The following is a 115,343-nucleotide window of genomic DNA, read 5'->3' on the forward strand; positions in this document are numbered from 1 at the left end:
CGGTAATGACACCGTCAATCTGTTTAATTTTTTCTTTATCTGGCAATTGGTTATCCTTCAATTTGAATCTCAAACGAGTAACACAGTGAATGACACTGTTCACATTTTCGTTTCCCCCCACCGATCTAAGCACTTCTCTAGCTGTCTTTTGGTAATCCATCATGATCACTCCTGGATGCGTTTTCTATTTCTCCACTCCACCTGCTAGCTTACTCCTGTTTTTCTCTGGTTTTATTTCGTTCCGATGATCACAACATCGCTTTCAAAACCATGCATATCAATGACGGATTGATCAGCCTGGACATCCACCTCCGTTTGGGCAAATCGTCTCTCCGCTAAATCAATGGTTGTAAACTTGTAGTCCTGCACGTTGATATTTAGCCGCACTTTCGTGTTAACCGGGATATACAAGACGAGGGTATTCTCGTTCCCCGCACCTCTGATCTCCTCTGTCTTGTTTAAAACAATATCCAACGGCTTTATGCCAATCAGGTTGTACATTTCAAACAAATATTTGATAAAGGAATAATCCCATGCGCCCTCAAAACGCAGTGCTGTTCTCCAATCATAGGGACTATCAAAGCCCTCTCCTTCTACAATTCCGAACTTCTTGCCTTTTTTATGCCAACTCCAAATGCCATGCGCTCCATAGGTAATTCCCGCTCCCCCGCCTGCCAGAAGACTGTGCCATGCTGCTTTTCTGGCATCTAGTGCAGTGTATCTTCCATACACATTGCGGCTGTAACTGATCTGTTCATAGCAAGGTTCTCCATTGATGACGGGACGTATCTCCGGCTTGTGATAAAAATGCTGGGCAATCTCATGGGCGACATGCTGAAACTCCGAATTATGTCCTGATTGATACATATAAAATCCAAGACCCTTGTGTTGCTCAAAAGCTTCAGGAATTTCCCTCAATCTCCCTTGGATATGCAGCGTAGTCAAGCTTGCCGGGCTTAATTGTTGTACCGTTTCCAGCGCCTTCAAATAGTACGCATTAGCACGTTCTGTAGGAAAATCAGTGTCTCCGCTGATCAAATAAACAGGCTCGAATCGAGAATAGCGGTTTACAACATAAGTTACATAGCTTTCAACGCAATCCAGCGGCATTTTATTGCCTTTCTGGAACATTTCAGCCCATGTATCCGGTACATAGTTACACCACAACAGAACCAGTGCTGGAATAAAGCCGCGCTCGACAGCCATCTGGATCATGACTTCCGCCCGCTCAAAATAAGCTTCGTTTAAGGTATGGTAGTCAAAATCTCCATTTTCCAGTAATGCAAATGGCTGTAGATTCAGGTCTGATTCGCTGGCATCCCATTGTCGGAGCATATTGATCTGTAAAACGTTGAAACCCTGCATTTTTCGATAGTCCAGGTAATCGCTCCACTCTTCAATAGTGGCGTTGGTAAATACGCTCCAGACGGTATCTGCCAAGTAAAAGAAAGGCTTGCCCTTTTTCACAAAACTTCTTTGATTTTCAGCCATGCTTAAGCTCAAACAAATCACCCTTTCACTCATAAACAAAACTAAACTAATGTATAATTTTATACGATATTGAATAAAATAAACTAAATAAAGCGTTCACAATTGAATATTAACACTATGTATCCGAAAAGGTCAACTCATTTTATCTGTTGTTTGTTTAGTTTAATTTATAAACTAAACTTTATTATATAATCATGATATAATTTATATAGTTTAGTCCAATGGGAGGTTCCACGTTGAAAATAGATGATATTGCGAAGCTTGCCGGTGTTTCAAAATCAGCCGTCTCTTTAGCATTTAATAACAAACCCGGTGTTAGCGAAGAAACCAAAGAGCATATATTAAGAATTGCCCACGAGCATGGATATAGACCACGTACCATGAAGTCAAATAAGGAATTTACGAAGAATCACCATGTCATTCGTTTTGTTGCATGCAAAAATACAGGCATCGTGACCGAGCAATATGAATCACTTCCATTTTTCAATGAATTGATCCATCATATTACCCATCAGGTGAGAGAACATGGTAATACTTTGATTTTCTCGTCATTTGATAGCCATAGCCTTGAAGAAGAATTGTCTGCTCTGGAGAAGGACCAGCCTTCTTCAGGTATACTTCTGCTGGGCACCAATTTAACATCCGAGACTATTCATTCCTTACAATCCATTCATTCCAATATCGTTATTTTGGATACCTGCTTTGAACACGTTGATGCCAGTTTTGTATCGATTAATAACTATCTTGGGGGGTACCAGGCAGGCCAATATTTAATCCAGTCCGGACACAGAAATATAGGATACGTACAATCCAGTACCAGAATTCTTAACTTTACAAAACGAAAAGAGGGGTTCATGGCTGCTTTAGAGGAGCACAATCTTGCCATAGGTCATGGGCTTACATTTGATATGCACCCGATGCTTGTCATGTCACAGGACGCATTTAAAACAGCTATTCATAAACTGAATGAGCTGCCTTCGGCCCTATTTTGTGAGAATGATTATATGGCGATCAGTGCTATTAAAACGTTTCAGGAAATGAACATTCGAGTGCCTGAACAAATTTCCGTCATGGGGTTTGATAATATTCATGAAGCTAAGGTCATTAGCCCGGAACTCACAACCATTCATGTGAAAAAGGATATTTTGGCCCGAACGGCTGTAAACTTGCTGATGGAAAGGCTTAATCACAATCAGGAGCACCATACTCAGGTTCTTGTGAATACAGAGGTTATTGAAAGAAGGTCTTGTATAGACGCAGAATTATAATCAAGTGAATAGAAAAAGGCCGCCATATAGGCGGCCTTTCAGCTTTTATACTTCTGAATTGTGATTTTATAGCGAATGAATCTAAGCGTCTTGTTTTTTGCTCAATGTAAACGAAAAAGATGCAACAACAAGTGCTATGAATATGACTAACCCACTAATCCAGCCCAAATTCTGTATGGATGTATACTCAATTATGACTCCCCCTAATCCTGCACCTAAGGTCATACCGATATTCATTAGCGCAGTATTGAAGCTTAGAACCATTTCTGAAGATTGTGGCTTTAAAGAAATTAAGTAATATTGATTTGCAGGAGTTGTTGTCCAAGCAGCCATCCCCCACAACATAATCGTCAGAAGAACACCGATCGTAGAAGTTGCTGTTACTGTTAATACGAATAAAGCCGCTGCGTGAACTATTAAACTAATGGAAATCGTCCGGACAGGTCCCCACTTATCCACTGCATATCCGCCTATACGTGACCCTATGAAAGCAAACACTCCTAGTACTAAAAGAGCTGCACTAATCTCTTTTATAGAAAAGTCTGCTATGGTGCTTAAAAGCGGAGCAATATAGGCAAAGACCATGGTGTATCCAAGATACCGGTTCATTCCCCTGTAATTTTGGAATAAACCGATTGAGTAGTGCCAGAATGATCAGAGCAATGACAGCAATAATAATATAGATATAACGCCAATCTATATTTGCAGCAATTAAGGTTCCAAGGGGAACTCCCAGCACTAAAGATATTGTAAATCCTGTAATGACTGTTGCGATGGCGCTACCACGTTTTTCAGGTTCAGCCAGTTGAGCAGCGTAATGGGTAGCAACCACAAAATACAGTCCACCACTCATAGCCTGTACAATACGGGAAAGCATGAGCAGCGTAAAGTTAAAGCTGAAGAAAGCAATGACCGTCCCTAAAATAAAGAAAAGCATGGAATACAATAACACTCTTTTCCTTTCAAGCTTTGCAGTTAGCATGACCAGCACAAGTGCACCAAAAGCATACGATAAGGCATATATGGTAACTAATTGTCCAGCCAATGAAATAGATACATCCAAATCATGAGAGCTTCAATTTCCCGTCATTCGTTAAAGTCTTCCTCTGTCAAATCCAGGTTTACACTCGCAGCGGTTCGGCTACCGTCGGCCGCAGCAAAAATCAACTGAGAAGGCATGAAGTATGAAGAATCCCCCGCAGCATATACACCAGGAATGGAGGTTCTCCCCGCTCCATCCGTTTGAATCCCGCCCGACTCGGTCCTTTCACAGCCCAAACGTTCTCCAAACGGTGCACTTTGCACAAATTGGGGGGTCACAAAGCCGCCGGCCCTTGGGACTTGAGTACCGTCCGTAAAGGACACATACTCCAGCTGTCCATGGTGACCGATGAACGCTGCAACAGGCTGCTCCATTACCGCGACTCCTTTAGATTGAAGTCGTTCTTTTTGCTCGTCCGACAAGAATGCCTGACCGTTCGTGCAGACAAGCAAATCCTTACTCCAGTTCAGGAGCAGTTTGGCTGTGTGATATATAGCTGGCGACTCAGAGACGAGGACAAGCGGTTGATCCCGTAACTCCCAGCCATCGCAATAAGGGCAATTAAACAAACTTCTTCCGTAGAACGTGTAAAAACCTTCGATCTCAGGGAATATCTCCTTTACACCCATCGCCAGTATCAATTTTCGCGCTTGAACACGAAGGCCTGAAGAATCAAATACCTCGAATCCGGATTCATTTTTCGTAACTGAAATAACCTCGGTTTGCAGATGATGCACAGATGGATACCGCAGTACTTCCTCATAAGCTACGCGGCGGAACTCGGCCGGCGTTACGCCATCTCTCGTAATGAAACCGTGCGACGCATGCGTAACCGCATTTCTGGGCCGGTTATTATCGATCAAAGCCACACTTCTTCTTGCCCTGCCCAGTACAAGGGCTGCATTCAATCCAGCAGGTCCTCCCCCAATAATAGCGCAATCGTACAGCATAACATCCAGCTCCTTTTACAAAGATATTAAAGACTCTTTATATCTATAATTAAAACAAAAAAAACACTTCACATAACTGGCGATCACCTTCTCTCTATTTATAGCCGCTCCCCTTTATACTTGCGCTTGCTTTTGGGCTAAATCGACCAATTTCGTATTTTTAAGATGGCCCTCCATTTTTTCCTCCGCTTCCCTCATTACAGCTTGAATCAGACATTCTGATCCATGGACAAAATCACATTCAAACAAAGAATTCGTCCCTTCAATCGCATGGATAATATCCAAAAAGGTAATATCGTCTTTATTGCGGGATAAGCGATAGCCCCCATTGGCTCCAGAGACCGATTCGATCATCCCCGCCTTCACAAGCCTCGTCAAAATTTTTGAAAGATACGTGGGTGAGACATTTTGGGATTCGGCCAATTGCTGGACACCTACGGGCTTCACCGACGAATCCTCAACGAGCATGAGCATGGTGTGCAGTGCATAATTGGTTGCTTTGGTAAATTTCATAACTACACCTCATTCACAGACTTATTGTATCTATAATATCTCTGAATCTGCAGGAATGTCAAGATTATAGGTTAAGTATAGAAAATCGAAGGGAAAAATTGCATTTTGCCTTCACCTCAATAACATCCAACCTTATAACAGAATGTTTGACTTGGGCTGGCCTGCTAGAGCGGGCGAAAGTATCACTCGCTCCTTAATATTTTCCAATTGTTATGTAATTTTTTTCAATAAACAAGAAACAAATTCACGATTTCCACGTCTATGTATATAGATTTAATTTTAGGAAAACCTTGGATCAAGTCCTGAAGCCCAATATTTTTTTACAAAGGAGCAATTAAAATGAAAAATCCAAGACTAAAATACGCTACTGCTTTCCTGTCTAGTATAGTGCTTGTGGGAAGTGTAAGTGGCTTTTCTATTGCCAATGCTAATAGCACTTTACGCCCTAATACGCATGTTCAAAGTTCAGTTAATACTATAAATCCATCTGTTTACCAGTCTGTAACCAAATTTAAAAAGAGCGAGACCCCAAATCAGGTGATTTGGAAGGAGAAAAACGTTTCGTTAGTGGCCAAAAAAATGGAGCTAGAAAATGCACCAAGCTCTGAGAAGAGTGTTATTACATCTATAACGATCAAAACAGGAGAACAGAATTACACCATTAAAACAGATGGATATAATGATAAACTGCGTAATATATCGAGCGCAGTATTATCTCCTTCTAATACATGGTTGGCTATCCAGGCACGGCGCAGTGCAGGAGATACGTTATTACTGATCAATCTTAAAACTGGAAAATCTACCATTGTAAATGATCTTTTAAAAGCTAAAGGCAAAAAAAATGTAGAATCCATTGCTGCTTATAACTGGTCACCTAAAGAAGATCAAATTGCCTTTTCGTACGGTGATACATCAAGCAGCTCCATAGCCATTTATAACACCAAGAAGGATGCCTTTATATATCTTCCTAGGGAAACGGATTACATTAGCACAAGTCTGATTTTATGGCATAAAAATGGAAAAAGCTTAGACTATATAAGTGAGTATCCATCTGACCAAAAGAAGTTGTACAGATACTCAATGGACAGCAAAAAGGTGAAACCTGTTAAAAAAATTAGCCAGAACGAATTTCAAAAATGGTTCAAACTTGATAAATACAGTACAAATTAATACCAAATAGGGCGGAGTAAATCCCGCCCTTTGAATTTTTTGTTCTAGTTTATTGTGATTTTGCCGGAACTTCCGTTTTGCTCAAGCACTTGAATTAGTGCTCTTTGGTCACTGTTAGAAAGTCGGATGCAACCGTATGTTGGACGCAGAGGATACCAAGTCAGAGATGTGCTTGTAGCAGGGTCTCCGCCATGAATCATAATTTCGTCGCGGCCATTATTTGTAGCAGTCAGGAAGTTCCCACTTACTGCTTGATTCAGCCACACACGCTTATAAGGACCATAAGAATAGTCGGAGTCACCTTTCGCATAAACAATTGTTTTCGCAACCCCCGTAGGAATGTCTGCATATTTAAGTCTCCAGTTCGTATGGTCGTTACCATTCTTCGGATCATTTGATCCACGGCCTAAAGCTTCTACAGGTCCAAATACCAAACTACCACTATCGTTATAAACTTTCAGTGTTCCTTTGTAATCTCGATTAGATGGAAAATTAGCAATAATGTGATAACCCATTGTTAAACGCCTCCATTTAGTTTAGTTGAGAGTAGATTTGATAGAGTCGCTAACATCTAAATGGCTCCACATTCTTTAATGTTAGTCTTCAATTCCCTCTCACTTATGTAGGTGATTTAAGGCTGTGAATTACAACCAAATCGTGGCGTCACCAGAAGCAGCTTATCGTCAAGGGCTCTTTATTTTTTGTATGATGAACTCTGGATCGAAATATTGAAAAATTGCGTTCATAGCCTCTACGTTGGATTTGTTTGAGCAAGCTCTACTAATTTCATAAACTTATCATCTCATCTATTTTTCGTTCCTCGAAATTGCCAACAAGCGAACGACTGAATAATGCGCTAATGTAGAGATACACCCGCAGAGGATCGCTATGGGAAATCTATAGAATGAAAAGGAGAAACATATCATGGCTAAACACACAATACAAATTCCACCGAATTTTATTATGGGGGCAGCGGCTTCCGCCTGGCAGACAGAGGGCTGGAGCGGTAAACAGGAAGGTCAGGACTCGTATCTGGACGTATGGTACAAAAATGACCGCTATGTCTGGCACAATGGATATGGACCCGCGGGTGCAACTGATTTTTATAATCGTTACACCGAGGATATTGCGCTGATGAAGCAGATTGGACTTACTCATTATCGCACCTCTATTAATTGGTCCCGCTTCTTAACGGATTATGAGAATGTGGTGGTGGATGAAACCTATGCGGATTATATGGACCGGGTCATCAATGAGTTAATTGCAAGCGGAATCGAGCCGATGATTTGTCTGGAACACTATGAATTACCTGCTTATTTGCTCGACAAATATGAGGGCTGGTCTTCCAAGCATGTGGTAGAGCTGTTTGTGAAATATGCGGAAAAGGTGTTTGAACGGTACGGGGATCGGGTCAAGCACTGGTTTACGTTTAATGAGCCCATTGTTGTACAGACTCGCGTCTATCTGGATGCCCTTCGCTATCCCTATGAACAAAACACACGGAAGTGGATGCAATGGAACTACAACAAAACGCTGGCTACCGCAAAGTGCGTACAGCTTTTCAAAGCCAAAAATTATAGTCAGAACGGGGCTAAAATAGGTGCTATTTTGAATCCCGAAGTGACTTATGCCCGATCCAGCGCCCCTCATGACCAGTACGCAGCACATGTGTATGATTTATTTTACAATCGGATATTTCTGGACCCGCTTATAAAAGGCGAATACCCGCAAGAATTGTTCGAGCTCATGAGCAAGCATGATATTGCATTTGAGGCTACAACGGAAGAGCTGGCCTTGATTAAGGAAAATACCGTGGACTACGTTGGGATCAATCTCTATTATCCCCACCGGGTCAAAGCGCAGAGTAAAGCGTGGAACGAAAACAATCCTTTTCACCCCTCTTACTACTATGAGCATTTCGATCTTCCGGGTAAAAGAATGAACAAGTCACGGGGCTGGGAAATTTATCCCAAGATCATTTACGATATGGGCATACGTATCAAGAACGAATATAACAATATCGAGTGGTTTGTCGCGGAAAATGGCATGGGCATTGAGAATGAAGCTGCTTTCAAAAATGAGGAACACATCATTCAGGACGACTATCGGATTGACTTTATAAGTGAGCATTTATACTACACGTTACAAGCTGTAGACGCAGGCTCCAACTGTACAGGTTATATGCTGTGGGCCTTCACAGACAACGTTTCTCCTATGAATGCTTTTAAAAATCGTTATGGACTGGTGGAAATTAATCTGGAAAATGATCGAAGTCGGCATTTGAAGAAATCGGGCTACTGGTATCAAGCTGTTATCAAGGAGCGCTCATTTGTTGCTGATCTGGATGAAGAGTATAAGTAGTTAAATGGACAAGCTGGCTGGCGAAAACATATAAATTCGTCCAAACCAAAAAGAGGCTGAGAGGTTCTCTCAGTCTCTTGGTTGATTCGCGCGCTCGTTAGCCCTATACGCCTTCTTTGCCTGTGCCCATACTGCTCACGTACGTTTCCTTTAGACCGGCAGAGATACCGTATAGCGGTTCCCAACGAAGCCAATGTCTGGCGACTGCGTTACTCAGACAGCTGTGGTGAATATCTCCCGCCCGCGCCGGTGAATACACAGGGCGCACAGACGAACCGTGCAGCTTTAGTAAATCATAGGCCAGCCGATTGATGGACGTCGTTCGTCCCGTACTTACATGCACCGTGCGTTGGTCCGCTGCATGCATAGCCGCCATATTGGCTCGAACTATATCCTTGACGTACACAAAGTCACGGGTTTGCGTTCCGTCGCCGTGAATGAGCAAGGGGCTTCCTTTTTTCAGCCGCTCTATAAAAATAGCGACGACACCGCCCTCTCCCTTCGCTGCCTGACCGGGACCATACACATTTCCGTAACGCAAAATCGTGTAGTTCAAACCGTACAACCGATAAAAAAGCCGAATATACGATTCTGCGGTCAGCTTGGACAGTCCGTAGCCTGAAATAGGCTCCACGGGATCGTCTTCCTGAATACATTGCTTTTGCAGCTCTCCATATACGCCGGATGTGGAGGCAAATATGATTTTCGACACACCCGCATCACGACAGGCCTGCAACAAATGAATCGTCCCCAGCACATTCACATCCGCATCCTCATCGGGGTGATGGATGGATTGCTGCACATCAGCCTGTGCAGCCAAGTGAAACACAATATCCGGGCTTTCCCGAATCAGCAGCGTCCTGGCTTCAGGGCTGCGAATATCTGCAATATGCATGACCGCGCGCGGGTCTACATTTGCAGCATTCCCGGTCGTCAGATTATCCAGCACAAGCACTCTGACGCCCGAGTCAGCAAGCGCACGTACCAGCTGGGAACCAATAAATCCGGCTCCTCCGGTGACCAAAGCCTTCACTAGCGCACCCTCCTTTTAAACCGAAGCATCTATCTTCCCTTCGCATCATGTTATGCGATGCTCTACAGCTTGGCGCAGGCGCAAGCACAGGTGGAAGACAATCTATACGTGTTCCTATAGTCTCCGCACCTCAGACATGAAGTCTGACGTTGTCCAGCATATAACGCCACATTTCATCCTGACCGTTCCATATATCCTCGGGTGGCAGCGCTACTGAAACCAATCGTTCCAGTCCCCAATTCAGCTCCGTCACACCTTCAGTCCCTGTATAATCCACGTATAACAAGCGAAAATCATGGGTAATTCTCTGTGACAACACATCATGCAGTTCTACCGCCTGCTCCCGGCTGCCACCGACACGAACCAGCAGCAGACGGGAAGCCAATGCGAATTTCTCCAGTAAACGTGCGATGCGGCGATCAAGTGTCGTTTTGAATGTAGGATAAGACGCCAGCTGCTCTGATGTATTCTGGCTAACCGGAAAATGGTGTGCTGCTGTAACCTCATAGGACGCATCCTCAACCAGGAAGTTATGACCTCCGTAATCATGCCCTGTGACACGCAGGCTTTCAACATCCATAAAACGGGCAAATCGCTCATTCAGTAAACGACTGATCTGTGACAAATTGCCAGAAATCATCCAATCCAGCGGACCTGCATACGGACGCAGTCCGTTTTTATCCAGCTGAATCGAAGGTAAGCAATGCCCTCCCAGGCTAAACACTGCGTCATATTCCCCTTGCAACCGTTCAAGCACGACGACCTCCCCTTTTCGACAAGGACATTCCCTCAAAAAGGGTGCGCCAGTGTGGATCACTCTTGTAATTCCATACATCGGCAAAAGGCATTTCCACTGCGCATACATGAGGAAGTTGCCAATCCACCTCCGTCAACTCCGTTACACCGGAACAATTCACCACTAACAACCGAAATTCATTCGCTACGATCCCCGACAAGATCCGCTCCAGTTCCTCTACTTCTTCATAGGTGCCCAGCATACGGACGAACAAGTTGCGCTTGGCCATCTGTGTTTTTGCAAAAAAACGTTCGATACGACGGTCTATCTTTTCCCTGAACTCGGGATAGGTCACCAGATCTGCGGACGTGTTGCGTTCCTGCGGAAAATCGTGTACCGAGATCACATTATAAGCAATATCTCTGACCATATAATTCAGTTGGCTCGTACCAACGACACTTAAATTAGGCAAATCCATAAAACCTGCAAACCGATTCTCAAGCAAGCGGTTCACATCAGAGAGCGTGTCAGACATCATCCAGTCCAGCACCCCGGCAAACGGCCGCAAACGGTTCTTTTCCAATTGAATGGCAGGTGTACAGTTTTGCCCTAGACTGAAGACCGCGTCATATTCCCCTGCCAGCTGTGCGAGTCTCATAGCCGTGCCTCCTTTGTTAAAGCGACCCTTCCCCCCGATCTACTCTTTGCTTTTTCTGTAGTCGAAAAGGGGCTTCAGGCCGCAGATTGTTCCACTCTACATTACATGCACAGCATGGCAAAAAGGGTTGGACACTGGCGCGCTTTTTGTCAAAGAGGCGTACAACTATCCAGTCCACTCGCGGTTATTTTTCATATCATATAAGGCTGGTAACCTAACGGAATTCAAGGAGGCATCATGATATGTCTGTGTTTCTTTTAACTGTCGATCATCATCTCGCTCACCACAGCGCCCATATACAAAGCTGCCATGTAACCTTTTTCAATCGTGAAAAGAGATCCGTTGATGTGCTGTTGGAAATGGGGAATGACAGTGGTGTTTTTAGGCGGCAACTTCTTCGACTGGGCCCTTCTCCCGAAGCTGGCTCTGTACTGGAAATCAAAGATATGGAGGCAGCCCAAAATCCATTTTATCTGCGGGTGGTCACGAATATTTACAATCCCGAAACGCTGTTTATCCTGGCGGAATTTGTGGAGAACGGGAACGTAGTCGCTAAGCGGACAGCCAGTCATTTTACCGTGACACCTTAATGAACAGGCAGAGGAGGAAATTTGTATGTTGTTGAAATATACAGTTCAAAACAAAGCTGAAGCAGGCACATATGCACTGCCTTTTCAGGTTACCGAACAGGAGATCGTGCTCTCTACATTGATCATTCCTGCAGGTGAAGCTGAGGGCCACATTCTCATCGAAGTCTCTTTGGCATGGGAGAATCCGCTGCTCAACTGGGATATTGGGGAGCTGGATATTCGATTGCGCCGCAACGATGAGCAGGGACCCGTGCTGGATTGGCTGCAGGACTCCTGTTATCAGGAGGGATTTGCCGAGTTAAGCTATGAGGAAACAGCACAACAGGCAGAGACTCATGTATACTGCTTGACTGTACAATCAGCTGACCACCGTGCTGTTGTTACGGGACCACTTATGATGCGAGGCTCGGTTTATGTAGACCAAATGGATGACAACCCGGATGAACAATGAGCTGAAATAAACTAAAGGCAGGTGGGAATGTAAGCCCGACCTGCCTTTTTATATGGTCTGTATGCTCATGGCGCAGATTGTTTCAGCCGTTCCAAAATGTCAGCATCCGGCAGCTTATAATCCTCTGGCAGCGAGGTGTTAATTCGGTTCCAGATTGCATAATCGACCATCTGATCTGGATGTGACTGCTGGATTTCAAAAATACGGTTGTACAAGTCTCCAACGATAGGAAAAGTCATGCTCTCCCTCCTAACTATCGAATCAACGCACTTGATTAAGCGCTTGCCCATAAATATTGACGAGCCGTTCAATCATAACATCCAGCGACCAGTGCGCGGTTCCCCATGCCTTGGCACGATTCCCCATAGCTATCCGTACTTCATCCTGAGCGAGTAAATGCTGCAAATGAGCTGCAAGTGCCTCCACATCGCCAACCGGGGAAACCAGTCCAGTGTGTTCATGCTTCACCATTTCCGGCAGTCCACCCGCATCCGATACCACTGCCGGAAGCCCCATAATCTGTGCCTCCATGACCGAAAACGGCTGATTATCCTGTATGCTCGGATGTACAAAAAGGTCCGCCAGTTGTAAAAGGGCAGGTACATCTTCACGATGTCCGAGAAATACCACGTCTTCTTCCAGCCCCAGCTCCTTCGCCTGTGCCTGAAGCTCTTCCCTCTTATCTCCCTCCCCAACAATCCAGCAAACCCAATCCGTACGGCTTGCTTTCAATAGGCCAAGAGCGCTCATTAAATAATGTAGCCCTTTGATATAGACCAGCCGAGAAGGACAAATGATAACTTTTTTCCCCTCAGGTCGTGTCATGTCTGTTCCCCTGGCATGGACTTCCCAGAAGTGTTCGGTGTCTAAGCCATATTGGAAAGTGGCAATCTGCTGCTCAGGCACTTCGAACTCACGCACAAGCGTCTGCTTCATCCATTCTGTAGACGTAATCGTAATATCAGCGGAAATAGCGCCATAATGCTCCAGCGCCCAATAATACTTCCACATCAGCGTCTCGCGGTAACCCTCTTCATGATCCCGCTCCAAAGCCATCATGACTTCACGAGCCAGCGAGCCATGAATATTTGCTACCAACGCACTGTCTTTGCGTTTGACCCGACTTAGAGCACGAGTGGCTATGACATCTTGCGTATGAATCACATCATACTGCTCAACCCCGAAATAGGCTGCCGCCAGTTCCATACAGTATCGATCCTTTTCCACCGTCTGCACCCATGAATCCAAATGTAATACAGGGGCAGCCGATTCATTCAGCTTCGTATGCAGCAAGGGCAGCAATTGATCCTTCAGCAATTCCTTATCTTCATAGACAATATGGTATTTAGGGGTATCCGGTCCGTTCCCCATCAAGTCTACCGTGTGACCCAGTAGCTCAAGTCTTCGTTTAATTTGCAGCATAAAGGGCCACACACCACCCAAATGAGGAATCGGCCAGTACGTAGCCAACAAAATTTTCAAAACAGCCCCACCTCCTCTGTCTCGTACGTTAAGCTACATTCCGTTGCTTCCGTAAATTTGCTGGAAACCCGATAATGCGTCTGTCCAGACCGCAAAAAAACCGTTATTCGGCACGATCGTTACATCAATAAAATTGCCGATCGTGACCACTGGAACAGGACTAATCCCGTTAGGATTAAAGGAACTGTCTGTTATTCTGAGGTTCGTAAATGTATTCCCTCCGTCCGATGATTCTGCAACAAATACATCTAATAAAGAGGCTGTGATTTGATTGGTGTAGTACACAATCTTAATCACACCGGTCACGGGCGAAACATCAATGGCCGGGAAAAAATGCTGTGCTCCTGCACTGGCTCCTGTCACCGATTGCGGCGCAGTCCAGCTTAATCCACCATCCACGGACCGGGCAAGCAGCACATCCGCATACCCTGCCCGATTATCCTGCCAAACCGCATAAAGCGTCCCCTGATTCGGGCTGGTGGAACGATCTATGGCAATGTTGGCCGTCGGCAATACATTAAAGCCAAAACCGACCACAGGCAGCGGACTTGGAACTGGGACGACAGAGGACACTGGCAGCGAGGAACTGAACGAAGTCCCCCCATTGAAGGACACAATGACCTGATATTGGTTAACCGGATTCGTCACAATGTACCCGACATAAATCACCCCTGTAATGCTCACGGTGATTTCTCCGCGCGTGATCTGATTGGAACCAGGAGTGAGCACCACAGGTGTATTCCATGTGATTCCTCCATCCTGCGAGCGTTGAAAAAACATGACTGAGCCGCCGAAAAAGTCGGGGTTATACTGATGCGTATAACATAAATAGATGTTACCGGTATAGGAGCTGACCTGTGAAGTATCGAATTTCACGCTGACTTCCACATTATTGACAAACGTCCCATACCCTCGTTGGGCAATCACGGGTGGATCAAATGTATTGCCATTGTCTCTGGACACATAGGTAGCGATGGTACCGCTCAAGCCGTCTGCGGTAAATACGTGACAAGCTATGACGAACAAATTGGGAAAACCGTAGCTGACGCTATGGGATTCCGCCCCTACATAGCCGGCTGGCAGCGGTAGAATTTGCTGTGTGAAGGAGGCACCACCGTTATCTGAACGGTATACTGCTGTCAACGGCGGTCCGGTCGTAAAATCAATGGCAGCAGCCACTATGGTACCGTCGAGCAGATTGAAAGCCACACTCGGCTCCTGTGCCAGCCTTCCGTTAGGTGTAAGCTGTACGTTCGGCATCAGGCTTCACCTCCCGGTACGCCCGCAAAAATCGTTAAACTGCCTGTGCGCGTATCCGTCCAGACGGATATATAGCTGTTCGGTGGTACAATGGCGATATCAATGTAGTCGCCGATCAGTTCTGATTCGCCCCCACCTACATTCGGGTTAAAGGAAGTCGTTGTGAGACGACTGTTTGTAAAGGTATTGCCCCCATCCGATGATTGAGCGGCGAACACATCCAGATTAAAGCCGTCCAGGCGATTGGTATAGTACACAACAACGACCAGTCCCGTCTTAGGCGACACTGAAATCGCAGGAAAAAAATTTTGTGAGCCGGGCGGGCTGTCCGTCACAATGACTGGGGCGCTCCAGGTACCGCCAAAATCACTGGATTTGGACAACAAAACATTGCTGTAGCCCTGACCAAAATCCTGCCACACGGCATATAGCGTATTTGTTGTAGAAGGTACCCCCGAGCAGTCTGCTGCCAAGCAGGGAGAATTCAATACACGAAAATCATATCCGGGGACGGGCAACGGACTAGGTACCAGCGTTATGTTGGACACAAGAATATCACCGCTAAAGGTGGCACCTCCATCAAAAGACCGCCGGATAAAGAAAGCCGGGGTTTGCGGCCCCGTACGAATCCAGCTGACATATACACTGCCATATTTGTCGACCGCGGGCTCGGGTCGCTCCGTGGAGGACTGGATATTGGAAAGCAACAACGGTCGATCCCAGGTCAATCCTCCATCCGTAGAACGCTGGTAGAAGGCCGCAGACCGAGCATTAAACTCTACGTTGTATTGGCGGTTATACGTAACGTATACATGCCCTAGATACGGACTTGCCCCTGCGTTATCTGTCGTAATATTGGTCCAGTCATTATTAATGTAATCTCCATAGCCTGGGTTAATGACCACGGGAGAGCCAAAAGTGGCTCCATCATCCGTAGAACGATAGATCACGACAGCCCCGTTCTCATTTCCCGGAAACACGTGTGCGGATACGATAAAAATATTGGGGAACAGATAGGCCACCATTCCTGCCTCTGCTCCTGTATATCCTGGTGGAAGTGGCAGTAAAGTATCGGTCCAGTTCGCCCCGGCATCCAGTGAGCGATACAGCCCAATTAAAGGGGGCCCGCTGCTAAAGTCAACAGCTACAGCCACAACAATATTCGGATTCAGTAAATTAACAGCAACACTAGGTTCAAATTTGGGCAGGCCGCTGGGTGTCACTTGAAAATTCAAAGGCATCGCGAGCATTCCCTTCATTATATATAGATATGCCTGAAGTGTTTCTATCAAAATGTACTTTTTTCGGTGTAGCCTACAGACAACCATACAAGCTTTCCTCTCCATAGATTCATAGTATAGAAGCATCACTATTGAGGGATTCCATCATACTGTTTTGAGAGGATGATTCTATTGGCTTTTACAACTGGATATATGACCAACACAAGGGATTTCGGTACTGCCTGCTCCAATGTTGTTGTAAATTTGGTCAATGAGGACACAGTGAACGCGGCAACCGTGACCATCCAAATTTTTTTCTCACTCGTACCGGATACCAAGACACCACTGTACGTGACATCGGTTAATTTGCCTGCAAACTCGATTGCGCGTCGTACTTTCTTTATACAAGGGGTTCTTGCCTATGAGGTACAATACAACGTAGTCTCCGTCGCACCAGCCAATGTTGTGCTTTCCAACTTTGGATTGGATCAGTTTGGTAATGTTGTACAGGAGCATCGTGTCCTTCAATCTGAGTTGACCACGATCCCAGCTTTGTCTCCTGTTAGCTAAAAGCACCACCCTGCTCCAGTGTCTGATGCAATCTGTGGGTATAATACACGTAATTCCATTCCGGCGGTACGGACTGAACCCCTCGGCCGCTGCCAATGGTCGAATGGTCATCTGTATAGTAGGAAAAGGCATGTGTATCCTGCAAAGGTCGCAGCAAATCCGTAAGATACAACAAATCCGTCACAGCAATATAAGGTTTGATACCGAAGCATACAACAAAGCGAGTTGTCGTTTCACCAATCGCCTGAACCAATGCCTCCTTAACAGAATAATGCGGTCTCGGCGTTACGATTAGCCGAGGGTCAAGCATCATCGTCAGAAAGGAAGCAGCGCTCTGTTCCGGCGTAAGATCAAGCAACCGCACCACGCAATTACTGTAATGCTGCTCCAGCAGATTATCGAGCAACGGCTCAGCTTGAGCCATATCCGTAATAGGCATTAAAATGGTCATTTCAAGTGGGACTCCCCGGCGGGCCCGAGCCTCATACTTGGCAATTTGAAATGCGTGCCGCCAGCGTCGATGTTCTTTTTGGCTGCGCAAGCTGGCCGATACACTAAAAGCAGAATCCACCCGATAATCCATCAGGATCTCCGGAATGAATTTCATGCTGCATGTCTCGGTCAGCCGCAGCCAGTAATCATAATCCTCTACAGGTTGCAGCCGATAGCCGTCGATCAGACGAGCATATTGGCTTTTGTACATAAATGACACCCCGACAATGCTGGCGTTCAACAATTCATGATGTGGCTGACTTTGGTACCGAATCAGCGCTTGTTGATGCTGCTGGTCGTATAACGGATTACCCGCAGCGTCAATCTGACGAAAGGTGGAGAACACAAGTCCAAGCGAATCGGGCCCCTGCTCTAGCTCGCACCGCAATCGTTCGATAAAGGATGAATGATACACATTGTCGCTGGATACCCAGGTCACATACTTGATCGCTGGATCTTTAAACAACTCATCGAATCCCCGGTTAAGGGCATGGGATACTCCTTGGTTCTGAGGGAGTGTAACCAACTGAACGCGCGGGTCTCCCATTGCTGCGTGAAGCGCCGGCTCTATCATTTCCGGCGCCCCGTCAATCACAATGATGAAGCGAAATGCCCTGTAGCTCTGGGCTAGTACGGATGAGATCGCAGCTTGCAGATAACCAATATCCTGTTTGTACAGCGGCATAACAATCCCCGTATCTACCATATCAATCCCCCCTGACAAACTTTCGCTTCATGAGGATAAACCGCCCAACATCTGACTGAAGCGATCTCGATAACGTGCTTGGGTGATGTTGTACTCCTGTTCCACAGCAGGCCAATATTTTTTGGTTCCCATTTCATCATGCCAGCGGTAGTTAACCAAGGACTCGTTCAGAAAAGGAAATGGATATCCTGCCAGCATTACTCGGTACCACATATCCAGATCATGGGTGTACGGCAGCAGTTCATCGAACAAACCGATATGTGCAAACAGCTCCTTTTTGAACATCACCGTACATCCATTGACCGGATTCCCCTGCTGGAAAAAACGGTAAAACTCCGTCAGGGACGGAAATACAGCAGCTGCCTGATAGGCTGTGACTTGGCTGTGTTGATTGATAAAATTGAAATTAGTATGAGAGATGTATGCACTCTGTTCGATCATAAAAGAAACTTGGTTATTAATTTTGTCCCTATGGTAGGTATCGTCGGAGCTGAGCCACGCAATATATTCACCGCTGGCATGCCGGATACCATGATTCAAAGCGCTGGCTGTTCCACCGTTAGATTTGCCCAAATAATGTATATAGGGAAGATAGGGCTGAAGCATATTAACATGTGTGGTGGACCCGTCATCGACGACAATAATCTCAAGCGGCCCATAGGTTTGCTCCAATGCGCTTTGCAAAGCCTGATCCACATATGCACAGTTATAAAAGGGAATGACGATCGTTACTTTTGGTCTCATATCGTTCCTTCCTTTCCAGCTCGGCGGTATTGAATCATATCCTCCAGCGATTGCCCCAGCTGTATGGTCGGCTTCCAGCCCATCTCCTCCAGCTCCTGCGCCCGATATGCCTCCGTTGCCGCTGGCTCGGCTATATCTCCCCATTGTATGGGAATAGATATTTTCGCCAGCGCAACCATACGTTCCACGATATCTCCCAGTTCCACAATGCGGCCTGTGCAGACCGAGTAAATTCGGCCTGGCACTCCCTTTTCCAATAGCACGCCATAGGCGCGAACTGCATCACGAACGTCGAGAAAATCACGCTGCGCATGTCGGGAAGACACGCGAAACGGAGCTGCCTCCGTTACGAATTGCTCTTTCATGCGTTCTGTCCGAACGATATACCCCGCGAGTAATGCACAAAAGCCGGTGGACGGACCCGGGCCAATCAGGTTGCAAGGCTCTGCCAACATGACAGATTGCTCGAACAGCGCGCCCCACGAGAGCGCGACTGCCTCTTGAATGCTTTTGCTAAGGCTGTATGGATGCGTTGGATGGTATGGTGCCTGTAAAGCCGTCTTTAGCCGAGAACCCGCAACAACAATTCTGGCTTGGGGGAAAGGTCGCAGTACATCGAGCAGATACAGGGTGGACAGTACATTGGATTCCATATATAGCAATGGACTCTGCCAAGATTCAGGTACGGAATTTTTGCCACCCAGGTGAAGCACATAATCCGGAGCAATGTGTCGAATCACTTCGCCCAGACGTTTCTTATCGAGCAAGTCGCACACATAAGGTGTAATACAGCCACGTGTGCCCGCTTCCAGGCTGAAATCCCCATCATTTTCAGTCTGTGAGGTCAATTTTGTAGCAGAAGCGGCAGTGCGAGTCAGCGCTGCCACCTCCCAGCCAAGTTTTGCAAAATAGCGGCAGGCATGCATCCCGGTATAGCCCGCCGCTCCGGTAATGGCTATGACTGGCCGACGTTGTTCCGCTGTGCTTCTGTCCATTCCAGCAGCTCCTTCAGCATGATGCTGTAGTGAGGAACATCGTAGAGCAGATCGGCCCGGGTAGAACGAAGCGTCCGGTCCTGCACCGGCTCATCCTTCGGCACGATCCGAATATCCTCTCTCTTCCAGATATCTTTGAACAGAAGCAGCAAATCATGCTTGCTGATCGGTTCAGGGTGAACCAGATGAATGAGTCCGTCCAGCGGCTCATTCATCAACACTTGTATCGCTTTTGCTAATTCCAGCGTTGTGACTCCATTCCAAAAGACCCGGCGGTATCCGTCAACGTCTCCGCTCTGTTGCAAGAACCAGTGCAGCAAGCCAATCCCGCCTGACCGAATCTCCGGTCCGATAATAGAGGTACGGATGGTCAGATGCCGTGGCGCCTTTACTTCTCCGAGTATTTTCGTCAAAGCATAGGCACTTGTCCCATCAGGTTGATCTGTCTCCTCATATAAGCCAGGAACCCGCTTTCCTTCGAATACGCAATCCGTGCTGATATGAATCAATCGGGCACCGATTCTGTCCGCCGTCTGCCGGAGAAGATGCGGCAGCAATCCATTGATTTGGTATGCCGCAATCTGATCTTTCCCGGCATACTGATTGAGTACGCCAACCGCGTTAATAATTACGTCTGGCTGTACACTCCGTACCAGCTGCTCCACCATAAAGCTGTCCTTTACATCCAGCAGGAGACCGCCCTTATTTGCGGAATCACGGGTGGTATAGAACACGTTATACCCGCTCTGGTTTTGAAAATACTTAACCAGAACATGGCCTGCCATGCCGTTCCCGCCCAAAATAAGCAGCTTCATTTGATGAACCCCCCGCTTTGGAGAATGCTTCGAATCTCCTCTTTTGACATCAAATTGAATTCCGAACTAAAGCTGCTGAACGATACCGGAGGGCACTGATTATAACGGTCCTTTAATTGAGGAATATTCAGTGTCGGGAGAATGACCAAATATTGCTCGTCATATACTACCGTTGTCAGGCTTTCAAAGTCGCTCATCAAAATCTCGTGTATTTTCTCACCGGGACGGACGCCCTTTTCTATGATTTCTACATTTTCCACGCCTGAATCCTCAATGAGCACCTCAGCCAAATCCACAATACGGCAGGTTGGCATGGTCATGATAAAAATTTCGCCGCCAACGCTTTCTACGGAAGCTTTGAACAGTAGACTGATGGCATCACGCAAGGTCAGGAAGAAGCGGGTCATGTTCATATCTGTGATGAAAACCTTGCCCTTTTGGCGAATCTGGCTTTGGAACAAATGCACCACGCTTCCGTTTGTACCCAAAACATTACCGCCGCGTACCGTCACAAAACGTGTATCACTATTCAGCAAATTGGCGTAAACAATCAGTTTTTCTCCAATCGCCTTCGTCATACCATAAAAATTGGAAGGGTTGGCCGCCTTGTCAGTCGATATATATATGACCTTCTTTACCTGATTGGCGACAGCGGCCTCGATTACATTTTGGGTGCCTACGACATTCGTTTTGAGCGCCTCATAGGGCTGATCCTCACAGACAGGTACGTGCTTGAGAGCCGCCAAGTGGAATACATAGTCTACTCCTTGGCAAGCGGTAGTCAGCGCATCCTTATCCCGAATATCCCCAATACAGAAGCTGAGTCGTTCATCCTCAAACTGCCTGTTCATTGCAACCTGACTCGATTCTCCGCGTGAAAAGATAATGACTTCTTTGGGGTTACGCGGCAATAACTGGGCAACCAGCTCATGCCCCCAGGAGCCGGTACCGCCGGTAACCAAGATACGTTTGTTTTCAAACATGCCGTTTCCCTCCAAGCAGAAATTTTACTACCTTATCCGACACATCTTCCGCCAGATAGCCTGCGGGACATTGCCACTTATGAGCTATCCCGGTCATTAAGGCTACCGCATTTGCTATAACCTCGCCATCAAGACCGGACACGATATTGCTGCCGCAATCTACCGTTTCCGGCCTTTCGGTCGTGCGACGCATCGTGACCGTCGGCACCCCCATGACACAGCATTCTTCCTGTACGGTACCGCTGTCCGTCAAAGCGCAGCGGGCATGTCGCTCCAGCAGAACGAAGTCAAAAAAACCGAACGGCTCGTGGAATTCTACCAGCGGATCAAGCTGGATCGGCGGGTGGCTTGCGATCCGGGCGGCCGTGCGGGGATGAATACTGCAAATGACACGCTGCCCGAACTGCCGGGCTACTCGGTTAAGACCATCCAAAATAGCCAGCAAATGCGGCGGATGGTCGACATTTTCAGCTCTGTGGGCAGTGACCAGGAAATATTCTCCGGGCGACAGTCCTAACTTTTTCAGAATTTCGCTGCCGGATACCTCTTTCTCATAGTGTTGCATTACTTCATAGATTGGATTTCCAGTCAGTATAATTCGTTGGCTTGGAAAGCCTTCGCGTAGTAGATGCTGCTTGCTTTGCTCTGTATAAGGCATATTAATGGTAGAAATCGCATCAATGACGCGCCGATTCTTCTCCTCTGGCACATCCAGATCATAGCAGCGGTTCCCTGCCTCCATATGCACAACGGGGTAACCCATACGTTCCGCAAGCAGGGCACATAAGGCGCTGTTCGTATCACCTAGCAAAAGTACATGATCCGGGCGTTCCTTGTTTAAAATGTCCTCCATCTGCGAGTACATGGCAGACAGTTGTTTGCCCAGCGTTCCCGCTTTCTCCTGAAGCACATAATCCGGGGCGCGCAAACCCAGCTCGCGGAAGAATTGTCCGCTCAGGCTTTCCGTATAATTTTGGCCCGTATGCACAAGCACATGTTCATCTGCATAATGGTCCAGCTTCGGAATAATCAGGCTGAGCCGTATAATCTCCGGTCTTGTGCCGAGCACGGTCAATATTTTCATGGTTTTGGAACCCACCTTTGCTGTCGTTGTTTCATAGAACTGGGGAGTTCAATGAATAATAGCCATCCAGCAGACTGGCTGTGCTCCGGCTTAACGTTCATCTCAACGGTCCGGTGTATGTTCACCCGGACCGTTGTTTGGAATGCTGTCTGGCCTTGAGTATGACTCGCTTCTGCTTGTGCGCTTTGGATCGCCGTGACAGGAGTTTGAGTTTCCGCTTGAGCTTCTGTTTGGACTTGGATCTTCGATATAACGGGGACCCGTGAATTTTCTTGAGACGGCTTCTGCCAGCGCTTCTCTTGTACCTTCGATTCCGCAGTCTGGTATGCTTGCGTCCCTTTGGCCATCTTGCCCGAATACTACGCTTGCGGCGAGGCAACTCAGATGGTGCCTCAGGCAAAGGGGGAGCTGGTTGTGGCAAGCCCTGAATAGCTGCATATTCAATTGGCGGCAGGCCCAGCACCGGCAGTTGATTAACCACCGATTCGGGAAATTCTCGAACAGTGTGGGCATAAGCCTCAGGTATAGCAGTGACCTGACGCAGTCCTTCGCTTTCCCTCGTCCATACCGGTCCACCCGGCTGCTGAATCAATGGGAACCAATGCGGATGATGACATACCCATTGACTGACCATGACATGCAGACTGCTTCGGTAGGAATCGGGTCCGTACACACGCGTAGCCGCACTGTTGTTACGCACACCAATTCGTTCCATTTCCTCGGGATGATCGAGCAGGTAGCCTACTTTTTGCGCCAGGATGTCGCTGTTTCCCGGCTCTACCAAAAAATCTGTATTTCCAGTCGCCTCCATCAATTCCACAAGCCCGCCCTGAGCAAAGGCTACTACAGGCTTGCCGTAAACCAGACCCTCCAGGGCCGTCATACCAAAGCCTTCCTCCACCATGCTAGGGATCACAACAATATCCATTGCGCTATAGGCTGTTGAGACGGACTCCTCAAATGAACTGAACTGGAAGCGGCGGCTATAACGGGACTGGCGAATCAAAGAGACACATTTTACGTAATACTCGGAGTCCACTGAGCTGCCGATGATCCAGAAACGACACTGCGAATTGGTTTCACACAGCTTTAGAGCCATTTGGACAAAAGGCAACAGCCCTTTGGCTTCGTAGATAAAGGATGAAATATAACCAATGCAGATATGAAAATCCCGCAGTCCCAGCTTTTCACGTTTCCTCTTCCGTTCCAGCACATGCTCTTTGGGAGACGGCATTTCCATATCCCGACATGGAGACAACACCGTATGCTGACGTGTCAATCCCCCGCCATACAAAGGACGCATAACCGCTTGCGAAATGCCGATGACCCATTGGCTATAACGCTCAATAATGGAGACAGAAACTGGCGTATGCGCATTTTGATTAATGACCTCAGTTATTTTCCAGATCACCGGAATATTAAGCTCTTGGGCAGCCATAGCTGGCATGACGTTCACACAGGTATTGACCAGCACCACATCAGGCCGAGCTTGCCCAAGCATCTGGAGCAACGGCGCGTACGCCACATGATTCCGCAAATTCTCCGCATCCTGCGCCAATCCCTCGTACGGAGTATACATGCCATGCAGCATGAATAGATTCTGAATCTGGACAGTGATCCCACGCTTGCGGGCCATTGAGGTTAGCCGTCCTTCACCAGGCGTTACCAGAATGCAATCGAAATACGTACGAACGTCTAGGCAAAATTGCAGCAGCAGCTTTTCCGCCCCTGTAATACTGCGAACGTTGCTGACATGGCTGAATAGCATCATTTTCGGCTTGATCGGAGTTCACCTCCTTTAAAAATAGCAACCATCGGACGTGTGAATGGCCTTATGGGAATATGACCGATAGCAGTTGGTCAATCCGGTGACCATACGTGTGCTCCCGCAGGGTTCGTTCCAGCGCACGCAGAGCAATCTCACGGCGCTCCTTTTCATGCGTTAAATAAAACTCAACCTTCTCCAGCAGTTCCTGCTGAGAACTGTAAGTTTCAATCTCTTCGCCTGGCTTGTAAAAACGAGCCAGATCGTCTCTTGTATCCGTCAGTTGCAACGTGCCACTGGCGGAAATTTCAAACGTGCGAGGATTTGGCGAAACCCCCGGAATTTTCAGTGAGTTGTTGTTCACTGAATCATCCTGGTGGGAACGATGAAGATTAATTACGATTTTGCTGCCGTTATACGTATCATTTGTCTCAGCCGGAGACATCCAGCGTCCCAGCTCAATTTTGTCACCATACGACTGATAATCCGGGAGACGATCCCACCAGATTCCGTTGATTTTAATGTTACGAGCCATGAGCTGCGGCATAATCGGATTGAAAAAATAGATGCGATTCCAGTAGGCTGAACCTGTAAATCCAATCTCACGCCGGACTGAAGCAGGCGAGCTGAGTGGGAAATAGTGAGTCAAAAATGCTCCAAAGGGCAAATAGTGCACAGACGTGCAACCCAACTGACGATACAGTTCTATACAGTTCATTTCTAAGGTGAACACATAATCATAATTCGTCACAATTTTGGTCGTCGTATCGGTGTAATAGGGATCGTCCGTCAGCCAGATGGCAGTGGGAATGCCCAACTGGCGTACTGCAGCCACCTGTTCTAACGGTAGATCCATCCCATCCAGTGCCAGCATCAGATTCGGACGAAGCTGAGCGGCAATATCTCCTACCGGCTGGCGCGGGTCTGTTACGGTAACCTGAGCCGTCATGCTCTGCAACGTGGTAATGACCGCCTCATCCAGCGGAGAATACGGAAGGCCTTTGCCCGAGACGACATACAGTACATGGATCTGTCGAGAAGGGAACGTTGCTTTGGTTCGCGACACAATCGCGTTAGCACGTCCGCGCAGGTATCCCTCGTCGTATCCGTCATGGATTCCCGCAGCTCTCCCCTTCTCCCAGGAGGCCGCCGCCGTCTGGTGAACAGCTGGGTCATACGGTCCTGTCGTAGATATCGTCATCACTTTCACTCCTCACTGTTTATGGTGTTTACTTTAGGCCATCGCCTTGTCCAGCAATTCTTCCATACGATTCGAGTACCTATGCTTTTGCATGGTTGTGTGCAGTGCGCGCCAGGCTATGCGTTCGCGTTCCCAGTCATGCTTGAGATAGTAGTCCAGCTTCACTTTCAATTCCTCTGCTCCCGAGAAGGTCTCAATGTCATAGCCTGGTTGGTAATAACGGCTCAGATCCTTCCGCACATCCGTCATTTGAAGCGTTCCGCAAGCAGAAATTTCGTATGTCCGAGGATTGATGGACTCCGCTGACAACTGGTGTGTATTCCGATTATCCAGTCCGGGGTCTGTCGGGCGGTGCATATTGATAACAATTTTGGAGCCGTTATAGTATTGAGCGGTCTCTTCCGGTTCCATAAAACCCGGACGGATAAAGCGTTCCAGCACATCCCGCCGGGTTAGCCGATCCCAGTGCCCACCTACGATCAGCACTCTTTTATCCGCCAAGAAGGGAGCAAGGTAGTCAAACAGCTTCACACGGTTCCAGAAGGCATTCCCAATGAAGCAAATATCATGCTGATGCTCACGCTCTACCCGACGTGGATAAAAGATACGGGCTGACACAGCAAGCGGCATATAGTGAACCCTCGTTACTCCTTGATCCCGATAAAACGGCAGACAAGAAATTTCATGCGTAAAAACGACATCGTAGGATTGGCAGATCAACGCCGTATCCTCCGTAAAGTAGGGATCATCTACAAACCATATGGCCGTCCGAATGCCCATGGCTCGTATTTGTTGTACCTGTTCCAGATGATCCGCTGGAAAAACATGCAGCCCGTTCATGACCAATAAGAGGTCTGGACGGTGAGCCTCAGCGTCAGCCAGCATCGTGGCAGGAGTACCGATGGCGCACGAGCTGCATATTTGGCTCAATGCTTCTTGCACACCTGTGTCTATAGCTGCGAAACCTTGCGGAATATACAACACTTTCAACTGGCGAACAGCAGGTTGTATTGCCACGACCTGTGACAGAGCAGCCGTGCAACCGCCCATTCTGCGCCCTTCCCGATAGCCGCATCGGTGTGCTTCGCGTTCATTTCCGCTTCGTTGATCATTCACATCCTTCACCCTGTCCTGTTGTAGGATAAACTTCTGTCACTCCTAAACTATATGCACAGGGGTCAAACGCATCATGGACGACTGCCACTGCCCGGACAAAATTGGCGTTTGCCCGTCCAACTACCGAAACGCAAATAACCCCGAAGCTGCTAGGCTTCGGGGGGTTAACCGTAATAGATGATTTTCATAGTTTACTGTGCCTTGTAAGCGACCTGGTGGCCATCTTCATAACCTTTGGCAAAGCCTGAATTGAAACCCTCATTGTAAGCAGCATCATATCCCTGCTGGAATGCCTGCGGGTCATGCTCCAATACAACAGGAACGGGCTGTGGGTTCTCCGCAGAAGGAGCTGCGGCTGGATTAGTTTGAGGTTTTTTCCGCCGCCGCAGAAGAGAACGTCTTCTACGTACTGAATGAAGCCCCCTTTTACGGCGTCTAAGAGCAAGCAGACGTCTTCTTCTCCGTTTTAATCTGCGAATGCTAGAACGCCGGGCATCTTTACGTCTTTTGCGCGCTTTGTCTCGAGTAGTGCGTTCCCACCTTGTACTCATTTTCATTCCTCCTTTGCTTTCTCGTCTGGGTTTCATTTTTTTGAACAGGCACATGGAGCCACGGCTTCGTCGGTTTCCCATATACCTGTCTTCTTAAAGGAATACCTGCCAACATTTTCGTGATTTCTCCCTGATAGTTGCTGAGTATACGGATGGTCTCTTCCAGACGGGGAGCCGACATATCCGCATGGGGCGTCAAGTCCGCAAGACTGGTCAGCATCCGGGCAACGGCGTGCTGGCTGGCAGCAATAGACTCCATCATATCCAGCTTAATCTCACGTTCACGCCTCATGCTCATTAGTTCATATCCCCCGAGCCCATGCCTCCCATCATCCCTTCCATTCCGCCACCCTGCTGCTCATCCTGGTCCAGCAATGCTTTGAGATTGCTGCATAGTCCAGTCTGAAGCCGGGTTAATCCCTCCAGCATTTCCACCATCTGCTCGTGAATTTCCAAAGGCCGCCCCAGCTGCTCTTCATCGGTGTCAAATGCGTGAGGCGCCAGATGGTTCAGCGTCCAATTACGCATTTTTTCTGCTTCGACCGCCTTGGCCTCCAGGATCATAGACACATTCCGCTGCATCTTGGAGGCTGCGTCCAACATGTGAATCATTGCTTTTTCCCTACTCATGTGTTCACTCCCTACCCTCGATTGTTACACTACTCCTCTTCCGAGTATGCCGTCTCCTTCACGACACGAACGAGCATTTCAGCCATTGCTTCCTGAAGGTCGGCAATACCGTTCAAATAGGCAACAATGCTTTTGTTTACTTGTCCCGAGCTATCAATAATGCCCGGAATTCCATCAAAACGCGGCTCCTCATCCGGCAGTTCATGTATGATCTGTGCCATGCGCACGACCACCTGCCGTTCCGCATCCAACAGCCTAGACATCTGCTGCTGCGAGTGCGAAATATGGATCAGCAAATCATCTAACTCGTTATGCATAAGCCCCTCCTTTATGTGTTCCGCCGTGCGGAACGCACGAAATACCTACGGGCTTTCCGCTACTACAGCGTATGCCGCAGCGAGTAGTCGGTTCCGCCTAAAAAAGCCTATTCGATCATCACAAATGCCCTCGCAACACCGGTGGAGCAATAATAGGCTGCTTCTCCGGCAATGCCGACAATTCTTCGGAGGACAAAAACTGAATTGGATAGTCCTCAGCCCGCCAGCTCATCACAGCGTAGAGGGTAAGGAACGGTCTTTTCCAGCCGTTGCCGATTTGGTACAGTTGCCCACCTTCAGCATACAGTAACTCAATCCACCGTTTGCGTTGAGCCGGGATATGAAGTGTGGGCAACATGGACATGTTCCCCAGCTCAGGAGCCGCCAGCACGGGCAAGGGTTCCTCAGGCGCCACAGCTACAGGGGGGGCGTCAGCGCTGCCGGAGACTGTCGCCTCCGGCTCACCTACCAAGGGAAGCGCCAACAAATCAAGCTGAGACACTCTAACGAGACGCACATGTTTATCTCCCGCATCACTGGCTCCATGCAGCCGCCGTCTACTTCCCGGCTCTATCCGAAATACTGCACCGGACGGTCCCTGAACAAGCGCTCCGACGGGATAAAAACTTGCTGCTGATAAGTGGGCTTCCTTACTTGATAATCCTTGGCCGTGCGGCTCTGCTGTTCCAAATTCCGGGTCGTGGAACAGCTTATCCGCGTCCCCCCACTTTTGGACAAAAAAGGATCGGTTCCGGCTCCTTTCCTCCGTTGAACCGATGCTTTCGGCCGTTTGAGGAAAACCATAAACCGTATCCCGATCACTTTCTGCAAAATGGATAAACGCATCTCCGGCAATTGCCATACGTATCCCCAACAAGCGTACACGCAGCAACCAATCTGCATGGGCTTCCTCAATACTGTGGCATCCTTCGTCCCAATATCCCGTCTTTACCAAAGTGTCTCTGCGCAGTAGTAGACAAAATGCGGCCAGGCTTTCAGTCTCTCGCCATGCATCCGGGTTGGGAATATTATGGGCCGTGGCAAATGGACGTACTTCATTTTCATTCATATCAGGAACCTCAATCTGCTGTTCTCCGAATGGACCATTCGTTACAGGGCCGACAACTCCCATACGCGAATCGCTGTATAAACAGCCCATCAACCGGTCCAGCCAGCCAGGAGTCACCATCGAGTTTGGGTCCAGTACAACAATAGTTGTACCTTTGGCCATCATCAGTCCCTGATTCAGACTGCCGATCATCTGAACATCCTTTGTTAGCAGCGCATAGCGTACAGCGATGCTTTTACGGAGCAAATAGGTAGGTGTCCCGTCCGTCGAGCCGCAGTCCACTACAATAATTTCGTGAGGATGGCTCGTATTCTCCTCAATATGATGAATGCAAGCACGGAGCTGTTGAAGCTGATTGCAGGACACAATGATAATACTTACGCCTTCAAAAATCTTGCCGAACGAAGCCTGCCCCAACTTCCTGCCTTGCTCCTGGCCCCTGTTATATCCTGACCAATAGCCCTTCTTTCCGAGCCGTTTGCTGTGTTTCCTTTGCGTACTCAGGCGTTTCATGCCGTTCACTCCTCCGGGTGGCATTATGCCTATACTATATGCCTGGCCCGGCTGGATGGTGTTTCATTGAAATCAAGGTAGAAGTCCCTTCATTTTCACTCCAGCTTCCTGAAGGGAATCGAAGGTTCCTGCGTCGCTCCAGTAGCGCCGTAAAATATCATATTCCAGCTTGCCTTCAGCAGCATAACAGTTATTAACATCGGTGATCTCAAGCTCACCACGTGCTGAAGGCGTTATTTCCCGGATCTTATCGAATACGGCAGTATCGTACATATAGATACCCGTAACGCAATATTTGGACTGGGGATGCTGCGGCTTCTCTTCAATCCGCGTAATGCTCTCCGGGCGCTCGGGATCAAACACGGGTACCCCGTAACGACGGGCATCTGCCACCTTTTTCAGCAAGACTCTGGCACTCCCCGGTGGCTGTTGTTTGAAGCGTTCGATGACAGGTCCCAAGTCTTCCTTGAACAAATTATCACCTAATAAAACAGTGAACTTCTCCTCTGACTGCATGTAGCTTCTTGCCAAATCGAGTGCTTCCGCAATGCCGCCCGCTTTTTCTTGAATCCGGTATGTCAATTGGACACCATAATTACTGCCGCTGCCTAAAAAATCAGTGTACAGTCCGGCCGATTGTTTACCAATAATAATGAGCATATCGGTAATCCCCGCTTGTCGCAGCCTTTCAATACCATATACGATCATCGGATACTTGCCGACCGGAAGCAGATGCTTGTTGAGTAATGTAGTCAACGGATGAAGGCGCGACCCGGTTCCTCCTGCGAGAATAACCCCTTTCATATCTTCCTTCCTCCTTCGACAGCATGTTCAGTGCATGGGATTCCCGTTTCGATAAACACTCTGGGATCTACGCTCCATTTTTCTATAAATAATCGATAATTCCGCTCGATCAGCTCTTTGAGCCAGGAAGATTCCGAGCGCGAAAAGCTCGCATTTCCCTGGTGATAGACAAAACAGTCATTGCACATTAGCAGCTTGTAGCCATGCACGCGTGCACGCAGACAATAGTCGTCATCCTCATAATGTCCGGGGCTGAACCGTTCATCCAGCAATCCGATCCGTTCCATCAGCTCACGCCGGAATAACAGGCAAAACCCGACCAACCGCTTGACCTCTTGCCATCTGGAGGGATTACTTACATTATTCTGCTCCGCATACCTCAGACAGCTGGCCATATCTCCTTCTATTCCGTGAATCTGCTGAATACCGCTGACGTAATTCGTCACCGGTCCCACCAATCCCACTGTGCTTTCACTATGCAAAGCAGCCAACATATTCGATAGCCATCCCTGTGTAACCGTCACATCATTGTTTAAAATGACGAATTGGTCACCCGAAGCCAGACGAATTCCTCTGTTACAAGCTGCCGGAAAGCCCCTGTTTTCAGGAAGACGTATGCTAATTAGCCGCTCAGATGCGCAAAAATCATCCGTCCCGTCATTCGAAGCGTTGTCCACAACAATAATTTCATACGGTGCATCTATGGTATGTGTTCGAATCGCCTCGATACACGGCTTTAATAAATGCAGGCCATTATAAGTCGGAATAATGATGCTCGTCAGACTCATCGTGCATTCCTCCCTTTGGCAACGTCTACCCGTGTTGGAACAGGCCCTAACGGAGAATACCCGGCTACCTGAAACACGGCCGTCAGCGCCTCTGCATGATCGCCGATGATTAATTGCTCCATAGCGTTCCCTTTCCCGACATTGAAGGTCCGCTTGCGGTTTGTTTTAATCACATCGACAGCATGTACGGCTGCCACGATCATGCCATGCAGAATCGCCATCGCATGGGCCTTCGGCGGTACCGCAAGCACGGCTGGCCCAAGTTGATCCAGCACACGCCGAGATAATGCATGCGGTACAGCGGTCAATGAGCTTGCTCCAAGATCCGACCTGCGCAGTACGCGGTTCAGAAACCCTTTGCACCGTGTTACGCTGTCTTGCTGGGTATAAGGCGGCAAATGTCTGCCCAGATCATTAAGCGCCACATCCGTTCCCTGATCCACCGCTTGAAGAAAAGGCAGCAAATCAGACGCTGGGATCGGCAAATCTCCGTCCACGAACAGCACAATATCAGCCTGCGTCAGACGTGCGCCTACCGCACGGCCAACATCATGCCCCAGACGACCCGGTACGTCGACGAGAGTCGCGCCAGGATGACGTTTGGCTACGGCGGAGCGCGTACCATCCGTACAGCCGTTTAATACGACCACGATATCCGCAAGCGGAAGTTTTTCCAGCTCACCCAGTACCCGGTCAATCGTAGTCTCCTCATTACAGACGCTGACCACGGCTGCTGCGGTCCCCTGCAATACAATATCACTGGAGGCTTCACGTTCCTCAGTCAGATGGACTTCGGGCATTTCTTTTGCCCGAGGTGAGAGCTTTCTCACCCTGCGGCTATGCATCGAAGCCGTCGTTTCTCGTTTTCGCTGTATACGTCTTAGCCCCCAGCCCGGGTCTTCACGCTTTCTTCTGCGATACACTCTAGTCACGTTTTCACCTCGTCTCTGATCCGTTTGCGCTCCAAATCTGTATATCCCGCACGTGCTCCCAGACGTGATGTAAGCCAGGCAATAGCATCCAGGTGATCCTGGACAATTACATCTGCCAGCGGGTCCTTGCCGTTCTGTTTTTTACGTGTTGCGTTCATTTTACCGACAGCTATTCCATGTACAGTCACCACTCGCAACCCGGAGACGATAGACATCACTTGAAATAGCGGAGGTTTCTCCAAGGACTTTAGACCTATTTCCTTTAAAGCCTTTTGACTTATGGCGTGTGGAATACCAGTCATAGAGGCTCCCCCTAAATCAGCACGATTCGACAAGATATTCAATACATGCTTTGCCTCAACTACAGGATGTATGGGCGTGCGATTCACAGGTCCATGGTAATCATTCAGCACCACATCCGCTCCTGCACTTACGGCCTGTATAAATGGCCGAAGTCTGACGCAGGGAATGACGATATCACCATCCAGAAAAAGCAGGATCTGTCCGGATGCCGCTTCTGCTCCAATACGACGGCCAACATCATGTCCGAGCGGTTCCGGGAAGGAAAGTACACGAGCCCCCGCCGCCGCAGCCACCTTCGCCGTTCTATCGTGTGATCCGTTCTCAACGACGATAACCTCTGTATGTGGATGGACATGGCGTGCTTCGCGAATCACAGCTCCGATTGTTCTTTGCTCATTCATGGCCGGAATAATGACAGATACGATAATCTTTCCCGCTGATGATGGTTCAGATGGCCGCGCTTCGCCGATTTGTGCCCCTCTCTCCGTTTCGAGTACATCGCTCTTGTCAGAGACTATCGGCTTCTTATCCATGTTCGGCATTCGGTACGGCAGCCACATCTTAGAATGATAATAAGCCCTTGAATGCCGCCTCCGATTAATCTTGAATCCAGCTCTTCCACGCTTTTTCATGCTCCCGTCTCACCTCCCTTGCTGCTGTATAGATGAACAGCATGATTAGGACAGTTCAACATAACCTATGCGGTCCAAAAGCCGTGTGTAACGGCAAGCGTGGAGTCTTTTCGACACAGCAATTTTCGACTTTATTTTACAAAACTTATTATTCCTATTAAATAAATGAGTTTTTAGGGTCTAAAGAATCATTTTGGATAAATTTGTTACATAGATCTTCTCGTCCGTCATTCTCTGTGCTAATATCAGAGCCAGATGATGGGAGTTCGAAAAATCAACTTTTGTTTTTTTTGCATAAGGCAACTTTTTTCCATTATCCGCTTTTATTCCACTATCTTTTTATACGACAGGAAGGGAGGAGTTTGTTACCTTTTTAGGCTACTTGCTTCAAATGCAGTACCCTCTTTTCACGCACGCTTCATGAAAAACACTTCGGTATTTCTCTTCATGTTCCATTCTTCTATTCCAGACGACAACACGACCTACATAAATGGCGTAATGCCTTATTCAAAGCAGGATAATTCGTCCTGACATTAATCGAGGAGAGTGAATTTTTATGAAAAAAGTATGGTTTTCGCTTCTTGGAGGAGCTATGTTATTAGGGTCTGTGGCGTCTGGTGCATCTGCGGAGAGTTCCGTTTCGGGACCAGCACAGCTTACACCGACCTTCCACGCCGAGCAATGGAAAGCTCCTTCCTCGGTATCAGGGGACGACATTGTATGGAGCTATTTGAATCGACAAAAGAAATCGTTACTGGGTGTGGATAGCTCTAGTGTACGTGAACAATTCCGAATCGTTGATCGCACAAGCGACAAGTCCGGTGTGAGCCATTATCGACTGAAGCAGTATGTAAACGGGATTCCCGTATATGGAGCTGAGCAAACTATTCATGTGGGCAAATCTGGTGAGGTCACCTCTTACTTAGGAGCGGTGATTAATGAGGATCAGCAGGAAGAAGCTACGCAAGGTACAACTCCAAAAATCAGCGCTTCTGAAGCGGTTTACACCGCATATAAAGAAGCAGCTGCACGTATTGAAGCCCTCCCTACCTCCGACGATACTATTTCTAAAGACGCTGAGGAGCCAAGCAGTGTAAGTAAAGATACTTACGCCGAAGCAGCTAACAACGACAAAACGCTTTCTGTTGATAAGGACGAGCTGAGTCTTGATAAGGCATCTGTCCTGAAAGATAGCAAAATTGAAGCAGTGGAGGCCGAAAAAAGTTCCATTGCCAAAATCGCTAATCTACAGCCTGAAGTAGATCCTAAAGCAGAACTCTACTACTACCCTAAAGGGGATGACCTGCTGCTAGTTTATGTGACAGAAGTTAATGTTTTAGAACCTGCCCCACTGCGTACCCGCTACATTATTGATGCCAATGACGGCAGCATCGTATTCCAGTATGACATCATTAATGAAGCGACAGGCACAGGTAAAGGTGTGCTTGGTGATTCCAAATCGTTCACTACTACCGCTTCCGGCAGTAGCTACCAGTTAAAAGATACCACACGCGGTAACGGTATCGTGACTTACACGGCCTCCAACCGCCAAAGCATCCCAGGCACCCTTTTGACAGATGCTGATAATGTATGGAATGATCCAGCCGGTGTGGATGCCCATGCGTATGCTGCCAAAACCTATGATTACTATAAATCCAAATTTGGACGCAACAGCATTGACGGACGTGGTCTGCAACTCCGTTCGACAGTCCATTACGGCAGCCGCTACAACAACGCTTTCTGGAACGGCTCCCAAATGACTTATGGAGATGGAGACGGTAGCACATTTATCGCCTTCAGCGGGGACCCCGATGTAGTAGGGCATGAACTTACACATGGTGTCACAGAGTATACTTCGAATTTGGAATATTACGGAGAGTCCGGCGCATTGAATGAGGCTTTCTCGGACGTTATCGGTAATGACATTCAACGCAAAAACTGGCTTGTAGGCGATGATATTTATACGCCAAACATTGCGGGCGATGCCCTTCGCTCAATGTCCAATCCTACTCTGTACGATCAACCAGATCACTATTCCAACCTGTATAAAGGCAGCTCCGATAACGGCGGCGTTCATACAAACAGCGGTATTATCAATAAAGCCTACTACTTGTTGGCACAAGGCGGTACTTTCCATGGCGTTACTGTAAATGGAATTGGCCGCGATGCTGCGGTGCAAATTTATTATAGTGCCTTTACGAACTACCTGACTTCTTCTTCCGACTTCTCCAACGCACGTGCTGCTGTGATCCAAGCCGCAAAAGATCTGTACGGGGCGAACTCAGCAGAAGCAACTGCAGCTGCCAAGTCTTTTGACGCTGTAGGCGTAAACTAAATCATATACACGATCCTCCTCATTTTCTCGTCCATAGACCTTTGCCATTGTGCAACTGTCACTTGGCTCTGCCCATACCATGGACGAAAAATAGGGGTGCAGTGTACAAGTCTGCACCCCTTCCCCCCTTATTTATGGCGCCCCCTCAAAGGGGCGTCCTTTTCTCTTATAAAAGTAATCCTGTATCTCTTGCTTTTTGCACAGCTTCTTCTCGATTGTTGACTCCCAGCTTGTCATAGAGAGTGGAGGCGTAATTTCTTACTGTCCCGTTGGATAGGTAAAGTTTCTCAGAAATTGTTTTATAACGGTTTCCTTGAGATAAAAGATTCAAAACCTCTAGTTCACGTTTCGTTAAGCCATACTCTTCTCCATCTGACCTTGGTCCGACTGACTCTTCTTCATCATTTCCGTCCCACATTCTATGGAACAAATCTTGGTTAATTACCGTGCCTCCCCGATAGACGAGGCGAATCGTTTCAGCCAGTTCACGCGATTCTATGGATTTCAGCAAATAGCCGTCAGCGCCGCTTCGCATGATTTCCTTCGCCCTCTCTGTATCCTGAAACGTTGACAGGATGAGGACGCGAATGTCAGGCCATGTCTCCTTGATTATTTGGGTTGCACGAATCCCATCCTGATTGGGCATCTCCAAATCCATTAATATTAAATCCGGATTCAGGCTTCTGCACAATTCCACAGCCTGTTCCCCATCTTCGGCCACCCCCACCACCTCTAGGTCCTCCTGTCCGTCCAAGATGGTATGGAGACTGTCTCGGATAAACGAATGATCATCGACGATACACAAGCGGATTCGTTCATCGGACAATTGTACCAGTCTGGGTAACACGCATGAAATGAACGTCCCTTCGCCTTTTTCGGAGTATACAGTGACTCTTCCTTGTAACTGTGTCGCACGTTCTTTCATTGCAGTTAATCCGAAGCCATCCTTCCACTCCTCCACTCCGCCGCCATTATCCTGCACATCCAATCTCGTCTGTTGCGGTTCAAAATGCAGTGACACAATGATTTCAGTGGATTGTCCATGGCGCACGGCATTAGTCAGCGATTCCTGCAAGCTCCGATAGAACGTCATTTTCGCTTGTTTGGAGACTATGTACTCTTCCCCTATTATTCGAGTACGTACATTTACTTGTGCATGTTTCTGGAACTCCTCTGCTAATTGTTGCAAAGTAACAGTCAAGGGAAGTGATTCTTGTGGTGAATCTATTTGATGCAAATAGGCTCTCACTTCCTCCATACTGTTACGGGCCAATTGCAATAATGAGTCGATTTTTTGCTCTCCATCTTTTGTCGCTAATTCCGTACGTAATATTTCCAACCCCATAATGATCGAGGTATAGGAATGCCCCATCGTATCATGCAAATCTTTGGAAAGTCTATCGCGCTCCTCCAACAAAGTAATCTGCTCAATCTGAGATAGGTACTGTTCCAGCACAAGCTTCTGATTGCGAATAACTTCATTTTGGCGGTAATTAGAAACTAGTAAGTGAAAGGAAAATCCCATCGCAAAAGTCAGACCGATTTGTGGGATAATCGCCCATAGATCTGTTCCTGGGGAAAACATTGCAATGAGCAACGGAAACAAAACAACTGTGATAGAACCCGACCAACGGAATGATTTATGAGCACTATTTGCCGCGATCATGAAAGTTGGCATTAAAAATGCAAGATACGCCCCCGGAAATAATAAGGTTAAGTAGAAGCACACTCCGCCAAACAAAACCATCTCAGTAAGCAGATAGTAGCGATAACTGAACATTAAACAAATCCAAGGTACTGAAAATGAGACAACTTCCCAAAGAATGATGATCCAAAGGGGCACAGTTAAATGGTCTTGGTGTTGGATCGTAGTTATCATCAATGAGAACCAGATGACAAAACGTATACAAAGCAATAACCAGTCATACCAGAGCCATTGTTTCCAAGCTGTAAACAAATTATCACTCCTTAATAGCTTTGAACATAGAGCGCGTGTACATTCCAACGATTTGAACTAGGCTCTTTCCAATGCGGGTATTGATCCAGACGAGAATACACCCAGCGATCATGACACTTATAGCCTTTTCCCATGAATCTACAGCGAATCCCAATAAGTATAGCTCAAGATGTTGAAAAAGTATCGGTGTAACGATAAATACGAGTGGAGCTATGTACAATATAACGGCACATATGAGGCTAATCACCCCAATAAAAAATTTCTGCATAAGCCAAAAAACGGCCCTCCAATTGCTACTACTAAGAATTGCCTCTCTCGCTTTCATCCATTTATCCCTTCCACTGTTTGTCCTTGTCAGGATTGGCTCTATTGATATATCCGTATAAACCTTCGTCTGAATGCGTTCATATTGGACAAACGTGTGAGTTGTTCGCAACACACGCGCCAACAAGGGAATACCCACGAAGATAACCGTCATCGCTAACGCAAATGTAATGCTGGCCAAATAGAAGCAAAAATAAAACAGTCCAGATCCGAAGGTAAACAACAAAAAGTAGAAATCTTGCAACCTTTTTCGAGCTGATTCTTTCGTCATTTGATTCTCTCCTACTCTTTATTTTATTTGCTAATACGTTATGATTGCCCTTCAAATCCTAACTTGTTGTCTGTCACATACGGTAGTGTCAAAGTGTCATGATTTGTAGGTCATGACTATAAAACAAGCCGTACTACGCTCTATTTTTGATGTCATGCATTAGAAGACGAAAGATCACTAGCTACTATGACTTGCCGCTTGCTACACTCGGTTCATACACGGGTGAGTCGACAACTCGGTGTGCTGACAAGAACATTGCAATAAAAAAGGAGAGTTCGAAAATGAAAAAAGCAATAAATAAAGCAAGCCTTGCACTGCTACTCATTTCTACCAGCATGATCTCTGCTTGTTCCCAACAATCACTAGAAGTTGGAGAATTAAAACCATCGACATCTACGGCCAATATTCAAATGACGAAAGCTCCCAATAATGCAAAAGAAGTAGAATCTTTTGCTGATCCGTTATTCGCGGAAAAAATGAAGAAGTACAATGTGAACGGTTCAAGTTTTGTCGTCGTCCATGATGGAAAAGTCGTCGTCAATAAAGGGTACGGTTATGCAGATAAAGAGAAGAAGATTCCAGTCAATAAGGACACGGTCTTCCAAATCGCTTCAGTCTCGAAAACTTTTACCGCCTTGGCCGTGATGCAACAAGTCGATAAAGGAAAGCTTAAACTAGATCAAGATGTACAACGGTATCTCGGTGGATTGAAAATACCCAATAAAACAGGAAAAGCCCTCACCTTGTTTGATATGTTGACCTATACCAGCGGCGTAGATTATCCCGATATCACCACGATAACCGGACCCGAATACGTTAATCGAAATATATCTATGAAGGCGTTTATTCCTAAACATATGCCGACAGTGGTACGATCGCCCGGTGAAGCTTATACGTATGACAACTTCTCATTTTTACTCGCAGGATATGCAGTAGAGAATGTTACGGGCATACCTTTCTCACGATATATGGAAAAGAATATTTTTAAACCCTTAGGCATGAAGTCTACCAGTGTGCGCTTTACGCCTGACCTTCTCAAGAGAATGGCTACACATTACAGTCCCACTGGTGATCCTCATCCAACATATGGGCACGCTCCAACTGATGGACCACAAGGAAGCATTTTGTCTACTGGAGAAGACATGTCAAAGTACATGATTATGCAGCTACAGAATGGAAAGTTTGGAGGTAAACAAATCGTAAGTAAAAAAAGCATAGATATGATGCATGCCTACCAAGTTTTCGCAGATAAGACGATTCCTATTGCGACAGTTGGATTTGAGACATATTTCAACGACTTTGCCAACGGTCAACATGTAGTTTTAAAAGGCGGAAACATGCCGGGACATTCTTCATTGATGGTTTTGGTGCCTGCACAAAAAACCGCATTTTTCATGTCCTACAATAATGATTCCATGATGAGTCTAGATGTGTACGATGCGTTCATGGATCATTACTTCCCTCGAGCTATCACTGTGAAGAAACCAACGTACCACCAGTTAGCGGAAAAAGAAGCGCAAAAATACGTGGGTCTGTATCAAAATACACGTGTATTCGCGATTCGTACCCACTTTTCCTATGAGAATGGGGCGTTGGTCATGGAAGATGAAACTGCGGGAAAGCAAGTACTCAAAATGATTCACCCATTGTTGTTTGAAGATGCAGAAGGAAACAAGCTCGCTTTCCAGAAAAACAAAGCTGGAGAAATCGCGTATTTTTATTACACCAGTCCTAAAGGTCTAGGCGTTGTAGCTCAATCTCAGAAAATCAATCTCAAACCGCCTTTTGCAGATGTCCCGCAAAAGAGTAACTATAGAAGCCATATAGACAATCTTCATGCTTTAAACATCATGAATGCTAAAACAGGTAATCTATTTAACCCGAAGGGCACGATGACACAAGGGGAATTTGCTGACGCCTTGTTGCTCGCACATGGAGGTTATATTTTCCCAGACGAAATCGAAAAAATCAAGAAGCAACTCAAAGTAGGCATACCAAAATATGATCGCGCAACTCCGATTACCAGACAAGTCGCAGCAACCATGATTCAAAACTTGAAGCAGATTCAACCTGACCAAGCCACTCAGGTGAAATTGCTCGACGCTGCAGATGCCTGGGCGGTCCAGTCCATTCAAGCCCTTGCCTCACAGGGAATCGTAGATCCGGATACCATCATCAATACTGATGGCTCCTTTACCTTCCGTCCAAAGAATTTATTGCTGCGTCAAGAAGCGAGCGCCTTGCTTGATTTGGCTTTTGGCTATCATGCTTTGCCTATTAAACAGAAGTAAAAAATGCCTTCACCAATTATCTGACGTCCCTTCTAACTTCTCCACGCGTTGCCGCCTCCACCCTTATGTATAAGGCGTCCCATTATGGGACGCCTTTTTTCATTATGAAGTTGATTTGCAACTTACATTCTGGCCTTTTACTAGTGTCCCATTGCAATCCAATGAACCCATCCCTCACATGTCGAACCCGATTGTCTGCGTTCCACTGTAAGCACTGCCGAATACCTCTGTCGCTGGGTAACAGATACAGTTATTCCTGGTAAGCTCGCATTGGCGGTGATTGCATATTGCGTATCTATAAAAGGCTTCTCAAACACAACGTTCACTTTGCTTGTAACTTCTTGTGCAGGAAGATAAAAAGAAGTGCTACCAAATTGAGGTGAAGTCACTTCACTGTCAGTAGTCCCGTCATCGGTCACTGAGCCATCATGAATGGCATTCCGACCTAATTCTTTTTCAGTCTGAGAAGCTAGATGGTTTTCTTGCTCTAGCAAGCGCATTCGCTGCTTTGGACGCTGTCTCCCTTCCGCAATGTGAATACTGGTTATGGAACAATCCAATAACGAATCTTGCTCGGTCTGACCTCCCGTCTTCATAGATGCCATGTCGTGTTCCGTTCCGCATTCGGTATCTGAATCAGGCACAGACAACAGCAGCACAGATGCTCGATTCATCTGCATCGCTTCCTCTAGCGTTTTGGGAAGCTTATGCTTTTTCCATGCCGCTTCCTCTACAGCTTGAAGCGAGGTACTCTTCTCTACGGGGACAGGTATACTTGCCGTTCCACGCTGAGTGGGTCTGTGACTGCCAGCGCCAGCAGGCGAAACCGTTTTCTCCTTGTTTACACGGGGAGAGGGGACAGTATTGGAATGGTTACGCCGTGCTATTTTTTTATCCTTAGGGTTATGGTTCGTGCGATGGTTCATGATGACCGCTCCTTTGACACAGGAGTGAAACAGCGGTCGCTCCGCTTCATTCACCCAGGTGGGAATCATGGCCTAATGCCTATGCGATAGCCTATGCACGTAACCACGACCACGTCACTCAATTGCACAGTCTGTTACAATTTGAGCCCAGCGTTCTGCAGAGTGCTGCCATAAAAATTGGCTCCGCACCTCCCCCAGCCCGGCTTCTCCCATCCGTTGCCGTAAGTCAGGCTGCTGGAGCAACCTGATGATGGCGTCGGCCATTTCCTGCTCGCCGTGTGACGGATAAACCAACCAGCCTGTCTTGCCGTGTTGTATAACCTCCGGAATACCACCGATTCGTGAGGCTACCACAGGCACGCCTGCCGCCATGGCTTCCAGATTGACCAGCCCGAAGGCTTCAGCTTCTACTGAAGGAACAACCGCCACATCGGCTAACTGATATAACGAGGCCAATGCCGGATGCGGCACATAACCCAGGAAGTGCACATGCCTCGCCAACCTTAGTTTACGTATCTGCCGATGCAATGCTGCGGTGTATGGCGTGAGGCGGTCGTGACCGTAATAGGCACTCCCTGCTATAAGCAGCAGCACGTCCGGACAGGTATGGACGATACGCCGCAAGGCCTTTAGCAACCGATGAACTCCCTTCCCCGGCACCAGTCTGCCTGCATATAACACGATTCGGCGGCCTGACCAGCCGAAATCTTCCAATCGAGCCGACCTGATCGCTTCTGCTGCAGGAGTCCACCGTGGTAGGAAATCGCCAGGATGAATACCCAGCTTGTTGATGACGATGCGCTCTCTGACCGCATCGGGACTGTCAGAAGCCACAACAGCCCCTAAATACGCACTGTTCACAATAATACGATCCAGCGGCAACAGCAGCCTACCCATGTCCTTCCGTTTGAGGTGAGGCTCCCGGATGAACGTGGTGGAATGCAAAGTCAGCACAATTTTGCTATTGGGCAAAGCCTCGCGAATGGCATAAGCAACTGCGGGGCGGTTGTGTACATCTATAACCGCAGGTAACCATCTTTTCAAATCAGCGATTACCTCGGGAATATATCCTGCTCCCCGCGTATAGCGCATACAAGGAATTCCGTCAACATCGCCGTGATCCGGTGTTTCTGCCCCTCTTATGCCATAGATCTGTGCCTGAAGCTTATGGCTAGCCAGTGGTACCATACGAGCAATTACCCTCTCCACTGAACTGCTGCGGGACGAAGGTATAACAAAAGAGCCCGGTGTAATGACTGCTACCTTCAGCCTCTGCATCACCTCACCTACTTTCCTTACCTTATTCCTTCACCCTTCAACACTCATCTTGTATCATATCGTCTCTTGCTCTGAAAGGTGCTTGGTTTATGACTTTGGGCATATCGCAAGGCTAGCGTCCATGCCTGGCCGATCTTTGATACATATGATGGACTAGAATCACAATATGGTCAGTTGGATTGACGATAAGGAGGGCGGACATACTCATGTTGCATGTCGGCGTCATGCTCAACCCGGCAACTTACCGGGGCATTCCCGTCATGAGGACGCGATATGAATCTATCGCCAATTACGAGGAGGCCGGGTTAAGCTACGAGCTAATCCCCTGCTTTCTTCGTCTGGAAGATATTCATATATCGACCGGAACATGCCGGGCTTTTGTTAAAAACGGCAACGAGTATCGGCAGATGACTCTTCCGTTGCCGCCAGTCATCCACAATCGCACTCTCTATCGGCAAAATGAAAATGCCCGCGATATCAACAGGCTGGTACACAAGGGATTCTATATTTTTAATGAACAAAACCGTTTCGGCAAAGACCATATACATGCAATTCTACAGGAAGACCCTCTGCTACATTCCCACCTGCCCAAAACATTGCAAGGCGATCCTTCTTCCATCCGCACCTTGATGGAGCAAACCGGGGATGTTGTAATTAAGCCCAGTAGCGGCAGCGTGGGTAGAGGAATTATGCGGCTGAGGCATTCCAGCGGAAGCTGGACATTGCAATGTGCTCATCCAACGATACCTGGGCGTTGGTCCACACTACGGTTGAATGTCGGAGAACTCCCTTTATTTCTGCATAAGCGACTGATGCGTGTACCTCATATCATTCAGGAAACCATTCCGCTTGCTTTATGCGATAATCGTCCATTTGATATCCGTGTGACGGTTCAGCGCGGATATGGCGGAATATGGGGCGTGACAGGCATGTTTGCCAAAATTGCTCCATCCCACACTTTCGTCTCGAATGTAGCCCAGGGCGGCACGGCCCGTTCCCTACCAGAGGTGTTATCACGAACAGAGACGGTGCAGACCTCAAACATAGCCCGGCTGATGAATGAGCTAGAGAGACTCTCATTGCAAATCGTCCACCGATTGGCACAACACCTACCCCGTCTCGCTGATGTCGGACTGGATCTGGGAATTACCCATGAAGGCAAGATTATTTTTATCGAATGCAACGGTCGTGATCAGCGCTATGGCTTTAGCCAGGCAGGCATGAGTAATGTCTGGAAAGAAACATACGCTCAGCCGATGGCTTACGCTCGTTGGCTTCTCGAACGAATGTCTTCGTCAGGCACCGAACGTTCACCAGGCCGTCCCCTGTATTGATTTACGTCACATTCTGTGTCAATATAGTTCAGAGCGGCCGGACAGGTTCCGGCCAAGACGGCTCGGAAATGAACAAGGGGGATCTGTAATGGCAAAACAGTGGCTGCGGCTTATGACGGAGCTATCATCGCGCAAGTGGGTGTGCCGGATTGTGGGCTCCTTCGCGCAAAGCGGTGCAAGCCGACTTTTTATCCCCACCTTTATACGTACGTACCAGATCCAGACGCATGAGGCGGAACAGGATTGGAAAGAATACCGCTCCCTGAACGCCTATTTTACACGCAAATTAAAAGCGGGCATGCGCCCGATTGATACGAACGCCGAGGTGATGACCAGTCCGGTGGATGCACGGATTACTTTTACCGGCCCAATTACGTCTGGCACTCTTTTGAATGTCAAGGGGCAAGACTATACGCTGGAAGAGCTTCTTAACCGCTCTCCACGTCTTGAGAAGTACACACACGGCTATGCTTTTGTGCTCTATCTCAGCCCGACGGATTATCATCGTATTCATGCACCGGTATCCGGTACACTGGTAGAAAAGGAGCATCTGCGCGGTAAAGTATACCCAGTGAATGACTTCGGCTTGCAGCATATGAGAGGAGTTCTTAGCCGCAATGAGCGACAGATTACGTACATGGCCCACGAATATGGTGAGGTGGCGGTCGTCAAGGTTGGCGCAATGAATGTGAGCAGCATCAAATATACGGATGAACAAGCGACTTCCTGGACAAAAGGTGACGATCTCGCCTATTTCGAATTTGGCTCAACCGTCGTTTTGCTGACTGAAAACGGCACATTTGAGCCAGACCCCGCATTGAAGCTGGGGGACGTGGTGAAAATGGGACAACGTCTTGGTAGCTTTCGACACGATCCTAAAGCATAAATAAAGGATTGTAACAAAAAAATAGCTGCACATTTGAGCATGGGGATCGAATGATTCAAATGGCTCATACGAAAAAGGACCCAGCGTAACTGCTTCGGTCCTTTTTGATTTATCCTTTATATTCGTCATGCGTTAATAGCCTTATCGAATCTCAGACGGACTTTTTCCTGTATACTGCTTGAATTGGCGGCTAAAGAAAAAGATGTCGCGGTACCCCAAAGCCTCCGCCACCTCAGTTACATTCATTCCGGCATGTAGCAACAGATGCTGCGCGCGCTCAATCCGCATGCTGATTATATGGGATTGCACGGAAACACCTAGCAGCTCCTTGAATTTTATCGAAAAATAACGCGGTGACAGCCCTGCACGTGCTGCCAAATCCTCGACTCGATGAGGAAGTCCCGGATGCTGGCGCACGTAGTTGGCCGTTTCCCGAATGACCTCGGTGAGCTGGTTACTGGCCTGTTGCTCCTGCGGTTCCTTTCGGTCTGCACGCAGCAGATGAATCATCAGTTGCTTTAGGATCAGCTTGCCCTCCTCGTCAGCCCCGTAGGCACGCTCCAGACGCAGACGGACATATCTGGCAAGCATATGCTCTACCTCGAACGTTTCCTCCAGCATGCGGTAGCTGGCTGGAATTTGCTTGGGTTGTTCGGTGAGATCAAAATGAATATAAGTAAGTATGAGCGGCTTTTGCGGATTATGTGTGGCACGGGTATCATCTCCCGGCTTGAACAAAAAACAACTGCCCTTGCTCACCGGATAGGCTTCCCCATTTAATACAACCGTTCCTTCTCCACTCCATACATAAAATAAATCATAGTTTGGCATCGGCTTCTCGCGTACCTGCCATTTCCAGCCCGGCTCGCACACAATTTTGGCAAAGGCCGGCAGCAGGATAAACGATGACGCAGATGTATCCAGCAAAATCTGTACCTCCTTTGGTTCATCTCTGGTTGTCCTGTTATCCCGTTATTTTATAATATAAGCGCAGCGCCACGATTAAGCAAAAAATACGCTCTTATGGCCCCTAATGCTTGTGCGTGACGCTTACCGTGTGTAATGCTATAATATGTAATCAAAATGACTTGGAAGGATGAAACGGGAATGAATCCACTGGCAGCGCAGTTAAATCAAAACATTCAGACAGGCAACGAGCATGTATATCAAATGCTTTCTCTTTTAGGTAAAGAGATTTATTTTCCAAAAGAAGGGATTTTGAGTCAATCCGCCGAGGCAGGGAAACTTGCCAAAAAGTATAATGCTACGATCGGGATTGCTACTGAAGGCAATGGTCCTATGCATTTGGAGGTTATTCAGGAGAAGCTGTCCGCTTACAGTCCCAAGGATTTGTATCCTTACGCTCCCCCTGCGGGCAAGCCTGAACTTCGTAGCGTATGGCGTGACAAAATGCTGAAAGAAAATCCTTCACTGGCTGGAAAAGGCTACGGCCTTCCTGTAGTTACCAACGCGCTGACCCACGGTTTGAGCATCGTTGCCGACCTGTTTACGGATGAAGGAGATGCTGTCATTTATCCAGATAAAAACTGGGAGAACTATGAACTAACTTTCGGTATTCGCCGTCATGGACGTTTGGTGAATTTCCCGTTGTTCACAGAGGATCACCGTTTTAATAGTGAGGGACTACGCGAGGCGCTACTGGCGCAGAAAGAATACGGCAAAGCGATCGTTGTACTGAACTTCCCGAACAACCCGACAGGCTATACACCGGGCCTTGAAGAAGGTAAAGCAATTGTCGCTGCCATTCAGGAAGCGGCGGAAGCAGACATCAATGTCGTAGTTGTGACAGATGACGCTTATTTTGGCCTGTTCTTCGAAGACTCTCTGCATGAATCACTATTCGGTCAGCTAGCCGGGCTTCATCCGAGAATTTTACCAGTCAAAATTGACGGAGCTACCAAAGAAGAATTCGTTTGGGGCTTCCGTGTCGGATTTATTACCTTTGCTTCGGAGCATCAGGATGTACTGAGCGCACTGGAACAAAAAACACTAGGGATTATCCGGGCAACGATTTCGAGCGGTCCTCACCCATCTCAAACCTTCGTACTGGATGCTCTCAAATCACCAGAATTTGAACAACAGAAGAATGAAAAGTTCCAAATTATGAAGGGGCGGGCTAATAAAGTCAAAGCGTTGCTCGATAGCGGAAAATACGGGGATGTATGGAGCTACTATCCTTTCAATTCAGGCTATTTTATGTGTCTCAAGCTGAACGGCTTGTCTGCTGAACGACTGCGCACACATTTGCTGGAACAATATGGGGTAGGCACGATTGCACTGGGTGAATACGATCTTCGTATCGCGTTCTCATGTATCGAAGAGGAGTATCTGGAAGACCTATATGACATTGTGTATCGTGGTGCACAAGATTTGTTGAACGCCTAATCTGTCTGTATCAGGTTAGAATATATAGTATAACTAGCGGTATGCCAGATATTAGGGCATACCGCTTTTTGGGTCGGCTGACTATTGTCCATCATACGTCCGCACAATTATCCTTCCGCAGCGAGCAGAGATTCCTGTGCCAGTGGCAGCAGGATGACGACCTCCGTTCCCACTCCGGGCTCACTTTCATAGCGTATACTCCCGTTCATGGCTTCAATAATTCGAAAGGAAACGACCGTTCCCAGTCCTGTTCCTACCTCTTTGGTTGAAAAAAACAAAGTACCCACTCGTTCGAGATGCTCCTGGCTCATGCCTTTTCCAGTATCCCTGATACTCAGACATGCCTGCTCTTCCTGTATCGCCAGCTTTATGTATACCCTGCCTCCATCTTCCGCAGCTTCAATCGCATTTTTCGTCACATGTATTAACGCCTGTAGCAGCTGGTTACGATCTGTATGTACATAAATTTCATTCCTTAGCTCTGTATACAGCCTTACGCCTTGCTTGGTCGCCATTGGTTTCAGAAGCAAAACGATCTGTTGAACCATGCCAGACAGATCCATCCGTTCTGTGTTCCCAATCTGCGGTCTGGATAAATTCAGATAATCGCTAATAATTCTTTCAGCCCGATCCACCTCTGCCAGTGCCAAAGCAACATATCTGCGATTTTTCCCTTCTAATCCTGACTGAACCATTTGCAGGAACCCTTTTACGACGGTTAAAGGATTCCGTACTTCATGAGCCATAGAGGCTGCCAGTTCACCCAACGTATTCAGACGCTCGGCATATTTAATTTTTCTTCTCATTTCTTCCCGCTCCAAACTAAATTCCATCCAGAAAGAAGAGGCTCCAATACTTAGGAATTGAATCACACCGAACCAGAGTATTGAGCGAATCAGCTCAATCTCATCCTCATCCAGTCTGCCATTGATCCAAGAATGTATTAAAAGAAAAACCAGCATAACTCCAGTGATCCATATACTCATTACCATATTCATGCCCACTCGAAGCAACATGCTTTTGAGCTGCATAAATTTTTTTCTTACCAAGAGAGGTCCCAAATAACACAACATCATGCTCGGAAGCCCCACCACCATAGACTCGGGGCCTACATACATACGAGCCATTACCATTAGCGTCACATTCATTAGACCTGCCTTGGGACCAAAATATAAAACAGAGAGAATCAAAGGAACATACCGAAGGTCCCAATATAATCCGTACCAAATGTACGAAAACATAAGGCAAAGCACCGAAGAAACACCCAGCACCCCTCCCATAAGCAGCGGGGTATGCTTCCTATGCCGATGATCCGACAAAGCGCTATATACGAGTAACGGTACAAACACAAGAAATATGTTCACGAGCAGCTTATCTACCAGCATCTCGTCTTTCCCACTTTCCAAGTGATAATGATTACATACTTCTTCTATTCTCGATAATACGTACCTTTTCCTCTCTCATCTCCTGCATCTGATGAAAAATATAGGGCGATTCGGCAACACACCAGAACATTGGCCCACGCAATCCGGAAACCCACTTCATAAGATACGATGTATCCTTTATCACAATGACCGAGAGGAGAATGAGCATGGGAGCAGAAGAAACAAGAGGCGGTTACGGTGGTTACGGCGCATTCACAAGTACAGGAACAATTTTGGTACTGTTCATTTTGTTAGTTATCATCAGCAAAACGATCTTCGTTTAAGCAGACCGATATCTGCACCCACGACTACCATAAGCAGTGAATGTACAAAAAAGGCTAATCCGCAGGCAGCTCAGCTTTTGCTGCTTGCGAATTAGCCTTTACTTTATTGACACAGATATGGATCACACTTCTTCCTCATCCTGTCCGTCCAAACGCCATTTTTTGGCTTGAGTACCACGGAGCAGGAACACAACAAGGACTCCCCCAACCAACGTGAGCAATGTAGACAGTAAATCCTCCGTTCCTTTTGCCAGAAAAGGAAGCCACAGCACCACCGCAGCCGGCAACGTCAACCGAACAACAAAGTCAAGAAAAGACGCACGGCGACTATGCGCAGGAATCGGATATAACTGAAGCCACAACGAATCCCTGTGATACTGTCTCAAAGAAGTAATCTGAACACCTATGAGGAATATAAAAAATAAATATACGGCAATACCAATCCAGCTAGCATGGGTGATATATATAATTAACAGACCCAGAATACCTAACCGAATGACAATGCCTGCTGGTTCTGTACGCAAGAACGTCTTAAACAGCAGGTAACGATACGCTCCCTTTCTGTTCCAAGGTATGTTGCCACCTAGCCAGGACAGCCAGCGGCGCGGCGTCACTCTCTGTGTAAGGGCAGGCACATCGACAAACCAGCCCAACGTACGCATCACGCGGGCAGCCTGCATAGCCTCTGTGCGGATCAGTTTTTCCCAAGCCACTAGCAGTTTGACCGGCAAACGCAGAACAAGCACGTACACCACGCCAACCAATACGATAAACGGCAAGCTGTGTAGCGGGGGCTGCCATAGCCATGCGGCTACCATCAGCACAGCCAGCACCCACCGCAGTAGACGATAGCCTATGCTCCCGCCAACCGATACCATGCGAAGCTCCTGCCAGCCGCCGTAGCTAAATAGCACCTTCAGTAGCACGAACAGCAGCAGAGTCAGTAGCAGCGGCTTAGGTGCAGCATCACTGCGGATATACAACGGCCACAAAATCATGGACAGCAGCAGCAGACCGAATATTTTGTACACCACACCTCGAGTCCGGCTGGCCTTAAAATATTGTGGCATCGCGTACTCCTGGGGACGAAGGAAGACTATATCTGCCGCATTCAAATACGTTCGAAAGCTCGCATGCGCAATTGGAATAGCTACAATAAGCATGATCCAGCGGATGGGCAAATCCGGCGGAATATGCATGAGTAGCGACGTGTACCATGCGGCAAAGGCAATCAGCGCAAAGCCGAAGACCACTGCAAGGCCGCTCTGAATGACATAGCCCAGATAAGGCAGCACCTGTCCCCAGAACGCTAGACGTCTTTCTTTATGCAAACGTTGCAAATCCATGCTCATTCCCTGCCCTGTACCAGCTCATAAAATGCATCTTCCAGCGGCATGCCCGGCTTACCCGCCTGTGCTGTCACTTCATCCAGCGTACCCTGAGCAATGATGGCACCCTGATGAAGCACAATGAAACGATCGCAATAATTTTCAATCGTGGACAAAATATGAGAACTGAGCAAAATAGACGAGCCCGAACGCTTCATCTCCAACATAAAGTCAAGCAGAGAACGAATGCCGAGCGGGTCCAAACCCAAAAAAGGCTCATCTATGACATACAACGGCGGCCCCGCTAAAAATGCACACATAATCATCACTTTTTGGCGCATCCCTTTGGAGAGATGCATCGACATACTTCCGCTTTTATCCCGCATACGGAACAAATCCAGCATTTGATCACTGCGCGTGCGAAAATCGGCTTCGCTGACTCCGTACGCTCTAGCCGTGAACTCCATATGCTCCATCACTGTCATTTCAGGATACAGCTCTGGGGCTTCAGGTACAAAAGCAATAGCTCCCTGATATACCTCGGGATTCTCATCCTGCTTATGCCCCTGTACGCGAATCTCTCCGGCCTGCGGTGTCATCAGACCCAAAATATGCTTCATGGTCGTACTTTTCCCGGCCCCGTTCAAACCGATCAGTCCCACCATCTCACCCGGCTTCACATCGAGCGAAATCTGATGCAGCACCGGGCGTTTGGCGCTGTATCCACCAGTCAGTCCGTTAATTTGCAACACAGGCTGTTGTTCCATGGCTCCCCCTCTTCTCCCTTACTCGTTCGGTTTTGATCCTTTTTCCTTCAGCCATCTTGGCGCACCCTTGTTTTTACGATCACGCTCGCGCTGTGCCTTTCCTGCTTTGGATAAGGCTGCTCCTTTGCTCTTGCCTGGAGCTGAACCGTTCACGGAATTCCTGCCTGGACGTCCTGCTTCAGTCCGAACAGGTGTCTTGCGATTTTCCGTCACTGTTCCATTGGAATTGGATCTAGTCTCAGACGGCCTTACAGGGACACGCTTGGCATCCGCCGGGCGCGGCACCACAACTCGACCTCCGTACAACGCACGCTCTGCAATATCGATTCCCAGTTCACGAGAAAACTTACGCATGATGAACGTTTCGCGGTCAGTCACAACCGACACTACTAATCCTTTGCGTCCCATACGTCCTGTCCGCCCTGCGCGGTGAACATAAGCTTGACTATCCGTAGCCGGGTCAAAATGAATGACCATTTCAAGGCCCTCAATATCCAGACCACGGGCTGCTACATCGGAAGCGACCAGCACTTTGAGCTTGTCCTCGCGGAATCGGGCCAACACGTTGCTGCGTGTGACTTTATCTGCATCTCCATACAAGGATGCCGTAGTTAGACCCATATGCTTGAGCTTGGCTTCAATTTCCCCAATAGCATTGGTTGTATTCACGAACACCAGCGCTTTTCTCGGATTAAAATGCCGTACCAGACGGCGCAGCATATCCACCTTATCCCGTTCTTCGGATACAAAGTAGTAATGTTCCAGTCCACTGGCCGTCTTCTGGTCAGGATCAATCCCAATTTCTACGTAATCAGGCATCTCCCGTTGTGCCAGCGACTGAATTTCATTATTCAGCGTTGCGGACAGGAATACCAATTGACGGTCGCGTTGGGCGGAGCCCAGTATATTGGTCACATCGCCTGCTCCGCCGAGCTGGAACATCTGATCCACCTCATCGATGACAATAGTTGTAATATTGTGCATCTTGAGCTTTTTCGAAGCGATGAGTTCCCGTACACGGCCTGGTGTGCCTACCACAAGCTGTGGGTGATCCTTTAGCTTTTCGATTTGGCGCTTGATGGCTGCCCCACCAATCAGACCCAGTACACGGATTCCACGATGCTCTCCGTAGCGCTGACCCTCACGTACAATTTGCATGGCCAATTCCTGGCTTGGAGCCAGTATCAGCTTTTGCGTAGCCTTTTTCTGTGGGTCAATCGCTTGTAGCAGCGGTAGCAAATAAGCCAGTGTTTTGCCTGTGCCGGTTTGCGAGCGTGCCAATACATGCTGTCCCTTCATTATTTCCGGTATAGCCTCTGCCTGAACTGGCGAAGGCTGTGTAATTTCATGCTCGGTCAGTTTGTCCAGCAGATCTTGTTCAACGCCGAGCGCTTCAAAATTCAATGTCATGAAAAGGTCCAACCCCTATACGTAAATTCGTTACTCTCCATTATATGCGAAAATAGCCTTGTTACCAAATCACAAAAATAAAAGATGTCCCTCACCACACCTAATGGCTACGGGACATCTATTATTTCTTATTCATCACACCATGCCCCAGCCTGTCGATCAATCTGGGAGCTAATTGATACAGCTTGAGAAAAGGAGATACCCACTGTGGCAGATTAACCTCCTCCTTACCAAGCTCCATCGCCCTTACGATATGCTGTGCCACCTTATCAGGTTTTAGCATAAACCAGCCAACATTCCGCACATAACCCCCGGAGGGATCTGCCAGCTCAAAAAACGGTGTATCAATCGGCCCGGGGTTAATCGTCGTTACGGTCACTCCACTTCCGCGCAGTTCTTGCCGGAGCGCATTACTGAAACCGAGCAACGCATGCTTCGTGGCCGTATAAGAAGCCGATTTAGCTGTCCCGATTTTCCCAGCCATCGATGCTACATTAACAATCTGCCCACAGCTCCGCTCTGTCATTTGTGGCAGAAATGCCTTGATGCAGCGAACAACCCCCATATAGTTCACGTCCATCATTTGTTCGAACTCTGTCAGGTCGGTCTCATTAAAATACTCAAACTTACCGTACCCCGCATTGTTGAGCAATATATCAACCCGTCCGTATTCTTCCAATACTCGTGCAGCCACAGCCTCTACCTGCTCCTGGCAAGTTACGTCCAGTGGGATCAGCTCGTGCCTGCCGCTGATTCCCGCAGATACTTGCTTCAGTCGTTCCTGCGAGCGCGCTGTTAAAATAGGAATCGCGCCCTTTGCGCTCAACAACTGAGCGCAAAGGGCGCCAATCCCACTGGATGCACCTGTAATCACAATTACCTTATCCTGCAATGTACTCATGGACATCCCTCCACATTAAAGAAACTTACTCCTTTAATATTAAGAGATCATCACCTGAATATCCAGCTCACCGATTCCTTCCACCGAAAGCGGAATACAAAGGGCACGCTGAGGCACAAAAGTGGTCAAGTTTTCTGATTTCATGACCTGCGGAGGGGTGATATCCACGACAATTCCTTGACTGGACAAAATTGTACTGGCATTGCCACTAATCATATTGCCCAATTCCGAAATTGCGCTTTTTCCCATCTCATCAATTTCAGTCAACACAAATCCGCCCATCATCGCCGATACCATACGTAGCGCCACCTGTTCATTCAGGCCGAACACAATATTTCCGCTAAGCTGTCCAGTCATCCCGATCATAATCCAGATATGGTCGTCCACCAGCTCGACATTTTTCACACCGAGATTTCCGGGTAAAGGAGATACTTGGATCAATTGTTCAATGACCCGTCTCGCCGACTCCAAAAAAGGATTTATCACTTCTGCCTTCACGATCATTGCGCCCCTTTACGATGGGCTTTTAGACACACAACAAAAGTCCCATTTTAATTTGAGTTTTTTATTCAAATAATGCTGTATAACGACTCAACCTGCAATAAAATGCTCTCTCTATCACTTATCGACAGCAGTCCGGCAATTTTTTATAGCTAAAGCACAAAAAATGTGAATAATGTCCTATATCCTTACTCCATGCCGAATTTAGACAGGTTAATTTTAAAGTATATCAGGACTTTAGTCTTTATTTCCCAATATACCACACTTTACGATGTACTGCTTCGATTCATTGCCCTTCCTGCTCGAATAACCTATAATCTAATGAAATAAAGCATAACGATGGTTTTACATATAAACAAGTAGATTGGCTAAACTCAGTCTATACAGCTGCGACAAGCTAAAGAAAAGAGAGGAGGAACTTCATGAACATCAGTCAACTTGAAACGCTTATCATGATTTCCAAAACGATGAGCTTCCGTAAAGCCGGAGAACTTCTCAATTTGACGCAGCCGGCAGTGTCCGCCCAAATCAAAAGTCTGGAGGATGAGTTCAAAACCATTCTGATTGACCGCAACCAGCCCGTCACCCTGACCGACCGGGGAGTTGTTTTTTTGGAACACGCCGAGCGCATATTAGAGGTAGTTGAGGAATTAAGACAGAGATTGTACGACTTAAACGAAACACCGCAGGGTCACATTGCACTGGGTACCACAACATCCATCGCCATTCAAATTTTACCGCGTGTGCTCTCCTACTTTCAGGATCAGTTCCCTCTCATCAAAACCTCCATTCAATCGATGGCTTCCTCGATGATCTATCAGCAGGTGGAGAACGGACTTATTGATGTTGGTATCGGTTATCTGATCGAACGTAATCCCAATTTAAGCACTTCAGTTCTGTACTATGATTCCTTTGAACTTGTCGTGTCTCCTACTCATCCGCTGGCCTCGCAACCACATGCTACCATTGAAGCCCTTCGGGAAATTCCGCTCATTCTGCTCTCTCCCGATACGGTAGGACGGAAATTCGTGGACGATGTTTTTAAAAAGCACCAAATCGTTCCCCATGTTGTGATCGAGTTGTCCAGCAGTGAGGAAGTCAAACGGATGGTTGAAATCAATCTCGGGGCTGCCATCATTTCCAGATTGTCAGTCACTTCTGAACTGCGTACAGGCACATTAAAAATGATCCATATTCCCGAGCTGGAAGTTAGTCATCCGGTAGGGGTGATTTATAAATCCGGCCGCTATCTAAACTCAGCAATGCAGCAATTTTTAAGCGATCTGAAGGGGATGCCGGAGACGAATTTCACCAGTTCTGAATAACGTAATTCGCTATGAACAACATACACAATATAAACCTTGGTTACGAAAGGAAGACAGTCCATGAAATTTGATCTGCACACCCATCATTTCCGCTGCGGTCATGCAGACGGCAACATTCGGGATTACATCGAAGCAGGTATTCAATCAGGCTTACAAGCTATTGGTATTTCCGACCATTCCCCCTTCCTATGTAGCGAAAAGGATCAGGCTTTTCCTAAAATTTATATGGCCAAGTCAGAGCTTGCTGAATATGTAAAAGAGGTGCAGGAGCTTAAGAAGGAATATGAGGGTCGTATTGACGTGCTTCTTGGATTGGAAACGGATTATTTCCCTGATTTTGCTGAATTGTATCGTTCTACTTTGGCTCCTTATCCATTTGATTACCTTATCGGGTCGATTCACAATGTTGAAGGGGACAGCATTTTTAACCGCAACCGTTGGAAAAAACTAAGTGATGCTCGCAAAGTCGAGGTCAAACAAGCCTACTATGCGCTCATCCAGCAATCTGCCCGAAGCGGCATGTTTCAGATTTTAGGTCATATTGACGCCATGAAGGGGAATTTCCCTGCCTTTTCAGACATTCCTGCCGATGAAGCCATTGACGAAACCTTGCAAGTGATTGCAGCATCCAATGTGGCGATTGAAATTAACACTTCAGGTAAAACCAAGCTGAGTGGCGGATGGTACCCGTCTGCTTCTATTTTAGAAAGAGCGCACCATTTTGGTGTGGAGGTTACTTTTGGTTCGGATGCCCATAAGCCTTCGCGGGTAGGCGACGATTGGGAAGACGTAAAAGCGATGCTGAAGGATATCGGCTTCCGGGAATGGGTTTATTTTAAAGAAAAACGTAAAATTCCTGTGGCGCTTTAAAAGGCATGAAAGGTGGGATCGCTGATGCAATGGGATGCTTAGGTATTTCTTTATAGAGTAATAATCCCATTGCAAAGGCGAACACTACGCTTCTCCAGATTCAAATCCTCGCTCTGCTACCAATCGCCTTAAACCGTACAGCTCCATTATTTTTAATAAACAACATCTTGTGTGAGGAGAATTACATATGCAATTGGAAGATCCTATGGACAAGCTCAAAAAGCTAAAGCATGACATCACGCGCTTTATGCTCATCTATAAGTTTGCGCTCGACGAAATGGAAACCAAGATTGAAATATTAAAACAGGAATTTCAAGCGTTGCACGATTACAGCCCTATTGAGCATACCAAATCACGCCTTAAATCTCCTGAGAGCATCATGAACAAAATGCTTCGTAAAAATAGCGAGTTATCGCTGGATGCTATCAAAGATTCTATCAAGGATATCGCGGGCTTGCGTATTACTTGCTCTTTTATTTCTGACATTTATGATGTCAGTAACATGCTTCAGAGACAGAGTGACCTCAAGGTGCTGGAAATCAAGGATTACATCAAGAATCCCAAGCCGAACGGTTATCAAAGCCTGCATTTGCTGATTCAAGTTCCTGTATTCATGTCGGACTGTGAGGAACTAGTCTGCGTAGAGGTGCAGATTCGAACCATTGCGATGGATTTTTGGGCAAGCCTGGAGCATAAGATCTTTTATAAATACAACCAGTCTGTTCCCGAGAGTCTGACACGTGAATTAAAGAACGCAGCGGATTCCGCTAATGCGCTGGATCTGCAAATGGAACGTCTGCATCGTGAAATCAAGGAGATTAAAGATGCCAGAGGTGAAGAAGACTCTATGGAAGAGCTTCGAAAGATTATGATTAATAATCAGCAGATTACGGTACCAGCCAATTTTTTGAAGCTTCTAGGGGAATAATTTGAATCAACTAATAGCATGATTATTCAAAAATTGAAGAATAGAATCATTGATTAAGATGGGCTGCTCTCTAAGCATATGCGGTCGATGACTACAACCCAGAGCAACTCGATAACGTGAATCTTGGACGCATGAGCATAATTCCTGAAGCTGCTCTTCTGTGGCAAAGTCGTCATGTTCACCGGCGATAAATAATGCAGGGCACGTAATGCGGCTTAACTCATTACGTGTCAATTGCGGATATTGGCGCCAATCCTGAGCGCTCTGACGCATAAATTCCTGCCAATTACCTTGATGTGCTTCCTCATGGCGTTCCATCATTTGATGGATCATTTCATAGCGTTCGTTCTTAATGAGCCACTCCGGCTCAAACTCATCTGCCCCCTCAGGACATGCGACTCCACTACACCCAATGGTGGTAACGGTTGCGAACATTTGAGGGTGCTTCACCGCACAGTATAAAGCCACATTGCCTCCGCAGCTGTACCCAATAAGATGAGCTTTAGAAATATGTAACGCCTGCATAAAATCAAGCACATCTTCTGCGAGTTGAGGGGTACTCCATTCCAGGCTATCACATTTCGTTCTGCCATGTCCCCTATGGTCTGGAAAATAACATGTATACTTTTGCTGAAAATCAAGTAATTGAGATGAAAAAGCCAGGATTCCCCTTGAATAATGACTGTGCAAAAATATGACGGGGTCTCCTACACCCATTTTTTCGTAATACATTTCTAAATCCCGAGTTTTTACGTATGGCATGTGATCTCCCTTTTTTATTGCGTCCTGTATCTTTTACATTCCTTAGTCCGTCTATCTTAATATAAATGAAAACCATTCCATGAGGAGTGATGTAAGTATGAAAAAGGTACTTGTTTTGGGAGGAACGCGCTTTTTCGGCAAGAGACTGGTGGAACGTCTGCTGGACAGTTCCGAGAACTCCATTACTATTCTCACGCGGGGCCACACAAACGATTCGTTTGGTGACCGTGTTCAACGGATCTGTGCAGACCGTACGGACCCGCAAGCGCTCGCAGAGGCGGTAGGTGAGCAAGTGTGGGACGTTGTTTATGATAATATTTGCTATTCCCCAGATGAAGCCAGCGAAGCCTGTCGTATTTTTGATGCTAAAGCCAAAAGGTATATTATGACCTCAAGCCTATCTGTCTATGATCCAAGCCCGGAAGCGGTGACAGAGAATATCTTCGATCCTCAGGCTTATCCAGTTCGCCAGGGCGGAAAGGACGATTTTACATATCAAGAGGCTAAGCGGCAGGCTGAAGCAGTTTTTACGCAGCAAGCTACGTTCCCTGTAGTGGCTGTTCGTTTTCCGATTGTATTGGGAACAGATGATTATACGAAAAGACTTCATTTTCATATTGAACATGTTCGTGCAGGCCAAGAAATTGGAGTACCTAATCCCGCAGCCCATATCTCATTTATTCGTTCCGATGAAGCTGCAGATTTTCTGCTTTGGCTTGGGTCTGCTCATTTAACAGGCCCTGTAAATGCTTGCTCCGACGGTACAGTAAGGATTGGAGATATCATTTCCATTATCGAGCAGGTCACGGGAAAACAAGCTGTGATCCAAGAAAAAACAGCAGACGAGCATATGTCTCCATTCGGTATTACACAGTCTTGGTACATGGATACATCCAATGCCCAGTTAGAGGGATACTCATTCCTCTCCCTAAACGAATGGTTACCAGAGCTGGTAATCAGCCTGAACCGTACCTATGAATCATAAAAAAAGAGGACCCGAAGCTTCGGGTCCCAGCAATATATATGATTCAAAGGGGGTCATGTCTATGTTGTACCCAGTCTATATTAAAGTAGTTTTGCAGTTATATTTCATTTTTGTAACAAAATGAAACATAGACAGGATCTGTCCAATCCATATTATCCCGAGTTAAAGAACCAAAAAAAGAGGACCCGAATGATCGGGTCCCAGCAACATATATTATTCAAAAGGGGGTCATGTCTGTATTGTACCCGTCCTGTGTTAGAGTTGCTTTGCAGTTATATTTCATCTTTGTAACAAAATATTCCAATGTCATTTCTAGGCATAATCCCCTTGGGTCATTGAAAATACCAATACACTCGGCACCTCTCCTGAGGGATCATAGGCACCAATGGTGCGCAGCAGGCGCATCTTATTTTTCATAAGCACACGCATAGAAGCCTGGTTATTCTCTTGGCAACGGCTTTCGATCCGCTGGAGCTTCAAAGATTCGAAACCAAATTTCAGCATTTCTCCCACAACTTCTGTAGCCAGTCCCTGTCCCCAAAAAGGCCGATCCAGAATATAGCCCAGTTGTGCCTCGCCCCTTCTTTCATTCCATTGCTGAAAAGAAACGATACCGAGCAACGGTGAGGAGGATCGTTCGTTGAATTCCTCATGCAGATTGCTTTCTCCTGTATTTTTCCGATGCCATTCCACTGCGAAATGCAGGGAATCCAGGGAGTCAGCAGATATTTTAATTTGCGCAACCAGGCGCCTCATTCTTGCATAGACTGGCTTGCGAATTCGATTCACATATTGGATTACCAATGGATCGGATAAGATCCGCTCCAGCGCAGGATAATCCTCCGCTCTGAGCTGGCGCAATCGGACTCGGCGAGTGTAAAGCTCCGGCAATCCGAGACGAAGCATTTCTCTGGTCAGCACAATGTTCCCTCCTGCGGATGGATTCTGCTTTTAGCCATGCATATTTCTATACTTAATCCAGGTCCTGAATTCCCCGGTAAATTCCGGTACGCAGCTCTCGAATATAATATGCCAAAGAAGGCACATCTGCCTCCTCTGCTTGTTTTACTGCCAATTCTATATCATAGGGTACACGTACAAACTGAATGGAAAAAGGCGTGAGCTGCTCCTCTCCCCATTGCCCCTCTAAAATGCAGTAGGAAGCCTGGGTGATATCCAACGGATTCCCGACACTCCCAACGTTAAAAAGTGTTTTTTCCTGAAAATGCTGGATAAAAGCATTATGCACATCACCATATCCCACGACCTCTGGAGCAAAAGGTACTTTTCCACTTTCCTCTGCTAGTGGATCAAACATGGCAAGCCTTTTGGCCGGCTCATCCCATGGCTGCACACGGTGATACACGCTTTGCGGCGAGGCATGCACCAAGCGGATACGGCGTCCGCTCATTCTGAAATCATAATGAAACGGTAACTGTGCCAAATACTGTACTCGCTCTGCACCCAAACGTTCGGCTTGCCAGCTAAAATTGAGATCATCCGTTATGCTAACCAACTCATCCCAATTGCCTCGAACGACGACTTCACAATGTTGGCGGATAGCATCCAGCACCTCGCACGGGCTAGGCCCTTTGCCGATCAGATCCCCCAAACAAAACACACGGCTAATGCCTCGGGAAGCAATATCCTCCAGCACCGCCTCACAAGCAGGCCAATTGCCATGAATATCTGAAATGACAGCAACACGATCCATCTGAATCTCACTCCTTTGTCCCGAAACGACTACATCTCTACACTACATTCAAGCCAACATTATGTAGTTCCAACATATATGATGAAGATGAAAAAAAGATCATGGCCTATTGGCCAGATTTTAACGTAATGACACTAAGCTCCGGTCTGCACAGCACCCGTATCGGCAAATGTGTCATACCAATGCCGCGGCTGACATACAGTGGCATTCTATCCGTTCCCACATGAAACAATCCCTGAATGTACTTGCGTCCACCTGGGGGCGGCATCGGTGCTCCAATGACCGGCAAACGTACCTGTCCCCCATGTGTATGTCCTGACAATTGAAGATCAAAGGACATTTGTGCCGCCACATCTGCATAGTCCGGCTCATGCATCAGCAGCAGCTTGCACATCTCATCAGGCAGTCCGTGGATAGCACGCTGCGGATTGGGCTTGCCCATGATGTTATCCTCTAAACCGACAATGGCCACACGCTGTCCCGCGCGCTCTATAACCGTATGCTCGTTTCTCAGCAGCGTAAACCCGGTTTTGGGATATAGCTCCTGAACGCCGGCTGGCAAGCCTCTATAATCATGATTGCCCAGAATAGCAAACTTACCAAGGGTAGCGTGCATGGAATCCATAACTGGAACAGCAGCCTTCATAGATACGGAATAATCATCTACAATATCTCCTGTAAAACAGAGCAAATCCGGCTCCAGGCCTGCTATCCGGTCCGCAAGCTCGCTCAGATCCTGCTCATCCATGTGAAACCCTAGGTGCACATCACTGAAATGCACCACCCTAATTCCGTCAAATGCAGACGGAAGACGAGGGAGAGACAAGTTGAAGCGTGTAATCTCCAAATGATTAGGCTCCCATAAGGAAGCATATCCTCCAGCCAGAAGTGCAGTTCCTGCAGTGGCCAAAGCCGCTTTTTTCAAAAAACGGCGGCGAGAAGGATTAGCTGGCTCATTCGATAAGGAACGCCGCGAAGAACCGGGAGGGATAGCGGCCTCCTGATATAGGCCATCCTGACTCTCGCGGCGGATTTGCGGCGTCTTCTTCATTATGCGTTCCCCCTTGCGTTCTGTCCTTTCTATCTCATTTCTCAGATTTCCCTACTGTCCAGAAGCTCTAGCGATGAGTGGATAACCACTGCTCTGCATAGTCAACCAAATCCCGTTGCCTTGCGAAAAAACATGAAGCCTCTCCAATGTTCACCCGCGTAAAGGATGTGGGACATTCCCGCTCAAAATCAAGTCCCAGCTGCTCAAAATCATCCGAGGTAATATTATAATCCTGAAAAGACACCCACGCTTTGATCCCATCCACCATCATAGGGGCTTGATGCGTGACAACTTCACGTCCATTATAGGCTGTTCGATATTCTGCCAAATGTAAGGAGGTGTTGCTGTCATGTCCGCAGCCCAGCAACAGTACATAGGCATCTGCCTCATACAGCTTTGCCAAGGGCGAATGCTCACCCAGCCCAAAATCAAGCTCATGCGCTTCCAGCAAGCCTAAAACAGCAGGTCCACGCCCCGCCAGAGAAACGTGCGGATGCCCGCTGCGCACTGTTCCCGGCAGGCCACGGAACGTTTCTACGATGACGCCCATCCCTCCGGTCAGCGTCCAGGCCGGATCATAAGCGGGCATTTCCTCGCGGACCAGTTCCCACCATGACTCATCCAGAGGCGGGTTCATCCAGGTGGACGGATCTGTCAAGTCGTGTGACTGTGTTGGCATCACCAGCGTTCCTTCCCGGCCAATCGCTTCGGTTAATGCGGCAAGAATGGTGGAGGCCCCGCCTGGAACAAAGCGTCCAAAGCTGCGCATCGACGAGTGAACAAGCAATGTCATGCTGCTCCGAACTCCCAGTTCCCTTAATCCTTTCATTACATCCGACCGCGTGACAGGTCGATTCGTTATCGGTTGCACAGTCACCTGTCCAGCCTCCTTTTCTCCAAAACGATACACAATACTCTAATTATACCATAGTGCAGTCCCTCGCTCCTTCCTCCATGTTACCCTCCATCATTCCTGAGCGCAAAAAAACAGGCTTTCTCCGGTTTGGGAAGAAGCCTGTTTGAGTACAACCTGTGGGCTGGCTCTGCTACACAGTCAGCCAGCGCTTGAACATATGCTTGGTCGTTTGCTTGTTCATTTCGGCAATGGAAGTTGTCAATGGAATGCCTTTCGGGCAAGAGCGTACGCAGTTTTGCGAATTACCACAGCCCTCCAGCCCGTCGTCCGTCATCAATGCATCCAGGCGCTCCTCCTGATTCATTTCCCCTGTCGGATGGCTGTTAAACAGGCGAACCTGAGATATCGCCGCAGGTCCGATGAACGTCGTCTTCTCATTGACGTTCGGGCATGCTTCCAGACAGACACCACAGGTCATGCACTTGGACAGCTCATACGCCCACTGACGCTTTTTCTCTGCCATTCTAGGACCCGGCCCCAGATCGTAGGTACCATCAATCGGAATCCACGCTTTGACCTTCTTGAGCGCGTTAAACATCCGGCTGCGGTCAATGACCAAATCCCGTACTACCGGGAATGTGCTCATCGGCGCAATCGTAATCGGCTGCTCCAGCTTATCGACAAGCGCCGCACACGCCTGACGCGGTTTGCCGTTAATCACCATGGAGCAAGCTCCACATACTTCCTCCAGGCAGTTCGACTCCCAGCACACCGGAGCCGTCTCTTTACCTTGGCTGTCTACCGGGTTACGCTGAATTTCCATCAGCGCGCTGATCACGTTCATTCCCGGTCTGTAGGCCAGTTCGAATTCTTCCGTATAGGAACTAGCATTAGGCTCATCCTGACGAGTAACCACAAACTTCACTGTTTTATTCGACTTCACTGCTTGCTCCGACATCTAAATACACTCCCTTCTGTTATTTGCTCTTGGAATAATCTCGAACACGCGGCTTGATCAGTGAAACGTCGACCTCTTCATACGAAATTTGTGGTCCTTCCGGTGTCCAATCTGCAATCGTCGTTTTCAAATAATCTTCATCGTTGCGGTCCGGGAAATCCGGCTTGTAATGGGCCCCGCGACTTTCGTTGCGCAGCAGCGCCCCTTTGGTCATCGCTTCAGCCAGCTCCATCATGTTCCACAACTGCCGTGTAAACGCAGCACCCGCATTATTCCAGCGCGAAGCGTCATTAATGTTAATGTTCGAGTAACGCTCCTTCAGCTCCTTGATCTTGTGAATCGTAGCTTCCAACTTGTCATTATAACGAACCACGGTCATATTGTTCGTCATCCACTCACCCAGCTCTTTATGAAGAACATAGGCATTTTCTTTTCCATCCATGTGCAAAATATGCTCGTATTTCTCAGTCTGCTGATGGACTGCCGCATCAAATACCGAAGAAGCTACATCCTGGGCAGACTTTTTCAAGCCCTTGATATATTCCACAGCCTTTGGTCCAGCCACCATTCCACCATAAATGGCCGACAGCAACGAGTTTGCACCCAAGCGGTTCGCTCCGTGATACTGGAATTCACATTCACCAGCTGCGAACAGACCCGGTATATTTGTCATCTGATTATAATCGACCCACATGCCGCCCATTGAATAATGAACAGCCGGGAATATTTTCATTGGGATTTTACGCGGATCGTCGCCGACGAATTTTTCATAAATTTCAATAATGCCGCCCAGCTTTACATCCAGCTCTTTTGGGTCCTTGTGGGACAAATCCAGATAGACCATGTTCTCGCCATTAATACCCAGTCCATCATCAACACATACGCTGAATATTTCACGTGTCGCAATGTCGCGAGGGACCAGATTTCCATAAGCCGGATATTTTTCTTCAAGGAAATACCATGGCTTCCCGTCTTTATATGTCCAAATGCGACCGCCCTCTCCCCGTGCCGACTCGGACATGAGACGCAGCTTATCGTCACCGGGTATAGCCGTTGGATGAATCTGTATAAATTCACCGTTCGCGTAGCGAACGCCTTGCTGATACACTGCACCGGCAGCTGTACCGGTATTAATAACGGAATTTGTGGTTTTACCGAAAATAATTCCGGGACCACCGGATGCCAAAATAACGGCGTCCGCTGCAAAAGTCTTCACTTCCATCGTACGCAAATCTTGCCCGCAAATCCCTCGGCAGATGCCTTCATCATCCAGTACAGCCTGTAAAAACTCCCAGTTCTCGTACTTGGTCACCAAACCAGCAGATTCCCAGCGCCGTACCTGCTCATCGAGAGCATACAGGAGTTGCTGTCCTGTCGTCGCGCCAGCGAAGGCTGTCCGATGATGCTGGGTACCGCCAAAGCGGCGGAAATCTAGCAGTCCTTCTGGTGTCCGATTGAACATAACACCCATGCGGTCCATGAGATGGATAATTCCCGGAGCCGCTTCGCACATCGCTTTTACCGGCGGCTGGTTGGCCAGAAAGTCACCGCCATAGACTGAATCATCAAAGTGAATCCAGGGTGAGTCTCCCTCACCTTTGGTATTTACCGCACCGTTAATGCCGCCCTGCGCACAAACGGAGTGGGATCTTTTGACCGGAACCAAAGAAAATAGATGAACGTGGACTCCCGCTTCTGCCGCCTTGATCGTAGCCATTAGACCTGCCAGACCGCCGCCCACGACAATAATGTTGGATGCTGCCATTTCTGCTCACTCCTTCTTTTCAGGATTTGTACTAAATCCCCTTTTACAAATCAGAATAGAATCTCAACACGATGTATTATTTAAATAACTCGTTTACAGTAGCTGTTTAAAGGCGCTGCATTGCACCAAGGCTGTTGCCGTTTCCTGGAATTCCGCGCTGCGAAATGCAAGCAGGGAAGCAACGAAGCCGATCGACACCACCACGAACAGGGTCATACAGATATAGGAAGATACTTTTTGGGCACGTGGTCCCACGGTAATCCCCCAACTGACCATAAATGCCCACAGTCCATTAGCAAAGTGAAATGATGCCGAAACGACACTGATTAAATACAAAATAAAATAGACTGGGTTCGTCACTATACCATGCATTACGCCGCCTAGCTCCTCATGAGTTACATTACCCAGGGCCACCTGAAAGCGTGTGTCGTATACGTGCCAGATAATAAATACAAACGTAATGACGCCGGAAATACGCTGGAACAAAAAGCGCCAGTTACGCGAATAGCCAAACCTTTTGACATTCGGGTCAGCCTGATAAGCGATATACAAGCCATAGATTCCGTGGAACAGTAATGGCAAGTAGATGAATAACGTTTCTAACACAATAACCAGCGGCAAACCATTCAGGAAGGCCACGCTGCGATTAAAACCTTCCTTGCCGCCCTCCACCGCTGTGAAGTTCGTCACCAAATGCTCAACAAAAAATAGAGCCAATGGAATGACGCCAAGAAGCGAATGCAGCTTTCTGGAATAAAATCCTCTCATCTAGGTCATGCTCCCTTCTCCCAATAATAGCGTTTTCAATAGTAATATAACATATAAAATGACAGTTCCCGACAGGGAATGTTCAACAAGGTGTCCCTTATAAGGAAAAACAAAAGTGTGAACATCTTGTGTCGCTTTCATGTTACTCCTTTTCGGCTTATAATGGAATTGCAATATACGTATTAATTATTATGTCTTTTTTGCATATAGAGAGGAAGTGGAAGATTTGTTTGAGGATTTGAACGCTTTTGCCGTCATTGTCGAGCAGTCCAGCCTGAATAAAGCCTCCAAACTGCTGAATTTGTCCCAACCCGCCCTGTCCCGCAAAATTGCCAAGCTGGAGGAAGAGCTGGGTGTCCATCTCTTTGATCGTCGGGGCAAACGGCTCGAAATTACATCGACTGGCCGATTTGTATATACTTTCGCGCTGGAGCAACGGCAACGTCAGCTTCGCTTCTTACAAAAGCTGTCCCAGCACAAAAATGAAGCCCAGAGCATGCTTACACTGGGCGCAAGTCTTACGACACTCCAAACGACGCTACCTACTCTCGTCGAAGCTTTCATGAGCAAGCATCCTCAGACTGAGCTAAAGCTGCTCACCGGCAAGACGCATGAAATCGTTGCCTTTGTACGCGACAAAAAAGCAGACGCCGGCGTTGTCGGGTCTGCCATTCATGAAGCTGGACTGCGTTGCATTCCGTTATTTGACGATCATTTGGAGCTAGTCGTCCCCATCGGACATGAATTAACTGTCAAGACAGGAACGGCTTCAATGAAGGACTTGCAAGGATTGCCGATGATTATTTTCTCCAAAGGAACCTGGTACCGCAGTCTGACGGATGACTTGTTCCAGCGTAGCGGCATTATGCCGGATATCCGCATGGAAATCGACTCCTTCGAGGCGATTGTACGCCTGCTTCCCACCTGCAAGGCATCCGCTTTGCTGCCCAAATCCTATTTGCGCAGCGAACTGCTGCGAGATAATGGACTTACTGCATTGTACTTGCCTGATTTGAAGGAGACACGCCGAACGACCTCCCTCATCTACTCAGAAACGGCCGATCTCGGCCCAACAGCACGACGCTGGATTAGCGAGACACGTGCATCGTTTGCAGGCTACCGTATGGTATAGAGGATTTAACCCTCTTCATTGACATTAACGACCTCATCCTCAAAGCGGCCGATATTATCATTGGAGCCGATAATGACCATAATATCGTCTGCTTTCAGCCGATCCATAGCTGTCGGTGCGATCAAGATACCATTCGCCGTATGAAGCGCCACGATGCTGCAACCAAAGCGGGTGCGCGCATTTAATTCTGCCAACGTTTTGCCATTCAGACATGCAGGCACATTAAGTTCTACAATGCTGTATTCCTTGGACAGCTCCAAATAATCGAGCAGATTAGGCGTGACCAGCTGATGCGCTACTCGAATACCCATATCCCGTTCCGGATAAATGACTCGGTCCACCCCAAGCTTCTCTAACGCACGCCCATGCAGCACAGATATGGCTTTGGCTACGACTTTTCTCACACCCAGCTCCTTCAGCAAAATGGCGGTCAGGATGCTTACCTGAATATCATCACCAATCGCAACAATGCCGCAATCGAAATTACGTATGCCGAGTGACCGCAACGCATCCTCATCTGTAGCGTCTGCCACGACAGTATGTGTCAGAATCTCACTCATACTGTCCACAACATCCTCATTCCGATCAATGCCCAGCACCTCGCACCCCATATCCACCAATTGCAAAGCCAGGCTTGAGCCAAACCGTCCCAAGCCAATGACTACAAACTGCTGCGTTTTCATATCTACTCGAAAACTCCCTTACCCTATAATTATTTTACCTTCTGGATGACGATACAATTCCTTACCCTTTTTCGGTCCCAGTGCATAAGCTAGCGTGAGTGGACCCAGCCTGCCTGCAAACATCGTCAGAGTAATCACCAGCTTGCCTACAACTGTCAAATCAGGTGTAAGCCCCATGGACAGTCCTACCGTACCAAAGGCAGACACCGTCTCGAACAAGATCATCAGAAAATGATGATCTTCGGTTGCGGACAGAATCATCGTCACCCCAATCACGAACAGCAACCCCAGCAAGGTAATAGTCAAAGCCTTATAAATGCGTGCCTGCGCAAGTCGGTACCGGAACAGCACAATGTCTTCCCGTCCCCGCAGCATCGAAAACACCGCTCCAATGAGCAGAGCAAATGTAGTGGTCTTAATCCCGCCTCCAGTGGAGCCAGGCGAAGCCCCAATAAACATGAGTATGATGATAAAAAACTGCGTAGCCTGCCGCAAGCCTGCAATGTCCAGCGTGTTGGCACCTGCGGTGCGAGGGGTAACGGACTGGAATAAAGAACCCAGCAGTTTACCACCCCAATCAAGCGAGCCAAGCGTCTTCGGATTCGTAAACTCAAATACAAAAATGACAAGCGTCCCGACGACAATCAGAGCAGCTGTCATGCTGAGTACCACCTTGGTATGCAAGGACAGTCTCTTACGCTTGCGATAATCTGCCAGGTCAGACATCACTACAAAACCAATACCACCCGAAATAATGAGAAACATGGCTGTAAAATTAACAATCGGATCATATACATAACCTGTCAGGCTGCGAAATTCACCGAACAAATCAAAACCAGCGTTATTAAACATGGAAATGGCATGCCAGATTCCAAAATAAATCGCCCTGCCTACAGGCATATCAAATGACCAGCGAATCGAAAAAATAGCTGCACATACGCCCTCAATCATCAGCGAGTACCATAGCACCTTGCGGATCAATCCGACAATTCCTTCGACAGAGGTCTGATTCATCGCTTCTTGCAAAATAAGGCGCTCCCGCAAGGAAATCCGACGCTTGAACACCAACGCGATCAAGGTAGCCATAGTCATAAAGCCAAGTCCGCCAATCTGAATCAGCGCAACGATGACAATTTGACCAAAGGTTGTAAAAAAGAGCCCTGTATCCTTAACGACAAGCCCAGTTACACAGGTCGCGGAAGCGGCAGTAAACAAAGCGTCTATAAACGCAAGTGGTTTTCCTGTTGTATTAGAAATGGGCAGCATTAACAATAAACTACCTATTAGAATGATAATGGCAAAGCCTGCAACGAATATTTGCGGTGGAGAAAGCCGAAGCCAGCTTGCATTGGGATTCATTTATTCATCACTTCTCCTCCTTGGTGAACTATGAGCATGGAGATCGCTCAGCTCATAAAATCACCAATTCTTTTCAGTTTCTTTTATAAATCAGAAAAGTATCCGCAAAGCGGGATACTTTTGCCTTTCAATACTCACTACACTTTATACGTAACTACCTCATGGAACGTTTGATGACTTTAAGGCGGGCAGCAGCGAAGCGGTCCATTTGAATCTGGAGAAGCGATAGCGCTCGCCTTTGACTCTGAATTTTACCCTTATCAAGGTCTAGAAAATCAAAAAAATTCAGTGGCAACAGCGATTGGAAGATCAAATGGAACGCGCAGCGTCCTTAACTCAGCAAACTTTTATTCACACTTATACACACAAAAAAAGACACCGGAAAACCGAGTGCCTGACTTGGTTCCTGCCCACAGCCTACGAGGTTAGCTGACGGATTCGGGCAGCACAGTATGCCCTATTTACACTTCCGGTCCATCAGGATCGGCTGTAAAATTCACCCCAGTAACATGGTTCCCCCGTTTTCTCACAGAAATTCGGCTTAAATGTATGTCATTACCCATATATTTCATAGGCATTGCCTCAAGATTATAATCCTTCTCTATCCAGATCACAAAACCGATTTCGCCGAAAAAACGTGAAATTGGCTTTAATTTGCGATTGGGCATCGCTTAATCACAGCTTATCTAATTTTATTAAAACTTTAAAGTGCTTTCACTCTGTTTTCATGAATATCGCTGGTCTGTTGGCGGGAACCTGTGCAGTATGATATCTTTAATGGATGTTCTTATTTACAGATTAAGGAGGAAACTCATGAATCCTATCGGGAAACCGGTCGTGCTCACGGCCAACTTCAAAAAATTAGGCTTGCTGGGCGGGGTTGGCCTGATTTGCTTTTTTATCTTTCAATTGCTTATTCCCTCGCTTAGCAATCCAAGTCCGGAATCATTGATGAATGCAAAGGTCATCAGCAAACAAGAAGCGATCGTACACGCCTTGGACTTTGCCCGTTCCGAGCTGGGCTATACGGAATCACAGCCAGAGAAGCCTGTCGTGACCTATCAGGCTGAAACAGATTTGTACGGTTATTTATCCAGAGAAAAACTGCTTCAAGCGTACGATCGTACATGGAAAAAAAATTATCCTTATGAAACCTTTCGGGTTGATTTGCCTGACTCCTCAGCGAAGGGCAAGCTGCAAATTCATGTGGATTTATCCACTGGGAAGGTCGTTAGCTTTAAGCGGATCACCTCCAGCACCAATTACACACAGGCTGATGTTTCTACAGATGAACAAGCACGAAGCAAGCTTGTACGTATAGCTGAGGGCGACATGACGCTTGAAGCCAAGGAACAGGCTGCAGCAAAATGGATCAAACGCTTTGGCTTTAAGCCATCGGAATTGAAGCTTGCGACCACTGAGGGGGAAGGTGGATTAAAATATACCGTGGACGAAAAGAAAATCGGCGCCTCGGTCCTTACGCTGGCTTTTACCTTTGAAGATGGGGATGTTCGCTCATTTACCCAAAGCTTTTCAGCCCCTTCGTCTTATACCGACTATGTTAAAAATCAAACATACTGGGCGAATTGGATGACTTATGCGGGTTATGCCCTATTTAGCTTTGTCCTGGGTGTACTTGCCATTGTGTATGCGTCACTCACCCGACGACATACTTCATTTGTACGCGGTATTGTTCTGTCCATTGTTTATTTTATTGCTAGTATAGCTGGGACCATGAACATGCTGCCTTTATTACAGGCTGAAGCAGGCAGTAAGGGCATGCTTATATTTCTTATGGTATTCCAGGTCGGTGTTACCTTCTTCATGGCTGTAGCTCTCTACTTCTCCTTGGTTGGTGGTGACGGCCTTATGCGTCAGGTTGGACTCAATGCATGGCCACGGGCCAAAGAGCCCGGCTACGGGCTGTATGTGCTTCGCAGTATGTATGTCGGTTACTTGTGGGCCTTCATTTTACTCGGCGTACAATCCATTTTGTTCTTTGTACTGGAGCGTACATTTAATACGTTCTCCACTACAGACGCCACGCAATCCCCTTACAATATGGCTTATCCATGGCTACTACCGATTATGGCCTGGATGGCAGGTATTGGAGAAGAGACTGTTTACCGTCTATTTGGTATTCCGATGGTAAAAAAAATAGTCAAAAATACGTTTGTTGCTTGTCTGATCACTACGCTTATTTGGGCACTGGGACATACGCTTTATCCAATCTATCCAGTGATTTCAAGACCTATTGAGCTGACTTTTCTTGGTTTGCTGTTTAGCTTCGTGTTCCTGCGTTACGGCTTTATCGCTGCCATGTTCAGCCACGTTATTTTTGACAGCATATTAATGGGACTTAGTGTGATCAGTTTGGGAGACACCGTGAATGTGAGCGCAGGTCTATTCTGGATCTTACTTCCGGCTATTGTAGGCTACATCATTTACTGGTTTAGTCCTAAAAAACCTAATCGAATCATGTTTGAACCCGTGAAAAAAGAGGAGCCGTATTCTACGACTCCTCCTCCCGAAGGGCAGCTATAATCTGACGAGCAAGTTTATCCCCAATAGAGAGAGGCCGGAAGTCTTCGACGCTGGCCTCTCTTATTTTTTTGAGCGATCCAAAATGCTTGAGCAGCAACTTACGCCGTTTCTCGCCGATGCCTGGAATGGAGTCCAACTGGGAAGTTACCATAGATTTGCCGCGCTGCTCGCGGTGGAACGTAATGGCAAAACGGTGAACCTCATCCTGAATCCGTTGCAGCAGATAAAATTCCTCGCTGTTGCGTGCAAGTGTTACGGCCTCAAATGTATCCCCCATCAGTAATTGGGAAGTTCTGTGTTTGGCATCTTTCACCAAACCACACACAGGAATAAACAAGCCCAACTCATTTTCCAATACATCGGTTGCCGCTTTAATTTGTCCACGCCCGCCATCGACAATGATCAAATCGGGACGCTCTAGATTTTCCTTCAGTACACGTTCATATCGGCGCCGAATAACCTCACGCATCGTTTCATAATCATCTGGTCCCTGCACAGAACGGATCTTGTATTTTCGATACTCTTTTTTGGCAGGCTTACCGTCAATAAAGACGATCATGGCCGACACTGGATCGGAACCCTGAATGTTGGAATTATCGAACGCCTCTACCCGATGCAGACTATCCAGCCCAATGGCACGTCCCAGATTGCTTGCAGCTTTGGAGGTCCGTTCCTCATCCCGCTCGATCAGTTTAAACTTTTCATCCAAAGCAACACGTGCATTTTCCGTCGCCATCCCCGTCATTTGCTTTTTCAGCCCGCGCTGCGGCACAAGTACCTTTACATCCAGCCATTCAGCCAAAGCGAGAGCTGCCGTCGTTGGGTCCTCTAATCCACCGGATAGTTGAGTTTCTGTTTCTGTTTCTGTTTCGGGTTCTTTTTCCCCGGCTGCTTGGTCACCAACTGGGTCTTGAATCGTTCCTTCTGCATAAGCTGCTCTTGCTTCGGCTACCCGCAGTGGGTCAGCAGAACGGTCTGACTCCGTTTGCACTGCTTCCTCATCTGTAATGCTGGCAGTCTCAGCTGTGATCGCACTGTAAAGTTCAGTTTCTGCTGCAATCGGTTGATCGACATCAGCCGATTTTGCCTTTATCAGCTTAGGAGACTCCGGCAACAATATTTCCTGCGGCACTGCCGGATTGTCACTGTAATATTGCGTCACATAGGACATAAAATCACTGTAAGCTTCACCGTAGAAAGGAAAAGTCGACATATGGCGCTCGATCATTTTACCCTTGCGGACATATAAAATCTGTACACACATCCAGCCCTTATCTACCGAAAAGCCGAATACATCTCGGTCCTTCGCATCAGATGTGGTGATTTTCTGCTTTTCCATCATCGCGTCGATGCTTATAATCTGATCGCGCAGCTCCTTGGCACGCTCAAAGTACAATTCCTCTGCGGCCTCCTGCATTTTACGCTGGAGATCCTTTTTAATTTCCTCATGTCCCCCGCTCAAAAAGGAACCGATCTCCTGACTGATCTGATCATATGTTTCCTTCTCGACCTCTTTTACACAAGGTCCCAAGCATTGATGCATGTGATAATACAGACACACTTCTTTTGGCATCACACCGCACTTGCGTAACGGATACATACGATCCAGCAGCTTTTTCGTCTGATGTGCCGCGTAGGAATTGGGGTACGGTCCAAAATATTTCGCTTTATCTTTCAGAACGCGACGGGTTACCTCCAGCTTGGGGTGTGCCTCGTTCGTAATTTTCAAGTACGGAAAGGTTTTATCATCCTTCAACAGTACGTTATAACGTGGTTGGTGCTTTTTAATAAGGTTGCACTCCAGAATGAGCGCCTCCATATTGCTGCTTGTAACGATATATTCAAAATCACGAATATCAGCAACCAGTCGCTGCGTCTTGCCGTTATGGCTACCTGTAAAATAGGAACGGACCCGGTTTTTCAACACTTTGGCCTTGCCGACATAAATGATGGTGCCTTCGCTGTTCTTCATCAGGTAACAGCCTGATGCATCCGGCAGCAATGCTAATTTGTGCCGTATGTTCTCCAGCGCCTTCTCCTGGTTCTGCAAGTCCTCCGCATAGGATTTCATTCGCCCGGTTCCTCCTTCCATTCTTAATGACTGCTCAACTTACTACTTATATTATATAGGAATAATGCACAAAAACGCCCCCGGTATATATAACCGGAGGCATTGACTGTTCATGGCGCTCCACCAAGCCCCCGCAGGAGCATGGGTCACATTCCATGATTATTGGTGTTTAGTAAGCATGCTTTTCAATGCTTCTTTGGAGTTCAAACCTACCACTTTATCAACAGGCTGTCCGTCTTTGAAGACGATTAGGGTAGGAATACTCATCACGCCGAAACGAGAAGCAGACTCTGGATTTTCATCCACGTTCACCTTCGCGATTTTGACACTATCGCCAACTTCTGTAGACAGATCCTCCAGAATTGGAGCGATCATTTTGCAAGGACCGCACCATGGCGCCCAAAAATCAACCAAAACGGTTCCTGTGCCTTCGACTTCTGCGTTGAAGGATTGATCGGACACGTTAACAATTGCCATTGTATGTTCCTCCTTTATAGAAAAGTCAAGATTATTATAACCTGTAATGTCTGTTTCGACACCTTTTAATTATATCACAATAGTCTTTTAATTGTAAGATATCAAAAGAGCAGACGAATGAACGCTTACACTCGCTGATTTTTCCCCTTGACGGTAATGACATCCACAAAAGGACGAATCCGGTCCATCAAGCGTTGTCCCTTGTACATTTCCTCTCCGTCTTTGCTTGTAAAGCTAAGATGCTTCTCTAGCCCTTGCAGTGAGTAATTAGAAGTATAAAAGGTCGGTTTACGGTTCATTCGGTAATTCAAAATGGAGCCCATTACATGATCCCGTACCCATGGACTCAAATTTTCAGCACCAATATCGTCAAATACGAGCAGATCACAATTTTTAAGCATTTCGGTCGTTTCCTTAAGCTTCTGTCCATCCTGTATCATGGACTTTAAGTCCTCCACAAAATCAGGCATGTAGACAATCACACCGTTGAAACCCGACAGAGCCAACTCGTGCAACAGATAACCCATCAAAAAGGTTTTCCCCGTACCAAACGTACCTTCCAGATAGAGCCCTTTTTTTAATAAACCCTGACTTTTGGTTTCTTCAATATAGCGGAATACCTGATTTACTGCGGGCACGCGTTGCAAATCCTTGCGTGCAATCTCAACGGCATTATATCCTTCCAACAACGCGCGCTCATCCACATAAAAGCTTTTAATTCGTTGACGCACTCGTTGTTCATGCTGGGAGGCAACTAGCTTGGCGCACGGGGTCCGAATGTCCACCATTTCCGCTGTTCCATTGGGATACTCCACGCCCAGCTTGCAAAAGTGACCCTGGAAATCGTTAGGACACTGTTCCAGTCCCGGACAGTTGTCGCAATTTCGGCGATCCCGGGTATACTGAAAGAGCATACTCATATTAAGTCGCAATTGCGTTTCGTCTACATCAGGATGTGCAGCACAAAATTCCTTCACCAGCGGATCATTTAGAACCTGATCGGCTACGCTGCGAGTACGTTGGCGAAACGAAGGGTTCTGCATCTGCTGAAGCAAATCACCGAGTGATTCCAAGAATGCTCCTCCTTTCTAAAATGTGCAGAGTTATGGAGGGCGATTGACGCTTCGCTGCCGACCGCCATAAAGTCGACACATTATTGAATTGGCTTCCATTACACCTTTTTCTGTTTACCGGATTGCAGTCGTTCGGCCAGGCGAAGCAGTTCATCCAATTCCTCCTCGGATACGGATTCCTCGGAAGGCTGATCTTGTACGATCGGAATAGACGGCTTGGCAGGCCCATTGTTTTTGGCATACGTGCGGGATCTGCCCCCGGAGGAAGAAGCAGTAGACTGTTTTCCTTTTACCTTGGCTTGATCCCTTATATATTGAACGGCTTTTTCGTAAGTGTTTACCTGCTTTAGCAGCATGTTGGAGGCAACGGCCTCGACAAAGTTGCGGTTAATCCGCTGATCGCTCCCCGATACGAGCAGTGACATTAAATAATGGATCAGCACATTGATGACTTCTCCAGGCAACTTATAGCTGATATCAATCTTCTCGAATATATCCAGCAGGTTACCGGGAACCGTGCCGGGGAAAAAGGTTTGCAGCAAACGGCGATAAGGCTCGTTGCGCAGCATCATATTATATTGGTGAATGTCACACTTGGCTGTGAATTGTGGGGGAACCTCTACATAAAATTCCATTTCCACAGCCTGCTCTGCAGGCGGCTCTTCAGGTGTGGAAGTTTCCCTCTGGCGCAAGGCAACCACCTTGGCAGCCTGCACCTGCTGTTCCTCCTGACGCTTCCGTTCCTGCCTGGAGTGTTGGCTAGCCCGAAGCTGAAGCTCGTCGAGCAATAAATCGCCTGCTTCGGTAAAAATGCCGTCCTCATCCAGCAAGCGACTGATATCCTGTACAGAGAGATCAAATTTACGGACCACGTAATTGACCATACCCAGTTGCTCGTGTTCAAATCGAAGACGCTCCACGTGCTTGCGATTGGCGGATTCACGCGGAAAACGAAGAATAATATCTGCATAGTTCAATGCTTCCTCCGATTCGGACGCTAATGCTCCAGTCTGGCGGCTCGTGGATACTTCGGATAGCGCCTGTTCCAGTTCATAATCTATAACATGGGTGTTCAGCTCAAACAGCTCATAAAACGGAACCGATATATTCTCTTTATTATGGGAAGATTGCGACCATTCGCTAGATTCCCTGCTCCACAACGATTCTCTCAGAGAAAGCACTGCAAACTTACCGATTTTGTCTCTCAACAAAAGGGTAAGGTGCTGCGTTCTGAAAAATTCAGCAGGTGCGAGCGGTGGTTGCATCTCATATTCATACATATAATCGTCCGTTTCGGGCGCATACAACCTGGACGTCTGCAACAGACCGACAGCCTCCAGCTTGGAGGTCTGTTCAATCAAATACTTGCGTCCCTTCTCACTTGGCTCCAGTCCCAGTGTCAGAAAAAGTCGACGTTGCTGTTCCAACGGCGAATAACCAATCTGTCCGACTGGCACATGCTGGAACAACAGTCGATATAGACTGACCGCAAATGCGCCTACCATCGGCTGATAGACACTTCCCAGCATCAATTCATCCAGTGCGCTCAAGCCAAATTCCCGATAAACGCAGTAGCGGTGGTTCTCAGTATAGTGCAGCAGGTTTTTCATCCGCATTCCGACATTCTTCCTTTCCTGACATAACGTTCTCCAAGATGTTTTTCTATTCTATCATACTTGCCCTCGGGTGGGACCAACAAAATAAGGGCAATTGTCCTCCTTTTTGGCAGCCGTATTCGTCCGAGTTCTTCTTTTTTCGAGAATACTAACTATTTTATGACTTTTGTGACCTGCATCATGGAAAAATAATATTCTTCACACTTCTTTCATTGGTGAAAAGCTCCAAATTGAGCTACAATATAATGGTTAAACATCACGTATTGGATACAGGAACGATATACGGAAGTACACATATTTCGGCTAAGCCGATTACATTTACAGATCGTAAAGGAGTGTAGATCGTGAATCAACATCAACCTCAACAAACCCCAGCAACACCCAACGAAGTAACCTCCACACTGGAAGGCTGGTACGCGCTTCACGATTTCCGGTCCATCAACTGGACGGCATGGAAAACTGCAGACGATGAAGAGCGCGCGGGAGCACTGGACGAGCTTCAAGAGTTTATGAAGGAATGGAGCGTTACCGAGGAAGCAGGTCTGGGCAGCTCAGCTGTCTATACTATAGTCGGACAAAAGGCTGATTTTGTTATGCTGCACCTGCGTGAAACGCTGGAAGACCTCAATAAATTGGAAAATGAATTCAACAAAACAACCTTCGCCAAATATACGACCAAAACGTATTCTTATGTAAGTGTGGTGGAACTGAGTAATTATTTGAGCAAGGAAGAAGATCCAATGCAAAATCCACAAATTGTCGCGCGCCTGAAGCCTGTATTAAACAAGGCACGTTATATTTGTTTCTATCCAATGAACAAGAAACGTGATCTGGATGACAACTGGTACATGCTTTCGATGGACGAGCGTCGCACCTTGATGCGCAGCCACGGTTTAATTGGACGCAGCTATGCTGGCAAAGTAAAGCAAATCATTTCAGGCTCCATCGGCTTCGACGATTGGGAGTGGGGCGTGACCCTGTTCTCCGACGACGCACTTCAATTCAAGAAGCTAATTTACGAAATGCGTTTTGATGAAGTGAGTGCCCGATACGGTGAATTCGGTTCCTTCTATGTCGGCAGCGTTTTGAATGAAGAAACATTTGAAGACATGCTGAAGCTGTAAGACGCAGACATCAACTCTTTACTGAAAAAAACCGAGGATTTCGTGAACTCCCACTTTCGGGACGACGGAATCCTTTTTTTATAAGATCTAAAACTATAATAGAAGAGAAAAGGCCCCCGCACGGGCGCCTGATACAATGTATTTTTTTTATGATTGCCCAGGTAATAAACCAAGGAATAATAGCTCAGATTATTGCATCACCGGCTCCACCACTACGGATGTATTCTCACTTTTCGCCAGCTTTCTTTTCTCCAGAGTAATCAAAATAAAGATAATAAGCAGCAAACCACTTAGTAAGACCAAAAAGCCTCCCAACTCGGGAATAAAATATTTTAAGCTCCCACCTTTGAAGCCCATACCTCTCAAAAACTTGAAATGCCAGGTCAATGGGAGAATGTTACTTACATATTGCAGCGATGGAGGCAGCATAGCCACGGGCAATTGAGCACCGCTCAGTAAAAACGAAGGCAGTATAATTAGCATGAGGCGTGAGGAAGCTTTTCCAGGATTCGCAGCATTCCACCCTAAAACCATCGCAAACAAACTCAACGTAATCGTGTATAGGAAAAATGGAATACTGAGCTGCCATACATTCGCTTCAAAGCGTAATCCCCCAATTTGCTTAAGTAAACCAATGGACAGGTAAAAGGACACACATCCTACTAACGCATACGGTAACACCCTAAGAATCAAGCTATACGAATGCTGAAGCTCCTCTTTTAATCTTCCTTGCTCCCGCAATCGCGGGACGATTGTCAGTACAGTAGCACCAATCAATGAAATCATGACCGTATTAATGAATCCCATAACCGAGGTCATCAAAGTAGCATTGGTAGGGTTATATAACAGGCGCTGCTGAAGCAGCATATTAGAAGTAAGCCCTGTAACCTGGCTGTCACTCATTCCCATGCCCTTTAATCCACCACCAGCCAGCATCGCATTTTCCGTCGCCATAATCTCTGTGACTGCCGAGCGTAGATTTCCAGTAGCCTGACCTACCGTATTATCCACATAAAAACCGATGTTGCTCTGAACTCCTTTGATCCTATTTTCCTCCAACCCAGCTGGGAGGTAAATCACCGCAAAAAACTTTTCATTATATAAGAGTAAATTCGGATCGGCTTCATTCTCTTGCACATGGCGTACATCAATATACTGCGATGCATCTAATTTATTAATAAGCTGTCGGCTATAACTGCTATGATCTAAATCGACTACAGCTATAGAGGCATCGTTAAGCTGATTATTTTTAAAAACAAATCCAAAGGCTAGTGCTACTATGATAGGAACGAGCAGCATAACAAAAACCATCTTACCGCTGATCAACAGCTTCCATTCTTCTATAAACGCCTTCATTTCGTCACAACCTCTACCGTCATTCCAGGTAATAATTCAGATGTGCGCTGAACATCCACCCGTACTTGGAAGGAGCTTATATCCGACAGACCTTTGTCCCGACTCATTCTCATGTTGGTATACTGAGGAGCAGAAGTGATGTACCTCACCTTGCCTTGGACATCTTTATCTAAAGCTACAACGTGCGAAGTCACATTTCCCCCAGCTTTAAACTGTGACATGGAATCCTCACCCACATAAATATCGTAGTATAGCTGACTGGTTTCGATAACGGCGCCCGTTGCCCCCGTAGAAACGATCTCTCCCATTTTAGGTACAATACGCGACACCTTACCATCTGTGGATGCCTTCAGCACCATACGTCCCCGCTGTAATTCCAAAGTTTTGAGTTGAACACTTAATGCCTGCTTTTGTTGAGCCAGAAGATCCACATTGTATTCGCTATTCTTAACATCTTTTCGTGTTTGCGAGGTTTGAGTCAAGGCTTCCTTGGCTTTTTCTGTTTTGATACGAGCCTGCTGGCGTTCCTCAGCCGTTGCGCCAGCCTCCATTTTATCCAAAGCAGTTTGCTGCTGAGCGATCCCATTTCTAGCAATGTCCGATTGTTTGCTAGCCGCTGTAATCTGGTTATTAGAAATTTCAACCTGATCCTTAGCTGTATCTAACACGATTTGGGCATTATCCAGTTGGTTTTTGGCGTTATCCAGTTCTGCTTTGGTTCCAGCTCCGGCATCATATAACGCTTTGATGCGCTTGTAATTCACATTAGCCAAGTCCAGAGCCTGTTGTCTGGATGATACTGTTTTTTGCGCGATTTCCGCATTCCTTTTGGCTGTCTCTACTCCTGTCAGAGCTGCGTCCAACGATTGCTGTGCTGCTTCAATAGCCAGCTTTTGTCTTAGAATATCCTCCGCACGTGTTCCTTGATTTAATAAGGACTCTCCTGCTTGCGCGGCTTGAATGTCCAATTGTCCCTGTTTTTCTGAAGTTGAAATTTTCTCCGACTGATTTTGCAGCCCGTCTTTAGCCTGTTTTATTTTCACATCAACCTGTGCGATATCCGTTTTTAATTTCTCGACTTGCAAATCAAGGTCTACAGGATCAAGAGTCATGATTACATCCCCTTTTTTCACCTGTTGTTCTTCCTTCACCTCAATCGTGTTTACTCTTCCCCCTACACCCTGAAAAGCAACATTCACGGTATCTGCCGTAAGCAGTGTGTTTTTTTGTTGGGCTGCCATACTCACAGCATCCTTGCCGCTCATTGCCATCAGCGTACCTCCAGTACCTAATGCGACAACAAGTAGCACGTACACAATGATCTTTTTATTCATTGCAACAAACTCTCCTTCATGATGATTTAACCAATGGTAGTTAAAAAATAATAGACAAAAATAAATAAGGGACCTGATAGTACGACGTCTAACTAATTAAGCCAGGAAATTGATTATTCCCGTTTTATCCGCTCAAGTCCTGAGGAAAGCTTATATAATAACGTAGCAAATAGAATATGATCCTCCTGCGTAAATTCATTCATTAACTCCGAAAAAAGCTGGATGAACATCGGAATTTTTTCCGTCATTAACTGTTTTCCTTCGTCAGTCAAGGAGATGGCGGTCATACGTCGATCCGTCAGCGTACTTCTGCGGATGATGCCGTCCCGTTCCAGCTTATCAATTACGCTGGTTACTGTTGAACGAGTAACCCCTGAATATTCAGCCAGCTCTGATGGAGTCAATGCACGTTCATGTAAAAACAATGGCACTAAAATTTTCAGGTTGCCTACAGATAACCCATATTCCGAGAGTCTGGAAGACACTCCATTGTACACTTCATGTGCTGCCTGCACGAAAAGTACGAACGTATTCAACGATTGGGAGTCCACATTTGGAAACTTTTCAGTCAATAAATTTATTCTCTTGGGATCGGCATTGATTTTAAAATCAGAATTCAACGTGAAGCTCCCCCTCTATAATTAGTAACCATACTATACGTCGTCGAATAGTTATGAGTCAATACCTTTTTTTCGTTCACCTAAATAAAAAAGGTCTCCAAGCTCCATTCAAGGAGTCATGGAAACCTTCTGACATTAGAAAAACCGCCCTTTTTTCAGTACTAGTGGAATGCCGCCAATGATGAACAGATAGCGTAGATCCACAATTTTTTTCAACTGTGCAGCCACCCAGCCTTTGATTTTTCGTTTACCTACTACGGCGACAGCTTCGCCTTTTCCAAGGGATGCAACCGTACCCTTGTTGGAGAATACGAACTTGTGAAGCTCCTTTTTGCGGAGCGTAGCGGCCAGATTCTTGGCACAAAGTACTCCTTGCTGCATTGCAATTTGGGCAGTCGGTGGATAAGGGCGGCCTTCCGGATTAAACATCAGGGAACTGTCCCCGATAATGAAAATATCATCATGACCCGGTGCACGCAGAAAATCGTCGATTTTCACCCTTCCACGCATCACTTCGAATCCGGCTTTCTCGATCAATCCGTTTCCACGGATTCCACCTGTCCAGACGACCGTGCAGGCTTCAATTTTCTCACCCTCACCGACAATTACACCATCCTGGTGGCATTCCTTAATCGGGACTCCAATACGGAAGTTAACCCCTTTACGCTTGAGGACATCCATCGCATACTCCACCAGCTCAGGATCAAACCCTGGTAATGCTGTAGGAGCTGCCTCGACGTTAATGATTTGAATTCGGTTAAAATCGATGTCGTAAGCTTTAGCCAGCTGTGGCAGACGATCTGCCAACTCCGCTACAAACTCAATGCCACTAAAACCAGCGCCCCCTACGACGAAATTTAGGCGACCTGGCTTACCGTCATTTTTATACAGGGCCAGCTGGTATTCAATATGCTCTCGAATCAGGCGCACAGAGTTAATACTACGAATCGTCAGTGCGAATTGATCCATCCCTGGAATTCCGAATGTTTCCGGCTCGCCACCTAATCCGATGACCAAATAATCGTAGGATAGCGAGCCATCCTCCAGCACGACTTTTTTCTCATTTGGTATGATTTCCTTCACTGTTCCTTTGACTAAATCCACCTTGAACTCATCGATTAGCTGCGCAATCGGAATCCTCGAATGCTCAATCGTATCCGTGCCTGCCGCAGGCATGTGAAGATGTGTCGTAATATAGTGGTAATCATGACGGTTGATTAGCGTGACAGTTGCCTCATTGTGCTTGAGCTCCTTTTGCAATTGCTGAGCCGTCAATATACCGCCATATCCGGCGCCCACAATGACAATTTTGGGAATACTGCTCATGCTTCTACCCCTTCCGATATACATAATCATTCAATATTCACAGCTTTTCTCTTAACACGGTTAACTTATACTCACCGGAAAGTCTTCATCAAATATTAATCGCTTTAACTTTGCAAGAAGAACCCAGCAGTTTATAATGATAAGCAGTGAATCATACGTTCGGCGGCTATCTGAACCTCTATGCGGCTGATTCAATATCTACAATTCATACTATCCCTTTCGGAGGTGTTTTTAGAGTGACAGCTCAATCCACAGGTGCGGAGATCCGCGATCTGATCATAATTGGAGGCGGTCCAGCCGGTATTTTCGCCGCTTTTTACGGAGGAATGCGTCAGGCATCCGTCACCTTAATTGAAAGTATGCCCCAACTGGGCGGCCAGCTTGCAGCCCTTTATCCTGAAAAATATATTTATGACGTTGCTGGCTTTCCTAAAGTGACTGCACAGGAACTGGTCAACAATTTGGTTCAACAAATGAACCATTTTAATCCAGAGGTGCAGCTAGAAGAGAAAGTCGTATCGTTAGAGAAGAAAGAAGAACGCCACTTCATCGTCAAAACAGACAAAGGTGGCGAGTATCATGGTAAAGCGGTTATTATTACCGCTGGCGTGGGTGCTTTCGAGCCACGCAGACTGGAGCTTCCAGGTGCCGATCGTTTTGAAAAAACGAACCTGCATTACTTTGTCAGCGACCTGAGCAAATTTGCAGGTCGTAAGGTGCTAATCAGTGGCGGCGGTGACTCTGCTGTAGACTGGGCCCTTATGCTGGAACCGATTGCAGAACAGGTTACATTGATTCACCGCCGTGACAAATTCCGCGCGCATGAACACAGTGTTGAGAACCTCCTCGCTTCCAAAGTAAACGTGATTACACCAACGGAAATTGCAGAATTGCATGGGGAAGATACGATTACAAAGGTCACTCTTGCTCATGTAAAAACCAAAGAAACTCAGGAAATCGAAGTGGACGATGTCATCGTTAACTTTGGATTTGTATCCACACTTGGCCCAATTGCTGAATGGGGAATTGAAATCGAAAGTAACTCCATCGTGGTCGATTCTCGTCAGGAGACGAATATTCCTGGCATTTTCGCTGCAGGAGACATCACTACCTATCCAGGCAAGCTCAAGCTGATCGCGGTTGGTTTTGGTGAAGCTCCTACAGCAGTCAACAACGCCAAGGTCTATGTAGATCCAGACGCCAAGTTGTCTCCCGGACACAGCAGTAACATGAAATTGTAGTTAATTTAGACTATGACAAAAAAGGGTATTTTACTCCAGATTTGAACCTTTGGAGTGAAATACCCTTTTTCACGGTGTGCCTATTCGTTGCAGTGATTGTCCGTAAAGTCATCCGAACCCTGAATGACTTTACAGTCGCAGTACGAGAGCTTGTCCGGTCTAATGAAGGACTACGGCTGTATTCATCTCTAGATTTCTTTTGTGAATTTCAGCCAGCAACAGTGCAATGAAGTCACATTCAAGTTTAAGCTCGATTGCCATCTGATAGGAATCCAAAAGCATTTCATCCGTCAGCATAGCCATCCTCGACACAACCTTTCCTTTTATTTCAAAATCTATTCTATCAAAATACCAAAAACGGAACAAGCGTTCTATTATCCACAGTCAATTGTGGAAATCCTGTGTATAAATTGTTGGTAAGTGTCGTTAACCCTTATATGTGACAGGGGATAATGTGGACAATATTTATACACAGAATTTTGGCGATTAAACGCAAAAAAAATTTTTTTTTATGTTTATACAAATATATTATATTTAGCATCTTGTTAATAGATTATAATGGAAACTTTTTGAAGAAAACCTGAATTTATTGAGGTCTTGTGTTTACCTCTAAAATCCATACCCGTCCATTCCAATCAAGCCCGTAATCAAATCCCAGTTGTCCGATCCCGGGAAATCTTCTTTCAAGTATAGGAATACAGTGCTGTGTAAGTTCAACGATCTCCCGCCGCTTTCGTCTAGCTAGCCGTCGCGGATATATCATTCGAAGTGCCTCTGTTCCCTTCAGCAAAGTTCCTCCTTTGCACAGATTCGTTATGACCAGTCCGGGACGAGCATGACGCGCCACCACTGCACGAAACTCCCATTTTTCCCCTTCCTTTACGACTTTGACTCGATAGTCAACAGGTCTACCTTGGATACTTGCTAGTTGAATACCTTGCTGAATGAGATACGGACGTTGGATTCGGAGCTTATTGATTCCGGCCACAAGCGCTCTAAAATGGCTGAACCGATATGTTTGTTCCATACGCGTACAGGTGTAGCCGTTCCCCTCCTTTGCCACGCGCATGACTCCGACACCTCCGCCTCCTTTTACGGGTTTTATAAACACAAAAGCATGCCGCCGTAGCATTATGCGCAATTGTTCTTCACTATATAGACAGGTTTCCGGTATATAAACGGCGGTATGTGGATGATGGAGGAGCGCCTTCGTCTTTAGCCATTTGCTTGCAAGTTGTCTCATCTAATTCTCTCCTTTCGCCGTCAGCTATACTTATACATACTCAATAGAGGTGTGCTATTCTTGGGTGATTGTCAGGATCATGTGTCTATTTCGACAAGATCATGACGAACGGTAGCATGCACTGGACAACACTGGTACAATGACAATAATCTGAATACCATTTAGAACGGAGCAGTTGAATTTGCTGCAAATTGTTTCTTTCAACAAGGAGGTCAACTCATGAATAGCAAAATTGGCATCATGGACATTGGCTCAAACTCCATACGTCTCGTGATCTATGAAATGACAGAGACAGGTGCTTATCGAATTGTGCAGGAATGCAAAGAAGCTGCCCGACTGAGCGAAAAGGTTGGGGCCAACGGCCGTATGGAACGAGAAGCAATCCGCAGCATCGCTCCATTACTACGCCAATTTATGGAAGTTTGCCGTATGCACGGGGTTGTTCGTATGCGTGCAGCAGCAACAGCGGCCATCCGCAATGCGGCCAATTCGGACGAAATTGTTCAATGGATTGCGGAAGAGACAAATTTAACATTGGAAATCCTGAGCGGGGAGCAAGAGGGCTATGCCGGTTTTCTAGGCGTAGTGAATACAATGAATGTGAGTGACGGCATTATTATTGACATCGGGGGCGGCAGTACCGAAATTACGCTGTTCCGGGATCGAACACGGCTGCATACAGTTTCATTTCCCTTTGGCGCAGTCAATATGAATTGGCGCTTTGGACGTGAGGTCAAGAATGGCGAATGGTCTCCTGGACAGATTGAAGAAATGGAGAGCTTTGTCCGTTCTTCACTGCAAAACCATGATTGGATCTTCTCCAATCCGGGTCTGCCGTTTATCGGGCTGGGTGGAACCCTCCGTACTTTGGCTAAAATCAATCAGAAACGGCGGGATTACTCGCTTCCTGTGACACACCATTACGAAATGACAATAGAAGATGTCGATTATTTTTATAGCAGTCTGCCTCATCTCCCCTATGAAAAACGCAAAAAAACAGCCGGCCTGTCCAAAGACAGAGCCGACATTATCGTACCGGGTCTCATTATATTGAAAACGATTTTTGAAGCTGCTCAAGGCTCCGCGTATTTGGTCAGTGGAGCGGGTCTGCGAGACGGCCTGTTTCATGAGCTAGTCAACGCTGAACAGCCTGTGGTGGCTAATCCGCTCATCGCGTCCATTCGCAATATCTTGTCGTTTGCTGTCCCGGTTAGCGAAGCGCATGTCAAGCGGGTTAACGAGTACGCCGTCCGGCTCTATGACACTTTAGCTGAGGGACCTTCAATCGCTATGGACAAACGCTTGTTACTGACCTCAGCAACTCTTTACAAAACAGGCGCAGCCTTGAATTACTATCACTTCCGCCAGCATTCCGTGTTCTGGATCTTGCACGCAGGCATTGGCGGCTTATCTCACCGGGAAACAGTGCTAGCCGCGCTGATCGCTGATTACCACCCCAAAAACCGGACCCCCCGCTTGCTGCGCACACATGCAGATATTTTGGAGCCTTCCGACGAAGAACGTGTACACCGGCTCGGCTCGCTGCTCCAGCTAGCAATCGGTATGGATCGTAGCGAATCCGGCATCATCTCCGGCATCCATCCCACGACAGGAGACGATGCGCTGCATATTCGCCTGGAAAGCAAGAGTGAACCGATTCTGGAGCAACGGGAGCTGGTGGCTGTCGCAAAAGATTTTCAAAAGGCCTGGAATCTTACGTTGTCGTGGTCCATTCTTCCTTCTTCCAGTTTTTAACCTTCATTGCTTCGAATTGGCTCCTGATGGGAGCCTCTTCGTTGTTTCTGGCTACAAATTGATAGCTGCCATTCGGCAGAAGCTGGCGTGCTTTTACATTATCCTTCAAGGATAAACGTAAAATATCCACTAGCATTTCTTTGATTCGGTCGTCATAAATTGGGCACATCAACTCAATCCGACGAGTCAGATTGCGAGTCATCCAATCCGCGCTGGACAAGAATAGCTCCGAATGACCTGCATTTTCAAAGTAAAACAGTCTGGAATGCTCTAGGAAACGGTCGACAATACTGATAACCCGAATGTTCTCGCTAAAGCCCTCCACTCCAGGGCGTAAACAGCAGACCCCTCGAATGATTAAATCAATCTTCACACCTGCTTGAGAAGCCGCATATAGTTCATCAATCATTTCCTGATTGGATAAAGAATTAATTTTAGCAATAATACGGGCTGGCTTGCCTGCAAGTGCTTGCTCCGCTTCCCTGCGGATCAGGTCGAACAGCTTATTTTTCATTCCCGTCGGAGCTACGGTGAAAGCTTGCGGGGTCTTGAGCGCCGAGAAGCCCGTGATTTCATTAAACAGCTCAGAGGCATCCTCACCCAGCACCGGATCCGCTGTGAATAACCCGATATCCGTATATACACGTGCCGTACTTTCATTATAGTTACCAGTTCCCACATGCACGTACCGTTTGAGCACATTACGTTCATGACGTACTATTAGAATAATTTTGGCGTGTGTTTTCAAGCCGACCAGCCCGTATACTACATGACAGCCAGCTTTTTCAAGCGTACGCGCCCAAGCAATATTACGTTCTTCGTCAAAACGCGCCTTCAGTTCGACCACTACGGTCACCTGCTTGCCCGATTCGGCTGCACGTGCCAGAGCCGGAATGAGCTTCGATTCTCCATTGACACGGTACAGGGTCATCTTAATGGCCATTACATCCGGGTCCTCTGATGCCTCAATGATAAAATCAGTTACCGCATCGAACGATTCATACGGATGGTACACGAGCACGTCCCGTTTGCGAAGTACGTTAAAGATATCCTCTTGCGGAGGCAGTTCTTCCGGATACAATGGTTTGATTGCCGGAAATTTCAGATGCGAATACCCCTCCAAATGATCGGCAAAAGACGACAAAAACGTCAGATCTAACGGCCCGTCGATCTCAAATACATGATCGAACAGCTTGAATTCGCGTTGAAGTTCCATCAGGGCAAAGGGATTAATCCCTTTTTCCACTTCCAGTCTGACCGGTGCTCCCCGCCGTCTTCGACGCAGTTCTTTTTCAATCTCTTCGAGCAAATCTTCGATCTCTTCTTCATTAATGGACAAATCAGAGTTACGCGTAACCCGAAAGGCATGAACCGCCTCGGGGATATATCCAGAAAACAACGTTTGTATATGATGCTTAATCAGTTCCTCAATTAAAATAAATGATTTCTTCTTGCTATTGGAACGTAACGGCACCGAAACGACACGCGGAATATTGGAAGGCACCTGCACAATGGCAAAAAGCGGCTTATCCTCCTCCGTATCTCCTGGACGTTTCAAGACAACTGCCAAATATACGTATTTATTATGAACCAGTGGAAAAGGACGGCTTTGATCGACCGCCATCGGTGTAAGCACCGGAAATATAATTTCATGAAAATATGCATCCAGCGCTTTGCGCTGTGTCGTATTTAAGTCATTATATTCAAGCAGCAAAAGACCTTTTTTCGTCAATAGGCGAGAAATATCACGATAGGTCCGGTATTGCTCGGATACCATCGAGACGGTACGCTTGATCAGGCGCTTGTACAAACCGGAGGGGGTATATCCCGTAAAATCCTTTTGCATAAAACCAGCCTTGATCTTCTCGCGCGTCTCTGCAACACGAACAGCCATAAACTCATCCAAATTGCTGGACACAATTGCTAAGAATTTGGCTCTCTCCAGCAACGGTGTATCTGCATCCTGAGCCTCCTGGAGCACACGACGATTAAATTCAATCCAGCTTAAATCTCGGTTAAAGTAACGTTCTGACCCGGCTTTATCCTTCTTCTGACTCTCTATCAACATATGGCCTCCATCAATTTCATGCAGTATAGTTACCCTTTATTGTACTATTAGATGAAACGCACTAGCATCACAGAAGTGTAAACGCAATGTAAAATGTGTGTAAACACACAATGGATGTTGAAAAGGTCAAACGGATGCTTTACAAAAATAGCATTAAGCGGTACAGTGTTTACGTCTGTTTCATAGAGTAGAATGACGAACCGTACCTTTTTCAGTTGATTAAGTTCATTATGATGTGTAATAACCACTTAGTAGCCACGTTCAATTGCTGATTTTCAAATGGCATGATATAGGGAGGATTTACATTATGGAACCCAAGAAAACGCCACGCGTACTGCAAAAAAACATCGAATTTTTTACCGCGGCGCTGTCTCAACACCTCGTTTCGGTCTGGCAAGAAGACCCTGCGGGCGTATACTGTGAGATAGGCTGTGGTTATATCGAATTGTTCAGTAGCGAGATGATTCGGGTGCGCAATCAGGATGGGACCCCAAGCCATTATGACCGCAATATCACCATGTTTCAGCTAATCACGAAGGATCAGCCGATATAATTATTATATGCTATGTCTGCGCTGTTCTTCCAGATTAGAATGGTTATATGTTTAATCTACCAATTTTCATATCTGTTGAATCTTGCAGTTTTCTCCGAAAAAGCGCCATAGAGCGCTTTTTTTGTCGACTTTTTTTGAACATCGTTTGGAAAAGCAGTATGATAAGAAAGCATATTACCTAAATTTAAAGGGGAATCAACCGATGGAGCATACAACATCAGATGGGCGCATCCTGGTCATGACCGCGGTTGAAGGCGAACGGGAGGCTGTGCTGCGCGGCCTGAAAGGCGACACTCGCTTTGTGGTCGAGCTGGCTGGTGTAGGCGCTCCGTCCGCAGCGGCTTCAACCGCGCTGGCACTGGCCACTGGCGGCTACCGTCTGGTCATTAGCGCCGGAATTGGGGGCGGCTTCGTGGAGGTCGCTGCACTGGAGAGCGTCGTCGTTGCTGACGCGATTATTGCCGCCGACTTAGGGGCAGAGACGGCAGAGGGCTTCAGCAGCGTGGACGAGCTGGGTTTTGGCTCCAGCCGCATTGCCGTGAACGCTGCCACCGCGCAGCGATTCGTTCAGGCGTTGCGTGACGCTGGCCAGACGGCCGTCGCCGGACCGATTCTGACCGTCTCGACGGCCACCGGCACAGCGGCTACAGCGGAACGCCTAGCCAAACGCGTTCCCGGCGCTGCTGCCGAAGCGATGGAGGGTTACGGCGTAGCCGTGGCGGCCAACAGGTTCGAGCTGCCGATGATGGAGATTCGCACGATTTCCAATGCTGTTGGTCCACGTGACCGTGCAGCCTGGCGAATCAAAGAGGCTTTGCAAGCGTTGGAAGCCGCATTTTCTACATTAACGGAGGTTATATAGATGCAAATTGCTTTTTCACCTTGTCCTAACGACACTTTTGTCTTCCATGCCTTGGCGCATGGATTGATTCCGGGCGCACCCGCGCTGGACATTACATTCGCCGATATCGACATCACCAACAATCTGGCGATCACACCAGACGGACTTGATATCATGAAAATTTCGTACGCTGCACTTCCTTGGGTGCTGGATGAATACGCCCTGCTGCCTTGTGGTGGTGCACTGGGCCGGGGCTGTGGACCGCTCGTGCTGACTAAGGAAGGTTCCACCGTCGAAGGTCCGGAAGCCCTATCCGGCAAGCGTGTAGCTGTTCCAAGTGAACGTTCCACTGCTTATCTGCTGTTCCGACTATGGGCGGCCAAACATGTGCCTGGGGGTGTCGGCGAGATCGTCGTGATGCCGTTCGACCAAATTATGCCTGCTGTCCGTGACGGAGAGATAGATGCAGGATTGGTGATTCATGAAGCACGCTTCACATATCCGTCCTATGGACTTAGCAAGCAAGTTGACCTAGGGAACTGGTGGGAAGAAGATACAGGACTGCCGATCCCGCTCGGAGCTATTATTGCCCGTCGTACGCTGGATCTGGATGCGATCACCAACTGGATACGTGCCTCTGTCGAATATGCTTGGAAACATCCCGAAGCTTCGCGTGAATATGTATTGTCTCATGCGCAAGAGCTATCACCCGATGTCGCCCAATCGCATATCGACCTGTACGTGAACGATTTTACCGCCAATTTGGGCGACAGCGGTTATGCCGCCATTGAAGCCTTACTCGGTCGCGCTGCGCAGGAAGGGCTGGTGCCTCCGTTTGATTTAGCCAAACTGCGCCTTACGTCCACAACAACACGCTAAAAGGTGCAGACATGCCATGCATGTTATCTCCTAAATAGAGCAGCTTAAGCATATAAAACCTCCCGAACGAGCACATTGCCTAGCCATGCGCCCCATTCGGGAGGTTTTATGATTTCATAATGCAAATTCTCATTGGGTCTCGCTTATTCTTAGCTCTGTTCTTGCTCCACGACCTCGGTCTTAAACACGTTATCCAGTTTGGTACCCAATCGTTTGACCAGCGGCACCTTGATATCCCGACTCAGCTCTTTGAAAAAAGCGTCCATGTCACAATTAATCTTATCCAGCACGACCTTCACGGTGCCCTCTTCCAAAATCTGCTCGTTCAGATCCTCAGGTACCGTAACCGAGATATCATACTTCTTGCATAACGTTTTAATGTAGCGGCTAAAGATTTCGATAAGCTCCTCATTGTTGAACTTCTCAACTGCAACTTGCCCTTTGTTCGTAAATTTCAAATTCACTCTCACGTTAGCATTTCCCCTTTTCCTTTTGACCATTTATTTTGGATAAACGTTGAACCATTCAGAGGCTCTTCAAAGAAAGGGCCTTACCGGTCGTTTTAGACTCTTGTCCTTTGATATACTAAGTATAACACATTAAGTCCGTTTTCATTTCCCAACTTGTCGTTTTATGATAAAAAATGATACATTTTGCGCATTTTCAGCATAATTTCTTTCTTTTCATGCCAATCATTAGGAATAGTTTATACACAAATACACAAGAAAACGCCTATCTCGCAAAAGAAAGACGTCTCCGTGTAGATGCTTAAGCAGTATGCATTTATAAAGGCTTCGTACATTCCCAACCGTGTGAACGATACTCACGCACAGCATCTCGTATATCCTCAATATCATCTGTATGCAGCAAAATCGCAGGTAGAATTACCCAGTACTCATTCTCCGCTAGATCAATAAATACGTCCTCGACATCATAATATTGCATATCGCCAAATGCCGTATCCCTGATTTTCTGTCCAACCAAAGGTGTAAAAGGGGAATCAAATGTTTTCATCACCTTCGTATATTCCTTCACACCCGTTGCCGAGATTTGCTGTGAAATAATGACACTCAATGGTGTTACCTCCCTGACCTAATAATGCTCATTATAACCTTCTCTCAGACCTTCTACAAAACCATGCGCGAAAAAAATCATAAAAATCAATAGGCCAATGCCAATGGCAACGGAGCTGATAACGATAATCAGGATGCCTTGCGTGTTTCTTTGTTCCATCTTTCTAGTCAAAATTCCGAAAACAAGACCTATAAGCCCAAACAAGCCTCCAATGACAAAAAAACTAAATACGAACCCCAAACCTGAAAAAATCCAACCAAATAGAGCGAGCACCCAGCCCTGCGGCTGCGGCTCACTCTGTTTCATCTGCCAGCGTTCCCTCGCTGTAGGTGTGTACCTGTCCATATCCTAGCTCCCCCGCTCAATTTGTATACTTAAGACAAAAATCTGTAAAGTCCAGCATCGGATTAACGTTAGGTTCCTCCTATTGCTGACCAGTGAGCTTAAAAGTGCCGCCTTCCCGCTTACCAAGCGGATAATTTTGAACCGTCATTTCCACCTTCGTATTCTTATCCCATACCGGAAGCTTGTCAGATGTACTGTACTCCTTCATAGCTATGTCGATCACTTCCTCTGCCTTCTTCGTCAATGCAGCAGAAGACATATTATATTTGCCATAACCTTGATAAGCACCGCCAAAACCGAGATTAGGTTGGTTGTTCACATTCAGTAGCACACCCTTCAACTTGCCATCCTCTGCCACATCAAAAGTCACTTTTTCCAATACAAAATCATCTGTAACGACAGATGTCTGCTCTAACAGATGCGTTATGGATGACAGGTTGGCTGCTAATTTAACTTTTCCAAGTAGGGCCTCTGTATCATTTTGTTGCTTGGTTAAGGCTTGTGTTGTCTGTTTTAGCGATGCATTCGCTATAGTTAAAGAATTGACCTTCGTATTCAGATTATAATTCCATACCGCCAAGGCTATACAGCCTAGTACAGCTACTCCAGAAATGACCGTTGCTACAACTGCCAGCTTACGAATAGGCTGTGGTTGTGGCTCCACAGACTGAGTATGACCGCTTAACTCTCCCATACCAAACTTCCTCTCTATTTATATAGTCATATTTTACTATTCCGCTCTCTGATATTCTAGTATATTTTTCCTAATTCTATATTTTCTAAGCATTTGTACAGGAATTCGTTTCATTAGCCTTCGAGCTTTGGTTCGCTCGCTTTCCGGGAGAAGCTGTATTTACCAAATACACACTACCTGCAATCAGTACCAACCCCACTACAAATGTGAAAGTGAGGGACTCTCTGAGCATGACCATACTAAAGAGTGTGGATAGCACCGGAATCATAAACGTATATGAGCCGACGGTTCCTGCATCCCCATTGTCGATTAGCTTAAAATAAATCATCCAGCCCATCGCAATCACGAATACTGAAATAAACAATAGAATCGCGATAAAGGAGGCTGTCCAGTGGATATCGCTCCATTTTTCGGTCGTAAACCCAATCCCGTTGAGTATGATCCCTCCCAAAATGAGTTGCATCGTCACCGCCCAAATGGAGTCCAGTTGTTTGCTTTTTTTCTTCATATAAATCGTTCCGAGCGCCCAGCACAGTCCCGAGGCTAGCCCCAACACAATGCCCAGCACAGACAAATGACCTGCCATTCCGCCTGAGCTAATCACGATCACTCCGCCAAAACCGAGTACCAGTCCAATGACCTTCAGAGGAAACATACGCTCTCCCAACCACAGCCAGGAGAATAATCCCAACAAGATCGGTTGAAGGAATACCAAAGTGGAAAATAACCCAGCAGGCAAATAACGCAGTCCTACCGTCTGCAAGCCATAGTAGCCTGCAATATTAAATATAGCCAGCACAAGATATGTCCACGCATTTTGTCTAAGGCGTAAGGTTTTCCGATTACGCATAGCGAACAACAGCAGAATCACACCACCCAGCAGCGTGCGGATTCCTGAAAAAAATATCGGCGGCGTATCTGGCAAGGCCAGCTTGGTCAACGGCCAGTTGATCCCCCATACCATCACTAATATCAAGACAAGCCACAACGTAGCTTTAGGCGTTAATTTTTTCATAGATGTCTCTCTCCTTAGAATTTCATTGCGCATTGCTTACGACTAAAATCTGAACAGCCGTTTGCAAAGTTTTGCTTTACTAGCTTATACTGTGGTCACTAATAAATAAAATGAATGTTTTCAATAAGGGAGATAACTTTTCACTTATGACTATTACTCAGATTATGATCTTTGTTCGCGTAGCTGAAACACTAAACTTTACCCAAACTGCCCATGAGCTGCATATGACGCAACCTGCGGTCAGCCATGCCATCGCCAGTATCGAGAACGAGCTCGATGTCCAGCTATTGCTGCGCGATCGAAAAAAAGGCGTGCTCCTGACAGATATTGGACACAAAGTACTACTGCAATTTCGCATGATGCTGCAAAGCATGGAAAAAGTGCAGCAGCAGGTGGCCGCTGAAAAAGGCTTAGATGTGGGTACGATCACGATTGGTGCCTTTCCTTCTGCCTCGGCCTATTTTCTGCCCCCGATTATTGATCATATTCGTCAGCACTATCCGAACCTTGTTTTCGATTTACACGAAGGTTCCACGAATGAAGTCAAGGAGTGGGTACATACCAGAGAAATTGAAGCGGGAATCATCCTGTTGCCAGACTCTGAGGTAGATGTAATCCCCTTATGTCAGGATGACATGGTTATTCTGCTGCCTGACGGTCACCCTTTTCAATCGCACGACAAAATCGCCATCCGAGACTTGAATCAACAGGAGATGATCTTTTGTAAAGGTGGACACGAGGTCGCCATTATGGAAGGTTTTGAACGTGAGCAGAGTCAGTTGCAGGCACAATTCATTACTCACAATATCAGCACCCTCGTCAGCATGGTCCGACAAGGACTAGGTATGGGCATTGTCTCTTCACTCGCCTTATCCACGTTCCCCCATGATCTGACCGTCAAGGAAACCACGCCTCTGATCACGCGTCAAATCGGTATCGCTATCCCCTCTCTACACAATGCTTCACTTGCTGTACAGTTATTTGTGCGTACTGCGCAGGAGCTGTTTACTGATTTGAAGCAATAGGGCATATGTGCAGAATTATCGAATCATCGAACAAGAGGAAAAGTTGCGTAAAAGCAATGTAGCTAGTGATGTGAAGATCTTGAATGAGCTTATTCATAATAAGCTTATATTCGTGAATCACTTTGGACAGGTGTTGAACAATATAGATGGGGCGTTGAAGATCATTTTAGGGCATTGTAGCACGGTAAAATTAGATTAGTCGCGAATCCGCCATGGATACGAAATCTGACTAAGGCAGGTAGGCAGCCACGGCAAGAATCTTCATGTTTAGACCAAATGACACGGCGTAAGTGAAAGAGCGCTAGCCTTTTTAGGGATAGCGCTCTTCCTTTTTACAATCTTGTTAAATCACTTCTTGGTTGTGGCATCGTACAAACGCTGTAAAACAGTAACAGCTTCGGCCCGTGTGACCTGCGTTCTTGGGTGAAGGTATCCATTGTCAGCGGTAAAGACGCCCATCTTGGTAAGGGTGTAGAATGCTTCTGCCTTTTGATCCTGGAAATCTCCATCATAGGAGTACTCTTCTCCCGTTTGGTCGATGTACAGTACCGGATAGTAGGCAGAGAAATTGTCTTTGTAATTTGCCTTACGAACTTTGATATCGTTGTACTGCGCAGCTGAGGAAATGACTTCGGCAATCTCAGGATGAAGAGTCTGATTAGTATAGTCTGTTCGAACTGAAGCAATCATCATCATATCCCACCGGGTCAGCGGTTTGTCGGGCTTGACATAGAATTGATAGTTTGGATAATCGGCCCCTACACTTTCAGCAAACGGCCAAACATAATCTCCATTGAATATGGCTGCAAAATCTTTATTCGCCCAGTGCTTGCGCGCATCCACAAACTCTGAAGATTTACCAGCTGAATAATTGATTTCTGGAAAAAGTTTATGAAACATATGGACAAATTCCGCTTTTGTTATGGTTTTGCCTGGCTTGAATGTCCCATCCTTATAGCCGCTGACAACACCTTTGTCGACCATCGAACGAATGGATTCGGCAGCCCATTCATATTTTGTACCGTCCACATCAGGAAACGTATTTGCCGCCAGTGCGGATTGACTAAAAAACAGAACCATCGCAACCATAGGGGTAATGAGCCATTTCTTTTTCAACATCTTTTTTCCACTTCCTTTAGGTAAATTTACGTAGAAAATAGTTCTCTAGACTCAATGTTATATCGGTATTTCCTATGCAAAAGATGAACATAAACAAAAAACACTGCTTAACAGGTTGTAACGGGCTTAGCTATCCTCTTTAAACAACACAAAAACGACCTTCGCAACGAGTAAAATTCGTCACAAAGGCCGTTATCCGTAACCTAAATGTATGTCTTTAGGATAATTCAGACCACCACTCGAAAAATTAACAAGGTTCTTCGCTTGGTTTCCCTGCATCTGTAGCTGTACGGAAGCTTGAACCGCAGCCGCATGTAGCTACAGCATTCGGATTATGAATCGTGAAACCGCCAGACATACCAGACTCTTCAAAGTCGATTTCCAGACCGTCCAGATAGCGGATACTATCCTTTTCCACGACTACTTTCATATCCTGTACATTCATATATATATCCTGATCCGTCTCGTTGTCGTCAAAGCCCATGGCGTACGAAAATCCGGTACATCCACCTGGCGTAACACCCAGACGTAAAAACATATTCGGCGTTTCCTGCTGCTCCAGCATTTCTTTCAGGCGTTCAGCAGCGGAATCGGTGATGTTAATCATAGCTCCATCCTCCTCTTTTACTTCATGCTCCCCTTCAGTATACTCTCTTATTTGCAGGTGCTCAAGTCATGGAATGTCCTTCCGTTACAGGCTTAAACACCTCTTTTTCTACTCGTTTGTATTGAACACCAGTGGTGTGAGGTTTATAATAGGTGAAGAGTGTGTTAAAGAAACTGTCGGAAATTTGTCATTTCAAAGGCGAAATTATGAGACATCCATCATTGTAGCCTGGCATTGTAACATTTTTCACATATCGTATATCCGCGCTGCCGTATTTTACCGACGGAACGGGACATCCTGTGCGCATCAAGCGCTTGTGCCGCTAATTCGGCGGACAGCCTCGCACAGAGCAACTTGAAGGAGGAATAGGCATGTCCACATTAGTTACACCTTTTACAGACCGCAGAATGGCGGAAATTGTAGAAAAGGTACAAAACGGGATTCGTTTGAACCTCGAAGATGGTATATATTTGTATGAAACTGACGATATTCTCACACTGGGCCAGTTGGCTAACGAAGCTAATTTACGCAAGAATGGTAAAAAGGTTTATTTTATCGAAAACATGAGCCTGTACTTCACCAATGTATGCGAAGCGCGCTGCGCGTTCTGCAATTTCCGCAAGGATCAGGGGGAGGAAGGCTCTTATACGTTGTCTGGGCAGGAAATGATTGATTATGTAGAGCAACATATCCATCCAGGCGTAAGAGAATTCCATATCGTCGGCGGTCATAATAATCATGTGCCTTTCCAGTACTATGTAGATTCATTGAAGGCACTGAATGAAAAGTATCCCAACGTTACACTGAAAGCATACACTGCAGCGGAAATTGACTTTTTTACACGCATAAGCGGTTTGAGTGTTAAAGAAGTTCTTCAAGAGCTGCAAAAGGCAGGACTTCAATCTCTGACTGGTGGTGGCGCGGAAATCTTATCTGATGAATATCGGAAGAAGATGCGTGTTACCAAAGCCAATGTGGACCGCTATCTTGAAGTACATCGTACGGCCCACAATCTCGGTATGAAAACTCATACGACGATGCTGTACGGTTCAGTCGAAACTTATCAGGATCGTATTGAGCACATGCTGCAAATTCGTGAATTGCAGGATGAAACAAATGGATTTATGGTATTTATCCCACTGTCCATGCAGCCGAAAAGCAAAAACGCCAACATCATGCGCCGCAACTCTGCTTACGAGGATCTCAAAACCATTGCGATCAGCCGTTTGATGCTGGACAATATCGACCATGTTAAAGCTTACTTCATTAATATTGGTCCGCAATTGACGCAGGTCGCTCTTACCTTTGGCGCATCTGATGTCCATGGCACGATTGTGCGCGAGCAGATCAGCCATGCCGCAGGTGCGTTGACTCCTGCCGGATTGACCCGCAAAGAGCTAATCTGGCTGGTCAAAGGTGCTGGACGCATACCTGTAGAACGTGACACCTTCTATAACGAAATCGAAGTTTTCGAATAAGTGTAACATCGGATTCAGATTTCCCGCGTGCATTTTATCCCCATTACTCACACCAAGCAGCCTCAAGCTGCCCCGGAACACGTCGGTCTGTCTGCTAAAGGCAGGCCCCTTTCCGGGCTTTACAACAACAAAACTTGTGCTAGATCGACAAGACACCAGACCATTTGCCGGGGACACGGTAACGAAAGGACGGCGGATTTTGATGAAAAATTTCGTTATTCTAGGGGGCGGCTATGGCGGCCTTACCATTGCCAAAGAATTGCTGGATAAACACATTCCCGACGATATTCAAGTTATTTTAGTGGATCGGATGCCCTTTCAGGGGCTGAAAACAGAATACTATGCCCTTGCGGCAGGTACCGTATCTGATTTTGATTTGAGGGTACATTTTCCGGATGAACAACGCCTTATTCGCAAATACGGAGAAGTCACTTCGATGGATCTTGAGAATAAAATGGTTCATTTTCAAGATGGTGATCCTTTGCCCTATGACCAACTTGTCATCGCGCTAGGTTGTACCGACCGTTTTCATAATACACCGGGAGCTGAAGAATACAGCTGTACGATCCAATCCTTTAATCATACCCGCCAAACGTATCTGCGCTTGAATGAAATCAAGCCTTATGGACATGTCCATATTGTAGGTGGCGGTCTAAGTGGGGTCGAGATTGCTGCGGAGTTACGTGAAAGCCGCGCGGATTTGAATATTACGATTATGGATCGGGGCGAGCGGGTGCTATCAGCATTTCCGCAACGTTTGTCTGCTTATGTACATGCCTGGTTCAAGGAGCATCATGTGAACGCACTAAATCATGTTGCGGTTTCCCGCATTGAGCCAGGGGCTATTTACAACCGTGACGAGCAAATTATGACCGATGCGGTTGTATGGACAGCCGGGATTCAGCCCGTTAAAATTGTGCAGGATTTAGCAGTTCCTAAAGACCCTCAGGGTCGCATCGTGCTAAATGAATATTATCAAATACCGGATCATCCTGAAGTGTACGTCGTCGGAGACTGTGCGAGCCTTCCTTACTCTCCAAGCGCTCAGGCGGCAGAGGTGCAAGGTGAGCAGATTGCCCACATTGTACGCGACCTGTGGAAAGGACAAACGCCTCACCCGCATCCTTTAAAGCTACGTGGTACATTAGGTGCACTTGGCAAGAAGGCCGGGTTTGGTTATGGCTTTATGGGCAGTACCTCTTTGCGTGGACGAGTGCCGCGTCTGCTTAAGAGCGGTGTGCTCTGGAAGTCCAAACGCCATTTTGGCTAATTGGATACTCAACAAACAAAGAAGACCTGCTTCCAGAGCAGGTCTTCTTTGTTGTTACATCTATGAATAATACATATTTCCTACAAGAGGAAGCTGCTTGCCGATGACTTCTATTTTTAATCCAAATCCAGGTTGTCCCATGCTTCGGCTTCTTTAATTTTGTTTAGAATCACTTCGTACAGAAGCTCTGCTGAATCTGCGGATACAATTTCACCATTAACCATCGCATAAGGCTCAGCGTTACACTGACCGCAATTGCTTAGGCAGCCGTATTCAATCACATCATAATCCGGGTTCTGTTCTAGTTTGGACATAATCTCATCGGTACCAAAATGCATATTACTGGTGCAAAATTCAATAATAGGTCTTAACATTTTTTTCACCTGCTTTGGATGACGGGCATTTTAATTTGGCCCGCTTTGTAATATAATAAATAAGGTATAGGAAAGGAGTTGAATTCTAATGAGCGAAGCACAAAGCGTTCAAATGTATGATGAAGTAGCAGACGTACTGGATAAGCTCCGTCCGTTCCTGCAACGCGATGGCGGTGACGTTGAGCTGGTTGACGTTGAAGATGGTATCGTTAAGCTGAAGCTGGTAGGCGCTTGCGGCAGTTGCCCAAGTTCTACAATTACGCTGAAGGCAGGGATTGAACGCGCTCTTCTCGAAGAAGTCGAAGGCGTCCAAGAAGTGGTACAAGTATTCTAATGCTTGATGCATAATGATCAGAGAGTCTTGACTTCGGTAACGAAGCTCAAGACTCTTTTTTGTGTTACAACGTCTAAAGGATCTCTCGATCTTATATGGTTGGCCGAATGGGGTCCAATCCTCCGGACACATCCATAATATTACCCGTTATAAAATCCGAATGCTCCTCACACAAATAGGCGATCACTCGCGCAATGTCCTCTCCGCTTCCTGGACGCCCACGCGGTGTCTCTGTATCCTGCATGCCGATGACATCGGCAATCGACTTTTCCTTGTTCGCTCCTCGGATATCCCCGGGACAGATCATATTGACCGTGATGCCATGGGGAGCTTCCTCTACAGCCAGTGACTTCGTAAAAGACACCAGCCCCACCTTAGCAGCTGCGTAGACGGCGCGATGCGGCCAAGCCCTTGCTTCTCCAGCATGACCAAAGCCAAAATGAATAATACGTCCCCATTGCTGGCTACGCATGTGCGGCAATACCAAATGATCCAGCAACATGGTACCGACCAGATTCCCCTGTATCATGGCATGAATCTCAGCCACACTGTAATCCGCAAACAGACGGCGTTCCCGGATGAACGGTCCGGCATTATTCACCATAATATCGACTCCGCCCAGCCGATCCTGCACTTCACCGATCAGCCTGGTGATATCTTCCTGAACCGAGATATCTGCTTGTAAAGACAGGCAGCGTACTCCCTTAGACTCAATTACCCGCTTAAGCGCTTCGGCTTCAGCCTGGCTATGGACATAATTCAGGGCAATGTCACAACCTTCATCAGCCAGACGCAGAGCGGTCATTTTACCTAAACCTTTGGCACTACCCGTTATGAGTGCGACTTTGTCTCTCAACAGTTTTCCTCCTCTTCACAGAGAACGGTCACCCCCAAGTATAAAATATTTAAGCAATCCCTACAACTCCAACCAAAAAGAAACCCCAGTCCTCTTGTTCAAGAGAAGCTGGGGTTTACGTTCAGCGCATTCTTAGTTTCTGCTTAAAATGCAGGGATAATTGCGCCTTGATATTTGTCTTCAATGAATTTTTTAGTTTCTGGAGATTGCAAAGCTTTAAGCAGTTTTTGGATCGCTTCGGAATCTTTATTATCAGGACGTGCTACCAGTACGTTAGCATATGGTGAATCTTTGTCTTCCAGTGCCAATGCATCCTTGGTCGGATTCAGCTTGGCTTCCAAAGCGTAGTTCGTGTTGATCAACGCAATATCCACTTCCGGCAACTGACGTGGCAGCATAGCTGCTTCCAGTTCCTTGAACTTCAGGTTTTTCTTATTTTCAGTAATATCTTTTACAGTAGCTTCAATGTTGCTAGCATCTTTCAGCTTGATCAGACCTTGTTTCTCCAACAGCAGCAATGCACGACCTCCATTGGTTGCATCGTTCGGAATGGCTACTGTTGCACCGTCTGGAAGTTCATCAAGCTTTTTATATTTTTGAGAGTAGATACCGAATGGTTCCAGATGAACCGCGCCAACAGAAACCAGATCCATTTTACGCTCTTTATTCATCACATTCAGGTAAGGTACATGTTGATAAAAGTTAGCATCCAGTTGCTTGTCAAACAATTGCACGTTCGGCTGTACATAGTCGTTAAACTGAACGACTTGAAGACGAACCCCTTCTTTTTCCAACTGAGGCTTGATTGCTTCCAAAATTTCCGCATGAGGCACAGGAGAAGCTCCAACTTTCAGTTCGACTTCACGGGGTGACCCGCCTGTATTTTCGGCCGCATTGTTTGTATCCGATGTTGTGCTCTTTGTACCGCAAGCAGCCAGTACCGCAATTAATGTCAAGCTCAATACAGCCAATACCCATTTCTTCATGTTGTTACCCCTCCAATAATTTGTAATATTCAGGATCAGACGTCCTGATCAATAAGGATATCTATATGTTTTCCCTATTTTCGAGTATAATGCCGCACGAGGCGATCTCCTGCCATTTGCAGCAGTTGTACCAATACGACCATTAGCACGACCGCAACAATCATTACAGCCGTTTCGTAACGATAATAGCCGTAGTTGATAGCCAGCGTACCCAGTCCACCGCCTCCGATCATACCGGACATTGCCGTGTAGGATACGAGTGTAACGACGGTAATGGTTAATGCGGCGAGCAGGCCCGGCAGTGCCTCACGTAACAGCACACGCCGGATAATTTGTCCTGTCGAAGCCCCCATCGCTTGTGCAGCTTCAATGACACCCTTGTCCACTTCACGTAGTGACGTTTCGACAAGACGTGCGAAGAAAGGAGCAGCCCCGATAACCAATGGCGGAATGGTTCCCAGCACCCCGGTCGAGGTACCTACCAACGATCGTGTAAAAGGAATAAGTGCGACGATCAAGATGATAAATGGTACGGAACGCAAAATGTTAACGACGAAAGATAATACAACGTATATCACCTTCATCAGAGTCAACGAGGAACGGCTTGCCAGAAACAACAATATACCGAGCGGCAAACCAATAACGAGGGTGAACAATGCAGATGCCCCGAGCATCTGAAGGGTTTCCAGAGTAGAATTCCCTAGCTCTTCCCAACTCACTTGCGAAAAATCAAGTTCGCTCATTGTCCGATCACCTCCACATCGAGTCCTTGCCCTGACACTTCGCGCAGCGTATGTTCTATATCTGAATGGTTTCCTTCAAAACGAACGATCAGCTGTCCATACGGTACGTTTTTAATCGTAGAGATGGTGCCCTGTAAGATTGCAAAATCAACACCTGTACTTCGAGCCGTACGCGATAGAATTGCATCATAAGTTTTACTGCCCAAGAAGGAGATACGTACCACCTGTGCCGATTCGCCGCTACCTGCTGCTGCAATCGCTGCTTGTAATTCCTCAGGATGTTCTGCCTCCCGCTGGATAAAATCCTTAGTCACCTGATGCTGTGGCTTCAAAAACACTTCCGCCACCGGACCTTGCTCCACGATATCGCCCTCATGAATGACGCCAACTCGATCACATATACTTTGAATGACATGCATCTCATGAGTAATCAATACGATAGTCAAATTAAAGCGCTGGTTAATATCCAACAGCAATTTCAGGATAGACCCTGTCGTCTGCGGATCAAGCGCAGACGTCGCTTCGTCACACAGCAGCACATGCGGATCACTAGCCAGTGCCCGTGCAATCCCTACCCGCTGCTTCTGTCCACCTGAGAGCTGTGACGGATATTTTCCACTGTGTTCTTTCAGTCCCACCAATTCCAGCAGCTCGCGAACTTTCTTGTCTAGCTCCTGCTTTGGGGTATTTACCAGCCGCAATGGAAATGCAATGTTGTCATACACTGTCGCCGAAGACAACAAATTAAAATGTTGAAAAATCATTCCGATTTTTCGGCGTTGCTTCTGTAACTGGGCTTGACTCACAGTCACAAGGTTAACCCCATCTACCCATACTTCGCCTGAAGTAGGGCGTTCCAATAAATTAATACAGCGGATCAACGTACTTTTGCCCGCCCCGGAATGACCAATCACCCCGAATATTTCTCCACGCTTTATAGAAAGGTTCAACCCGGACAACGCATTAACGCGTCGGTTACCTTTACCATAATGCTTGGTTAATTGCTTAAGCTCTATCAACGTGCTGCGACCTCCTTCACTTCTTTCTTACCCTGTTAACCAGTTGTCATCTCTCGGGATTGTATAAAATCACTATTTATTTATACAAAAAAGAGCCCCTTTCACAGAATGAAAAGGGCCCCACCTTGCGAACCTTTTCTCATCTGCCAAAATCGCTATAACTCTAGCGGTTTTGTAGGAATTAGCACCATATGTTCCCTCCCGGTGCATTACACCGGGAAAGAACGGGTTGCCGGGCTTCATCGGGCCAGTCCCTCCACCTCTCTGGATAAGAAAAATATGTTAAACTCCAGCTTTAGCTGTCCGTTAAGTTTATATAAAAAAAATAATTCAAGCATTTTTCTGAAACTAGGTTTCAGTATAGATAGTTTACATTGCTTTGTCAAAGGATATTTTCTGTCATAATTATGGGCGCACTGCCCGGTTCTCCCATTGTTTCGCAGTATAAGAAAATGCGTTTGATAGCGACTGGCATACCATTTCCAAGCCCTGCTGCAAATCTTCCAGATGGTGATCAAGGTCCTCCAGTTGGATTTTGCCATATAAAGCACGGTGACGTTGCCAGAGATCATCCTGCATTTCCGTGTTCATATAGTGTATTTCCGTATTTCGACGCTTACGCAGGCGATTGATGGCATCGTTGTATGTGTCCTTGATATCATTTAAATTATCAGTCAATACAGGATGCATTTTGAGATACTTGAGCTGTCTCAACACGGTAAAATACGAATAATGCGCCTTATACTGCCCTGTTTTTAAATCATACAAATCATTCATCCAATTACCAAGCTTATCCAAAATAGAGAATACCCGCACAAACCCATCCTTATAAAAGAAAACATACAAAGCATAATCGGATTTTTCATCCTTGCTCATATCTTCAGCGTATCCGGCTTTCACTTTCATACGGAAAAAGGCGGCAGCATGATGGCTCTGCTCCAGTTCATCCAAAGACGACATCAGACCACGTGTTAAAATATCCGCCTTCCGAAAGTCATGGGTAGGATCACCACTGGCCTGAATTTGCCGTTCCAGCAAATGTAACATGTCTGACATGCTATTCATGGCATCCAGCAGGACGCCATGATTTTCACGTGGGGGCTCGCCCAACAGCTTGCGTATCATGCTTCACGCCTCCTTCATATCTGTAAAATCCGGCTGTTAGATGCTTGAATAGGCGTCAAGCGAAATAACTCGTCCACCGTTGATCTACAAGCTTAACTATATCCTCACGCGGTAGCACCTCATCAGGGTAGCCTGGCTTCATACGTGCATCCACTATAATCGGCAGCTTATAGTTCAGGTGATGCAAACGTACTTCGCTGTCGGCGTACATATCTGTAGCCGGGTTAAAGCGTGTGAATACCGTCCACAGGAACGAGGCTTGGGAGCGAACAACTTCTTTGGCATCGTCCACGATAAAGACAAGCGGCCACTCTTGCTCACCCGCAGCTAATCGCTCCAATACACGCGCAGCGAGTTCAGGCTCCTGCTCAAAGGACGAGCCGGATATAACGAGGCAACCTCCGCAATAGGGTTCGATTTCACGAATTCCCGGCAGATCGCCGCCTTCATAAACGCGAGGCAATTCACGCACAGGCTCGCCTACCCCCATCAGAATCGCCTTGCTGCCGTGATTCAGCTTGCGGCCCGTGTAATCGAGTGTATCGTGAGACGTATGGTTAAAAATAAACAAATCTCTGGCTGGATTAAATCGCTCCAAAATGGTTTCTAGCAACAGGTTAAAGTCGGATAAATCGATCACCCGATCCGTCAGCATCAGGAATTTGGTCAACGACAATTGACCTTGACCCAGAATGGTAAAGCCGGATACCAGCGCTTCACGGGAGTAGCTTTCACGTACGACTGCCGCTGCCAGCGCATGTACACCTGTTTCTGCATATGCCCATAACGACTTGACAGAAGGCATCACAAGCGGATAGGCGGGCGACAACAGACGTTGCAAAAATTCGCCGAGATAGTAGTCTTCCTGCCGTGGCTTACCTACAATGGTTGCCGGATAAATGGCATCTTTGCGGTGATGCATATGTTTGACATGAAACACAGGGAAATCATGTTGTAATGAGTAATAGCCAAAATGATCGCCAAACGGCCCTTCCGGGCGACGTTCATGAGGCGGCACATAGCCGCTGATCGCAAACTCGGCTTCTGCCGGAATGCGATGGCCTCCAAGCGGGTCTTCTGTCATGGGCAGCTTGCCCCCCATAATCAGAGAAGCCAGCAACAGCTCTGGCAAGTTTTCCGGGGCAGGAGCAATGGCAGACGCAATCAGAGCAGGCGGGCCACCGATGATGATCGTCGTAGGCAACGGCTCATTACGCAGCTCTGCCTCATGATAATGGAAGCCGCCGCCTTTATGGATTTGCCAATGAATCCCTGTCGTCTGATCATCATAAATCTGGATGCGATACATCCCCAAATTATGGTCCTTGGAATGGCCTGGCTTTTCGGTATACACGAGCGGAAGCGTAATGAACGGTCCTCCATCCTCGTGCCAACTGGTTACTCTAGGCAGCGGAGCCAGCGGAGCATCCGTACGGCGAACGCCCAATACAGGAGCTTCGTTATGAGATACTGTTTTTAGTCCTACTTTTAGCATGTCCTTAATCAGGCCACGTTCATTCCACAACGCTTTGGGTGTAGGTGGAAGCAGCGTCTTGGTCGCACCTACAATTGCATCCATCAGTTGCTCTGGACGAGGGCCAAAAGCCATGTCCACACGGCGATTCGTGCCGAACAAATTACTGGCTACAGGAAACGGGGTTCCTTTGACATTGGTAAACAGCAGTGCCGGGCCCTCTTCCTCAATGACTCTTCGGTGGATCTCAGCCAACTCCAAATAAGGATCGACAGGTGCTTCTATAATTTTAAGATCATTTTCTTTTCGCAGCGCTTCAATAAATTGGCGCAAATTCTGGTAGATCAACTGGATGATTCCTCCTAAGCAAATCAAGCCCTCGAGAAACTCGTGGGCCTGGTTTGTTTCTTATGATGTTATTATACGTGTTTCAACGCCTCTTGGGCAAAATACGTTTTATAATGATCTACGAAACGCTTAGGTACGCTGTGCTTGGGTCGGAACAAGCTTGCGGTCCGGTGACAATTGCCATACACGATAGCTCAGATAAGCCAAAACGGAGAACAACGATGCAATCACCAGCATATGTCCCAGCACGATAAACATGTAAATTTCAGGTCTGTTGACGTACAGCAAGATAATGCCAATCACTACTTGAAGAATGATCAATACGACCGATACGACACCTAGGGTACGAATATCCCGGTGATTCGGGTGATAACGGTACGAGTAGTGACCCACAGCCAAAATAATGACGAACAGCAGTCCGGCTGAAATCTGATGAAGCAGCAGTGGAGATATGAAGCCCCCAATATTTACAACCTTCTGGATGACCGAATGACTAAGCAACGCTCCTGAATAAACAGCAATATAGGTATAGATCGTTGATAGCCATATAAAGTTACGATAGCCCCGACTGACACGCCCAGGAATCAGACGTGGAGTGTAGCGTGAATCCGCATGCTCCTGCCAGGCTCCCAGCGTCATCATAGTCGCACTGGCAAAAGCGATAAGCGCAAAGCCAAAATGCAGTCCCATGACTGCAGCCGATTGGGAGAAGATGACAGCCAACGCCCCCATCGCACCTTGTATGATAACAAACAATAACGTGAGCAACGAGAATAGCTGTAAATCCTTCCGATGCTTCATAAACAGCAAAAAGCCGACAAACGAGGCAATAGAAAGAATTCCAGCCATGGCACTGACGGAGCGATGAGAGAACTCAATAAGGGATGCGATGGTATGTGCCGGAACCAGCTTACCATTACAAAGCGGGAATTCTCGTCCACAGCCGAGACCCGAATCCGTTCGCGTCACGACACCTCCACCGAAGGTAGCCAAAAACATGACAATGCATGTTACGAGTGCCAGCCATTTTAGTATTCTGATTTTGTTATTCAATGAATTCACCCGTATCCTTCCAAATATAATATTTATTCACTTTAGATGTTGTGAAATGATCACTTAAAGTAATTATAACTGATATATCGTTCCTTGACATACGAGCTTTGTTGACAAAATGTGAACGTGTCCGTAAGAAAGCCGCCTCCTTCGGAAGGAAGCGGCTTTCTGTATATCGTGATGATTAGGTTTCCCTTCGGAGCCCTCATACATACCTTTATCATTTATTTTGCCAAGTTAGCATGGACTTCTACAGCCCGGTCCAAAAACTGCTCGATTTCCTCGCGGGATTTACGCAGCCTGTTCACCAGACGTACCAGTTCTCGCCCTTCACTGTAAGCGATAAAGCTGGGAATCCCTAGAACATTTTGCTCTTGACTGACACTTTCGGCCTGCTCTACATCAATCTCAATTAATGTAAGCTTGTCTGCATATTGTTGTTCCACATCAGGCATGAACGGATCAATAAAATGACAATCCCCGCACCAGTCCGCCTTAAACACAGCTACCGTTACACCTGAAGTGGATATTGCCTTATTAAAGTCTTCATGAGAGACGATTTTTTGCATACATAATTCCTCCTTGAACTTCTTTTATGCAGGAAATCCTGTAGTTTCTATTGTAACGCCAAGTGAAGCTTTTGCACACACCCCTATTATGCTCACATGCCGATTGGAAGCCCTCTCATTGAGGCATACTAAAGATATACTTAAGAATCCACATAAGCGACGACATTCTAACAGCATACCCAACATACTTAGTGGAATACGGGGATGCCTGCACTTGAAAGGAGGTTATTTAAACATGTCTCTCACCGAATGGCTCCATGTGGCATCTCGACAGCTTCAGGGAGGGCTCAAGCTACTGAGCTCCGTTCCGCGTGTTGCGGAGGAGGCATGGGAGGGCAAACGTGCGGCCTGGACCGAATCCCGTAAATTACGCTATCCCTTACGTGAACTGCCGTGGGATTATCATTCGGCACAAGCCGCCATGAATGAAGCTGAAGCATTAATGCTGGTGAACGGACCCGCTACGCGTCCCTCTTCTCTTAATATGCCCTTATGCGAAACAGACTGTGAGCTGCTGGAGCGGATCAAGAACGATACAGCACAGGAGAATCGCAGCAACATCACGCGCACTGCCGCTTACCTTGAATGCTATCGTGGCTACCCGGAATTACACTGGGCATTACTGGCCCATCTGGTTTCTCGTAATGGCGGCTATAATATGACTGATCTGAAAGGAGAGCTCATTGGCGACCTGTTCGGCGAACAGGAAAAGGAGTGGCTGTATCGACTACTTGAGCGCTGTAACGCCCTTATTTTTCAGGACGCTTATCCACAGTTGCAGCTTTACATGCACAGCCGTCATTTGGGACGAAGTTGCTTCCATTTGTTGCCCTATTTTCACGTTTCGCCATTCATGAAGCCCTTTTGGGAACGTTTCTGGGCTTGGCGGGATAGTTCTCTTTTGACGGTGGCGCTCATTATTAATGAACAAAACTATATTGAAGGACGTGTCGTGAAAGATCCGTATTTTCAAAAATTTGTGACACACAAGCCGGGCTTTTATTTGCATGACTGGCTTCAGCTCAATCAAGTTATATTTCCGCTTGGGCTAAACGGAGGCCTTGCCGGACTTGTCATGGAGCGTTTCGGCCATCTGGACGAGCGGATCGGCTTTGGCAAAAGTCTCTACGCTATGTTATTTGGCCATCAGCAGGTACTGGATCAGGCATCCGCATTTGCTGCCAGCGTGCCGCATACCGGTTCTCGCAGCGACTATTGGCCGGGACTGTTCACTCCGAATGAACAAAAAGCGCTGCGCTCTCCAGAAGAGAGTGCAACGCTTTTAGCACATGAATGGCTCCCGCCAAGTCAACGTCTGTACAGCCCGGAACTGAACGCCGTTTGGTCAGATACAGCCTATGATCCGATTCCCCGTTATGACTGGTTTCAGGACGGTTCTACACTTGGGCATATCAGTGAACCAAGACGGCCTCTGTTATTTGCTATGCGCCATGAGCATCGCCACGGCATTCAAAAAACAGCAATGGCCCATGATGCTCATAACAGCTTTAGGTCCTTTCATTGAACAGAGGAAGGATTCTTTTAGCTTCGTTGTCCAGTGGACTCACGCTGTAGGCGCATTAACGGACGCAATACCTTCTGCAACATACGCGGATAGTTGCCCAGCTCGTCCCTGCGCAATACGCGCAATACAACCAGCAATACCAAGTAGCATACCAGTACAACCGCTCCGGCAATACAGCACGCGATCAAGAAAGCTACACGCGCAGGCATCAGGTGTACCAGCAAAATGCAGGCTTCATTTACTCCGTACCCGATAGCTCCCGAGACTACGACAGCGGTTAGGAAGCCTGCCCAGCGACGGCCCATGATTGAGAAAGTAACAATACCTTTCAGCACACGCAAATTCAGCAACGTAATGACGAGAAAACATAATCCGGTTGCGGCAATAATTCCGTAAATTCCAAGCCAACCAGCCAGCAGCCAGCTCGCTGCCAACTTCACGACGATACCAACCATCACATTGACCATTGAAATACGCGGCTTGCCCATACCGATCAATATCGAATTAGAAGTCATCATCGTAATCTGGAAGATCGTTCCGAGTGTCAAAACAGCGATAATTCCGCTGCCTCCAAGCGAGCTGAACAACAGACCATTAATAGAATATGCAGTTACACATAAAGCCAGCACAATCGGCATTCCGGTCAGAATAGAGATACGCAAGGCAAGCGTCATCTGATTTTGTAAATGCTGTTCATCCTTACGGGCAAAAGCCGCCGAAATGATCGGAATGAGCGATTGACTGAGTGCAATGGCCAAAATTGGAGGAATACCTGCCACACTCTGTGCCCTAGAGCCTAGATAACCCAACTGAGTAGTCGCCTGATCCAATCCCACTTGTCCAGACAGCAGTCTAACTACAATCGACGTATCAATAAAATTAACCGCCGGAACCGTCAGAGACGACAATACGATGGGAATAGAGAGCTTAAAAATATCTTTGTAAATCCGCATCATCGGTAACGCGGAGCTTTCCTCTTGGAATTGCTCTTGACGATCTTGGCGATCCTGACGACGCAGTTTCACCGTGTAATACAACATGACCGCCAGAGCGCCGAGGCTTCCCATGACACCCCCAAAGGAGGCACCCGCCGCAACCTCACGATCTCCATAGCCAAGCTTCAAAATAATAAAGGCGAGCAGAATTGCGGTTGCTACCCGTGCGACCTGCTCCACAATTTGTGAAATACCGCCTGCGGTCATATTACCACGTCCTTGGAAGTATCCACGCATCATGGCAATAGCAGGAAACAACAGCAAAGCGGGTGCCAAAGCCTGAATAGCCAAAGCAGACTGCGGAACCCCTGCTACATGCTCGGCAAAATAAGGCGCTCCAAAATACAGCAGCGCCGTAATGATAATACCCGCCACGGCCGCGAATATCAAAGCCGCACGATACACACGTCGCGCTTCCGCAGGCCGATCCAGTGCGTAGCGTTCCGAAACCATTTTACTCAGTGTGCTAGGAATACCGGCCGTAGCAACCGTGAGCAGCATCAAATAAGCGTTGTTCGCAATGGTAAACGAGGCGTTCCCCACGGAGCCGAGCAAATGCTCCAATGGAACGCGCTGTACCAGACCAAGCACTCTGGCCACCAAAGCGGCAGCGGCTAAAATAAGCGTACCTTTAAGGAATGTTTCTTTATTGGACAAAATGCGTTCCCTTCTTTCTTGCTGTTCACATGCATGCAAAAGCTCCGCGAAAAACAGTCATGGCCTGAGCCATCACCGGTGCGGAGCCGCATGTCGATTCTGTCTCTGTAAATCATAATAAACGAATCTCAGGTTAAAACACCCAAATTAAGAATACAATAATCATGGCAAGCTGCAAAATTACTTTCATCACGGTGCTAGTAAATAGGCCCAAGACGGAGCCAAAGCCCACTTTTATAGCTCGATCCAGCGGGGCTTTACCAATCAGCTCACCCAGCACAGCACCGATAAATGGTCCCAAAATCAAACCGAATGCTGGAATAACAAAGGGGCCAATAATGATTCCCACAGTACTAAGGATCGCTGACAGACGCGAGCCGCCAAATCGCTTAACTCCCCACGCATTCACAGCATAATCCGCAACAAAAAGGGCAACGACGATAAGTGTTTGTATAATCCAAAACAATGCATTGTATTGAGCAAACGAGAAAAACCAGCCGTATACAAAAAATGCAAAATAAATGGCGAGCGCCCCCGGCAATACGGGATACACCGCTCCCGCCATGCCCACAATGAACAGTACAATGACAACAATCCAACCTACAACGTCCATGGGCCTCCTCCTTCTCGTCTATTCATCTTGCTTGTGCACCATCATTTTATTACACAAGCACATAATCTCGAATCACTTCTACAATGCCGTCCTCATTATTCGAAGCCACAACCACATTAGCGGCTTCTTTTACCGTATCCTGAGCATTTCCCATCGCTACACCCAGTCCAGCCGCTTGAATCACAGCCAGGTCATTCAAACTATCACCTACGGCAACCACCTGCTCCATGGTAATGCCGAGCAGGTCGCACACTTCAGCGATGCCACTGGCTTTGGATATACCAGCCGGATTAATTTCCAGATTCGTCATCGAAGAATTGGAAATTTCAAGTCCCCCCATATCCTGAAGCTTGAGCAAAATTTGATGGCGAATTTCGTCATTTTCCGTATTATAACCGAATTTGAGCCATTCCTGTGTGTCCAATGTGTCCGGCCAACGATCTCTGTTGTATAACTCCTCGGTTGAGTAAGCCCAGAACCAGGAGCCTGTTTCTACGGCAATCTGGTGCATCTTGCGAACAAGCTCCTTATCAAGTAAATAGCGGCGCCACAATTCGTGAGGTGATTTCCATACTTCACTGCCGTTTACAGTTACCATTGGCGTCTCCAGGCCGAGTTGCTGACCGTAAGGTAAAGCATGCATCGCTGCACGTCCAGTAGACAAGCATACATGAATCCCTTCCTGAATCGCCTTATTAATCCAATTAATCGTTTCCAGGCTTATTTCATGATTATCGTTCAGTAAAGTTCCATCCATGTCGAGCGCAAGCAGTTTGTATTTATATTGGTTTTCTCCCATGGTCTCTCTTCCTCCTGTTGTCCCTTATGTCCAACGACATTTTACCATGAAAAAGAGAAGCCCACAAAAGTATTCAAGTCCTTAATTCGCTGCCAGAGGCTTTTTGGGAATACCATCAAGCCCGTATACTTCGTCATACGCATCAAATATTTTACGCGCAACGGGTCCCGCGCTCGTCGCACCAAAGCCCCCCTCCGGGATGATCACGGCTACAGCCAGCTTCGGATTTTGACGCGGAGCAAAAGCGATAAATACCCCATTATCTTTAACCGTACGTCCCACCACCTGCTGAGAAGTCCCCGTTTTGCGGGCATAGTCATAGGGAAATCCGTTAAAGGCTTTAACATCGGTAGCCATGCCGCGAATCACAGTATTCCAGTACGTATCTGAAAAAGCGACCTCATTCAGCACCTTCGGCTTAAACTCACGTACGAGATTCCCCTGGTCATCCACAATTTTACTGACTAGATGAGGCTGCATTCGCTTGCCCTTGGTTGCCAGTACAGTCGTATACTGGGCCAGCTGCATCGCTGTATATTTCCCCTGCTGACCAAAGGATGCCTGTACCAAACGTGTCAGTGCACTTTCATGCTTACTGGTGTATTCCAGTCTGCCTGCCCACTCACCGGGCAGATCGACTTCCGTCGGTACACCCAGTCCAAATTGCTTCATATACTTGTCCCATACATCAATTCCCTGATGCATTCCTGAATTACTTCCGTATTTGGCATACAGCGGCTTGCCGATCATATCGACCATGAACGTATTTGACGAGACCTCAATCGCCCTACTAGGTGTTAGTGAACCATACACATGTCCGCCTGAATTACCGACTCGGCTGGAGCGATTTTTTCCATAGTACGCACTTCCTGTATCCTGATATGTTTGTCCAGGCGAAAACAGATTTTCCTTCAACCCGATCAGCACAGTCAGCGGCTTAATGGTTGAACCCAGCAGAACCGAGGATTCCGGGTGCGGACCCACTTTTCCACTAGGTACAGATTTAATCGTTCCGTTCCCCATTTTATGCTGAATATCGTCATACACTGAAGGCGGCGCACTTCCCGTTTTCCATACATTCGAGTCATAGTCCGGCATGCTGGCCATTGCTACGATATGTCCGGTCTCTACCTCCATCGCTACAGCGAAGCCAGTAGTTGCATCCTGATGAAGTTTACCCGATACGGCATGGGTACGAAGCCAGCGGAGTTGATCCATAATCGCCTGTTCAGTTTTTTGTTGAATTTCCTTGTTAATGGTAGAGTACAGATGATGACCTTTCGCTGGAGGTGTAATGGATCTAATACCCTCCGGCATGCTTCGTGGGTTAACCTCTACCGTTTTATAGCCATTTTTCCCTCTTAACTCGTCTTGATACTGAAGCTCCAAGCCATCATATCCGACAATTTCGCTTTCCGAATACACTTGTTCCGGTCTTAGAACCTCCGAATTGGCTTCATACAACTCTTTATATTTGGGTCGGTTCGCCCGAGCTCCTTTGAATTTGTACATATATCCAATCGTTTGCACTGCCACTCGATCCGAGTCATAATGGCGTACACTTTCTTCTATAACCTCTACACCTGGAAACTCTGTTCGATGCTCCAGAAAATAAGCGATTTCCTTCTGACTCAGGTTGGATTTGACCAAACGTGGGGTGAATCCCCTATATTGAATATAATCCGGGTCGAGTCGTTGTATAATTTCCTTTGCATCAAGTCGCTCTCCTTCGCTATGCCCCAGCTCGTTTAATTTGCTAGCAAGTTTGCCAGCAAAAGCATTAAGCTCAGGGAGCAGCTTATCCCCCGGCTTGCGACCTTTCTCCGTACGCTTGCTATAATCCTTAGGCAAAGTCACATACAGGGACTGCATTGGAGTCGAATATGCCAGTCTAACCTTACCCGTGGAGTCATAAATCGTACCGCGACTCGGGGTTAGCGGAACATTTTTTGTATTTATGGATTGCTGCTGGCCCTTCAGCTCCTCTGATTGTATAAACTGCCATACAGCTAGTCTGGTAATGATCAGGGCAAACAGCACAAAAACACTAAAAAACAGTAGGTTGGTTCGTAAAACCGTCCGCTGTTTTCGCGTTTCTTCGTCCTCTTCAC

At 47.0% G+C, this 115,343-nt stretch carries 111 protein-coding genes, 1 pseudogene and 2 riboswitches (2 of these 114 running past the window's edge); of the genes and pseudogenes, 29 read left to right on the top strand and 83 right to left on the bottom strand.

Translation table 11 applies throughout. The features are described from left to right. Both HFD99_RS14710 and HFD99_RS14715 read right to left on the bottom strand, forming a co-directional pair. A protein-coding gene (locus HFD99_RS14710; protein WP_167440948.1) for a beta-glucoside-specific PTS transporter subunit IIABC crosses the window boundary here: on the bottom strand, positions 1–160 show its 5' portion. The gene continues 1,694 nt to the left of window position 1, outside the view; the window shows 160 of its 1,854 coding nt (coding positions 1–160); it begins with the start codon at positions 158–160; its stop codon lies off the left edge, out of view. A 71-nt stretch (positions 161–231) separates the two neighbouring features. Continuing rightward, positions 232–1,512, bottom strand: a complete 1,281-nt coding sequence (locus HFD99_RS14715; RefSeq protein ID WP_123797596.1) for an apiosidase-like domain-containing protein — start codon at positions 1,510–1,512, stop codon at positions 232–234. A gap of 215 nt (positions 1,513–1,727) precedes the next feature. Between HFD99_RS14715 and HFD99_RS14720 the strand changes: the two genes are divergently transcribed. After that, positions 1,728–2,759: a LacI family DNA-binding transcriptional regulator gene (locus HFD99_RS14720; protein WP_017427337.1), complete on the top strand. Its 1,032-nt coding sequence runs from the start codon at positions 1,728–1,730 to the stop codon at positions 2,757–2,759. An 81-nt stretch (positions 2,760–2,840) separates the two neighbouring features. On the opposite strand, the pseudogene HFD99_RS14725 reads toward HFD99_RS14720, so the two are convergent. The 3 genes and pseudogenes from HFD99_RS14725 to HFD99_RS14735 form a co-directional block, all read right to left on the bottom strand. Next, positions 2,841–3,831, bottom strand: a pseudogene (locus tag HFD99_RS14725) (MFS transporter); the annotation flags it as partial. 14 nt (positions 3,832–3,845) lie between these two features. Continuing rightward, positions 3,846–4,751 (bottom strand): NAD(P)/FAD-dependent oxidoreductase, encoded by a 906-nt coding sequence (locus HFD99_RS14730; RefSeq protein ID WP_019688484.1) that lies wholly within the window; start codon positions 4,749–4,751, stop codon positions 3,846–3,848. A 114-nt stretch (positions 4,752–4,865) separates the two neighbouring features. After that, positions 4,866–5,264, bottom strand: a complete 399-nt coding sequence (locus tag HFD99_RS14735; RefSeq protein WP_016820094.1) for an Rrf2 family transcriptional regulator — start codon at positions 5,262–5,264, stop codon at positions 4,866–4,868. 339 nt (positions 5,265–5,603) lie between these two features. On the opposite strand from HFD99_RS14735, the gene HFD99_RS14740 reads away from it, so the two are divergent. Then, complete coding sequence (locus HFD99_RS14740) at positions 5,604–6,434, top strand: hypothetical protein (protein ID WP_025365717.1); 831 nt, start codon at positions 5,604–5,606, stop codon at positions 6,432–6,434. A 44-nt stretch (positions 6,435–6,478) separates the two neighbouring features. Here HFD99_RS14740 and HFD99_RS14745 read toward each other — a convergent pair whose 3' ends face one another. Beyond that, a complete protein-coding gene (locus tag HFD99_RS14745) occupies positions 6,479–6,949 on the bottom strand; it encodes a L,D-transpeptidase (protein WP_016820092.1) in 471 nt (156 codons plus the stop codon). 409 nt (positions 6,950–7,358) lie between these two features. Between HFD99_RS14745 and HFD99_RS14750 the strand changes: the two genes are divergently transcribed. Beyond that, positions 7,359–8,795 (top strand): glycoside hydrolase family 1 protein, encoded by a 1,437-nt coding sequence (locus HFD99_RS14750; protein ID WP_123797597.1) that lies wholly within the window; start codon positions 7,359–7,361, stop codon positions 8,793–8,795. A gap of 103 nt (positions 8,796–8,898) precedes the next feature. On the opposite strand, the gene HFD99_RS14755 is transcribed toward HFD99_RS14750, so the two are convergent. The 3 genes from HFD99_RS14755 to HFD99_RS14765 form a co-directional block, all read right to left on the bottom strand. Then, positions 8,899–9,828 (bottom strand): NAD-dependent epimerase/dehydratase family protein, encoded by a 930-nt coding sequence (locus tag HFD99_RS14755; RefSeq protein WP_017427333.1) that lies wholly within the window; start codon positions 9,826–9,828, stop codon positions 8,899–8,901. A gap of 130 nt (positions 9,829–9,958) precedes the next feature. Beyond that, entirely contained in the window at positions 9,959–10,585 is a 627-nt protein-coding gene (locus HFD99_RS14760) for a DUF1796 family putative cysteine peptidase (RefSeq protein WP_045244873.1), read from the bottom strand. After that, a complete protein-coding gene (locus tag HFD99_RS14765; RefSeq protein WP_016820088.1) occupies positions 10,578–11,222 on the bottom strand; it encodes a DUF1796 family putative cysteine peptidase in 645 nt (214 codons plus the stop codon). Before HFD99_RS14765 ends, HFD99_RS14760 begins: the two co-directional genes overlap by 8 nt. A 242-nt stretch (positions 11,223–11,464) precedes the next feature. Between HFD99_RS14765 and HFD99_RS14770 the strand changes: the two genes are divergently transcribed. Both HFD99_RS14770 and HFD99_RS14775 read left to right on the top strand, forming a co-directional pair. Further along, the gene (locus tag HFD99_RS14770; protein WP_025365721.1) at positions 11,465–11,812 is read left to right on the top strand and encodes a hypothetical protein; all 348 of its coding nucleotides are present in this window, start codon (positions 11,465–11,467) and stop codon (positions 11,810–11,812) included. 25 nt (positions 11,813–11,837) lie between these two features. Next, positions 11,838–12,263: a hypothetical protein gene (locus tag HFD99_RS14775; protein WP_017427329.1), complete on the top strand. Its 426-nt coding sequence runs from the start codon at positions 11,838–11,840 to the stop codon at positions 12,261–12,263. Between the two features lie 65 nt (positions 12,264–12,328). Here HFD99_RS14775 and HFD99_RS14780 read toward each other — a convergent pair whose 3' ends face one another. Genes HFD99_RS14780 through HFD99_RS14795 form a run of 4 tightly spaced genes read right to left on the bottom strand, consistent with a single transcriptional unit; the run spans position 12,329 to position 16,333 of the window. Then, positions 12,329–12,502, bottom strand: a complete 174-nt coding sequence (locus HFD99_RS14780; protein WP_016820085.1) for a hypothetical protein — start codon at positions 12,500–12,502, stop codon at positions 12,329–12,331. Between the two features lie 22 nt (positions 12,503–12,524). Then, positions 12,525–13,745 (bottom strand): glycosyltransferase family 4 protein, encoded by a 1,221-nt coding sequence (locus HFD99_RS14785; RefSeq protein WP_017427328.1) that lies wholly within the window; start codon positions 13,743–13,745, stop codon positions 12,525–12,527. Positions 13,746–13,778: 33 nt separating this feature from the next. Further along, complete coding sequence (locus HFD99_RS14790; protein ID WP_123797598.1) at positions 13,779–15,005, bottom strand: sialidase family protein; 1,227 nt, start codon at positions 15,003–15,005, stop codon at positions 13,779–13,781. Further along, positions 15,005–16,333, bottom strand: a complete 1,329-nt coding sequence (locus HFD99_RS14795) for a sialidase family protein (RefSeq protein ID WP_123797599.1) — start codon at positions 16,331–16,333, stop codon at positions 15,005–15,007. The genes HFD99_RS14790 and HFD99_RS14795 overlap by 1 nt, the downstream gene beginning before the upstream one ends. 75 nt (positions 16,334–16,408) lie before the next feature. Between HFD99_RS14795 and HFD99_RS14800 the strand changes: the two genes are divergently transcribed. Continuing rightward, complete coding sequence (locus HFD99_RS14800) at positions 16,409–16,795, top strand: hypothetical protein (RefSeq protein ID WP_225164804.1); 387 nt, start codon at positions 16,409–16,411, stop codon at positions 16,793–16,795. Here HFD99_RS14800 and HFD99_RS14805 read toward each other — a convergent pair. The 18 genes from HFD99_RS14805 to HFD99_RS14890 all read right to left on the bottom strand — a co-directional run bounded on the left by HFD99_RS14805 (position 16,788) and on the right by HFD99_RS14890 (position 33,235). After that, on the bottom strand, positions 16,788–17,993 hold the full coding sequence (locus HFD99_RS14805) for a glycosyltransferase family 2 protein (protein WP_167440943.1): 1,206 nt from the start codon (positions 17,991–17,993) through the stop codon (positions 16,788–16,790). The genes HFD99_RS14800 and HFD99_RS14805 overlap by 8 nt on opposite strands. A gap of 27 nt (positions 17,994–18,020) precedes the next feature. Then, positions 18,021–18,737 carry a glycosyltransferase gene (locus HFD99_RS14810; RefSeq protein ID WP_019688492.1) on the bottom strand — a complete coding sequence of 239 codons (717 nt, stop codon included), beginning with the start codon at positions 18,735–18,737 and terminating at the stop codon, positions 18,021–18,023. Next, the gene (locus tag HFD99_RS14815) at positions 18,734–19,732 is read right to left on the bottom strand and encodes an NAD-dependent epimerase/dehydratase family protein (RefSeq protein WP_019688493.1); all 999 of its coding nucleotides are present in this window, start codon (positions 19,730–19,732) and stop codon (positions 18,734–18,736) included. Before HFD99_RS14815 ends, HFD99_RS14810 begins: the two co-directional genes overlap by 4 nt. Beyond that, positions 19,693–20,547 carry a dTDP-4-dehydrorhamnose reductase family protein gene (locus HFD99_RS14820; protein WP_123797601.1) on the bottom strand — a complete coding sequence of 285 codons (855 nt, stop codon included), beginning with the start codon at positions 20,545–20,547 and terminating at the stop codon, positions 19,693–19,695. The genes HFD99_RS14815 and HFD99_RS14820 overlap by 40 nt, the downstream gene beginning before the upstream one ends. After that, entirely contained in the window at positions 20,544–21,530 is a 987-nt protein-coding gene (locus HFD99_RS14825; RefSeq protein ID WP_016820076.1) for a polysaccharide biosynthesis protein, read from the bottom strand. Before HFD99_RS14825 ends, HFD99_RS14820 begins: the two co-directional genes overlap by 4 nt. Further along, positions 21,523–22,614, bottom strand: coding sequence for a non-hydrolyzing UDP-N-acetylglucosamine 2-epimerase (gene wecB, locus HFD99_RS14830; RefSeq protein WP_016820075.1), 1,092 nt, complete (start codon positions 22,612–22,614; stop codon positions 21,523–21,525). Before wecB ends, HFD99_RS14825 begins: the two co-directional genes overlap by 8 nt. Positions 22,615–22,735: 121 nt before the next feature. Beyond that, positions 22,736–24,385, bottom strand: coding sequence for a glycosyltransferase (locus tag HFD99_RS14835; RefSeq protein ID WP_019688494.1), 1,650 nt, complete (start codon positions 24,383–24,385; stop codon positions 22,736–22,738). Positions 24,386–24,446: 61 nt separating this feature from the next. Beyond that, positions 24,447–25,580: a CgeB family protein gene (locus tag HFD99_RS14840; protein WP_044787315.1), complete on the bottom strand. Its 1,134-nt coding sequence runs from the start codon at positions 25,578–25,580 to the stop codon at positions 24,447–24,449. Between the two features lie 33 nt (positions 25,581–25,613). Further along, the gene (locus HFD99_RS14845) at positions 25,614–26,705 is read right to left on the bottom strand and encodes a CgeB family protein (RefSeq protein ID WP_019688496.1); all 1,092 of its coding nucleotides are present in this window, start codon (positions 26,703–26,705) and stop codon (positions 25,614–25,616) included. A 182-nt stretch (positions 26,706–26,887) separates the two neighbouring features. Beyond that, complete coding sequence (locus HFD99_RS14850) at positions 26,888–27,247, bottom strand: hypothetical protein (protein WP_167440944.1); 360 nt, start codon at positions 27,245–27,247, stop codon at positions 26,888–26,890. Then, complete coding sequence (locus tag HFD99_RS14855; RefSeq protein ID WP_016820070.1) at positions 27,195–27,545, bottom strand: hypothetical protein; 351 nt, start codon at positions 27,543–27,545, stop codon at positions 27,195–27,197. Before HFD99_RS14855 ends, HFD99_RS14850 begins: the two co-directional genes overlap by 53 nt. After that, entirely contained in the window at positions 27,545–27,877 is a 333-nt protein-coding gene (locus tag HFD99_RS14860; RefSeq protein ID WP_013372833.1) for a hypothetical protein, read from the bottom strand. The genes HFD99_RS14855 and HFD99_RS14860 overlap by 1 nt, the downstream gene beginning before the upstream one ends. A 29-nt stretch (positions 27,878–27,906) precedes the next feature. After that, entirely contained in the window at positions 27,907–28,194 is a 288-nt protein-coding gene (locus HFD99_RS14865; protein ID WP_016820069.1) for a hypothetical protein, read from the bottom strand. A 118-nt stretch (positions 28,195–28,312) separates the two neighbouring features. After that, positions 28,313–29,776 carry a glycosyltransferase family 2 protein gene (locus HFD99_RS14870; RefSeq protein WP_123797602.1) on the bottom strand — a complete coding sequence of 488 codons (1,464 nt, stop codon included), beginning with the start codon at positions 29,774–29,776 and terminating at the stop codon, positions 28,313–28,315. A 72-nt stretch (positions 29,777–29,848) separates the two neighbouring features. Continuing rightward, positions 29,849–30,580: a sugar phosphate nucleotidyltransferase gene (locus HFD99_RS14875; protein ID WP_016820067.1), complete on the bottom strand. Its 732-nt coding sequence runs from the start codon at positions 30,578–30,580 to the stop codon at positions 29,849–29,851. After that, on the bottom strand, positions 30,577–31,368 hold the full coding sequence (locus HFD99_RS14880) for a glycosyltransferase family 2 protein (protein ID WP_123797603.1): 792 nt from the start codon (positions 31,366–31,368) through the stop codon (positions 30,577–30,579). The genes HFD99_RS14875 and HFD99_RS14880 overlap by 4 nt, the downstream gene beginning before the upstream one ends. Beyond that, positions 31,365–32,300, bottom strand: coding sequence for a glycosyltransferase family 2 protein (locus tag HFD99_RS14885; RefSeq protein WP_016820065.1), 936 nt, complete (start codon positions 32,298–32,300; stop codon positions 31,365–31,367). Before HFD99_RS14885 ends, HFD99_RS14880 begins: the two co-directional genes overlap by 4 nt. Continuing rightward, on the bottom strand, positions 32,297–33,235 hold the full coding sequence (locus HFD99_RS14890; RefSeq protein ID WP_016820064.1) for a glycosyltransferase family 2 protein: 939 nt from the start codon (positions 33,233–33,235) through the stop codon (positions 32,297–32,299). Before HFD99_RS14890 ends, HFD99_RS14885 begins: the two co-directional genes overlap by 4 nt. Before the next feature lie 556 nt (positions 33,236–33,791). Here HFD99_RS14890 and HFD99_RS14895 point away from each other — a divergent pair. Next, positions 33,792–35,570 (top strand): M4 family metallopeptidase, encoded by a 1,779-nt coding sequence (locus tag HFD99_RS14895; protein WP_016820063.1) that lies wholly within the window; start codon positions 33,792–33,794, stop codon positions 35,568–35,570. A gap of 166 nt (positions 35,571–35,736) precedes the next feature. Here the strand turns inward: HFD99_RS14895 and HFD99_RS14900 are convergent, their stop codons facing one another. Together HFD99_RS14900 and HFD99_RS14905 are read right to left on the bottom strand one after the other, a co-directional pair. Next, positions 35,737–37,350 carry a helix-turn-helix transcriptional regulator gene (locus HFD99_RS14900; protein WP_019688500.1) on the bottom strand — a complete coding sequence of 538 codons (1,614 nt, stop codon included), beginning with the start codon at positions 37,348–37,350 and terminating at the stop codon, positions 35,737–35,739. 181 nt (positions 37,351–37,531) lie between these two features. Next, on the bottom strand, positions 37,532–38,122 hold the full coding sequence (locus HFD99_RS14905; RefSeq protein ID WP_016820061.1) for a sensor domain-containing protein: 591 nt from the start codon (positions 38,120–38,122) through the stop codon (positions 37,532–37,534). Positions 38,123–38,403: 281 nt separating this feature from the next. Here HFD99_RS14905 and HFD99_RS14910 point away from each other — a divergent pair, with 281 nt between their 5' ends. Next, on the top strand, positions 38,404–40,413 hold the full coding sequence (locus HFD99_RS14910) for a serine hydrolase (protein WP_123797604.1): 2,010 nt from the start codon (positions 38,404–38,406) through the stop codon (positions 40,411–40,413). Between the two features lie 140 nt (positions 40,414–40,553). On the opposite strand, the gene HFD99_RS14915 is transcribed toward HFD99_RS14910, so the two are convergent. Beyond that, complete coding sequence (locus HFD99_RS14915) at positions 40,554–41,339, bottom strand: WIAG-tail domain (RefSeq protein WP_225164805.1); 786 nt, start codon at positions 41,337–41,339, stop codon at positions 40,554–40,556. Positions 41,340–41,453: 114 nt separating this feature from the next. Then, positions 41,454–42,617, bottom strand: coding sequence for a glycosyltransferase family 4 protein (locus HFD99_RS14920; RefSeq protein ID WP_016820058.1), 1,164 nt, complete (start codon positions 42,615–42,617; stop codon positions 41,454–41,456). 206 nt (positions 42,618–42,823) lie between these two features. On the opposite strand from HFD99_RS14920, the gene HFD99_RS14925 reads away from it, so the two are divergent. Next, positions 42,824–43,951, top strand: a complete 1,128-nt coding sequence (locus tag HFD99_RS14925) for a YheC/YheD family endospore coat-associated protein (protein ID WP_031462152.1) — start codon at positions 42,824–42,826, stop codon at positions 43,949–43,951. A gap of 88 nt (positions 43,952–44,039) precedes the next feature. Next, on the top strand, positions 44,040–44,837 hold the full coding sequence (gene asd / locus HFD99_RS14930) for an archaetidylserine decarboxylase (protein WP_016820056.1): 798 nt from the start codon (positions 44,040–44,042) through the stop codon (positions 44,835–44,837). A 141-nt stretch (positions 44,838–44,978) separates the two neighbouring features. Here asd and HFD99_RS14935 read toward each other — a convergent pair whose 3' ends face one another. Next, positions 44,979–45,764 (bottom strand): helix-turn-helix domain-containing protein, encoded by a 786-nt coding sequence (locus HFD99_RS14935; RefSeq protein ID WP_019688506.1) that lies wholly within the window; start codon positions 45,762–45,764, stop codon positions 44,979–44,981. 180 nt (positions 45,765–45,944) lie between these two features. Here HFD99_RS14935 and HFD99_RS14940 point away from each other — a divergent pair, with 180 nt between their 5' ends. Next, positions 45,945–47,243: an aminotransferase class I/II-fold pyridoxal phosphate-dependent enzyme gene (locus tag HFD99_RS14940; protein WP_025365739.1), complete on the top strand. Its 1,299-nt coding sequence runs from the start codon at positions 45,945–45,947 to the stop codon at positions 47,241–47,243. Positions 47,244–47,350: 107 nt separating this feature from the next. Here HFD99_RS14940 and HFD99_RS14945 read toward each other — a convergent pair whose 3' ends face one another. Next, positions 47,351–48,628 carry an ATP-binding protein gene (locus tag HFD99_RS14945; RefSeq protein WP_025365740.1) on the bottom strand — a complete coding sequence of 426 codons (1,278 nt, stop codon included), beginning with the start codon at positions 48,626–48,628 and terminating at the stop codon, positions 47,351–47,353. 206 nt (positions 48,629–48,834) lie between these two features. Here HFD99_RS14945 and HFD99_RS25705 point away from each other — a divergent pair, with 206 nt between their 5' ends. Then, positions 48,835–48,951, top strand: a complete 117-nt coding sequence (locus HFD99_RS25705; RefSeq protein WP_013372853.1) for a hypothetical protein — start codon at positions 48,835–48,837, stop codon at positions 48,949–48,951. Positions 48,952–49,073: 122 nt separating this feature from the next. Here HFD99_RS25705 and HFD99_RS14950 read toward each other — a convergent pair whose 3' ends face one another. The 5 genes from HFD99_RS14950 to HFD99_RS14970 form a co-directional block, all read right to left on the bottom strand. Further along, positions 49,074–50,297: an ABC transporter permease gene (locus HFD99_RS14950; RefSeq protein ID WP_025365741.1), complete on the bottom strand. Its 1,224-nt coding sequence runs from the start codon at positions 50,295–50,297 to the stop codon at positions 49,074–49,076. A gap of 2 nt (positions 50,298–50,299) precedes the next feature. Next, the gene (locus HFD99_RS14955) at positions 50,300–51,046 is read right to left on the bottom strand and encodes an ABC transporter ATP-binding protein (protein ID WP_016820051.1); all 747 of its coding nucleotides are present in this window, start codon (positions 51,044–51,046) and stop codon (positions 50,300–50,302) included. An 18-nt stretch (positions 51,047–51,064) separates the two neighbouring features. Beyond that, the gene (locus HFD99_RS14960; RefSeq protein ID WP_025365742.1) at positions 51,065–52,456 is read right to left on the bottom strand and encodes a DEAD/DEAH box helicase; all 1,392 of its coding nucleotides are present in this window, start codon (positions 52,454–52,456) and stop codon (positions 51,065–51,067) included. Between the two features lie 121 nt (positions 52,457–52,577). Beyond that, positions 52,578–53,357: an SDR family NAD(P)-dependent oxidoreductase gene (locus tag HFD99_RS14965; protein WP_025365743.1), complete on the bottom strand. Its 780-nt coding sequence runs from the start codon at positions 53,355–53,357 to the stop codon at positions 52,578–52,580. 39 nt (positions 53,358–53,396) lie between these two features. Beyond that, on the bottom strand, positions 53,397–53,855 hold the full coding sequence (locus tag HFD99_RS14970) for a chemotaxis protein CheX (RefSeq protein ID WP_025365744.1): 459 nt from the start codon (positions 53,853–53,855) through the stop codon (positions 53,397–53,399). Positions 53,856–54,280: 425 nt separating this feature from the next. Between HFD99_RS14970 and HFD99_RS14975 the strand changes: the two genes are divergently transcribed. The 3 genes from HFD99_RS14975 (at position 54,281) to HFD99_RS14985 (ending at position 56,981) form a co-directional block, all read left to right on the top strand. Further along, positions 54,281–55,183: a LysR family transcriptional regulator gene (locus HFD99_RS14975; protein WP_016820048.1), complete on the top strand. Its 903-nt coding sequence runs from the start codon at positions 54,281–54,283 to the stop codon at positions 55,181–55,183. Positions 55,184–55,243: 60 nt separating this feature from the next. Further along, complete coding sequence (locus HFD99_RS14980) at positions 55,244–56,053, top strand: histidinol-phosphatase (protein WP_017427306.1); 810 nt, start codon at positions 55,244–55,246, stop codon at positions 56,051–56,053. 187 nt (positions 56,054–56,240) lie between these two features. Then, entirely contained in the window at positions 56,241–56,981 is a 741-nt protein-coding gene (locus tag HFD99_RS14985) for a GTP pyrophosphokinase (protein WP_016820046.1), read from the top strand. Between the two features lie 6 nt (positions 56,982–56,987). Here HFD99_RS14985 and HFD99_RS14990 read toward each other — a convergent pair whose 3' ends face one another. After that, on the bottom strand, positions 56,988–57,743 hold the full coding sequence (locus HFD99_RS14990) for an alpha/beta fold hydrolase (RefSeq protein WP_185094045.1): 756 nt from the start codon (positions 57,741–57,743) through the stop codon (positions 56,988–56,990). A 97-nt stretch (positions 57,744–57,840) separates the two neighbouring features. Here HFD99_RS14990 and HFD99_RS14995 point away from each other — a divergent pair, with 97 nt between their 5' ends. After that, positions 57,841–58,728 (top strand): NAD-dependent epimerase/dehydratase family protein, encoded by an 888-nt coding sequence (locus HFD99_RS14995; protein ID WP_123797606.1) that lies wholly within the window; start codon positions 57,841–57,843, stop codon positions 58,726–58,728. Between the two features lie 312 nt (positions 58,729–59,040). Here the strand turns inward: HFD99_RS14995 and HFD99_RS15000 are convergent, their stop codons facing one another. From HFD99_RS15000 to HFD99_RS15030, 7 genes are all read right to left on the bottom strand, one after another. Continuing rightward, complete coding sequence (locus tag HFD99_RS15000; protein WP_031462155.1) at positions 59,041–59,649, bottom strand: GNAT family N-acetyltransferase; 609 nt, start codon at positions 59,647–59,649, stop codon at positions 59,041–59,043. A gap of 52 nt (positions 59,650–59,701) precedes the next feature. Further along, positions 59,702–60,442 carry a metallophosphoesterase family protein gene (locus tag HFD99_RS15005; protein WP_123797607.1) on the bottom strand — a complete coding sequence of 247 codons (741 nt, stop codon included), beginning with the start codon at positions 60,440–60,442 and terminating at the stop codon, positions 59,702–59,704. Positions 60,443–60,548: 106 nt separating this feature from the next. Continuing rightward, entirely contained in the window at positions 60,549–61,493 is a 945-nt protein-coding gene (locus HFD99_RS15010) for a metallophosphoesterase (protein WP_031462156.1), read from the bottom strand. A gap of 67 nt (positions 61,494–61,560) precedes the next feature. Then, positions 61,561–62,370, bottom strand: a complete 810-nt coding sequence (locus HFD99_RS15015) for an aminoglycoside N(3)-acetyltransferase (RefSeq protein ID WP_123797608.1) — start codon at positions 62,368–62,370, stop codon at positions 61,561–61,563. Between the two features lie 169 nt (positions 62,371–62,539). Beyond that, a complete protein-coding gene (gene sdhB / locus HFD99_RS15020) occupies positions 62,540–63,307 on the bottom strand; it encodes a succinate dehydrogenase iron-sulfur subunit (protein ID WP_013372870.1) in 768 nt (255 codons plus the stop codon). 19 nt (positions 63,308–63,326) lie between these two features. Then, positions 63,327–65,072, bottom strand: coding sequence for a succinate dehydrogenase flavoprotein subunit (sdhA, locus tag HFD99_RS15025; RefSeq protein WP_016820039.1), 1,746 nt, complete (start codon positions 65,070–65,072; stop codon positions 63,327–63,329). 93 nt (positions 65,073–65,165) lie between these two features. Further along, positions 65,166–65,840 carry a succinate dehydrogenase cytochrome b558 subunit gene (locus tag HFD99_RS15030; protein WP_016820038.1) on the bottom strand — a complete coding sequence of 225 codons (675 nt, stop codon included), beginning with the start codon at positions 65,838–65,840 and terminating at the stop codon, positions 65,166–65,168. Between the two features lie 226 nt (positions 65,841–66,066). Here HFD99_RS15030 and HFD99_RS15035 point away from each other — a divergent pair, with 226 nt between their 5' ends. Beyond that, positions 66,067–66,972, top strand: a complete 906-nt coding sequence (locus tag HFD99_RS15035) for a LysR family transcriptional regulator (protein WP_016820037.1) — start codon at positions 66,067–66,069, stop codon at positions 66,970–66,972. Positions 66,973–66,977: 5 nt separating this feature from the next. Here HFD99_RS15035 and HFD99_RS15040 read toward each other — a convergent pair whose 3' ends face one another. Both HFD99_RS15040 and HFD99_RS15045 read right to left on the bottom strand, forming a co-directional pair. Continuing rightward, entirely contained in the window at positions 66,978–67,655 is a 678-nt protein-coding gene (locus HFD99_RS15040) for a potassium channel family protein (RefSeq protein ID WP_013372875.1), read from the bottom strand. Positions 67,656–67,673: 18 nt separating this feature from the next. Next, entirely contained in the window at positions 67,674–69,014 is a 1,341-nt protein-coding gene (locus HFD99_RS15045; protein ID WP_016820036.1) for a TrkH family potassium uptake protein, read from the bottom strand. 399 nt (positions 69,015–69,413) lie between these two features. Beyond that, positions 69,414–69,566, bottom strand: a riboswitch (cyclic di-AMP (ydaO/yuaA leader). Positions 69,567–69,827: 261 nt separating this feature from the next. On the opposite strand from HFD99_RS15045, the gene HFD99_RS15050 reads away from it, so the two are divergent. After that, positions 69,828–71,558 (top strand): CPBP family intramembrane glutamic endopeptidase, encoded by a 1,731-nt coding sequence (locus HFD99_RS15050; protein ID WP_107734715.1) that lies wholly within the window; start codon positions 69,828–69,830, stop codon positions 71,556–71,558. Here the strand turns inward: HFD99_RS15050 and uvrC are convergent. The 4 genes from uvrC to HFD99_RS15070 all read right to left on the bottom strand — a co-directional run bounded on the left by uvrC (position 71,527) and on the right by HFD99_RS15070 (position 76,795). Continuing rightward, complete coding sequence (gene uvrC, locus HFD99_RS15055; protein ID WP_123797609.1) at positions 71,527–73,629, bottom strand: excinuclease ABC subunit UvrC; 2,103 nt, start codon at positions 73,627–73,629, stop codon at positions 71,527–71,529. The genes HFD99_RS15050 and uvrC overlap by 32 nt on opposite strands. Positions 73,630–73,788: 159 nt before the next feature. Beyond that, complete coding sequence (gene trxA / locus HFD99_RS15060) at positions 73,789–74,106, bottom strand: thioredoxin (RefSeq protein ID WP_010347861.1); 318 nt, start codon at positions 74,104–74,106, stop codon at positions 73,789–73,791. A 125-nt stretch (positions 74,107–74,231) separates the two neighbouring features. Then, a complete protein-coding gene (gene dnaI / locus HFD99_RS15065) occupies positions 74,232–75,179 on the bottom strand; it encodes a primosomal protein DnaI (protein ID WP_123797610.1) in 948 nt (315 codons plus the stop codon). A 98-nt stretch (positions 75,180–75,277) separates the two neighbouring features. Continuing rightward, positions 75,278–76,795, bottom strand: a complete 1,518-nt coding sequence (locus HFD99_RS15070) for a DnaD domain protein (protein WP_013372881.1) — start codon at positions 76,793–76,795, stop codon at positions 75,278–75,280. 344 nt (positions 76,796–77,139) lie between these two features. Here HFD99_RS15070 and hemQ point away from each other — a divergent pair, with 344 nt between their 5' ends. Continuing rightward, on the top strand, positions 77,140–77,919 hold the full coding sequence (hemQ, locus tag HFD99_RS15075; protein WP_013372883.1) for a hydrogen peroxide-dependent heme synthase: 780 nt from the start codon (positions 77,140–77,142) through the stop codon (positions 77,917–77,919). 189 nt (positions 77,920–78,108) lie between these two features. Here hemQ and HFD99_RS15080 read toward each other — a convergent pair whose 3' ends face one another. The 4 genes from HFD99_RS15080 to HFD99_RS15095 all read right to left on the bottom strand — a co-directional run bounded on the left by HFD99_RS15080 (position 78,109) and on the right by HFD99_RS15095 (position 82,555). Then, positions 78,109–79,275, bottom strand: a complete 1,167-nt coding sequence (locus HFD99_RS15080) for an ABC transporter permease (RefSeq protein ID WP_167440945.1) — start codon at positions 79,273–79,275, stop codon at positions 78,109–78,111. After that, positions 79,272–80,609: an HlyD family secretion protein gene (locus HFD99_RS15085; protein ID WP_167440946.1), complete on the bottom strand. Its 1,338-nt coding sequence runs from the start codon at positions 80,607–80,609 to the stop codon at positions 79,272–79,274. Before HFD99_RS15085 ends, HFD99_RS15080 begins: the two co-directional genes overlap by 4 nt. A 113-nt stretch (positions 80,610–80,722) precedes the next feature. Further along, a complete protein-coding gene (locus tag HFD99_RS15090) occupies positions 80,723–81,229 on the bottom strand; it encodes a MarR family winged helix-turn-helix transcriptional regulator (RefSeq protein ID WP_016820028.1) in 507 nt (168 codons plus the stop codon). Positions 81,230–81,364: 135 nt separating this feature from the next. Next, entirely contained in the window at positions 81,365–82,555 is a 1,191-nt protein-coding gene (locus HFD99_RS15095) for an NAD(P)/FAD-dependent oxidoreductase (RefSeq protein WP_123797612.1), read from the bottom strand. Positions 82,556–82,791: 236 nt separating this feature from the next. Here HFD99_RS15095 and HFD99_RS15100 point away from each other — a divergent pair, with 236 nt between their 5' ends. Continuing rightward, positions 82,792–83,796, top strand: a complete 1,005-nt coding sequence (locus tag HFD99_RS15100; RefSeq protein WP_016820026.1) for an NAD(P)/FAD-dependent oxidoreductase — start codon at positions 82,792–82,794, stop codon at positions 83,794–83,796. Between the two features lie 159 nt (positions 83,797–83,955). Here HFD99_RS15100 and sda read toward each other — a convergent pair whose 3' ends face one another. Next, on the bottom strand, positions 83,956–84,099 hold the full coding sequence (gene sda / locus HFD99_RS15105) for a sporulation histidine kinase inhibitor Sda (protein ID WP_007431918.1): 144 nt from the start codon (positions 84,097–84,099) through the stop codon (positions 83,956–83,958). Positions 84,100–84,382: 283 nt separating this feature from the next. Beyond that, positions 84,383–85,039, bottom strand: a complete 657-nt coding sequence (locus HFD99_RS15110) for a YheC/YheD family protein (protein WP_107734717.1) — start codon at positions 85,037–85,039, stop codon at positions 84,383–84,385. Positions 85,040–85,258: 219 nt separating this feature from the next. On the opposite strand from HFD99_RS15110, the gene HFD99_RS15115 reads away from it, so the two are divergent. Continuing rightward, a complete protein-coding gene (locus tag HFD99_RS15115; protein WP_123797613.1) occupies positions 85,259–86,794 on the top strand; it encodes a Ppx/GppA phosphatase family protein in 1,536 nt (511 codons plus the stop codon). Here HFD99_RS15115 and ppk1 read toward each other — a convergent pair. Beyond that, a complete protein-coding gene (gene ppk1 / locus HFD99_RS15120) occupies positions 86,754–88,862 on the bottom strand; it encodes a polyphosphate kinase 1 (protein ID WP_123797614.1) in 2,109 nt (702 codons plus the stop codon). The two genes, HFD99_RS15115 and ppk1, sit on opposite strands and share 41 nt — an antisense overlap. A gap of 307 nt (positions 88,863–89,169) precedes the next feature. Here ppk1 and HFD99_RS15125 point away from each other — a divergent pair, with 307 nt between their 5' ends. The 3 genes from HFD99_RS15125 (at position 89,170) to HFD99_RS15135 (ending at position 91,135) form a co-directional block, all read left to right on the top strand. After that, positions 89,170–89,415, top strand: coding sequence for a hypothetical protein (locus tag HFD99_RS15125; RefSeq protein WP_016820022.1), 246 nt, complete (start codon positions 89,170–89,172; stop codon positions 89,413–89,415). Positions 89,416–89,617: 202 nt separating this feature from the next. Further along, a complete protein-coding gene (locus HFD99_RS15130; protein ID WP_123797651.1) occupies positions 89,618–90,277 on the top strand; it encodes a futalosine hydrolase in 660 nt (219 codons plus the stop codon). Beyond that, positions 90,278–91,135, top strand: a complete 858-nt coding sequence (locus HFD99_RS15135) for a 1,4-dihydroxy-6-naphthoate synthase (RefSeq protein WP_123797615.1) — start codon at positions 90,278–90,280, stop codon at positions 91,133–91,135. 149 nt (positions 91,136–91,284) lie between these two features. Here HFD99_RS15135 and HFD99_RS15140 read toward each other — a convergent pair whose 3' ends face one another. The 5 genes from HFD99_RS15140 to HFD99_RS15160 form a co-directional block, all read right to left on the bottom strand. Further along, positions 91,285–91,605 carry a hypothetical protein gene (locus HFD99_RS15140; RefSeq protein WP_013372898.1) on the bottom strand — a complete coding sequence of 107 codons (321 nt, stop codon included), beginning with the start codon at positions 91,603–91,605 and terminating at the stop codon, positions 91,285–91,287. Positions 91,606–91,918: 313 nt separating this feature from the next. Then, positions 91,919–92,209: a hypothetical protein gene (locus tag HFD99_RS15145; protein ID WP_019688524.1), complete on the bottom strand. Its 291-nt coding sequence runs from the start codon at positions 92,207–92,209 to the stop codon at positions 91,919–91,921. An 18-nt stretch (positions 92,210–92,227) separates the two neighbouring features. Further along, on the bottom strand, positions 92,228–92,554 hold the full coding sequence (locus tag HFD99_RS15150; RefSeq protein ID WP_016820018.1) for a hypothetical protein: 327 nt from the start codon (positions 92,552–92,554) through the stop codon (positions 92,228–92,230). 79 nt (positions 92,555–92,633) lie between these two features. Then, the gene (locus tag HFD99_RS15155) at positions 92,634–93,248 is read right to left on the bottom strand and encodes a hypothetical protein (RefSeq protein WP_123797616.1); all 615 of its coding nucleotides are present in this window, start codon (positions 93,246–93,248) and stop codon (positions 92,634–92,636) included. Positions 93,249–93,333: 85 nt separating this feature from the next. Beyond that, a complete protein-coding gene (locus HFD99_RS15160) occupies positions 93,334–94,263 on the bottom strand; it encodes a DMT family transporter (protein WP_016820016.1) in 930 nt (309 codons plus the stop codon). Positions 94,264–94,409: 146 nt separating this feature from the next. Here HFD99_RS15160 and HFD99_RS15165 point away from each other — a divergent pair, with 146 nt between their 5' ends. After that, positions 94,410–95,288, top strand: a complete 879-nt coding sequence (locus tag HFD99_RS15165) for a LysR family transcriptional regulator (protein ID WP_016820015.1) — start codon at positions 94,410–94,412, stop codon at positions 95,286–95,288. Between the two features lie 348 nt (positions 95,289–95,636). Here the strand turns inward: HFD99_RS15165 and HFD99_RS15170 are convergent, their stop codons facing one another. Further along, the gene (locus tag HFD99_RS15170; protein WP_123797618.1) at positions 95,637–96,407 is read right to left on the bottom strand and encodes an S-layer homology domain-containing protein; all 771 of its coding nucleotides are present in this window, start codon (positions 96,405–96,407) and stop codon (positions 95,637–95,639) included. Between the two features lie 247 nt (positions 96,408–96,654). Further along, entirely contained in the window at positions 96,655–97,014 is a 360-nt protein-coding gene (locus HFD99_RS15175) for a HesB/IscA family protein (protein WP_016820013.1), read from the bottom strand. A gap of 371 nt (positions 97,015–97,385) precedes the next feature. On the opposite strand from HFD99_RS15175, the gene mqnE reads away from it, so the two are divergent. Continuing rightward, complete coding sequence (gene mqnE / locus HFD99_RS15180) at positions 97,386–98,492, top strand: aminofutalosine synthase MqnE (RefSeq protein WP_016820012.1); 1,107 nt, start codon at positions 97,386–97,388, stop codon at positions 98,490–98,492. Positions 98,493–98,694: 202 nt separating this feature from the next. Continuing rightward, entirely contained in the window at positions 98,695–99,762 is a 1,068-nt protein-coding gene (locus HFD99_RS15185) for an NAD(P)/FAD-dependent oxidoreductase (protein WP_016820011.1), read from the top strand. Between the two features lie 116 nt (positions 99,763–99,878). Here the strand turns inward: HFD99_RS15185 and HFD99_RS15190 are convergent, their stop codons facing one another. Continuing rightward, entirely contained in the window at positions 99,879–100,136 is a 258-nt protein-coding gene (locus HFD99_RS15190) for a YuzB family protein (protein WP_016820010.1), read from the bottom strand. 88 nt (positions 100,137–100,224) lie between these two features. On the opposite strand from HFD99_RS15190, the gene HFD99_RS15195 reads away from it, so the two are divergent. Then, positions 100,225–100,470 (top strand): NifU family protein, encoded by a 246-nt coding sequence (locus tag HFD99_RS15195; protein ID WP_013372910.1) that lies wholly within the window; start codon positions 100,225–100,227, stop codon positions 100,468–100,470. A gap of 91 nt (positions 100,471–100,561) precedes the next feature. On the opposite strand, the gene HFD99_RS15200 is transcribed toward HFD99_RS15195, so the two are convergent. The 8 genes from HFD99_RS15200 to HFD99_RS15235 form a co-directional block, all read right to left on the bottom strand. Then, positions 100,562–101,326: an SDR family oxidoreductase gene (locus tag HFD99_RS15200; RefSeq protein WP_016820009.1), complete on the bottom strand. Its 765-nt coding sequence runs from the start codon at positions 101,324–101,326 to the stop codon at positions 100,562–100,564. Positions 101,327–101,469: 143 nt separating this feature from the next. Then, positions 101,470–102,312: a MetQ/NlpA family ABC transporter substrate-binding protein gene (locus tag HFD99_RS15205; protein ID WP_016820008.1), complete on the bottom strand. Its 843-nt coding sequence runs from the start codon at positions 102,310–102,312 to the stop codon at positions 101,470–101,472. 74 nt (positions 102,313–102,386) lie between these two features. Continuing rightward, complete coding sequence (locus tag HFD99_RS15210; RefSeq protein WP_016820007.1) at positions 102,387–103,055, bottom strand: methionine ABC transporter permease; 669 nt, start codon at positions 103,053–103,055, stop codon at positions 102,387–102,389. Next, on the bottom strand, positions 103,052–104,074 hold the full coding sequence (locus HFD99_RS15215) for a methionine ABC transporter ATP-binding protein (RefSeq protein WP_016820006.1): 1,023 nt from the start codon (positions 104,072–104,074) through the stop codon (positions 103,052–103,054). Before HFD99_RS15215 ends, HFD99_RS15210 begins: the two co-directional genes overlap by 4 nt. A gap of 136 nt (positions 104,075–104,210) precedes the next feature. Then, positions 104,211–104,349, bottom strand: a riboswitch (SAM riboswitch). A 130-nt stretch (positions 104,350–104,479) separates the two neighbouring features. After that, a complete protein-coding gene (locus HFD99_RS15220) occupies positions 104,480–105,199 on the bottom strand; it encodes a Cthe_2314 family HEPN domain-containing protein (RefSeq protein WP_016820004.1) in 720 nt (239 codons plus the stop codon). Positions 105,200–105,254: 55 nt separating this feature from the next. Continuing rightward, a complete protein-coding gene (locus HFD99_RS15225; protein ID WP_016820003.1) occupies positions 105,255–107,021 on the bottom strand; it encodes a UbiD family decarboxylase in 1,767 nt (588 codons plus the stop codon). Between the two features lie 129 nt (positions 107,022–107,150). Further along, positions 107,151–108,083 (bottom strand): COX15/CtaA family protein, encoded by a 933-nt coding sequence (locus HFD99_RS15230; protein ID WP_016820002.1) that lies wholly within the window; start codon positions 108,081–108,083, stop codon positions 107,151–107,153. A 215-nt stretch (positions 108,084–108,298) separates the two neighbouring features. Beyond that, the gene (locus HFD99_RS15235) at positions 108,299–108,643 is read right to left on the bottom strand and encodes a thioredoxin family protein (protein WP_016820001.1); all 345 of its coding nucleotides are present in this window, start codon (positions 108,641–108,643) and stop codon (positions 108,299–108,301) included. A 235-nt stretch (positions 108,644–108,878) separates the two neighbouring features. Between HFD99_RS15235 and HFD99_RS15240 the strand changes: the two genes are divergently transcribed. Continuing rightward, the gene (locus tag HFD99_RS15240) at positions 108,879–110,168 is read left to right on the top strand and encodes a DUF2515 family protein (RefSeq protein ID WP_016820000.1); all 1,290 of its coding nucleotides are present in this window, start codon (positions 108,879–108,881) and stop codon (positions 110,166–110,168) included. A 17-nt stretch (positions 110,169–110,185) separates the two neighbouring features. On the opposite strand, the gene HFD99_RS15245 is transcribed toward HFD99_RS15240, so the two are convergent. From HFD99_RS15245 to HFD99_RS15260, 4 genes are all read right to left on the bottom strand, one after another. Then, positions 110,186–111,820, bottom strand: a complete 1,635-nt coding sequence (locus HFD99_RS15245) for a putative polysaccharide biosynthesis protein (RefSeq protein ID WP_016819999.1) — start codon at positions 111,818–111,820, stop codon at positions 110,186–110,188. Between the two features lie 133 nt (positions 111,821–111,953). Next, entirely contained in the window at positions 111,954–112,433 is a 480-nt protein-coding gene (locus tag HFD99_RS15250; protein WP_016819998.1) for a DUF456 domain-containing protein, read from the bottom strand. A gap of 49 nt (positions 112,434–112,482) precedes the next feature. Continuing rightward, the gene (locus HFD99_RS15255; protein ID WP_016819997.1) at positions 112,483–113,232 is read right to left on the bottom strand and encodes a Cof-type HAD-IIB family hydrolase; all 750 of its coding nucleotides are present in this window, start codon (positions 113,230–113,232) and stop codon (positions 112,483–112,485) included. Positions 113,233–113,313: 81 nt separating this feature from the next. Beyond that, positions 113,314–115,343: the 3' portion of a peptidoglycan D,D-transpeptidase FtsI family protein gene (locus tag HFD99_RS15260; RefSeq protein WP_016819996.1), read on the bottom strand. 49 nt of this gene lie beyond the right edge of the window; only the last 2,030 of its 2,079 coding nucleotides appear in the window; the start codon falls outside the window, past its right edge; it ends in the stop codon at positions 113,314–113,316.

Source organism: Paenibacillus sp. EKM301P (assembly GCF_011800295.1).
GTDB lineage: Bacteria > Bacillota > Bacilli > Paenibacillales > Paenibacillaceae > Paenibacillus > Paenibacillus polymyxa.

Excerpts from the sequence above, each read along its gene's own strand:
- HFD99_RS14730 (WP_019688484.1), bottom strand. The coding sequence starts at position 4,751 with ATGCTGTACGATTGCGCTATTATTGGGGGAGGACCTGCTGGATTGAAT.
- HFD99_RS14735 (WP_016820094.1), bottom strand. The coding sequence starts at position 5,264 with ATGAAATTTACCAAAGCAACCAATTATGCACTGCACACCATGCTCATG.
- HFD99_RS14740 (WP_025365717.1), top strand. The coding sequence starts at position 5,604 with ATGAAAAATCCAAGACTAAAATACGCTACTGCTTTCCTGTCTAGTATA.
- HFD99_RS14745 (WP_016820092.1), bottom strand. The coding sequence starts at position 6,949 with ATGGGTTATCACATTATTGCTAATTTTCCATCTAATCGAGATTACAAA.
- HFD99_RS14750 (WP_123797597.1), top strand. The coding sequence starts at position 7,359 with ATGGCTAAACACACAATACAAATTCCACCGAATTTTATTATGGGGGCA.
- HFD99_RS14765 (WP_016820088.1), bottom strand. The coding sequence starts at position 11,222 with ATGAGACTCGCACAGCTGGCAGGGGAATATGACGCGGTCTTCAGTCTA.
- HFD99_RS14770 (WP_025365721.1), top strand. The coding sequence starts at position 11,465 with ATGTCTGTGTTTCTTTTAACTGTCGATCATCATCTCGCTCACCACAGC.
- HFD99_RS14775 (WP_017427329.1), top strand. The coding sequence starts at position 11,838 with ATGTTGTTGAAATATACAGTTCAAAACAAAGCTGAAGCAGGCACATAT.
- HFD99_RS14780 (WP_016820085.1), bottom strand. The coding sequence starts at position 12,502 with ATGACTTTTCCTATCGTTGGAGACTTGTACAACCGTATTTTTGAAATC.
- HFD99_RS14790 (WP_123797598.1), bottom strand. The coding sequence starts at position 15,005 with ATGCCGAACGTACAGCTTACACCTAACGGAAGGCTGGCACAGGAGCCG.
- HFD99_RS14795 (WP_123797599.1), bottom strand. The coding sequence starts at position 16,333 with ATGGTTGTCTGTAGGCTACACCGAAAAAAGTACATTTTGATAGAAACA.
- HFD99_RS14800 (WP_225164804.1), top strand. The coding sequence starts at position 16,409 with ATGATTCTATTGGCTTTTACAACTGGATATATGACCAACACAAGGGAT.
- HFD99_RS14805 (WP_167440943.1), bottom strand. The coding sequence starts at position 17,993 with ATGGTAGATACGGGGATTGTTATGCCGCTGTACAAACAGGATATTGGT.
- HFD99_RS14810 (WP_019688492.1), bottom strand. The coding sequence starts at position 18,737 with ATGAGACCAAAAGTAACGATCGTCATTCCCTTTTATAACTGTGCATAT.
- HFD99_RS14815 (WP_019688493.1), bottom strand. The coding sequence starts at position 19,732 with ATGGACAGAAGCACAGCGGAACAACGTCGGCCAGTCATAGCCATTACC.
- HFD99_RS14820 (WP_123797601.1), bottom strand. The coding sequence starts at position 20,547 with ATGAAGCTGCTTATTTTGGGCGGGAACGGCATGGCAGGCCATGTTCTG.
- HFD99_RS14825 (WP_016820076.1), bottom strand. The coding sequence starts at position 21,530 with ATGTTTGAAAACAAACGTATCTTGGTTACCGGCGGTACCGGCTCCTGG.
- wecB (WP_016820075.1), bottom strand. The coding sequence starts at position 22,614 with ATGAAAATATTGACCGTGCTCGGCACAAGACCGGAGATTATACGGCTC.
- HFD99_RS14835 (WP_019688494.1), bottom strand. The coding sequence starts at position 24,385 with ATGATGCTATTCAGCCATGTCAGCAACGTTCGCAGTATTACAGGGGCG.
- HFD99_RS14840 (WP_044787315.1), bottom strand. The coding sequence starts at position 25,580 with ATGACGATATCTACGACAGGACCGTATGACCCAGCTGTTCACCAGACG.
- HFD99_RS14850 (WP_167440944.1), bottom strand. The coding sequence starts at position 27,247 with ATGAGTACAAGGTGGGAACGCACTACTCGAGACAAAGCGCGCAAAAGA.
- HFD99_RS14855 (WP_016820070.1), bottom strand. The coding sequence starts at position 27,545 with ATGAGCATGAGGCGTGAACGTGAGATTAAGCTGGATATGATGGAGTCT.
- HFD99_RS14860 (WP_013372833.1), bottom strand. The coding sequence starts at position 27,877 with ATGAGTAGGGAAAAAGCAATGATTCACATGTTGGACGCAGCCTCCAAG.
- HFD99_RS14865 (WP_016820069.1), bottom strand. The coding sequence starts at position 28,194 with ATGCATAACGAGTTAGATGATTTGCTGATCCATATTTCGCACTCGCAG.
- HFD99_RS14870 (WP_123797602.1), bottom strand. The coding sequence starts at position 29,776 with ATGAAACGCCTGAGTACGCAAAGGAAACACAGCAAACGGCTCGGAAAG.
- HFD99_RS14875 (WP_016820067.1), bottom strand. The coding sequence starts at position 30,580 with ATGAAAGGGGTTATTCTCGCAGGAGGAACCGGGTCGCGCCTTCATCCG.
- HFD99_RS14880 (WP_123797603.1), bottom strand. The coding sequence starts at position 31,368 with ATGAGTCTGACGAGCATCATTATTCCGACTTATAATGGCCTGCATTTA.
- HFD99_RS14890 (WP_016820064.1), bottom strand. The coding sequence starts at position 33,235 with ATGAAAAAGCGTGGAAGAGCTGGATTCAAGATTAATCGGAGGCGGCAT.
- HFD99_RS14895 (WP_016820063.1), top strand. The coding sequence starts at position 33,792 with ATGAAAAAAGTATGGTTTTCGCTTCTTGGAGGAGCTATGTTATTAGGG.
- HFD99_RS14900 (WP_019688500.1), bottom strand. The coding sequence starts at position 37,350 with ATGTTCAGTTATCGCTACTATCTGCTTACTGAGATGGTTTTGTTTGGC.
- HFD99_RS14905 (WP_016820061.1), bottom strand. The coding sequence starts at position 38,122 with ATGACGAAAGAATCAGCTCGAAAAAGGTTGCAAGATTTCTACTTTTTG.
- HFD99_RS14910 (WP_123797604.1), top strand. The coding sequence starts at position 38,404 with ATGAAAAAAGCAATAAATAAAGCAAGCCTTGCACTGCTACTCATTTCT.
- HFD99_RS14915 (WP_225164805.1), bottom strand. The coding sequence starts at position 41,339 with ATGAACCATCGCACGAACCATAACCCTAAGGATAAAAAAATAGCACGG.
- HFD99_RS14920 (WP_016820058.1), bottom strand. The coding sequence starts at position 42,617 with ATGCAGAGGCTGAAGGTAGCAGTCATTACACCGGGCTCTTTTGTTATA.
- HFD99_RS14925 (WP_031462152.1), top strand. The coding sequence starts at position 42,824 with ATGTTGCATGTCGGCGTCATGCTCAACCCGGCAACTTACCGGGGCATT.
- asd (WP_016820056.1), top strand. The coding sequence starts at position 44,040 with ATGGCAAAACAGTGGCTGCGGCTTATGACGGAGCTATCATCGCGCAAG.
- HFD99_RS14940 (WP_025365739.1), top strand. The coding sequence starts at position 45,945 with ATGAATCCACTGGCAGCGCAGTTAAATCAAAACATTCAGACAGGCAAC.
- HFD99_RS14945 (WP_025365740.1), bottom strand. The coding sequence starts at position 48,628 with ATGCTGGTAGATAAGCTGCTCGTGAACATATTTCTTGTGTTTGTACCG.
- HFD99_RS25705 (WP_013372853.1), top strand. The coding sequence starts at position 48,835 with ATGGGAGCAGAAGAAACAAGAGGCGGTTACGGTGGTTACGGCGCATTC.
- HFD99_RS14950 (WP_025365741.1), bottom strand. The coding sequence starts at position 50,297 with ATGGATTTGCAACGTTTGCATAAAGAAAGACGTCTAGCGTTCTGGGGA.
- HFD99_RS14955 (WP_016820051.1), bottom strand. The coding sequence starts at position 51,046 with ATGGAACAACAGCCTGTGTTGCAAATTAACGGACTGACTGGTGGATAC.
- HFD99_RS14960 (WP_025365742.1), bottom strand. The coding sequence starts at position 52,456 with ATGACATTGAATTTTGAAGCGCTCGGCGTTGAACAAGATCTGCTGGAC.
- HFD99_RS14965 (WP_025365743.1), bottom strand. The coding sequence starts at position 53,357 with ATGAGTACATTGCAGGATAAGGTAATTGTGATTACAGGTGCATCCAGT.
- HFD99_RS14975 (WP_016820048.1), top strand. The coding sequence starts at position 54,281 with ATGAACATCAGTCAACTTGAAACGCTTATCATGATTTCCAAAACGATG.
- HFD99_RS14980 (WP_017427306.1), top strand. The coding sequence starts at position 55,244 with ATGAAATTTGATCTGCACACCCATCATTTCCGCTGCGGTCATGCAGAC.
- HFD99_RS14985 (WP_016820046.1), top strand. The coding sequence starts at position 56,241 with ATGCAATTGGAAGATCCTATGGACAAGCTCAAAAAGCTAAAGCATGAC.
- HFD99_RS14990 (WP_185094045.1), bottom strand. The coding sequence starts at position 57,743 with ATGCCATACGTAAAAACTCGGGATTTAGAAATGTATTACGAAAAAATG.
- HFD99_RS14995 (WP_123797606.1), top strand. The coding sequence starts at position 57,841 with ATGAAAAAGGTACTTGTTTTGGGAGGAACGCGCTTTTTCGGCAAGAGA.
- HFD99_RS15005 (WP_123797607.1), bottom strand. The coding sequence starts at position 60,442 with ATGGATCGTGTTGCTGTCATTTCAGATATTCATGGCAATTGGCCTGCT.
- HFD99_RS15010 (WP_031462156.1), bottom strand. The coding sequence starts at position 61,493 with ATGAAGAAGACGCCGCAAATCCGCCGCGAGAGTCAGGATGGCCTATAT.
- sdhB (WP_013372870.1), bottom strand. The coding sequence starts at position 63,307 with ATGTCGGAGCAAGCAGTGAAGTCGAATAAAACAGTGAAGTTTGTGGTT.
- sdhA (WP_016820039.1), bottom strand. The coding sequence starts at position 65,072 with ATGGCAGCATCCAACATTATTGTCGTGGGCGGCGGTCTGGCAGGTCTA.
- HFD99_RS15030 (WP_016820038.1), bottom strand. The coding sequence starts at position 65,840 with ATGAGAGGATTTTATTCCAGAAAGCTGCATTCGCTTCTTGGCGTCATT.
- HFD99_RS15040 (WP_013372875.1), bottom strand. The coding sequence starts at position 67,655 with ATGAAAACGCAGCAGTTTGTAGTCATTGGCTTGGGACGGTTTGGCTCA.
- HFD99_RS15045 (WP_016820036.1), bottom strand. The coding sequence starts at position 69,014 with ATGAATCCCAATGCAAGCTGGCTTCGGCTTTCTCCACCGCAAATATTC.
- HFD99_RS15050 (WP_107734715.1), top strand. The coding sequence starts at position 69,828 with ATGAATCCTATCGGGAAACCGGTCGTGCTCACGGCCAACTTCAAAAAA.
- uvrC (WP_123797609.1), bottom strand. The coding sequence starts at position 73,629 with ATGAAATCCTATGCGGAGGACTTGCAGAACCAGGAGAAGGCGCTGGAG.
- trxA (WP_010347861.1), bottom strand. The coding sequence starts at position 74,106 with ATGGCAATTGTTAACGTGTCCGATCAATCCTTCAACGCAGAAGTCGAA.
- HFD99_RS15070 (WP_013372881.1), bottom strand. The coding sequence starts at position 76,795 with ATGCGGATGAAAAACCTGCTGCACTATACTGAGAACCACCGCTACTGC.
- HFD99_RS15080 (WP_167440945.1), bottom strand. The coding sequence starts at position 79,275 with ATGAAGGCGTTTATAGAAGAATGGAAGCTGTTGATCAGCGGTAAGATG.
- HFD99_RS15085 (WP_167440946.1), bottom strand. The coding sequence starts at position 80,609 with ATGAATAAAAAGATCATTGTGTACGTGCTACTTGTTGTCGCATTAGGT.
- HFD99_RS15095 (WP_123797612.1), bottom strand. The coding sequence starts at position 82,555 with ATGAGCAGTATTCCCAAAATTGTCATTGTGGGCGCCGGATATGGCGGT.
- sda (WP_007431918.1), bottom strand. The coding sequence starts at position 84,099 with ATGGCTATGCTGACGGATGAAATGCTTTTGGATTCCTATCAGATGGCA.
- HFD99_RS15110 (WP_107734717.1), bottom strand. The coding sequence starts at position 85,039 with ATGAGACAACTTGCAAGCAAATGGCTAAAGACGAAGGCGCTCCTCCAT.
- HFD99_RS15115 (WP_123797613.1), top strand. The coding sequence starts at position 85,259 with ATGAATAGCAAAATTGGCATCATGGACATTGGCTCAAACTCCATACGT.
- ppk1 (WP_123797614.1), bottom strand. The coding sequence starts at position 88,862 with ATGTTGATAGAGAGTCAGAAGAAGGATAAAGCCGGGTCAGAACGTTAC.
- HFD99_RS15125 (WP_016820022.1), top strand. The coding sequence starts at position 89,170 with ATGGAACCCAAGAAAACGCCACGCGTACTGCAAAAAAACATCGAATTT.
- HFD99_RS15130 (WP_123797651.1), top strand. The coding sequence starts at position 89,618 with ATGGAGCATACAACATCAGATGGGCGCATCCTGGTCATGACCGCGGTT.
- HFD99_RS15135 (WP_123797615.1), top strand. The coding sequence starts at position 90,278 with ATGCAAATTGCTTTTTCACCTTGTCCTAACGACACTTTTGTCTTCCAT.
- HFD99_RS15150 (WP_016820018.1), bottom strand. The coding sequence starts at position 92,554 with ATGGACAGGTACACACCTACAGCGAGGGAACGCTGGCAGATGAAACAG.
- HFD99_RS15155 (WP_123797616.1), bottom strand. The coding sequence starts at position 93,248 with ATGGGAGAGTTAAGCGGTCATACTCAGTCTGTGGAGCCACAACCACAG.
- HFD99_RS15160 (WP_016820016.1), bottom strand. The coding sequence starts at position 94,263 with ATGAAAAAATTAACGCCTAAAGCTACGTTGTGGCTTGTCTTGATATTA.
- HFD99_RS15165 (WP_016820015.1), top strand. The coding sequence starts at position 94,410 with ATGACTATTACTCAGATTATGATCTTTGTTCGCGTAGCTGAAACACTA.
- HFD99_RS15170 (WP_123797618.1), bottom strand. The coding sequence starts at position 96,407 with ATGTTGAAAAAGAAATGGCTCATTACCCCTATGGTTGCGATGGTTCTG.
- HFD99_RS15175 (WP_016820013.1), bottom strand. The coding sequence starts at position 97,014 with ATGATTAACATCACCGATTCCGCTGCTGAACGCCTGAAAGAAATGCTG.
- mqnE (WP_016820012.1), top strand. The coding sequence starts at position 97,386 with ATGTCCACATTAGTTACACCTTTTACAGACCGCAGAATGGCGGAAATT.
- HFD99_RS15185 (WP_016820011.1), top strand. The coding sequence starts at position 98,695 with ATGAAAAATTTCGTTATTCTAGGGGGCGGCTATGGCGGCCTTACCATT.
- HFD99_RS15190 (WP_016820010.1), bottom strand. The coding sequence starts at position 100,136 with ATGTTAAGACCTATTATTGAATTTTGCACCAGTAATATGCATTTTGGT.
- HFD99_RS15195 (WP_013372910.1), top strand. The coding sequence starts at position 100,225 with ATGAGCGAAGCACAAAGCGTTCAAATGTATGATGAAGTAGCAGACGTA.
- HFD99_RS15205 (WP_016820008.1), bottom strand. The coding sequence starts at position 102,312 with ATGAAGAAATGGGTATTGGCTGTATTGAGCTTGACATTAATTGCGGTA.
- HFD99_RS15210 (WP_016820007.1), bottom strand. The coding sequence starts at position 103,055 with ATGAGCGAACTTGATTTTTCGCAAGTGAGTTGGGAAGAGCTAGGGAAT.
- HFD99_RS15220 (WP_016820004.1), bottom strand. The coding sequence starts at position 105,199 with ATGATACGCAAGCTGTTGGGCGAGCCCCCACGTGAAAATCATGGCGTC.
- HFD99_RS15235 (WP_016820001.1), bottom strand. The coding sequence starts at position 108,643 with ATGCAAAAAATCGTCTCTCATGAAGACTTTAATAAGGCAATATCCACT.
- HFD99_RS15240 (WP_016820000.1), top strand. The coding sequence starts at position 108,879 with ATGTCTCTCACCGAATGGCTCCATGTGGCATCTCGACAGCTTCAGGGA.
- HFD99_RS15250 (WP_016819998.1), bottom strand. The coding sequence starts at position 112,433 with ATGGACGTTGTAGGTTGGATTGTTGTCATTGTACTGTTCATTGTGGGC.
- HFD99_RS15255 (WP_016819997.1), bottom strand. The coding sequence starts at position 113,232 with ATGGGAGAAAACCAATATAAATACAAACTGCTTGCGCTCGACATGGAT.